General features: G+C 48.4%; 105 protein-coding genes (2 of these 105 cut by a window edge). 80 read left to right on the forward strand and 25 right to left on the reverse strand.

The annotated features are described in order from the left end of the window. Positions 1 to 414, forward strand: partial view of a ribosomal protection-like ABC-F family protein gene (gene abc-f / locus GC101_RS25160; protein WP_171719501.1) — the end only. The gene continues 1068 nt to the left of window position 1, outside the view; only the last 414 of its 1482 coding nucleotides appear in the window; the start codon falls outside the window, past its left edge; it ends in the stop codon at positions 412 to 414. A 172-nt stretch (positions 415 to 586) separates the two neighbouring features. Further along, positions 587 to 3400 (forward strand): glycoside hydrolase family 2 TIM barrel-domain containing protein, encoded by a 2814-nt coding sequence (locus GC101_RS25165; RefSeq protein ID WP_343049823.1) that lies wholly within the window; start codon positions 587 to 589, stop codon positions 3398 to 3400. An 88-nt stretch (positions 3401 to 3488) separates the two neighbouring features. Here the strand turns inward: GC101_RS25165 and GC101_RS25170 are convergent, their stop codons facing one another. After that, complete coding sequence (locus GC101_RS25170) at positions 3489 to 4934, reverse strand: MDR family MFS transporter (protein ID WP_171719661.1); 1446 nt, start codon at positions 4932 to 4934, stop codon at positions 3489 to 3491. Positions 4935 to 5236: 302 nt separating this feature from the next. On the opposite strand from GC101_RS25170, the gene GC101_RS25175 reads away from it, so the two are divergent. The 4 genes from GC101_RS25175 to GC101_RS25190 are packed head-to-tail and all read left to right on the forward strand — an operon-like array spanning position 5237 to position 9048. Next, positions 5237 to 5782 (forward strand): hypothetical protein, encoded by a 546-nt coding sequence (locus GC101_RS25175; protein ID WP_171719503.1) that lies wholly within the window; start codon positions 5237 to 5239, stop codon positions 5780 to 5782. 49 nt (positions 5783 to 5831) lie between these two features. Next, a complete protein-coding gene (locus tag GC101_RS25180; RefSeq protein ID WP_171719504.1) occupies positions 5832 to 7286 on the forward strand; it encodes a methyl-accepting chemotaxis protein in 1455 nt (484 codons plus the stop codon). 29 nt (positions 7287 to 7315) lie between these two features. Beyond that, positions 7316 to 7987 (forward strand): response regulator transcription factor, encoded by a 672-nt coding sequence (locus tag GC101_RS25185; RefSeq protein WP_171719505.1) that lies wholly within the window; start codon positions 7316 to 7318, stop codon positions 7985 to 7987. After that, complete coding sequence (locus tag GC101_RS25190; protein ID WP_171719506.1) at positions 7984 to 9048, forward strand: HAMP domain-containing sensor histidine kinase; 1065 nt, start codon at positions 7984 to 7986, stop codon at positions 9046 to 9048. Before GC101_RS25185 ends, GC101_RS25190 begins: the two co-directional genes overlap by 4 nt. Positions 9049 to 9070: 22 nt before the next feature. Here the strand turns inward: GC101_RS25190 and GC101_RS25195 are convergent, their stop codons facing one another. Next, positions 9071 to 9670: a TetR/AcrR family transcriptional regulator gene (locus GC101_RS25195; RefSeq protein ID WP_171719507.1), complete on the reverse strand. Its 600-nt coding sequence runs from the start codon at positions 9668 to 9670 to the stop codon at positions 9071 to 9073. A 130-nt stretch (positions 9671 to 9800) separates the two neighbouring features. Here GC101_RS25195 and GC101_RS25200 point away from each other — a divergent pair, with 130 nt between their 5' ends. Both GC101_RS25200 and GC101_RS25205 read left to right on the forward strand, forming a co-directional pair. Then, positions 9801 to 10367, forward strand: coding sequence for a cysteine hydrolase family protein (locus GC101_RS25200; RefSeq protein ID WP_343049824.1), 567 nt, complete (start codon positions 9801 to 9803; stop codon positions 10365 to 10367). A 45-nt stretch (positions 10368 to 10412) separates the two neighbouring features. Continuing rightward, on the forward strand, positions 10413 to 11099 hold the full coding sequence (locus tag GC101_RS25205; RefSeq protein ID WP_171719508.1) for an SDR family NAD(P)-dependent oxidoreductase: 687 nt from the start codon (positions 10413 to 10415) through the stop codon (positions 11097 to 11099). Positions 11100 to 11208: 109 nt separating this feature from the next. Here the strand turns inward: GC101_RS25205 and GC101_RS25210 are convergent, their stop codons facing one another. Continuing rightward, positions 11209 to 12096 (reverse strand): LysR family transcriptional regulator, encoded by an 888-nt coding sequence (locus tag GC101_RS25210; RefSeq protein WP_171719509.1) that lies wholly within the window; start codon positions 12094 to 12096, stop codon positions 11209 to 11211. Positions 12097 to 12214: 118 nt separating this feature from the next. On the opposite strand from GC101_RS25210, the gene GC101_RS25215 reads away from it, so the two are divergent. The 4 genes from GC101_RS25215 to GC101_RS25230 all read left to right on the forward strand — a co-directional run bounded on the left by GC101_RS25215 (position 12215) and on the right by GC101_RS25230 (position 15941). Beyond that, on the forward strand, positions 12215 to 13009 hold the full coding sequence (locus GC101_RS25215) for an SDR family oxidoreductase (RefSeq protein ID WP_171719510.1): 795 nt from the start codon (positions 12215 to 12217) through the stop codon (positions 13007 to 13009). A 449-nt stretch (positions 13010 to 13458) separates the two neighbouring features. Further along, a complete protein-coding gene (locus GC101_RS25220; RefSeq protein ID WP_042137244.1) occupies positions 13459 to 14166 on the forward strand; it encodes a response regulator transcription factor in 708 nt (235 codons plus the stop codon). Continuing rightward, positions 14144 to 15565, forward strand: coding sequence for a sensor histidine kinase (locus GC101_RS25225; RefSeq protein WP_171719511.1), 1422 nt, complete (start codon positions 14144 to 14146; stop codon positions 15563 to 15565). The genes GC101_RS25220 and GC101_RS25225 overlap by 23 nt, the downstream gene beginning before the upstream one ends. Before the next feature lie 22 nt (positions 15566 to 15587). Then, positions 15588 to 15941 (forward strand): Asp23/Gls24 family envelope stress response protein, encoded by a 354-nt coding sequence (locus tag GC101_RS25230; RefSeq protein ID WP_039291716.1) that lies wholly within the window; start codon positions 15588 to 15590, stop codon positions 15939 to 15941. Here GC101_RS25230 and GC101_RS25235 read toward each other — a convergent pair. Beyond that, the gene (locus GC101_RS25235) at positions 15936 to 16802 is read right to left on the reverse strand and encodes a MurR/RpiR family transcriptional regulator (RefSeq protein WP_171719512.1); all 867 of its coding nucleotides are present in this window, start codon (positions 16800 to 16802) and stop codon (positions 15936 to 15938) included. The genes GC101_RS25230 and GC101_RS25235 overlap by 6 nt on opposite strands. 186 nt (positions 16803 to 16988) lie before the next feature. On the opposite strand from GC101_RS25235, the gene GC101_RS25240 reads away from it, so the two are divergent. The 4 genes from GC101_RS25240 to GC101_RS25255 all read left to right on the forward strand — a co-directional run bounded on the left by GC101_RS25240 (position 16989) and on the right by GC101_RS25255 (position 21203). Then, the gene (locus tag GC101_RS25240; protein ID WP_171719513.1) at positions 16989 to 18005 is read left to right on the forward strand and encodes a Gfo/Idh/MocA family oxidoreductase; all 1017 of its coding nucleotides are present in this window, start codon (positions 16989 to 16991) and stop codon (positions 18003 to 18005) included. Continuing rightward, positions 18006 to 18995 (forward strand): Gfo/Idh/MocA family protein, encoded by a 990-nt coding sequence (locus GC101_RS25245; RefSeq protein WP_171719514.1) that lies wholly within the window; start codon positions 18006 to 18008, stop codon positions 18993 to 18995. A gap of 106 nt (positions 18996 to 19101) precedes the next feature. Further along, positions 19102 to 19716 carry an HD domain-containing protein gene (locus GC101_RS25250; protein WP_171719515.1) on the forward strand — a complete coding sequence of 205 codons (615 nt, stop codon included), beginning with the start codon at positions 19102 to 19104 and terminating at the stop codon, positions 19714 to 19716. Positions 19717 to 20120: 404 nt separating this feature from the next. Further along, positions 20121 to 21203 (forward strand): hypothetical protein, encoded by a 1083-nt coding sequence (locus GC101_RS25255; RefSeq protein WP_171719516.1) that lies wholly within the window; start codon positions 20121 to 20123, stop codon positions 21201 to 21203. 81 nt (positions 21204 to 21284) lie between these two features. Here the strand turns inward: GC101_RS25255 and GC101_RS25260 are convergent, their stop codons facing one another. After that, positions 21285 to 21509 (reverse strand): hypothetical protein, encoded by a 225-nt coding sequence (locus tag GC101_RS25260; protein WP_171719517.1) that lies wholly within the window; start codon positions 21507 to 21509, stop codon positions 21285 to 21287. A gap of 99 nt (positions 21510 to 21608) precedes the next feature. On the opposite strand from GC101_RS25260, the gene GC101_RS25265 reads away from it, so the two are divergent. Further along, positions 21609 to 21998, forward strand: a complete 390-nt coding sequence (locus GC101_RS25265) for a DUF5071 domain-containing protein (protein WP_171719518.1) — start codon at positions 21609 to 21611, stop codon at positions 21996 to 21998. A 19-nt stretch (positions 21999 to 22017) separates the two neighbouring features. On the opposite strand, the gene GC101_RS25270 is transcribed toward GC101_RS25265, so the two are convergent. Beyond that, a complete protein-coding gene (locus GC101_RS25270) occupies positions 22018 to 23445 on the reverse strand; it encodes an aldehyde dehydrogenase family protein (protein WP_171719519.1) in 1428 nt (475 codons plus the stop codon). A gap of 172 nt (positions 23446 to 23617) precedes the next feature. On the opposite strand from GC101_RS25270, the gene GC101_RS25275 reads away from it, so the two are divergent. The 6 genes from GC101_RS25275 (at position 23618) to GC101_RS25300 (ending at position 27825) form a co-directional block, all read left to right on the forward strand. Continuing rightward, entirely contained in the window at positions 23618 to 24280 is a 663-nt protein-coding gene (locus GC101_RS25275; protein WP_171719520.1) for a TetR/AcrR family transcriptional regulator, read from the forward strand. 9 nt (positions 24281 to 24289) lie between these two features. Then, positions 24290 to 24634 (forward strand): YojF family protein, encoded by a 345-nt coding sequence (locus GC101_RS25280; RefSeq protein WP_042137271.1) that lies wholly within the window; start codon positions 24290 to 24292, stop codon positions 24632 to 24634. Between the two features lie 38 nt (positions 24635 to 24672). Then, complete coding sequence (bshB2, locus tag GC101_RS25285; protein ID WP_171719663.1) at positions 24673 to 25380, forward strand: bacillithiol biosynthesis deacetylase BshB2; 708 nt, start codon at positions 24673 to 24675, stop codon at positions 25378 to 25380. A gap of 109 nt (positions 25381 to 25489) precedes the next feature. Next, a complete protein-coding gene (locus GC101_RS25290; protein WP_171719521.1) occupies positions 25490 to 26032 on the forward strand; it encodes a GNAT family N-acetyltransferase in 543 nt (180 codons plus the stop codon). Between the two features lie 53 nt (positions 26033 to 26085). Further along, positions 26086 to 26394: a hypothetical protein gene (locus GC101_RS25295; protein WP_171719522.1), complete on the forward strand. Its 309-nt coding sequence runs from the start codon at positions 26086 to 26088 to the stop codon at positions 26392 to 26394. 99 nt (positions 26395 to 26493) lie between these two features. After that, entirely contained in the window at positions 26494 to 27825 is a 1332-nt protein-coding gene (locus GC101_RS25300; protein WP_171719523.1) for a serine hydrolase domain-containing protein, read from the forward strand. 81 nt (positions 27826 to 27906) lie between these two features. On the opposite strand, the gene GC101_RS25305 is transcribed toward GC101_RS25300, so the two are convergent. Further along, complete coding sequence (locus GC101_RS25305) at positions 27907 to 29286, reverse strand: MFS transporter (protein WP_171719524.1); 1380 nt, start codon at positions 29284 to 29286, stop codon at positions 27907 to 27909. Between the two features lie 113 nt (positions 29287 to 29399). Between GC101_RS25305 and GC101_RS25310 the strand changes: the two genes are divergently transcribed. The 6 genes from GC101_RS25310 (at position 29400) to GC101_RS25335 (ending at position 37424) form a co-directional block, all read left to right on the forward strand. Further along, the gene (locus tag GC101_RS25310; protein ID WP_171719525.1) at positions 29400 to 30275 is read left to right on the forward strand and encodes a LysR family transcriptional regulator; all 876 of its coding nucleotides are present in this window, start codon (positions 29400 to 29402) and stop codon (positions 30273 to 30275) included. A 195-nt stretch (positions 30276 to 30470) separates the two neighbouring features. Continuing rightward, on the forward strand, positions 30471 to 33593 hold the full coding sequence (locus GC101_RS25315) for a metallophosphoesterase (RefSeq protein WP_171719526.1): 3123 nt from the start codon (positions 30471 to 30473) through the stop codon (positions 33591 to 33593). Positions 33594 to 33851: 258 nt separating this feature from the next. Further along, positions 33852 to 34526: a bacillithiol biosynthesis deacetylase BshB2 gene (gene bshB2, locus GC101_RS25320; protein WP_171719527.1), complete on the forward strand. Its 675-nt coding sequence runs from the start codon at positions 33852 to 33854 to the stop codon at positions 34524 to 34526. Positions 34527 to 34574: 48 nt separating this feature from the next. After that, positions 34575 to 35048, forward strand: coding sequence for a MarR family transcriptional regulator (locus GC101_RS25325; RefSeq protein WP_042137278.1), 474 nt, complete (start codon positions 34575 to 34577; stop codon positions 35046 to 35048). A 390-nt stretch (positions 35049 to 35438) separates the two neighbouring features. Further along, positions 35439 to 36674 carry an MFS transporter gene (locus GC101_RS25330; RefSeq protein WP_171719528.1) on the forward strand — a complete coding sequence of 412 codons (1236 nt, stop codon included), beginning with the start codon at positions 35439 to 35441 and terminating at the stop codon, positions 36672 to 36674. A gap of 141 nt (positions 36675 to 36815) precedes the next feature. After that, positions 36816 to 37424, forward strand: coding sequence for a sugar O-acetyltransferase (locus GC101_RS25335; RefSeq protein WP_076245845.1), 609 nt, complete (start codon positions 36816 to 36818; stop codon positions 37422 to 37424). On the opposite strand, the gene GC101_RS25340 is transcribed toward GC101_RS25335, so the two are convergent. From GC101_RS25340 to GC101_RS25350, 3 genes are all read right to left on the reverse strand, one after another. Beyond that, a complete protein-coding gene (locus tag GC101_RS25340) occupies positions 37421 to 38095 on the reverse strand; it encodes a LutC/YkgG family protein (RefSeq protein ID WP_171719529.1) in 675 nt (224 codons plus the stop codon). The two genes, GC101_RS25335 and GC101_RS25340, sit on opposite strands and share 4 nt — an antisense overlap. Beyond that, positions 38092 to 39453, reverse strand: coding sequence for a LutB/LldF family L-lactate oxidation iron-sulfur protein (locus GC101_RS25345; RefSeq protein ID WP_425497162.1), 1362 nt, complete (start codon positions 39451 to 39453; stop codon positions 38092 to 38094). The genes GC101_RS25340 and GC101_RS25345 overlap by 4 nt, the downstream gene beginning before the upstream one ends. 62 nt (positions 39454 to 39515) lie before the next feature. After that, positions 39516 to 40265: a heterodisulfide reductase-related iron-sulfur binding cluster gene (locus GC101_RS25350; protein WP_171719531.1), complete on the reverse strand. Its 750-nt coding sequence runs from the start codon at positions 40263 to 40265 to the stop codon at positions 39516 to 39518. 169 nt (positions 40266 to 40434) lie between these two features. Between GC101_RS25350 and aldA the strand changes: the two genes are divergently transcribed. Beyond that, positions 40435 to 41880: an aldehyde dehydrogenase gene (aldA, locus tag GC101_RS25355; RefSeq protein WP_343049825.1), complete on the forward strand. Its 1446-nt coding sequence runs from the start codon at positions 40435 to 40437 to the stop codon at positions 41878 to 41880. Between the two features lie 65 nt (positions 41881 to 41945). Here aldA and GC101_RS25360 read toward each other — a convergent pair whose 3' ends face one another. Next, a complete protein-coding gene (locus GC101_RS25360; RefSeq protein WP_171719532.1) occupies positions 41946 to 42368 on the reverse strand; it encodes a GNAT family N-acetyltransferase in 423 nt (140 codons plus the stop codon). Between the two features lie 214 nt (positions 42369 to 42582). Between GC101_RS25360 and GC101_RS25365 the strand changes: the two genes are divergently transcribed. The 15 genes from GC101_RS25365 (at position 42583) to GC101_RS25435 (ending at position 56822) form a co-directional block, all read left to right on the forward strand. Next, positions 42583 to 43326 carry a metal ABC transporter ATP-binding protein gene (locus tag GC101_RS25365; RefSeq protein ID WP_343049828.1) on the forward strand — a complete coding sequence of 248 codons (744 nt, stop codon included), beginning with the start codon at positions 42583 to 42585 and terminating at the stop codon, positions 43324 to 43326. After that, the gene (locus tag GC101_RS25370; protein ID WP_171719534.1) at positions 43319 to 44161 is read left to right on the forward strand and encodes a metal ABC transporter permease; all 843 of its coding nucleotides are present in this window, start codon (positions 43319 to 43321) and stop codon (positions 44159 to 44161) included. The genes GC101_RS25365 and GC101_RS25370 overlap by 8 nt, the downstream gene beginning before the upstream one ends. Then, positions 44158 to 45081: a metal ABC transporter substrate-binding protein gene (locus tag GC101_RS25375; protein ID WP_171719535.1), complete on the forward strand. Its 924-nt coding sequence runs from the start codon at positions 44158 to 44160 to the stop codon at positions 45079 to 45081. The genes GC101_RS25370 and GC101_RS25375 overlap by 4 nt, the downstream gene beginning before the upstream one ends. Before the next feature lie 224 nt (positions 45082 to 45305). Next, a complete protein-coding gene (locus GC101_RS25380; RefSeq protein WP_171719536.1) occupies positions 45306 to 46529 on the forward strand; it encodes an FTR1 family iron permease in 1224 nt (407 codons plus the stop codon). Positions 46530 to 46585: 56 nt separating this feature from the next. Further along, entirely contained in the window at positions 46586 to 47209 is a 624-nt protein-coding gene (locus GC101_RS25385; protein ID WP_171719537.1) for an iron transporter, read from the forward strand. Positions 47210 to 47266: 57 nt separating this feature from the next. Then, positions 47267 to 48571 carry a Fe-S-containing protein gene (locus GC101_RS25390; RefSeq protein ID WP_171719538.1) on the forward strand — a complete coding sequence of 435 codons (1305 nt, stop codon included), beginning with the start codon at positions 47267 to 47269 and terminating at the stop codon, positions 48569 to 48571. Between the two features lie 34 nt (positions 48572 to 48605). Continuing rightward, positions 48606 to 49904: an ABC transporter permease gene (locus GC101_RS25395; RefSeq protein WP_171719539.1), complete on the forward strand. Its 1299-nt coding sequence runs from the start codon at positions 48606 to 48608 to the stop codon at positions 49902 to 49904. 2 nt (positions 49905 to 49906) lie between these two features. Then, complete coding sequence (locus tag GC101_RS25400; RefSeq protein ID WP_171719540.1) at positions 49907 to 51043, forward strand: ABC transporter permease; 1137 nt, start codon at positions 49907 to 49909, stop codon at positions 51041 to 51043. A 20-nt stretch (positions 51044 to 51063) separates the two neighbouring features. Then, positions 51064 to 51762, forward strand: a complete 699-nt coding sequence (locus GC101_RS25405; protein ID WP_171719541.1) for an ABC transporter ATP-binding protein — start codon at positions 51064 to 51066, stop codon at positions 51760 to 51762. A gap of 202 nt (positions 51763 to 51964) precedes the next feature. Further along, the gene (locus GC101_RS25410; protein ID WP_246354497.1) at positions 51965 to 52696 is read left to right on the forward strand and encodes an SDR family NAD(P)-dependent oxidoreductase; all 732 of its coding nucleotides are present in this window, start codon (positions 51965 to 51967) and stop codon (positions 52694 to 52696) included. 226 nt (positions 52697 to 52922) lie between these two features. Then, positions 52923 to 53456, forward strand: a complete 534-nt coding sequence (locus GC101_RS25415; protein ID WP_171719543.1) for a GNAT family N-acetyltransferase — start codon at positions 52923 to 52925, stop codon at positions 53454 to 53456. A gap of 186 nt (positions 53457 to 53642) precedes the next feature. Next, positions 53643 to 54395 (forward strand): carboxymuconolactone decarboxylase family protein, encoded by a 753-nt coding sequence (locus GC101_RS25420; protein WP_171719544.1) that lies wholly within the window; start codon positions 53643 to 53645, stop codon positions 54393 to 54395. 25 nt (positions 54396 to 54420) lie between these two features. Next, positions 54421 to 55263: an SDR family oxidoreductase gene (locus GC101_RS25425; protein ID WP_171719545.1), complete on the forward strand. Its 843-nt coding sequence runs from the start codon at positions 54421 to 54423 to the stop codon at positions 55261 to 55263. 60 nt (positions 55264 to 55323) lie between these two features. Continuing rightward, on the forward strand, positions 55324 to 56181 hold the full coding sequence (locus tag GC101_RS25430) for an aldo/keto reductase (RefSeq protein WP_171719546.1): 858 nt from the start codon (positions 55324 to 55326) through the stop codon (positions 56179 to 56181). A gap of 215 nt (positions 56182 to 56396) precedes the next feature. Beyond that, positions 56397 to 56822, forward strand: a complete 426-nt coding sequence (locus tag GC101_RS25435; protein ID WP_042137298.1) for a MaoC family dehydratase — start codon at positions 56397 to 56399, stop codon at positions 56820 to 56822. Between the two features lie 6 nt (positions 56823 to 56828). On the opposite strand, the gene GC101_RS25440 is transcribed toward GC101_RS25435, so the two are convergent. Next, positions 56829 to 57977, reverse strand: a complete 1149-nt coding sequence (locus tag GC101_RS25440; protein ID WP_171719547.1) for an epoxide hydrolase family protein — start codon at positions 57975 to 57977, stop codon at positions 56829 to 56831. Positions 57978 to 58130: 153 nt separating this feature from the next. Between GC101_RS25440 and GC101_RS25445 the strand changes: the two genes are divergently transcribed. The 8 genes from GC101_RS25445 (at position 58131) to GC101_RS25480 (ending at position 66394) form a co-directional block, all read left to right on the forward strand. After that, the gene (locus GC101_RS25445) at positions 58131 to 60386 is read left to right on the forward strand and encodes an ATP-binding cassette domain-containing protein (protein WP_171719548.1); all 2256 of its coding nucleotides are present in this window, start codon (positions 58131 to 58133) and stop codon (positions 60384 to 60386) included. A gap of 372 nt (positions 60387 to 60758) precedes the next feature. After that, complete coding sequence (locus tag GC101_RS25450) at positions 60759 to 61463, forward strand: anthrax toxin lethal factor-related metalloendopeptidase (protein ID WP_171719549.1); 705 nt, start codon at positions 60759 to 60761, stop codon at positions 61461 to 61463. A 100-nt stretch (positions 61464 to 61563) separates the two neighbouring features. Next, positions 61564 to 62001 (forward strand): hypothetical protein, encoded by a 438-nt coding sequence (locus GC101_RS25455; RefSeq protein WP_171719550.1) that lies wholly within the window; start codon positions 61564 to 61566, stop codon positions 61999 to 62001. A gap of 20 nt (positions 62002 to 62021) precedes the next feature. After that, complete coding sequence (locus tag GC101_RS25460; protein WP_171719551.1) at positions 62022 to 62726, forward strand: class I SAM-dependent methyltransferase; 705 nt, start codon at positions 62022 to 62024, stop codon at positions 62724 to 62726. 237 nt (positions 62727 to 62963) lie between these two features. Beyond that, entirely contained in the window at positions 62964 to 64202 is a 1239-nt protein-coding gene (locus GC101_RS25465; protein WP_171719552.1) for an FprA family A-type flavoprotein, read from the forward strand. 16 nt (positions 64203 to 64218) lie between these two features. Next, the gene (locus GC101_RS25470) at positions 64219 to 65433 is read left to right on the forward strand and encodes an NAD(P)/FAD-dependent oxidoreductase (RefSeq protein WP_171719553.1); all 1215 of its coding nucleotides are present in this window, start codon (positions 64219 to 64221) and stop codon (positions 65431 to 65433) included. 28 nt (positions 65434 to 65461) lie between these two features. After that, on the forward strand, positions 65462 to 65644 hold the full coding sequence (gene rd, locus GC101_RS25475) for a rubredoxin (RefSeq protein WP_039307922.1): 183 nt from the start codon (positions 65462 to 65464) through the stop codon (positions 65642 to 65644). Positions 65645 to 65683: 39 nt separating this feature from the next. After that, positions 65684 to 66394: a Crp/Fnr family transcriptional regulator gene (locus GC101_RS25480; RefSeq protein ID WP_171719554.1), complete on the forward strand. Its 711-nt coding sequence runs from the start codon at positions 65684 to 65686 to the stop codon at positions 66392 to 66394. 88 nt (positions 66395 to 66482) lie between these two features. Here GC101_RS25480 and GC101_RS25485 read toward each other — a convergent pair whose 3' ends face one another. Continuing rightward, positions 66483 to 67373, reverse strand: a complete 891-nt coding sequence (locus tag GC101_RS25485) for a ketopantoate reductase family protein (protein ID WP_171719555.1) — start codon at positions 67371 to 67373, stop codon at positions 66483 to 66485. A 158-nt stretch (positions 67374 to 67531) separates the two neighbouring features. Here GC101_RS25485 and GC101_RS25490 point away from each other — a divergent pair, with 158 nt between their 5' ends. The 3 genes from GC101_RS25490 to GC101_RS25500 all read left to right on the forward strand — a co-directional run bounded on the left by GC101_RS25490 (position 67532) and on the right by GC101_RS25500 (position 69495). Beyond that, complete coding sequence (locus GC101_RS25490; protein ID WP_171719556.1) at positions 67532 to 68110, forward strand: TetR/AcrR family transcriptional regulator; 579 nt, start codon at positions 67532 to 67534, stop codon at positions 68108 to 68110. Between the two features lie 13 nt (positions 68111 to 68123). After that, the gene (locus GC101_RS25495) at positions 68124 to 68486 is read left to right on the forward strand and encodes an NUDIX hydrolase (RefSeq protein WP_343049827.1); all 363 of its coding nucleotides are present in this window, start codon (positions 68124 to 68126) and stop codon (positions 68484 to 68486) included. 97 nt (positions 68487 to 68583) lie between these two features. Then, on the forward strand, positions 68584 to 69495 hold the full coding sequence (locus GC101_RS25500; protein WP_171719557.1) for a glycerophosphodiester phosphodiesterase family protein: 912 nt from the start codon (positions 68584 to 68586) through the stop codon (positions 69493 to 69495). A gap of 101 nt (positions 69496 to 69596) precedes the next feature. On the opposite strand, the gene GC101_RS25505 is transcribed toward GC101_RS25500, so the two are convergent. Both GC101_RS25505 and GC101_RS25510 read right to left on the reverse strand, forming a co-directional pair. Beyond that, on the reverse strand, positions 69597 to 70775 hold the full coding sequence (locus GC101_RS25505; protein WP_171719558.1) for a serine hydrolase domain-containing protein: 1179 nt from the start codon (positions 70773 to 70775) through the stop codon (positions 69597 to 69599). 149 nt (positions 70776 to 70924) lie between these two features. After that, positions 70925 to 71887 carry a helix-turn-helix transcriptional regulator gene (locus GC101_RS25510; RefSeq protein ID WP_171719559.1) on the reverse strand — a complete coding sequence of 321 codons (963 nt, stop codon included), beginning with the start codon at positions 71885 to 71887 and terminating at the stop codon, positions 70925 to 70927. A gap of 99 nt (positions 71888 to 71986) precedes the next feature. On the opposite strand from GC101_RS25510, the gene GC101_RS25515 reads away from it, so the two are divergent. From GC101_RS25515 to GC101_RS25525, 3 genes are all read left to right on the forward strand, one after another. Further along, positions 71987 to 72466 (forward strand): GyrI-like domain-containing protein, encoded by a 480-nt coding sequence (locus GC101_RS25515; RefSeq protein ID WP_171719560.1) that lies wholly within the window; start codon positions 71987 to 71989, stop codon positions 72464 to 72466. Positions 72467 to 72490: 24 nt separating this feature from the next. After that, positions 72491 to 72955: a phage tail protein gene (locus GC101_RS25520; RefSeq protein WP_171719561.1), complete on the forward strand. Its 465-nt coding sequence runs from the start codon at positions 72491 to 72493 to the stop codon at positions 72953 to 72955. A gap of 117 nt (positions 72956 to 73072) precedes the next feature. Further along, the gene (locus GC101_RS25525) at positions 73073 to 73564 is read left to right on the forward strand and encodes a pyridoxamine 5'-phosphate oxidase family protein (protein WP_171719562.1); all 492 of its coding nucleotides are present in this window, start codon (positions 73073 to 73075) and stop codon (positions 73562 to 73564) included. Between the two features lie 618 nt (positions 73565 to 74182). Here the strand turns inward: GC101_RS25525 and GC101_RS25530 are convergent. After that, positions 74183 to 74776, reverse strand: a complete 594-nt coding sequence (locus GC101_RS25530) for a TetR/AcrR family transcriptional regulator (RefSeq protein ID WP_171719563.1) — start codon at positions 74774 to 74776, stop codon at positions 74183 to 74185. A 218-nt stretch (positions 74777 to 74994) separates the two neighbouring features. Here GC101_RS25530 and GC101_RS25535 point away from each other — a divergent pair, with 218 nt between their 5' ends. Further along, entirely contained in the window at positions 74995 to 76104 is a 1110-nt protein-coding gene (locus tag GC101_RS25535) for an NADH:flavin oxidoreductase (RefSeq protein WP_171719564.1), read from the forward strand. A gap of 105 nt (positions 76105 to 76209) precedes the next feature. Here GC101_RS25535 and GC101_RS25540 read toward each other — a convergent pair whose 3' ends face one another. Together GC101_RS25540 and GC101_RS25545 are read right to left on the reverse strand one after the other, a co-directional pair. Then, entirely contained in the window at positions 76210 to 77436 is a 1227-nt protein-coding gene (locus tag GC101_RS25540; protein WP_171719565.1) for an MFS transporter, read from the reverse strand. 42 nt (positions 77437 to 77478) lie between these two features. After that, positions 77479 to 78273 carry a TrmB family transcriptional regulator gene (locus GC101_RS25545; protein WP_171719566.1) on the reverse strand — a complete coding sequence of 265 codons (795 nt, stop codon included), beginning with the start codon at positions 78271 to 78273 and terminating at the stop codon, positions 77479 to 77481. Between the two features lie 254 nt (positions 78274 to 78527). Here GC101_RS25545 and GC101_RS25550 point away from each other — a divergent pair, with 254 nt between their 5' ends. Continuing rightward, positions 78528 to 79331, forward strand: coding sequence for an AAA family ATPase (locus GC101_RS25550; protein ID WP_039292258.1), 804 nt, complete (start codon positions 78528 to 78530; stop codon positions 79329 to 79331). Positions 79332 to 79513: 182 nt separating this feature from the next. Beyond that, on the forward strand, positions 79514 to 79942 hold the full coding sequence (locus GC101_RS25555) for an NUDIX hydrolase (protein WP_160311766.1): 429 nt from the start codon (positions 79514 to 79516) through the stop codon (positions 79940 to 79942). A gap of 202 nt (positions 79943 to 80144) precedes the next feature. Here the strand turns inward: GC101_RS25555 and GC101_RS25560 are convergent, their stop codons facing one another. Beyond that, positions 80145 to 80693: a TetR/AcrR family transcriptional regulator gene (locus tag GC101_RS25560; protein ID WP_171719567.1), complete on the reverse strand. Its 549-nt coding sequence runs from the start codon at positions 80691 to 80693 to the stop codon at positions 80145 to 80147. 231 nt (positions 80694 to 80924) lie between these two features. On the opposite strand from GC101_RS25560, the gene GC101_RS25565 reads away from it, so the two are divergent. The 7 genes from GC101_RS25565 to ppsA all read left to right on the forward strand — a co-directional run bounded on the left by GC101_RS25565 (position 80925) and on the right by ppsA (position 95714). After that, the gene (locus tag GC101_RS25565; protein ID WP_171719568.1) at positions 80925 to 81320 is read left to right on the forward strand and encodes a cupin domain-containing protein; all 396 of its coding nucleotides are present in this window, start codon (positions 80925 to 80927) and stop codon (positions 81318 to 81320) included. Between the two features lie 31 nt (positions 81321 to 81351). Beyond that, entirely contained in the window at positions 81352 to 82332 is a 981-nt protein-coding gene (locus tag GC101_RS25570; protein ID WP_171719569.1) for an aldo/keto reductase, read from the forward strand. A gap of 43 nt (positions 82333 to 82375) precedes the next feature. Beyond that, positions 82376 to 83410 (forward strand): zinc-binding dehydrogenase, encoded by a 1035-nt coding sequence (locus GC101_RS25575; protein WP_171719570.1) that lies wholly within the window; start codon positions 82376 to 82378, stop codon positions 83408 to 83410. A gap of 199 nt (positions 83411 to 83609) precedes the next feature. Further along, on the forward strand, positions 83610 to 84212 hold the full coding sequence (locus tag GC101_RS25580) for a lysozyme inhibitor LprI family protein (RefSeq protein ID WP_171719571.1): 603 nt from the start codon (positions 83610 to 83612) through the stop codon (positions 84210 to 84212). Between the two features lie 376 nt (positions 84213 to 84588). Further along, complete coding sequence (locus tag GC101_RS25585) at positions 84589 to 90984, forward strand: rhamnogalacturonan lyase family protein (RefSeq protein WP_171719572.1); 6396 nt, start codon at positions 84589 to 84591, stop codon at positions 90982 to 90984. A gap of 567 nt (positions 90985 to 91551) precedes the next feature. Then, the gene (locus tag GC101_RS25590) at positions 91552 to 92823 is read left to right on the forward strand and encodes a BNR-4 repeat-containing protein (protein WP_216626733.1); all 1272 of its coding nucleotides are present in this window, start codon (positions 91552 to 91554) and stop codon (positions 92821 to 92823) included. Between the two features lie 278 nt (positions 92824 to 93101). Beyond that, positions 93102 to 95714, forward strand: a complete 2613-nt coding sequence (gene ppsA / locus GC101_RS25595; protein ID WP_171719573.1) for a phosphoenolpyruvate synthase — start codon at positions 93102 to 93104, stop codon at positions 95712 to 95714. Between the two features lie 47 nt (positions 95715 to 95761). On the opposite strand, the gene GC101_RS25600 is transcribed toward ppsA, so the two are convergent. After that, positions 95762 to 96250 (reverse strand): MerR family transcriptional regulator, encoded by a 489-nt coding sequence (locus tag GC101_RS25600; protein ID WP_171719574.1) that lies wholly within the window; start codon positions 96248 to 96250, stop codon positions 95762 to 95764. Between the two features lie 125 nt (positions 96251 to 96375). Between GC101_RS25600 and GC101_RS25605 the strand changes: the two genes are divergently transcribed. The 3 genes from GC101_RS25605 to GC101_RS25615 all read left to right on the forward strand — a co-directional run bounded on the left by GC101_RS25605 (position 96376) and on the right by GC101_RS25615 (position 98981). Continuing rightward, positions 96376 to 97509, forward strand: coding sequence for an NADH-dependent flavin oxidoreductase (locus tag GC101_RS25605; protein ID WP_171719575.1), 1134 nt, complete (start codon positions 96376 to 96378; stop codon positions 97507 to 97509). Positions 97510 to 97602: 93 nt separating this feature from the next. Further along, positions 97603 to 98526, forward strand: a complete 924-nt coding sequence (locus GC101_RS25610) for an alpha/beta hydrolase fold domain-containing protein (RefSeq protein ID WP_171719576.1) — start codon at positions 97603 to 97605, stop codon at positions 98524 to 98526. A gap of 98 nt (positions 98527 to 98624) precedes the next feature. After that, the gene (locus GC101_RS25615) at positions 98625 to 98981 is read left to right on the forward strand and encodes a hypothetical protein (protein WP_171719577.1); all 357 of its coding nucleotides are present in this window, start codon (positions 98625 to 98627) and stop codon (positions 98979 to 98981) included. 84 nt (positions 98982 to 99065) lie between these two features. Here GC101_RS25615 and melA read toward each other — a convergent pair whose 3' ends face one another. Then, the gene (gene melA / locus GC101_RS25620) at positions 99066 to 100364 is read right to left on the reverse strand and encodes an alpha-glucosidase/alpha-galactosidase (protein ID WP_171719578.1); all 1299 of its coding nucleotides are present in this window, start codon (positions 100362 to 100364) and stop codon (positions 99066 to 99068) included. A gap of 182 nt (positions 100365 to 100546) precedes the next feature. Here melA and GC101_RS25625 point away from each other — a divergent pair, with 182 nt between their 5' ends. Further along, entirely contained in the window at positions 100547 to 101410 is an 864-nt protein-coding gene (locus GC101_RS25625) for an AraC family transcriptional regulator (protein ID WP_171719579.1), read from the forward strand. A 100-nt stretch (positions 101411 to 101510) separates the two neighbouring features. Here the strand turns inward: GC101_RS25625 and GC101_RS25630 are convergent, their stop codons facing one another. Continuing rightward, positions 101511 to 101936: a hypothetical protein gene (locus GC101_RS25630; protein ID WP_171719580.1), complete on the reverse strand. Its 426-nt coding sequence runs from the start codon at positions 101934 to 101936 to the stop codon at positions 101511 to 101513. Positions 101937 to 102230: 294 nt separating this feature from the next. On the opposite strand from GC101_RS25630, the gene GC101_RS25635 reads away from it, so the two are divergent. Both GC101_RS25635 and GC101_RS25640 read left to right on the forward strand, forming a co-directional pair. After that, a complete protein-coding gene (locus tag GC101_RS25635; protein WP_171719581.1) occupies positions 102231 to 102713 on the forward strand; it encodes an NUDIX hydrolase in 483 nt (160 codons plus the stop codon). 371 nt (positions 102714 to 103084) lie between these two features. Continuing rightward, positions 103085 to 106927, forward strand: coding sequence for a collagen binding domain-containing protein (locus tag GC101_RS25640; protein WP_171719582.1), 3843 nt, complete (start codon positions 103085 to 103087; stop codon positions 106925 to 106927). Between the two features lie 347 nt (positions 106928 to 107274). Here the strand turns inward: GC101_RS25640 and GC101_RS25645 are convergent, their stop codons facing one another. Further along, positions 107275 to 107931 (reverse strand): MgtC/SapB family protein, encoded by a 657-nt coding sequence (locus GC101_RS25645; protein ID WP_171719583.1) that lies wholly within the window; start codon positions 107929 to 107931, stop codon positions 107275 to 107277. A 229-nt stretch (positions 107932 to 108160) separates the two neighbouring features. On the opposite strand from GC101_RS25645, the gene GC101_RS25650 reads away from it, so the two are divergent. Both GC101_RS25650 and GC101_RS25655 read left to right on the forward strand, forming a co-directional pair. Then, positions 108161 to 109819 carry a DUF6138 family protein gene (locus GC101_RS25650; RefSeq protein WP_171719584.1) on the forward strand — a complete coding sequence of 553 codons (1659 nt, stop codon included), beginning with the start codon at positions 108161 to 108163 and terminating at the stop codon, positions 109817 to 109819. A gap of 175 nt (positions 109820 to 109994) precedes the next feature. Continuing rightward, positions 109995 to 110924, forward strand: a complete 930-nt coding sequence (locus GC101_RS25655) for an NAD(P)/FAD-dependent oxidoreductase (RefSeq protein ID WP_171719585.1) — start codon at positions 109995 to 109997, stop codon at positions 110922 to 110924. Here the strand turns inward: GC101_RS25655 and GC101_RS25660 are convergent. Beyond that, on the reverse strand, positions 110908 to 111687 hold the full coding sequence (locus tag GC101_RS25660; protein WP_171719586.1) for an ankyrin repeat domain-containing protein: 780 nt from the start codon (positions 111685 to 111687) through the stop codon (positions 110908 to 110910). The genes GC101_RS25655 and GC101_RS25660 overlap by 17 nt on opposite strands. A 159-nt stretch (positions 111688 to 111846) precedes the next feature. On the opposite strand from GC101_RS25660, the gene GC101_RS25665 reads away from it, so the two are divergent. The 3 genes from GC101_RS25665 (at position 111847) to GC101_RS25675 (ending at position 113987) form a co-directional block, all read left to right on the forward strand. Next, the gene (locus GC101_RS25665; RefSeq protein WP_171719587.1) at positions 111847 to 112443 is read left to right on the forward strand and encodes a TetR/AcrR family transcriptional regulator; all 597 of its coding nucleotides are present in this window, start codon (positions 111847 to 111849) and stop codon (positions 112441 to 112443) included. A 27-nt stretch (positions 112444 to 112470) separates the two neighbouring features. Beyond that, on the forward strand, positions 112471 to 113217 hold the full coding sequence (gene map, locus GC101_RS25670; protein ID WP_171719588.1) for a type I methionyl aminopeptidase: 747 nt from the start codon (positions 112471 to 112473) through the stop codon (positions 113215 to 113217). A 101-nt stretch (positions 113218 to 113318) separates the two neighbouring features. After that, positions 113319 to 113987 carry a cyclase family protein gene (locus GC101_RS25675; protein ID WP_343049829.1) on the forward strand — a complete coding sequence of 223 codons (669 nt, stop codon included), beginning with the start codon at positions 113319 to 113321 and terminating at the stop codon, positions 113985 to 113987. 272 nt (positions 113988 to 114259) lie between these two features. Here the strand turns inward: GC101_RS25675 and GC101_RS25680 are convergent, their stop codons facing one another. Further along, on the reverse strand, positions 114260 to 115343 hold the 3' portion of the coding sequence (locus GC101_RS25680; RefSeq protein ID WP_171719589.1) for an MFS transporter. The gene runs 203 nt beyond the window's last position; 1084 of the gene's 1287 nt are visible here — the last part of the coding sequence; its start codon lies beyond the right edge, outside the window — the gene reads right to left on this strand; the stop codon is at positions 114260 to 114262.

A 115343-nucleotide genomic window follows, 5' to 3' on the forward strand; every position in this document is an offset into this window, starting at 1 on the left:
GGGGAGGAGATTCATCATACAGGTGTTATACGGAAGGACAGCCAGCTTGCCATCTCTTATGTATCCCAGGACACCTCGCATCTGCAGGGCAGTCTGAGCGAATATGCCAGAGAGCACGGAATCGATGAAAGTCTGTTCAAATCGATTCTGCGCAAGCTTGATTTCTCGCGGATCCAGTTCGAGAAGGAGCTGTCCACTTACAGCGGCGGCCAAAAGAAGAAAGTACTGATTGCCCGGAGCCTCAGTGAGAAGGTGCATCTGCATATCTGGGATGAACCGCTTAACTTCATTGACGTGATCTCCCGGATGCAGATTGAAGAGCTGCTGATGGAACATACGCCGACAATCCTGTTTGTGGAGCACGACCGGGAATTCTGCGCGAATATTGCTACCAAGATCGAAGCTATGGATTAAGATGACAAGCCTCTGCGAGCGGCAGGGGCTTTTTTTCTGCGTGTAAATGTAGTATGAATGCATTCCGGAAGGTAGGACTGTAATATTTGGCGTAATATGCTAAGCTTATTCAGGAAGAATAGCAAGCAGCCTGCACCATACAACAGAAGTTTAGAGATTACCACGATTAGGAGTGAGGATTTTGCAGACAAAGATCAGCCTCGAAGGCGAATGGAAGTTGCAGTTAGATGAGAGTAAGCACGGACTCGTATTACCTTACACAGATGTAATCACACTGCCGGGAACAACCTCCCATGCCCGCAAAGGACCGAAGAATGAGGAGTTTCTGGTAAGCGCTCTAACGGATGAATATCTGTTCGAAGGATCCGTATGGTACTCCAGGGAGATTGACATTCCAGAGGAGCTGGCCGGCAAGAGCAGTTATCTATATTTGGAACGTACACGGCTTACAACGCTGTGGGTGGACGGGCAGGAGATTGGCAGCCGCGACAGTCTGAACACCGCCCATGTATACGAGCTCCCGCAGCTGTTGCCGGGTACGCATATAATCACGATCCGCGTAGATAACACGGGTTACCCGACCAAAGGCGGACATCTGACTTCGCCGGATACCCAGACGAACTGGAACGGAATTACCGGCCGTATGGAGCTGCAATTCTACGGAGAGTCACAGCTTAGCGGCATCCGCCTGGATTCGGAGCTGGCTGCACGTTCCGTCCGCATCACAGCAACTCTGGAGAGTAAGAGCGAGACTACTCTTGTAGTATCTGCCAAGAGCTTCAATAGTGAGGATTCACACACGGTAGAAGAGCAGGAGTACATAGTATCACCGGGGAAGTTCTCAGTAGACTATGCACTCGGCCAAGAGGCGCTGCTCTGGAGTGAATCCGCTCCCAATCTGTATAATATCCTCCTGGTTCTGAAGGATAGCGAAGGCAATGCCATCGACCGGCAGGAGGTTATCTTCGGACTGAAGGAATTCCGGGCAGAAGGCGACAAGTTCACGATTAACGGGGAGAAGACTTTCCTCCGCGGCAAACATGACGGACTGATCTTCCCGCTGACCGGCTATGCTCCTACAGATGTTGAAGAATGGGTCAGAATTCTTGGCATCGCCAAGTCTTACGGGATCAATCATTACCGTTTCCATACCTGCTGTCCGCCGGAGGCTGCTTTTACCGCTGCAGATATGCTTGGGATCTACATGCAGCCGGAGCTTCCGTTCTGGGGTACGATTACGGTAGAGTCGGACGAAGGGCATAATCAGGCAGAGCAGGATTACCTGATCAGCGAAGGCTATGCCATTCTGCGGGACTTCGGCAATCATCCATCCTTTGTGATGATGTCTCTCGGCAACGAGCTGTGGGGCAGCAAAGAGAAGATTGATTCCTTCCTGAAGGACTACAAAGCGTTCGATGACCGGCCTTTATACACCCAAGGCTCCAATAACCACCAATGGGTACCGGAGGTTCTGGAGCATGACGACTTCTTCAGCGGGGTTCGCTTCACCCGTGACCGGTTGTTCAGAGGCTCCTATGCGATGTGCGATGCTCCGCTGGGACATGTCCAGACCGCTGTGCCCGGCACGATGAAGGATTATGACGACCAGATCGTTCCTCCGGACTTCCTGAATGGAGGAGGACAGGCTGCTGCTGCCGGCGGCGAGATCCAGATTCAGTATGGCACCGAAGCCAAAACGGTGCAGGCTGGCGGAGAATCCGGCGAATGGATTCCGCAGGTTCCGGTAGTCTCGCATGAGATCGGACAATACGCTACGTTCCCTAATTTCGAAGAAATCACGAAATACACGGGTTCGATCAAAGCTGAGAACTTTGTGATTTTCCGTGAACGGCTGGAGAGTAAGGGACTGGGACATCTGGCATCGAAATACTTTGAAGCCTCCGGCCAGCTTGCGGTAGCCTGTTATAAGGAGGAGCTTGAGGCTGCCTTCCGCTCGCGGCGGCTGGCCGGCTTCCAGCTGCTGGACCTGCAGGATTTCAGCGGTCAGGGGACTGCGCTGGTTGGCGTACTTGATGCCTTCATGGATTCCAAAGGACTGGTCAGTGCCGAGGAGTGGCGTACGTTCTGCAATGATGCGGTACTGATGGCACGATTCCCTAAGTATAATTATACCTCGGGTGAATTGTTCGCCGCCCATGTGGAGCTTAGCTGCTTCCGCAGCGGTATGCCGGATTCCGCTCAGCTGCTATGGCAGCTTGCAGCAGAAGGTAATGTAATTGCTGAAGGAACAACCTTAGCGGCCATTCCGGCCGGAAGCCATTATATCGACATCTGCGATCTGGCGGTAACTCTTCCTGTCGTAGACCAGATGAGTAAGATCATATTATCCCTTTCCATCCAGGGGACGGATATCCGCAAGAGCTACGACCTGTGGGTATACCCTGAGCAGAGCAGCAACCCGCTTGAGGACATTCATGTATTCACGGAGCTGTCCGAAGAGGCGCTTGCACTGCTGGAGAAGGGCGGCAATGTGCTGCTTATGCCAGAGCCGGAATCCCTGAAGAATGCAATTGAAGGGTACTACTGCACTGATTTCTGGTGTTATCCGATGTTCCGCTCCATCTCGGAGAGCATGAACCGCCCTGTACCTGTCGGTACGATGGGTCTGCTGATTGATAACAGCCACCCGGTACTTCGTGAGTTCCCGGGTGAGGAGCATTCGACCTATCCATGGTGGAGCATTGTGGAGAATTCGAAATCGCTGATCATGGATGATGCGGACCGCAGCTGGAATCCCGTTGTGCAGACCATTGATAATTTCGAACGTAATCATAAGCTTAGCTTCCTTACGGAATGCCGTGTAGGCAACGGTAATCTGCTGGTATGTGCACTGGATGCAGGCAAGGTGAGCGAGACCCCTGAAGGCAGACAGTTCTTGACCAGCGTGGCTAATTATATGAAATCTGCTGAATTCAAACCACAATATGAGGCAACTGTTGCCGAGCTTCAGGCGCTGATTCAATAGCAGTAACGAACGAATAACACAAAGGAGCGATTCTCCATCGGGAGAGCCGCTCCTTTGTGTTTTTTCAAGATTATAAGACTTCATCTATTCAGACTTCGGTTGTACCTGCCGTGGTCAGCTTCATTTCGGGTTTAGATTCAGTCTGCTCCCCGGATGTCTGCTTCACTTGCTTAATGAACAGGGAGAGCAGCAATCCCGCGATGCTGATGCCGATGATGACGAGATAGGCGTCATTGATGCCCTGGATGGAGGCCTCCATTAGCATGTGCTCCCGGGTCATACTACCGGCGCTCCCATCAGCCATGCTCTTCATAGCAGAGGTTGTGCTGTTAGTCATTACCGTTACCAGCAGGGAAGTTCCTACGGCTCCGGCAACCTGCTTAACCGTATTGGAGATCGCTGTGCCATGGGCATTAAGCTTGGCGGGTAACTGATTCAGACCGGCAGTCTGGATCGGCATTAGGATCATTGCCAGTCCGATCCGCCGTCCGGTAGACATGACAGCCATATACAGATAGCCCGTTGAATCGGTTAGATTAGTGAAGCTGAAGGTAGTGGCGATCATGATCAGCAGACCGATGACGGCCAGCCATTTGGCCCCGAAGCGGTCGAACAGCTTGCCGGTGACCGGCATCAGGAAGCCCATAATCAACGATCCGGGAAGCAGCATTAATCCGGATTCCATAGCCGTGAAGCCGCGGGCATTCTGCAGGTAGAGTGGAAGTAATATCATATCCGCATACATCACAATGGTAACAGCAACATTAATAACAGTCGTTAAGGAGAACATCGGGTACTTGAACGCCCGCAGATCAAGCAGCGGGTTGGCGGAAGCTAATTGCTTCCAGGTGAACAGGGCCAGAGAGACGATTCCCGCGCCGAGCGAGAGGAGCACTTCCATACTGGACCATCCGGCGGTACCCGCCCGGCTGAATCCATACAGCAAAGCGCCGAATCCGGCGGTCGACAATACAACACTGAGAATATCAATCTTCGGATAGGAGCGATTAGATACGTTTTTCAAGTAAATGAAACCGCCGATGATGATAAGTACTGTGAACGGAAGGATACCGTAGAACATAGCTTTCCAGCTGTATTGTTCCAGGATATAACCGGCCAGTGTAGGTCCAAGTGCAGGGGCGAAGATCACGGCTAATCCAACCATGCCCATCGCCGCACCTCTTTTCTCAGGCGGGTATAGCGTCAGGATAACATTCATAAGCAGCGGCATGATAATTCCCGCACCCACGGCTTGAATCAGCCGTCCGGTCAGCAGTATGGGAAAATTCCCGGCCAGCGCTGATAAGACTGTACCTGCCAGGAAAATAAGCATGGAGCTCTGGAATAGCTCACGTGTAGTGAACCGCTGCATTAAGTAGGCAGTGATTGGGATAAGCACCCCGTTCACCAGCATATATCCTGTAGTCAGCCACTGGGCGACCGATGCTGCGATTCCAAAATCAACCATTAACTCCGGCACGGCAACACTCATAATCGTCTGATTCAGCGTAGCCAGAAAAGCACCTAAAATCATTATGAACACAATAGGTCCCCGTCGAATTGAACTGATGTTTCCCGTCTTCTCTTTACTCACTCTACTCCACCCTCTCTAATGTGTAATTCACCGGCCGGTCCATGGCGCCCCGGGCAACAACATGAGTGTGCCAATGAAATGTTGAGAAGTTGTTATACAGATGTTAAAGAGTTGTTAAATCAGCATCACGCAAAGATTGTAGCGGAGTTTAACATTTATTTAACAACATTGCGTGATAATGAGGATCATAAAGCGTTGAGCAAGTGCTTATCCTTGTAATGATCTTAGAAGGAGTGGGGAGAATGGAAGAACGGATGGATAACGGATTCATAGCTTTTGAGTACATCACGGTTCTGGCAGATCAGGAGCTTGCGCAGCTGTATAAGGATTGTTACAAGAATCTGGGCTGGATCCAGGCAGAAGAGAATACGCAACGGCAGGTCCCCGGAGCAGCTTATATCAAACCCGGATCTGTCGCACTGAAATTTAAGCGGAACCGGACAATCAGAAAAGTAGAAGGTATAGAGAGGCTGCAGCAGGAATGTGATCATGCTCTCGCTTCTATTAAGCGGCTGGAGAAGTCCAAGACCTCCCGCGCTATTATTAATGCGTTGATTACCGGACTTATTGGCACCTGTTTTGTCGGCGGAGCCGTGTTCAGTTATCTGGACAGCAGAATTCTGCTGTGTATCTTTCTGGGACTCATCGGCTTTGCCGGCTGGGGGGCAGCCTATCCGCTATACAACAATGTATACAATAAGGTGACCGCGCAGGCAGGCCCGCTGATTGAGGAGCAATATGAGAGACTATATCGGGCCTGCGAGCAGGCGAGCCGTCTGCTGACTTAAAGCAAGAACAATTAATGCGGGATACTTAAGCTACTTGGGGGAACGGGAAATGAATGATAGCTTTTTGATGACCAATACTATAAAAGTGAATAAGATTATCGCCTGTATCCTGTGGATCACGTTTGCCGCCTTCTGCTTCTTCCTGGGTACCAGTGAAGTTAGAAGTGAGGTCGTGGTGTCGCTGCTCTTGGAGCTGGCCGTCGTCACATGGTTCATTTACCGGAAGAAATATGTGCTGCAGACCACTGTTATTCTGACAATAGCGGTTCTGACCTGTACCATCCCATACATTGAATCACCGGGTGCAGGGATGCTGATCATGGTTGTGCTCTGTGTGATTGCCCTATATTTGAATAGGGTGTTGCTGTACGGTTTTGGCGGCTTGTACAATATTTCGTATATCGTAATTTATTATTCGGAGCATCATGTGTTTGATACTACTTTCCTGATGACTATTGGTTTCATAGAACTGACTATTGTGGCATTGTACTTTGTCTGTAAAAGAAGTGCTGATCTGATTGAGCTATCCGCCCGCAAGGAAGCCGAGGCCAAAGAACTGTTAAATGCCGTGGATACTATGGTGGATGTTGTTCATGAGCATACGACGGCACTCAATACGGATATTGCCAACTGCAGCAGGGATGCGGGAGTGTTACAGAAGATCAGCAGTGTTCTTACAACGAATATCCATGAAGTTACGGAAGGCATCGTAGATCAATCAGAGAGTCTCACCCATATCAGTACCATGATGAATGAAGCGGGCGGGCAAATGTCGGGTATCCATAGATTGTCGCAAGGTCTGGCACATACCTCCGGAGAAGCCGGAGTAGTGGTTAGGCGAAGCTCGGAGAACATCCGGCAAATGGGCAAACAAATGGAGATTATCAACACAGCAGTTAGAGACTCACTGACTACCGTCGAAGAGCTGAACCGCAGCATGGATGAGGTGAATAGCTTCCTGTCAGCGATCAAAGGGATCTCCGATCAGACGAATCTGCTGGCGTTGAACGCCAGTATTGAAGCTGCCAGAGCAGGCGAAGCCGGAGCGGGGTTTGCGGTAGTGGCGAATGAAGTCCAGAAGCTGGCCCGGCAATGTATGGATACAGTACAGCAAATCGATGCTATTATTCATACTATCAAGCGCAACACACAGCTTGTCGTCGACAAGGCAACTCACGGCAGTCTTGCCGTTATAGAGGGAGAAGCTATCAGCAGTCAAGTGCTGGAGAGCATTGACAGTATACAGAGCACTTTCCGGCATATTGACGAATACATACTAACCGAACGGAATCTGACCGATCAGGTAAGTTCAATCTTCAATCAGGTGCGTGAGCAAGTGGGGAATATCTCCGGTATCGCCCAGAAGCATGCAGCGGCAACAGAAGAGATGCTGGCTACTACTGAGGAGCAGGAGCATAGTATCGGACTGATCTCTGAATTCATTGGCAGCATTAACAACTCAAGTGTCCGGCTGCAGGCACTGATTGAACACCGTAACGAGTGAATTTGCACTTATAAAAGGAGGGGATCTGCATGATCCGTATTCTGGTGGTTGAAGATGATCTGAAGCTCAATCAAATCGTGTGCTCCTTTTTGGAAGAGAGCGGTTATGAACCCGTCAGCTGCAGCACGGCCATGGAGGCTTTTGACAAGCTGGTTGACCATATGATAGATCTGATCATTTCGGATATTATGATGCCGCAGATGGACGGCTTTGAATTTGCATCGTTAATCCGCGACCAGGACAAGACCATTCCAATATTATTCATGACCGCCCGGGATGATATTTCAGCCAAGCAAAAGGGCTTCCGTATCGGCATCGATGATTATATGGTTAAGCCGATCGATATGGATGAGCTGGTGCTGAGGGTCGGAGCGTTGCTGCGCCGGGCGAGTATTGCCAGCGACAAAAGGCTGGCTATCGGGAGTCTGCTGATGAATGCGGATGAACGGACGGCATACGTGGATGATGAGGAGGTTGCTTTGACGGTCAAAGAATTCAATATTCTGTTTAAGCTGCTGTCTTATCCCAAAAAAACCTTCACGCGCAACCAGCTGATGGATGAATTCTGGGGACTGGACAGCGAGAGCAGCCCGCGCACGGTAGATGTATATATCACCAAGCTGCGGGATAAATTCTCCCATTGTCCGGACTTTGAGATTGTCACAGTGCATGGACTCGGCTATAAGGCGAAGCCGTTATGAGCGGGAGAGGGAACAAGAACAAACGGATCAACACCAGCTTCGTCCTCTGGAAGGACTGGATACTGCTGTCTATCGCCCTGATGATCGTTAACGGCTGTTTTGTGATGATCTACTTCTCGCTTAGAAAAGACGGGATTACTTCCGCACTCCTCATAGCGCCTTCCATGATCGGCTATTTCCTGTTCATCAGCCTGGTTCTCAGTGTAGTCACCGGCATTCTCCGCCACTATTCCTTCAGCCGGCCTATGCGGCGTCTTAGCGATGCTGCCAGGAAGATCGCCCAGGGTGATTTCTCGGTCAGGCTGGCTCCGCTGCGCAAGGATGGCAAGAAGGACTATGTAGAAGTCATGTTCGAAGACTTCAACACCATGGCGGAGGAGCTCTCCAGCATTGAGACACTCAAGGATGATTTCATCGCCAATGTATCCCACGAGCTCAAGACGCCGCTGGCCGTTATTCAGAGCTATGCGCGGGCTATACAGCAAGACAAGCTGTCAGATGAGCAGCGGAATAAATATGCAGATACAATCATGAACGCCTCACAGAATCTGTCGGAGCTTATCACCAATATTCTGAAGCTTAACAAGCTGGAGAATCAGGAGATCCTTCCCTTATCCGCACCCTATGATCTCAGTGAACAGTTGCGGCGCTGTGCTCTGGCCTATGAGAATCTGTGGGAGAGCAAGGACATCACCTTTCAAGCTGATCTGGAGACGATTGTCGTAAGGTATGACGAGAGTATTCTGGAGGTGATCTGGAACAACCTGTTGTCCAATGCCATCAAATTCACCGCTCCAGGCGGAAAAATCTCGCTTAAGCTGACAACCATAGCCGGTTATGCAGTGGTACGGGTGACGGACAGCGGCTGCGGTATGGACGAGGAGACGCTCAAGCATATTTTTGACAAATTCTATCAGGGCGATACCTCACATTCGCAGCAAGGCAACGGCCTTGGGCTGGCATTGGTGATGAAGGCGCTGCAAATGCTCGGCGGCAAGATTAGTGTAGACAGCAAACCGGGAACTGGAACCACCTTCAGCGTCCGTTTGAATATCAGATAGGGCAGAGCCTGCGCGCAGGGTTCTAAATAAATGTCTGGCACAGCTGATCCAGTATGGTGTCCTGGGAGTTGCCGCGTACATTACGCTGGAACAGATACGAATCACTGCTCAGGGCAATCATCAGCATATCTGCTCTGAATACACTGTCCGGTCCGGCTTGCCGGGCTTCCAGACTCACCTCTTCAAAAAGCTGAACCAGCAGCTGATGGAATTCTTCATACAGCGAAGTGCTTGTCCTGGAATGCGCACCCAGTGGGGCAGACGAATGCTCAACGCCAGCAATCAGTCCGGCATGGATTTCTTTGAACTGCAGAAACAGGGCGAGCAGTCCCCGTAACCGTTCGGAAGGCGGGCTGGAATTGTTGCCTTGAAGATAAGCTTTAATGTCCCTGGACAATTGGTCCACAGGGTCCCTGATTAAGTCCATGCACAGCTCGTTTTTGTTGCGGTACCGGCGGTACAGCGTTCCGGCACCAATCTGTGCTTCCGCAGCGATCTGATTCATACTGACCGGCTCAACGCCATGCTCTTCAAATAATCGTAATGCTGCATCCAGAATACGCTGCCGGTTCTCGGCGGCGTCTTTGCGTTCGGGACGGCAGTTAATAACCGGTTGATCCATTGATCATCACTTCCTGTTCTTCTGTAGTCCCCGCCTTGACAAGTGGAGACCTCTCCGTTTAATATCAAGGCAAGGATAAGCGGAGAGTTCTCCACTTCATACTATTCGATAACGAAGGAGTGTGCAAGACGTGACGAAGGAACTAAGCCAGACCGCACTGCTGGTGATGGATATGCAGAATGCCATTGTGTCGCGATATGTACAGGAAGAAGGGGCTCTACTGCCTTTTCAGAAGGCATTAATGACAGCCCGCGAGCATGGCATACCGGTCATTTATGTTGGTGTTGCCATGCGCGAAGGTGTTCAGGTTAGCCCGCTTAACAAAATGTTCGGCAGAATGCCCGGCAATAGCGGAATCACTGCGGAGCACCCGTCGATGCATATTCATGCCGCACTCTCGCCTCTGCCGGACGAGCCGTTTGTCGGCAAATACCGTGTCAGCGCATTTTCCGGGAGTGAGCTGGAGGAGCTGCTTCGCTCCCGCGGAATAGATAAGCTGATTCTGAGCGGTATCGCAACAAGCGGAGTCGTCCTGTCTACCTTACGCGAAGCGGCAGATAAGGATTATGGTCTTACTGTATTATCAGATGCTTGTATCGACTCCGATCCTGAGGTTCACCGTGTGCTTACCGGGAAGGTATTTCCCGCCCAAGCTGATGTGCTGACGGTAGAGGCCTGGGCAAATTCGTTGAAGTAAGAATGTTAGTCACGGAGTTCTTAAGAATAGAAGGAGGACAGTACTATGGGTTCATTAACAGATCAGGTTGCAGTAGTTACAGGTGCGGGTACAGGCCTTGGCAGAGCTGCAGCGATTAAGCTGGCAGAGCAGGGTGCAACCGTCATTCTGGTAGGCAGACGTCCGGAGAAGCTGCAAGAGACAGCTTCATTCATTGAAGAGTCCGGCGGCAGAGCGATAGTCATTCCTGCAGATGTTACAAGTCCTGAAGAGGTCCAGCACCTGCGTGACCAAGTAATTGCGCAGGCAGGGACGGCGGATATTCTGATCAACAATGCGGGCGGAACAGGAGCCCCGACACATATTCACGACTTAACCTTTGCGGCTTGGGATCAAACTCTACAGCTCAATTTGTACAGCCCTTATCTCGTAACTAACGCTTTCCTGCCGATAATGAGAGAGCAGCAATATGGACGTATCGTATCCATTACCTCGGTGATGGCCAATCTGGTCTACCCGGGACTGGGTGCCTATTCAGCTGCCAAGGCAGGTCTGGAGGCTTTGATGAGAACGGTGGCGGCTGAAGAAGCCAAGCACGGAATCATCGTCAACCTGTTCGACCCCGGCAATCTGCAGACCGAACAGAACCCGGGAGGCGCGAACGATCCGGCAACCGTTGTTGATGCCATTATTGACCTTGCCTCCTTGCCGGCCGGCAGCGCTGGCGGAGAAGTGATCAGAGCCCTATCCTAAGGAATGATGACACTGGCAATAGCCAACAAAAGAGAGCGGTTCCCCGTATAAGGAGACCGCTCTTTCTTTGTGTCTGCAATTAGGAACCTTTCTGCAATCCCTTATTCCACTATCCCCGTACAGGCTCTGAAGTCTGCTGAATATAATCCAGAAACCGTCTGGAGGCAGGAGACAGGTAACGGTCATGACGCCATTTCAAGCCGACCTCCCATTCCCAGCCCTCTTCCTCAATCGGAATCCAGACCAGGCCGTCCAGCATCAAGCCCAGCGTCTGGGGCAGTACAGAGACTCCAAGTCCGGCTTTGATGAAGCCGGCTACCGTAATCAGGTCCTCTGCTTCATAGGTGGAGGCCAGCTCGAAATGGGTGTTTTTGAATAGCGAGCTAATCGTAGCTTTGAGTCCGCAGTTTGTTTTCAAGCCGACAAAGGGTTCACCGGACAGCTCAAACAAACTCAGACTGGAGCGTGAAGCAAACCGGTGCTGAGTGGAGACTACAATAAAGATCGGCATACGCCGGATAATCATCCATTCGTCATCGGTCATAGTGGTTTCTCTGGAAGTGATCAGCATATCCGAAGTGCCGGTCTCCAGAGCTTCATCGATATCCCCGTGATTTCCCTGATACAAATCAAACCGGACCTTGGGGTTGCCCGCCTGATAATCCCTGATCAGTGAAGGCACCAGATCAACACCGAGAATATTCAGATATGAGATGTGTACCACGCCTGTCTCCGCATTCGAACATTCATCAATTTCACGAATACCGTTACCGATGTTCTTCATGGCTTCTTCCACCCATTTGCTGAATGTTACCCCATACCGGTTCAACTGAACGCCCCGACCATTCCGCTCAAATAAAGGAACGCCCAGCTCATTCTCCAGTTTGGAGATGGCATGACTCAGCGCGGGCTGGGTAATTCTAAGCGCCTTGGATGCCGAAGTCATATGCTCAAGCCGGGCCACAGTCAGGAAATACTCCAATTGCGTTAGCTCCATTTCAGGACCCCCTATTATATTAATATTAGTAATGGATTTAATGAAAATAATAAATTAGACGCATGAGTAAATCAAGCTTAAGATTGAAGAATCAAATGATGAAAAGGGGAACCAAACCATGACAATTACTTATGCAAATCCAATGACTGAATATGAAGGCAAAAAAATACTCGTAACAGGCGGAACTAAAGGTATGGGGGAGGCCATCGTAAACCGGTTTAAGGCTGCCGGCGCTACAGTGATGACTACTGCCCGCACACTCCCGTCCGGATTGGCAGATGCTGACTTGTTCGTACAAGCAGATCTGTCTGCTAAAGAAGGCGTGGAGAAAGTGATTGCGGCGGTTAAGGAACGTTTCGGCAGCATCGATATCGTAGTGAATAACATTGGCGGCAGTTCTACGCCTCCCGGCGGGTTCCTGGCGGCAAACGATGAGCACTGGATGGATGCGCTGAACTTGAACCTGCTTGCAGCCGTCCGGATCGACCGGGGCCTGATCCCTTTGATGCTGGAACAAGGGAAGGGCGTAATTATCCACATTTCTTCTATTCAAAGAGTACTGCCGCTGATCGAGTCCACCATTCCCTATGCTGCCGCCAAGGCTGCGTTAAGCAATTACAGTAAAAGCCTCTCCAAAGAATTCTCCCCGCAAGGCATCCGTGTAAACCGCGTAGCTCCGGGATTCATTCAAACGACAGCGGCAGATGCCATGATGGAGAATATCGCCAAGGTTACGGGCAGTGCGGAAAGCGCGCTGCAGTCTGTAATGGATGCGCTGGGCGGGATTCCGCTGGGCCGTCCCGGCTTCCCCGAGGAAGTAGGCGAGCTGGTGGCATTCCTGGCCTCCGACCGTGCAGCTTCCATTACGGGAGCCGAATATGTGATAGACGGAGGAACCGTGCCTACGGTCTAAGCTGCAGCCGCATATTCACCGGTTAAGAGCTATCAAAGCCAGGTTAAATCTGATAAGACAGTCCGCTAAGCCATGCATTGGCTGTGCGGGCTGTTCTTTTTTGCTGTTTCGGGATATTATTCTTAAGATTAGCAGTTAAGCTGAACTTAAGAACTGTGCTAAAAGGCAAACGTACGAAGGGGGATTTTTGGAACTGTAGGAGCGGTAGCGTCCGCCTTTGTATCCGGATTTCAACCGCGATAAGAGGTACAATTTAGAAATCTGGAGACAACAGCGGCCGGAAGTCCAAACATCCACCGAAATTACGTCCCCGCCTAGCTGGCAATTCTTTAGTTCCATTAGCTTTAATCTTTAGCTTTTCTTTAGATTTGGTTTAGACTGGATTAAGAATGGCAGGCTATAGTTACAGTTAGCGCAGCTTGCATGACTAGATAGAGGGGGATTTCACCATGTATACCATTCTCATAGCTGATGATGAATCGGAGATTGTAGAGCTTCTGCAGCTGTATCTGGAGAAGGAATACAACATTCTGCAAGCACAGAACGGGATTGAGGCGTTGAAGCAGATGCAGAATAACAAGATAGATCTGGCCATTCTGGATATTATGATGCCGGGGATGGACGGGCTGCAGCTGCTGAAGCGGATTCGTGAGCATGAGCATTTCCCGGTGCTGTTCCTGTCAGCCAAGAGCCAGCATCATGATAAAATCCTAGGGCTTGAGCTGGGAGCAGACGATTATATCTCCAAGCCCTTCAATCCGCTGGAGATCGTTGCCCGTGTCGGGGCCCTGCTGCGGCGGGTGCATCAGTTCGATGCCAAGGCTGTAGAAGAAGAGCAGACGAAGGAACAGATTGTGCTCGGACGGTTAACGCTTGACCGGAGCAGCTGTCAGGTTGAGGTGGCCGGCGAACCGGTAGCTCTGACTTCTACGGAGTACAAAATCCTCGAACTGCTGATGGAGCAGCCGGGCCGGGTATTTACGCGCAAGAAGATTTATGAGGCCGTCTGGGAAGACTTCTATGTCTATGAGGACAACAGCATTATGGTGCATATCAGCAATATCCGCGATAAGATCGAGCGTGATTCCAAGAAACCGGAATACCTGAAGACGATCAGGGGATTGGGGTACAAAATTGAAGCACCCGTGGAAAAGTAGAGATAACCGCCCGCTGCAAACGTCGCTGACGATCGACTTTCTGCTGTTCAACTGTATGCTGGTGATGCTTGTACTGGTGGTCTATCTGTTCATCCAGAAGGATATCACTCACGTCATCATGGAGAAGCTGATCCCCGATCCGGATCTGTCGGTCGAAGCCGGAGATTACCGTAACGAGCTGGGCCAGGGACCGGAGAGCGACCGGCTGCTGCAAAGCGGAGGGTGGCTGGAGCTGCTCGATTCAGGCAAGCAGGTCATCCGCGTTATTGGAGATAAGCAGGATCAGGCCCTGGGCTATGATGAGAACAGTCTGTTCCAGGGGCTGGAGAACCGCAGCGATCAGCCCTATTACTACTCCATTTCTCAAGTGGATAGTGACAGCGGAGTGGCCTGGCTGCTGCTCAAGATTCCCCGCGATGTGGTCAGCGTATCCATTAACAACGAAATGCTGTTGGCCTATCTGAACCATTCGGTGTTCTTTTATGTGTTTGTGGTCAGCGGGCTGATTCTGATGCTGATCTTTGTATATAGCTACTGGGTCTCCAGACGGATCAAGAAGCCCCTGCGGGTTCTAAATCTGGGCATGAACCGTATGATGGAAGGGCACTACAATACACGGATTGCCCTCTATGCGGAGACGGAGTTTCTGCGGATCGGCAATAGCTTCAACTATATGGCGGATGTCATTGAGCGGACTACGGAGGAGAAGCGGCAGGCCGAGAAGAGCAAGCAGCGGCTGATGGTCGATCTGTCACATGATCTGAAGACACCGATTACCAGTATTCAGGGTTATGCACAGGCGCTGGTCGAAGGACGGGTTACGGACCCTGAACGGCAGACCAAATACCTGAATTACATTTATACCAAATCCGTACAGGTGACGAAGCTGATTCAGCATATGCTGGACCTGCTCAAGCTGGATTCACCGGATTTCATTCTTCGTGTAGAGCGGCTGGAGCTGGGAGATCAGCTGCGGGAGATTATTGCCGACACTTACGGGGAAATTGAGCAAAAAGAGTTCCAGCTGCAGCTGCAGCTGCCTGAAGAGCAGGTGTATGCCCATTATGATCCGGAGCTGTTCGCAAGCGTGATCAACAATCTGATCTCCAATGCGCTGGCCTATAATCCTGAAGGGACACGCATCCGCGTGACGGTCATTCCGGAGGACACGACTGTCCGGATTGAGATTGCCGATAATGGAGTGGGCATTCCCAAGGAGCTCTGGTCCACGATCTTCGATCCGTTTGTGCGGGGGGATGAAGCCCGGACGACAGCAAGCGGTGGGACAGGTCTCGGATTATCCATTGCCAAGAAGAACGTAGAGAAGATGGGCGGTTCCCTGATGCTGGAGAGCCGGGAAGGGGAGCCGACGGTGTTCATGATCCGGATTCCCAGATAAATAACTTTCAGGAGGAATAATAATGAAGCAGGATACGTTCAAGGGGCTTGTGGAGATTTCTGACCGGGTAATTTCAAGTATAATCCGCTATGCAGTTACCGAAACACCGGGCATTGCCGGAATGTCCGGCAATCCGGTCAGCGGAAATCTGGCCCGGCGACTAAGCGGTAAGATTGGCACCAATGGATTATCAGTGGATGTTACGGATGAAGCCGTGGCGATTCAGCTGGATATCATTATTAACTACGGATACAAGATTCCTGAGGTATGCCAGATTCTTAAGGATAACGTCCATCAGGCCGTTGAGCATATGCTGGGTTTGTCTCCGCCTATCGTGAATATCAAGGTCGATAAGCTCGCTTTTCCCAACCTATAGATCTGTCTTCACGTCATCGGTATAGAAATCCTTCACGACTTGCCGTGCAGACAGCTTGTTCTTTGAGTAGTTGATTCTATAGATGCAGGAATAGATGACATTTAGGACATATTCAAAGGCAATCTGCGAGGAAAAGGTACCGATCTTGGCATGCTTCACTTCATCCTCAGGCACTTGGATACACAGTGTGCTGAGCTTGGCCAGTTCCGTACCGTGAGCTGCGGTGATGGTGATAAAGGGGATGCTGTTGCGTGTGAAGTACTTTGCCGCCTGCAAATTATTCGCTGATAACCCGTGATAGGTTAAGAAAATGGCACAGTCCTGCTGCGTAAGATTAACCGTATGATATTCCCACTCCGAGAGCTCCGTCGCAATCACGGCGTATTTATTGATTTTGATTAATTTATTCTGGAAGCTCTTCGCCCGGATCTCGGAATCGCCCAGCGCATAGATGAATATCTTGCCGGCCCGCTCCAGGATTTCAGCAGCCTCGGCTAACTGGGCATTCTCCAGAAAAGCAAAATTCTTCTCGATGGTTGCCTTCATTACTTCTGCAATTTCTTTGGCTACCTGAATGGGAGTTTCACCATGCTCAAACGGATAATTGACATCCACATTAGAAATGCTATGGACATCCAGCTGGAACTCCCGGGCCAGCTTTAGAATGAATTCCTTATAGCCCGCAAGTCCGAGTTTATGGGTTAGGCGGTTAATCGCCGAATGCGAGGTATAGGTAGCTTTGGCCAGCTCCTGTATGGACATCGGCAGCATACTTTCCTTATGGGTCAGGATATAGGCAGCAATGCTTCGTTCGTTGGTGGTAAAATGGTTCATTTCCTTTATTTGCAGCAGCAGCTTCATGACTAAGGTTCACCTCAAGAATTGAATTTCTAAGCTATAACAGACCCGGCTCTGAACATAATGTTCAAGGATTTACACCGGTAATTACATATGAACGGATAATTGTACCGTTATGCCTGCTAAGTCTTCACGGCGGGTCTTTTTTTTCTATAATTAATGAAAGAGAAGAGAATAGGAGGAATTATAATGTTAACACTCGGCTATATCGGCAACGGCAAAAGCACCAACCGCTACCACCTTCCATTTTCCATGAACCGCGATCACTTGAAGGTCAAGACGATCTACGCCCGCACGCTTACGAAAGCGGAATGGCCCAGAGTACCCGGGATTGAATATACTGATGATCTTGAATCCATGATGAATGACCCGGAGATTCAGCTGATTGTAGTATGCACCAACACCGATTCCCACTATCATTATGCCAAAATGGCGCTGGATCACGGCAAGCATGTTCTGGTGGAGAAGCCTTTTATGCTGACGGAAGAAGAAGCGGTCTCTATCTTTCAGTATGCCAAAGAGCGGAATCTTGTCATTCAGTGCTACCAGAACAGACGTTATGACTCAGATTTCCTCACCGCACAGCAGGTTATAGAATCCGGTAAGCTTGGAGATCTGCTGGAAGTGGAAATGCACTTTGATTACTATCGTCCCGAGGTTCCGGCTTCAACTCCATTCTCTAAATACTACAGTTACTTGTACGGACATGGATGTCATACCATTGATCAGGTGCTGTCATACTTCGGCAAACCGGATACCATTCATTACGACGTCCGCCAATTGCTGGGACCGCAGCAGATGAATGATTACTTCGATCTGGATTTCTTCTATCCTTCGCTAAAAGTATCGGTTAAATCCAGCTACTTCCGGCTCAAAGAGCGGCCAAGCTTCGTACTTTATGGTAAAAAAGGTGTGTTCGTCAAGCAGACGAAGGACCGTCAGGAGGAGCATCTGAAGTTATTTTACCTGCCTAAGGGACATAGTGACTTCGGTATTGACCTGCCGGAGCATTATGGTATTCTAACGTATCTCGATGATGAGGGCAAGTACCATGAAGAGAAGGTCACCTCAGCCAAAGGAGATTATGCCAGGGTGTATGACGGGATCTATGATGCCATCGTTCTTGGCACAGATAAGGTAATTAAGGATGAAGAGACCATAGGCGTTATGCAGATTCTGGAGCAGGGAATGAAGGGGTGCCGCTAAATGAACTTGGGAATAGCTGGAGCCGGAATGATTGTCAAGGATCTGCTCAGCTTCATCGGAGAGATTCCGGGAATATCACTGACAGCCATCTTCGCCAGACCCGGCAGGGAAGACGCTCTGCAGGAGCTGCAGAACCAGTATGGGATAGCCAGGCTCTATACAGATTACAGCGCCATGCTTCGGGATACAGACGTTGATACTATATATGTGGCATTGCCGAATCACCTGCATTATGCCTTCACGAAGGAGGCGCTGCTAAGCGGCAAGCATGTTATCTGCGAGAAGCCGTTCACGTCCAATCTGGCGGAGTTTCTGGAGCTGAAAGAGATCGCTGAGCGAAGGGAGCTTATCCTGGTTGAAGCCATCTCAAATCAATATTTGAACAATGTTGCGGCGGTGAAGGAGCAGCTGGCTGGTCTCGGTTCCATTAAAATGGTGTCGTGCAATTATTCGCAGTATTCTTCCCGTTATGATGCTTTCAAACGCGGTGAGATTCTGCCTGCTTTCAATCCGGAGATGTCCGGCGGGGCCTTGATGGACATTAATATCTACAACATCCATTTGGTTGTCGGCTTCTTCGGAAGTCCACAGTACGTGGAATACCGGGCGAACATGGAACGGGGAATCGATACGTCGGGCGTGCTGCTGCTGGATTACGGTATTTTCAAATGCGTCTGCATTGGCGCCAAAGACAGCACAGCTCCTGGTGCAGTGAACATTCAGGGGACGGAAGGGTACATACAGATCAACGGCTCCGCGAATGGATGCGACTCCTACGATTACGTCCTTAACCGGGAGAAGCCCGTCCGGGTGGATCATAAGGATCACCCCCACCGGATGTATGACGAATTCCTTCACTTCGAACGATTCATCCGAGAGCAAGACAGAAAGACAGCCGCCGAAATGCTCGCACACAGTGAGCGGGTGATGCGGGTTATCGAGCAGGCTAAGGCCAGCGCCGGACTTGTATTTGGATCAGATCGCGGATAATAAAGAGCAGGGCTTCTTCCGGTACCGGAGGAGCTCTGCTCTTTTGTTTATCTTTTCAGAGGAGTGATATACAATTATTAACAAATGCCTAAAGGATGTGGACGTAATGAATCTGGACAGAATTAGTGAAATTGCTCTTAACACAATGAGTCACCGGAAATCTCATCTGCAGAGAGAGACGGGGTTCGTCTATTATCATTGTCAGCGGGTAGCCAAGATTGCTCTAAGCTTAAGAAAAGAATTGTTCCCGGATGAAGGTACAATGGACGATATCATGTATGTTGCCTCAATCTTCCATGACGTTACCAAAGGAATTGAACCCCATCAGGAGACCGGCTCTGTTCTGGTCAAGTCACTGCTGAAGGATAAATGCTCCCCGGAGCAGCTGGAATTCATATCTGACATTATTGCATTACATAATATTCGCAATCATGAGGAGCTCCCGTACTACATAAAGCTTGTACAAGATGCTGATATGCTGGATCATTTCGGCACCATGGATATATGGATGAAATTCTTCCATAGTGCGCATGAAGAGGAGAATGTATGGGATACTATCCGGTTCTGGGAGAGTGAAGAGTTCGATAATTATCTTAAGAAGTCACGAGGTCTGCTGAATTACGACCGATCAAAGCAAATTTTTGATACTAAGCTGAAGTTTGAACTGCAGTTCCAGGAACGTTTCAAGGCAGAGTGCAATGGAGAAGTAGATCTCAACTAACGAAGCAGATAAAATAGCAGGCACCCCGGAAAATTTTCCACAGGTGCCTGCTGTTTTATGGTTGTAGACAACAATGTTGTACGTTTTACAACTTTGATTGATGGGTAACCGCGGGTTTGGGAAGATTGTTGTATAAAATACAAGAATAATCCTGCTAAGCCGCTTAAATAGGGTGAAATCCTGCATTTTATACAACAATTTTGGATTTGGGCCGATATTACGAGGAAAATGTTGTATTCTGGCAGGATTTTATAAAAGTCACCAGATCTCTGCTACAGAAAAGTCGATGAATCAAGGAATTTTGCAGGAAATAATTAACTTATTGTCGAATTTACTGGTTTGGGCTAATCCGGCGTACAGCCAGGGGCAGCTTACATACAATGGGGGAAGGAATTCGAACAACTATGAAAAAGATTGTATTACTGCTCACCGCGCTGTTGCTCATGATTGGGCTGGGGTATCCGGGAGGCACCGGACAGGCAGCGGCGGCAGCCGCAGCACCGAAGTACACGGAGACTTCCACATTTGTGGACGGGACACTTATGATCTCGGCATCCAAGTCTGTACTCGTCAATGGTTCGGCTTATGTACCTGTGAAGCTGCTGAATCAGATTCCCGGCTTTACCGTTGCTACCGCAGCCTCTGTTGTGACCCTCACCGGAAGTAAGGGAAGCGCAAAGTTGAACAAGGACAATTCTATACTGTATAAAAACTCCAACTATGTCGCGTTCAAAACACTGCTTAAGCTTGGAGCCATAGACGGCAAATATGCCACCAGCTCGTATTCGCTGTTCATCTGGAGTACGGAAGAAGGCAAAATAAAGAGCAACAGTATGCTCTACGCCATCAGTAAGCTGCCAGGAACAATGGGCCAGGCTGTGGGCAAGAAGGTCTATCTATATGCACATCCCGGCAGCCACTGGGTGACAGATGTTCAATACGCGGATGATACCAATACTTCTACGTTCACCATGCAGAGCGAAGCTGGACTAACCTGGACACTGGATCTGGACGACAGTGAGACCGACACGTTGTACACGGAAGAGAATCTCTTTGCTTTCAAAGAGAATTTCAACGGTGATTCGGCATGGGCTGTAAATGCAAAGATTCCGGACAGCCCTTTTATGAACATGGAGAAGGTTACGGTCAAAGATTTCCGTTCTAGTCCCGGTGATGGCAGTTTAGAGGTACAAATCCGCCGGGCGAACGGTCAGGAAATCTATATCAGTCTAGACACGACCGTTAACCCTGTTGATTACCTTAAGGAGCTATTCTACTTTAAGAATCCTAGAACAGCTTATCCCAGCAGTGATGCCGTATGGGCTGCTATCCGGGATGAGCGGATCATTACCGACATGACGTTTGAACAAGTCTATCTGTCATGGGGAGAGCCCGACAGCTACAACGAAGATTTGGGGTATATCGTATACGGCCATCAATATCTGTATTTCGTTAATAACAAGCTGAAATATTATTATGAGCTGTAGATGATTGCGCCTAAGTCATTCGTAAATGGTACTACACTGAAAAAGCCTCACCGTTGAGGCTTTTTCTTTTGTAATATAAAACTAAGAATTCTGCAGGGACTGGTTGAATTTCAACCTTTGTTCATACCCGTGAATATAGTTGAGGCCTGAGTGAGTTAACTCACCTGAATTAGCATAACCGGCTTCGTGAATATGGGTCAGGGTAATATTGAAATCTCTTTCGTCCATACCTATTTGGTTGAAGCGGGGTTCCTTCTCTTCTTCAAGCAACTTCAGAATCTGATATACCGGGTCCGTACGTAGCAATTCATTCAGCTTCCTTCCTGTAAGCAAATATGGCTATAGCATATGCACAAGGAGGGATGTTGGTGACCAACTAATTCTAAGAAGGGGGCAAATAAATAAATGAATGATTCGTTCACTCTATTGCCAAGAGACAAACACGATTTTGAACGGGTACACGAACTGAACAAGCTGGATAAACAGGACCTCATCCCATTAATCCCGGAGTTGTTACAATGGCTGCAGGATATAAACTGGCCTATAGCAGAAGAAATCTCCAATTTGTTACTGACGGTTCCTAAAGAGACGGTTCCATACATAGAGGAGGTTCTAAACGGAGGAGATGACATATGGAAGACATGGTGTCTGCAGTTTTATGTAAGTCAATTGCCTGAAGAATTCAGACATTCATTAGAGAAGCAGATTCAGCGAATAGCCTATAACCCAACCAAGGGTGAGGAACTTGAAGAAGTGCATATTACAGCAAGAGAATTGCTCAAGGATTTCAGCTGAATTCCTTGAGCAATTGTAATTATTGCATACCGTGGCCCGTAATCGTCTTCGTCTCCAGACATTCAGCAATACCATATTCCCCGTATTCTCTGCCAAGCCCGGACTGTTTGTAACCGCCGAAGGGGGCTTTCATTTCCGGGCTGGCACCATTAATGCTCACAACACCTGCAGCAATTCTGGAGGCAACCCGGTTGGCCTGATCCAGGTCCGCGGAATGCACATAGGCCCCAAGGCCATAGTTGGTGTTATTGGCGATTGCAATCGCTTCTTCCACGGTCTTATAGGTGAGAACCACTAATACGGGTCCGAAGATTTCCTCTCTGGCAATCGTCATGTCCTCAGTAACATTTACGAACAGGGTGGGTTTAACGAAATAACCATGTTCTAACCCCGCAGGCCGGCCGATGCCACCTGTCACCAATTCTGCGCCTTCATCAATACCCGTCTGAATATAGCGCTGTACGTTCAGGAACTGCTTCTCCGTAACAATAGGGCCAAGCACCGTGTCTTCCTCCCAGGGATTGCCGACCTTCACTGCCCGGATAGCTGATTGTGCCAGCTGCTTCACTTCCTGGAGACGATGCTCCGGAACAAGAAGGCGTGTACCTGCTACGCAAGCCTGCCCATTATTCATAAATCCTTGAGCTACCGCTACTGGAATCACTTTGGTGTAATCGACATCATCCAGAATTATGTTAGGTGACTTACCGCCGAGTTCCAACGTAACCCGTTTCAGCGTTTCTGCTGCACCTTTCAGGATTTCTTTGCCGACACGGGTCGATCCGGTAAAAGAAATTAACGCAACATCCGGATTGCGTGTGAATTCAGCACCCACGGTATGACCGTAACCATTCACGACATTAATGACTCCTTTCGGGAGTCCTGCATGGTGGAATGCTTCCGTAATTCTTTGCGTCTGCAGGGCACTAAGCTCACTCGGCTTGATGACAACCGTACATCCCGCAGCAATGGCAGCCGCAAGCTTCGCCGTGATTTGTGAATAACTTGCATTCCAGGGCGTAATGATCCCGACGACACCGGCAGGCTCAGAGACTACCTTGGCAGAAGCGATATAACGGACAAACTCAAAGTTGTCCAGCGCCTGCTTCGTATCGAGGAAATTAGCAGCAGCCAGCTTCACGCGGCCGATGGCTGATTTTGTCGAGGCGCCATATTCCATAATATTTGCTTCCGCCATTGCATCCATGTTCGCCAGAACAGCATCATGCAGCCGCTGCAGCATTTCACTGCGTTCTTCCACAGAAGTCTGAGAGAAGGTTGCAAAAGCTTCCTTAGCCGCAGCAATAGCCAGTCGGGCATCCTCTTCATTACCGAGTACAACCTGACCTATCACTTCTTGGGTGGCCGGGTTGATCAGCCGCTGAATCTCCTTCCCTTGCGGTTCGATATACTCACCATTCACATACATGCGATCCAATGTAAACATGTAGACATTCTCCTGTTCTTAAGATGGGATAGTATGAAGACGAGGAAATAATATCACGATAATTAATCAAAGTAAACAAAAAGCGCACAAAGTGTCTATAGAGTATATTTTGTTTCTTGCCATGAAATTTTCATGTATAATGGATTGACTGGCCAACAGGAGGAAAAACAGTATGTCCTTAGACCCAAAGAAGTCCCTGGCGCAAAGCAAGCTATTGAAAAAAATCATTCCTGCCGTTATGAAGGATGGCTTTCAGCAGTTGAAAATGGAAGAAATCGCGAAACTGATGGATGTCAGCCGTGCGACTATGTACAAGCATTTTTCCTCCAAAGAAGAGGTTATTGCCGGTGTAGTGTACATTTTTGTGGACTACATAGATCAATTGAAGCTTCCTTCCGTGCAGGTGGAGGAAGAATTATTCGGGGTTTCTTTTCAGCAGCTGTTTGAGCAGTCAGTTTCGCTCGCCGGTAAAATATCTGAGGTGTTCCTGAAGGAGCTGCAGAGCGCTTACCCGGAGCTGTCCGACAGCCTGAGGTCGGCACTACTGAAGCGCGAGCAGCAATCGCTGGAATTCTACCGTCATGGTATAGACAAAGGCATATTCCAGCCGGTCAACGAAAGGTTCATTCTGCTTCAAGATGAGCTGCTGCTGCGCGAGATTATGAATACGAAGTATTTACTGCAGAATCAGACCTCCATTCAGCAGGTGCTGACGGACTACTATCAGTTTAAGAAAATTCAGTTGTTCCGCCCGGAGAAGATGGGGCTCATCGAGGATCATCTTATCATTCCGGTCATTAATCATGTCGCAGAGAAATACAATCGTACACTGTAGGAGGACAATATGCAGCTAATTCACCCCAAAGACATCCAAACCCAAATCGACCGGTTCACCGGTCAGGACCTTTATATACACCTGGAGCTCACAACTGGTGCTTATGCCAGTCACATTGACAGTTCGCGTCCGCCGGGATCGGCGTTCATTAGTAATGCACTTATCCGCTACACGCACGGCTCAATTTCGGGAACAGGTCCTTACCGGGTAGGCCTGAAGACAGAGCAGGGCTGGATTTATGCGGAAGGGCTTACCCATGTGGATGAGAACGAAACTGAGCGGCTAATCCTGGCCGGACATGATAATCAAGGCAAGCTGATTGTGGCGCTGCAGCTTAGCCGGAACCCTTTTTAAGGCAAATGGAGGATCAAGCAACCGTGAATAGCAGACCTATGGACAATAAGAAGATTTTAGTTGTACTTCCCCATCCCGATGATGAGGCGTACTTTGTATCCGGAACCTTGGCTATGTACATTGAAGAAGGGGCTGAGGTTACTTATGCTTGTCTGACACTCGGCGAGATGGGCCGCAACATGGGGGTTCCGTTAATCGCGAACCGGGTTACCCTGCCGGCGATCCGTAAGGAGGAACTGGCCGCGTCTTGTCAGGCAATAGGTATTCAAGACTTAAGAATGCTCGGCTTCCATGATAAAATGATCGAGTTCGAAGACCCGGATCTGCTGGATAGTCAGATTATGAAGCTGATTCAGGAACTGACTCCGTCGCTCGTCATTACCTTTTATCCCGGGTACAGCGTTCATCCCGATCATGATGCCACCGGAGCTGCTGTTATCCGCACAATTGCCCGGTTACCTCTGACAGAAAGGCCAGTTGTACATTGCTCTGCTTTCTCTAACAATCATGAGAAGAGGATCGGGAAAGCGGATGTAACTCTAGATGTGACCTCATTCCTCGCTGTGAAGATTAAGTCTATTCTATCGCACAGCTCCCAGTTCCAAGCAGACAAGCTTCTTGGCGGCCGTGATATAACAGATGATATTATCCGTAGCAAGTTCGGTACAGAACGGTTCTGGACCTATTCATTCGAGGAGCATGATACGACTAACCGGAATGGAGAATTGCTGTGTGCGCAGACATAAGTGCTAAGTACATAGAACAAGGGTCCGTTACCGAACCGGACTATATTGCAGTGAATCTCGAAGACGCAGTGAATTATGTGATGAATTTAGCTCGATAGGAGTGTTATAGATGACTGAACAACAAGTGTACATCCGCTTCCCTGAGGATACAGATGCCGTTGAGCTGACGGCGATGTACAAGCGCAACCGGGAGTTTTTCGAAGAGCATTCGCCGGATGTTCCTGATGAGTTCTATACAGAAGAGTATCAGCGCGACAGGATTTTGAAGTATAAGGAAGACAGAGCTGCGGACGATAGATACGATTTCCTGGTATGTCATAAGGCAGATGACCGGATTATCGGCACTGTAGGGTTGTCTTTTGTGGTGCGGGGACCGCTGCAGAGCTGCATGATCGGGTACAGCCTGGATAAGGATTATAACGGAAAAGGCTACATGACTGAGGCTGTGAAGCAAGTAGTGCGCTATGCCTTCGAGGAGCTGAAGTTCCACCGGATCACAGGGGAAGCTTCTCCCGGTAATCCCGGATCAATCCGTGTGCTGGAGAATGCCGGGTTCCACAAGGAGGGAATTGCCCAGCGCAACGTGAAAATCAGGGGAGTATGGGAGGATCATCAGATTCTGGCCATTCTCAATCCGTCAGATCTGATCTAACAGAAGTAATGCAGTCATAGCATGCATATATTCTTAATTTTGGAGGTTCATCTATGAGTCAGCGTTTGCGTATCACCCGTTCGATGCAGGAAGGCAATGCAGAGCAAGCCATTACTTTGGAAGAGTGCACACAGTATTTTGCAGACAAACCCGATTTCTCGTATTCACAAGTCTTAACCGTAAAAGGACCCGAGAGCACGATGTCCATTGATGGTGACTTTTTCATGTGGAGCTATGAAGGGATGGAATTCCCTTTCCGGTTGTACATGGGAGATCTGTACGTAGCCCTTTCCACAGAAGCCATAGTTCCTGTAATGCTCGAGGTTGCCACCGCCCTGCGGGCTGACGTGGTTGAAGGGTAGCTTAGGGAAAGTTCAGGTTAATCTGTTTATTACACATTAAGTAACCCCGGGTGATGTTATATTTATCCAATGAATACGGCACATTTAGGGGGCAATTGTATGAATAATATTAAGACTAGAGTAAGTCCGCTGCACGAGATGTTAACCGATTTTGTTGAGAATGGACCGTTTACGGGATTAGCTATAGGCATTGTTAAAGATACCGAGGTAATCTTCACAGGTGAGTATGGAGCAGCCAATGTGGCGACAGGTGCGCCTGTGCTTAGCAGCACCTTGTTTCACCAAGCTTCTGTCTCCAAAACATTCGTAGTTACGGCTGTTATGCAGCTGGTGGAACGTGGACAGGTAGAGCTGGATTCGCCCGTCAAGAACTATCTTCCTTATTTCAAAATGGAGGATGAACGTTATCTTCAGATTACTGTAGGGCAACTGCTCAACCATACCTCCGGTATGCCGGATGAAGAGGATTATGCCTGGGACCGGCCTGAATACGATGAAGAGAGTCTCGAACGGTACGTGAAAAGCATCAGCCGTCACAAGCTGCTGAGCGAACCCGGCACTCATTTTGCTTATAGTAATATCGCTTATGAGATTCTGGGGGATTTGATCGCTAAGGTCAGCGGACTGAGCTTTGAGCAGTATATGAATGAGCATATGCTTGAACGGGCGGGGATGACATCCAGTTCATTTCTGAAGCAGGAGGTGGAAACGGCTCTGGCCGCTCCTCATGTACTGAAGAATTCAGCAGGGTACGGCCCCGGTGTAAGTGAGGTGTTTCCATACAACAGGGCGCATGCCCCCAGTTCCACGCTGTATACCAACGCCCAAGATATGTGCCAATATATGTTGATGCAGCTGAGCCAGGGGAAGGCCAAGGACCGGTATAACGCCTTACAGCCCGGCAGCTATGATCTGATGTGGAATCCTACTATGGCTACAGGCTGGGGCCCTGAGCATGAGCAGGTCGGGCTGGGCTGGTTCCTGGGTGAGTATAAAGGCTCCCGGATTCTCTCGCATTCCGGATGGGATACTGGCTTTCTGAGTGACCTGATCCTGTTCCCGGATGATCATATCGGCATCTCTATAATGACCAACTGTGACTATGTATGGCTGGGCAGCGTAACCTACCCAATCCTTGATCTGCTGCTGGGTTCAGATATTAGTCAGCTCAAGCAGTCGATGGCACATCGCGTTACCAAGGTTGCTGTAACTAACGGAGTCGATAAGGCACTCGAAGAATACCAGCGTATCAATAGTTTGGAGCAAGACAAGCATTATTATGTTGATTTTGAATTTGTGCGCGTTTCGGATACTTTAAGCTGGAGGGGCCACCGTGAAGAAGCTATCCGCGTTCTTACCTGTGCCGCCGCAATCTTCCCAGATAGTGAATCTGTTTCAGGAAGACTGAAGGGGCTTATGGCAGAAGCATAGACATTTGCAGATACTTAATATGAACTTATCAAGGCTCCTCCGACAGTCACAAGGACTGCAGAGGAGCCTTTTTATAAGATTCTATAGTTGCTGCACTGAATCCATACGCCGCCAGCCCATGTACACCAGAGACAGAGCAACAACGGTGAGGATGATCCCAAGGACCCGGAATCCGCCGAAGCTGAACTGATTCCCCATCACGATGCCGATCAGCAACGAAGAAAGGATGGTCCCGAAGTATCTGGACGTACTGAATAATCCGGAGGATACGCCGATGATGTCTTTGGGGGAACTGTTGAACAAGGCGGCTTGCATCGCGACATTGTTCAATCCGTTACTGATTCCGAAGGCCGCCAGAGCCAGGCATATGCTGATCACCGGGGAGGACGGATTCAACATCACGATCCATACTGACCCGAGTGTCATAAGGATTGCGGATACTACCATGGCGGGCCTTGGACCGGACACATCGATCCATTTCCCAGCCAGCGGAGAGACAACCAGTGAGCATAAACCCAGACTTAACATAAGAATTCCCGTGTGGAACTCGCTGACATGACGAACCAGCTGCAGGTAAGACGGCAGGCCGAAAAAGACAGAATAAAACAGAAGATTAACCAGCATGAACTGGAGATTGACCCAAGTCAGCGCCGGATAGCTCGCGAAAGTCCGCAGCGGAATAAAAGGTGACTTTGCGCTGAGCTCATGCCGCACGAAGAATGCAAGTAGAACAAGTCCGGCAAGTCCGGCTATAACATTGAATAAGGAGACATGTCCGGAGGATTTGGCAGACAGCAGTTGAGCTAGCAGGGCAACCAGACCTACAGAGAATAGCAGAATACCAGCTACATCCATACGGTTCATCCATTGGCGCATAGACAGCTTATTAGCAGCGGCCGCCAGCGGCTGGTCCTTAGGAATAGTCCTCCAGGCTAACACAAAGCTTGCCATCACAAAGGGAACATTGATGAAGAAGATGGACGACCAGCCCCATAAGTGAATCAGTACCCCTCCGATAAAAGGCCCAATGGCTGCGGCTCCCGAGGTGAACATAGACAGAACAGACAGCGCGGTAGCCTGCTTCTCCGTAATATGCACCCGTACAATAGCCATTCCTACCGCCACCACCATACTCGTTCCAATGGATTGTACAATCCGGAATAAGATCAGCCACCCGAAGCCTGGGGCCAAAGGAGCAAATATAGAAGCAACGAAGACGATAACCAGCCCGGTAAGAAAGATGCTCCTGCGTCCGAATAGATCACTGGCTTTGCCCATGACAGGTTGAGCAACCGCGCTGGCAATATAGAATGAGAAGATAATCCAGGAGACTACGGTGTAATCAAGCTGGAACTGATGCTGTAATCGTGGTATAGCCACAGAAACCATTGAAGAGTTGAGCGGGTTTAGCAGGATTCCCAGCCCGACGGATATCATTAACCACCAGCTGCGGGTATTCATTATATTTTCCCCCTATCATTGCGTTAGGGATATCGTACTTGAATTGGATTATTTACTCCAACGCATTTTATGTTATGATTTCATAGACTTGAGGGAATGAATGGAGGCGGGTTATGGAACTTCTTCAATTGCAATATTTCATCGCAGTGGCCCGTTTGGAGCATATGACCGAGGCTGCGCTTACGTTGCATGTGACTCAGTCCTCACTCAGCAAGACCATCCAGCGCCTGGAAGAGGATCTTGGGGTTCCCCTGTTTGACCGGACCGGGAGGAAGCTGCGCTTAAATGAGTCCGGCAGCAGATTCCTTCCGCGTGCGGAGAAGGCCTTGTTTGAATTGGAGCAGGGGAGGCAGGAGCTTAGAGATCTGTCCAGCCTGGAGCCGGATACACTTGAATTAGCCGTGACCACCGCAAGCACATTGCCTAATATCCTCCGGGAATTCCGCAAAAAGCTGCCGGCTGTCCATTTCCACGTACAAATGCTGTCCATGCATGAGATGATTACCCTTCTTCGAAGGGGAGAGGTCGATTTCTGTTTGTCCTCACCTCCGGTATGGGGAGAAGATATGGAGTGTCAAATCGTATGCACCGACCCTATCTATGTTGCCGTTCCAGCGGGGCACCGTTTGGCAGGCCGCCAGAGCGTATCCCTAATAGAGCTCAAGGATGAATGGTTTGCCGGTGTCACAAGAGGCTACGGGATTCGTGATTTGGTGGACTCCGTATGCCAATCCGCAGGATTTACCCCACAGTATGTGTATGAAGGGGATGAACCGGCAAGGCTCGTCGCCCTGGTGGAAGCGGGAATCGGCTTAGCCTTCATACCCGGCACGGCCAAGAATGCCCAGGATAATATAGTGTTGATCCCTGTAGAGGATCAGGGACTGGTCAGGGAGATCGCCTTGTTATGGCATAAGGGCCGCTACATTTCACAGGCTGGACGGATATTCCGCGACGTCGTTATTGAATATTTTGGTAGACTGGTTTAGTCTAATTTAGTTCCTCATAAAGGCTTTTATGTATACGGTCACACATTATATTGAATGAAGGAAATGATATGTTTAATAAGATGCTTCTTAAAGTTTATGTGTTATATTACATAGATATATACTAGTAATTGATTTATATTCACATCATATTGAATTTTGATTGTTTTTTGGAAAATATACATATAAGGGGTTTCTATGATGAATAGGATTGTTCACTTATCTGATTTTCACTTATCCAAAAACGATTTGACGGATTTTAGACTCTATTGCCTTAACCCTTTAATTGCAGATTTGAAGAGATTTAATTCAGAATTAAAAATTGATTTGATTATATTTTCAGGAGATTTGGTTGATAAAGGAGGGTTAAGCTTTGATAAGGATATTGAGATTGCATTTTTAACATTTGAAGAACTTGTTATTTCACCTATTCTATCTGCGTTAATGTTACCTAAAGATAGATTTATTTTTGTTCCTGGAAATCATGATATAAATAGGATTATAGAAAAACCACGCATGGAAATAGGATTATTAAATTCGTTAAATTCGCCTGAAGAAGTAAATAATTATATTGATGAAGATTCTCTAGATGGTTCTCAGAGAATTGTTCAATTTAAAGATTTTGAAAAAGCATACTTTCATGCGAGTTCCCATAAAATTAGCAATTTCGCATCAAGCTTTATTTATAAATTTGGAAATTTATCTGTAGGCGTCAGTTGTTTTAATTCGGCATGGAGATGTTGGGATAGTGATAGAGATAAAGGAAATATTATTATTGGTGAACGGCAAGTAACAAATGCAAGACAAGAAATTGAGAATTGCGATGTTAAAATAGCAGTAGTTCATCATCCTATCGACTGGTTAGCATCATTTGAAAGAAAGCATATTGACCAAATGATTCAAAGGTCATACAACATGATGTTTTGTGGACATGTTCACGAAGGTGAGAGCTCATACAAAACATCCATGTATGGGGGGCTGTTCATATCAACAGCTCCTTCAAATTGGAGTGGGAATGTTAGAAGGAGAGATAGAGATTTTGCAAATGGTTACTCAATTGTTGATTTTACACAAGAGAATATAACAATGTTTAACCGGAGATATAATCATTCAAAAGAGTCATTTGATCCTAATCCAGATATGGGTGACCATGAAGGTAAAATATACTACAAATTTCCAAATGCTATATCTATGGGATTCCAATATAAAAAAAAAGATCTTTGTGATTTAATAAAAACTGAGAAAATACAATTTATAGATGAACATTTGCTCAGTTATCGTTCTCAAACACAAGCTCCAAAAAAAATAGATGAATTATTTGTCTTACCTCATTTGACTCAAACGTTAAATAAAGAGGAAACTGTATATAATTTAGAAGGAATTTGTAGTGGAAAAGATGATATCATTTTTGTAGGGCGAAAAGAATCAGGGAAAACAATTTTATTAGATAAGTTATTAGTTGATTTCACTGAATTTTCAGATATATATAATGAAATTCCAGTTCCTATTAACTTAGATGAATGGCCAACATCAAATTTCCAAACTGATATTGGCCGTTTTCTTAATCTGAGAGCCGGTGAAGTAAATGAACTTCTTAAAAATCAAAAAATAGTATTATTAATTGATAATATAACTCCTAATTCCCAAAAAAATTTAAAACTTAAAAATTTAGAAAAATTCATAACAGAGAACCGGGAGAATGTACGTGTTATAGCAACAGCTGAATCTCTAATGACAAGTGATCTACCTTTAGAACTAAAAAAACATCCCTTGATTTCTAAATTTACAGTTATAGATATAAAACCTTTTAGATCGAAACAGATTAGATCGCTAATTCAAAATTGGTTTTCAACTAATGAAAAATATAATAATTCTGATAGTTTAGAAGAAGTTATAAAAATATTTAACAAACTCAATATTCCTCGTACTCCTTTAGCTGTTTCAATGTTTTTAAGCATAATTGAAACACAACCAAACTATACACCTATCAATAATGCTACAATGCTAGAAAATTATATTGAAGAATTGTTTAATAAACATTCTATATATGAAATACTTTCCGGGGAATTTGATTACAAAAATAAACAAAGATTGTTGACTGAAATTGCCTATGAGATGTATAAATTAGATTCAATTAACTATCGTATAGGACGAACAGACCTAATATTATTTATAGAAAATTATCTTATATCTAGAAAATTCTCATTTAAAGCTGAAGACATTTTACATGGTTTTGAAATGGTCGGTGTTTTTGCGGAGGAGTTTGATAACAAAAAGCATTATATTCATTTTAGATTTAATTGTTTTTATAAATATTTTCTTATGAAAAATATGGATTTAAATACAGAGTTTAAACAATTGGTACTTTCCGAAACAAATTATGTATTTTTTGAAGATGAAATTGATTATTATACAGGTATTAAAAGGGACGAGGAAGAGGTTTTATCGAATATTCTACAAAGAATGAATATTAAGTTTGATAATTTATTAAAAATATCCAATAATATGCTTTCAGAATATGATGAAATTTTTTATTCGAAAAATTCATTAATTTCACAGTTTGAAGATAATTTTATTGAGACAATCGGTTCAATAGAAAAACCTTCAGAAGATGAAATTGATGAAATTAATGATAGTAAACTTGAAGTCGGGGCTACTGCGGAAATAGGAATACCGAGAAAAGATAATAAAATTTCCTCTATCCGTGATTTAGAAATAAGTTGGAGTTTGTTAGGGAAGGTACTGAAAAATACTGAAGAAACTACAAATGGAGATCTTAAATTAACTGCATATCAAAATCTAATAAGATGTTCAGCGATATTATTAGCGTTATCAAAAATATTAGTAGAATCAGCTATGGAACAGAATGAAATAGATATCTCGGAATTTGTAATAAATCTCTTTCCCTTTGGGATGCAAATACTTACTCATAATTTAGTGGCTTCTTCAAAGCTTGCTGTTGTTATGGAAGAAGATATAAAAGCAAAGTTTAACCCACCTACAGGAGTGATTTCCGAATTAGAATTATTTTTGTCAGTATTTATTTTTGCAGATTTAAAAAAAACAGATCACACAAGATACATCAAAGAGTTAATAAATAAAACTAAAAAAAAGTATATCAAAGATAATATATTAGTCAAGTTGATGAATTATTATTATTTTAAACAAACCAATGACTTGGAATATTTGAATTTATTAGGTGATCTTACAGCAAAGGAACGAGGTAATTCATTTCACGATAAAAGTAAGGCTATGGACGAATATAAATTAAATAAGCAACGATTTCTGCAGCATGGAGATGTTGATACAGAAATTACTTAAGAGGGCGAGAACCTTTTATTTCATTAAGTAAAAATCATGTGTAAAATACACTTTTAAAAAAAGTATTTATCTGCAAAGCAAAAAAGCGATAGGTCTGCCAATTATGGCTAACTTATCGCTTTACTGTTTTATCTCGACTTTTTCATGTAAGGTAGAAATCTTGAGATTTGAGTTAAAATAATAATATGTTCAGGCTTATGTTAAAATTATTGCAATAAATGCAATAAACATTATTTCCACCAGAAAGTTGGGATAATTATGGATACTAATCAAGCTGAAAATAAACGCGTTCTAGTTGTATTTCCGCATCCCGATGATGAAGCCTTCGCTGCTGCAGGGACCCTGGCAAAGTACATAGACAGCGGTGCCGGGGTGACCTATGCCTGTCTGACCTTAGGGGAGATGGGACGGAACATGGGAATCCCGCCATTCGCGAACCGGGTTACTTTGCCGGAGATCCGCAAGGAAGAATTGATAGCTTCCTGCCGTGCGATTGGCATACAGGATTTAAGGATGCTTGGTTTCCACGATAAAATGATCGAATTCGAAGACCCGCAGCTGCTGGATAATACACTGCTGGCACTGCTCGAGGAATTGACCCCATCGCTCGTCATTACCTTTTATCCGGGCTATAGTGTCCATCCCGATCACGATGCCACCGGAGCCGCTGTCATCCGGGCGGTCGGCAGGCTCCCGGCTGCGCAGCGGCCAACAGTGCACTGTATTGCGTTCTCCAGCAACCATGAGCAGATGATCGGCCCGGCGGATGTGAACGTAGACGTGACTGCATTCCTAGCGAAGAAAATGGCCTCGATTCAGGCCCACCGTTCGCAATATCAAGCAGCGGAGCTTGTGGGAAGCCGGGAGCTGACCGCGGAGGAGATTCAAATCCGGTTCGGACGGGAATCCTTTTGGACCTACCGGATGGAATAAGTGCTACAATAATAATGTTAATGCACTAAGGCGTCGGGAGGGCAGGCCATGAACAAAGAAGAACAGGTCCTGATGAATTTCAGGGATTTATTTAACAAGCTGAGCTGGCTGAATAAATCCAAGATGGAAGAGAGTCTTAAGGGGTACAAGCCCTCTGAGGTACATTGCATCGAATATATCGGGCAAAATGCGGATTCCAACGTGACCATACTTGCGGAGCATTTTTATATGACTAGAAGTGCTATAAGCAAAATAACCAAGAAGCTCATGGAAAAGGGCTATATCGAAAGCTACCAGAAGCCGGATAATAAGAAAGAAATCTATTTCAGGCTTACGAAGCAAGGGGAAGCGGTCAGCAAAGTCCATGAGGAGCTGCACCAGGAATTCCGCGAGCGGGATAAAGCCGTGTTCGAGCAGGTAACCGAGGAGCAATATGACAACATGCTTGGCTTCATTGAGAAGTATAGCAGGCATTTGGATGCAGAAATCACAAAACTCGGTACAGATTTGAAATCCGAATGAATTGAATACTGATAATGAAACCTCAGGCAGCCGGGCTCTTTCGAGAACGGTTGTCTTTTTTATTGCATAGAAAGCTGCCGGTGAAGCGGACTGAGAGGACGTTATTTTCCCAAAAAAGCCTGGTATGAGGAGGATGCGGACTGAGAAGCGCTTATCTTGTTCATTCATGTCTGAAAAGAGGGGGATTCGTCCATATAAGCGATTCTGAGTCCGCTTGACCCGCAAAACCATCTATTTTGCTCAAATAGCGGATTCTCAGTCCTCCTCACTGGCTGAGGGGAGCCCCTGGAGATTTTGTTATTGCAATTTTTGTTGACGAGGAAACAAAAATGCAGTAGGATGATTATGTTTCCTAGGAAACATAATCAACGCGTTTGAGGGGAGAATTACATGTTCAAATCCAGATCACACCCTACACAGAACACAGAACAAACCGTAGACAGACACGCTTTAATCTTCGGCCTCATCTCTGTATTTCTGTGCGGAATAGGCTTCAGCATCATCGCACCTGTCGTGCCATTCTTAGTTCAGCCTTATACCAGCAGTCCGGGAGAACAAGCGATAATGGTTACACTGCTGACCTCCGTTTATGCATTCTGCGTGTTTTTTGCAGCCCCGGTACTTGGAGCACTAAGCGACAAATACGGCCGCCGTCCATTGCTCTTAATATGCCTGTTAGGTTCTGCAATCGGGTACTTTATTTTTGGTATAGGAGGAGCCCTGTGGGTACTGTTCGCCGGTCGGATCATAGAAGGTATAACAGGCGGGAGCATCAGCACGATCTTTGCCTATTTTGCAGACATTATTCCTCCAGAGCAGAGAACCAAATACTTTGGCTGGGTGAGTGCGGTCATAGGTGCAGGCACCATTATTGGCCCGAGTGTAGGCGGGTTACTTGCCAAGTTTGGTTATGCTGTACCGATGTATTTTGGAGCGGTTGTTACTTTGTTAAATGTTGTATATGGACTCTTGTTCATGCCGGAGAGCCTGGACAAGAATAACAGATTGAAAGAGATTACCTTTGTAAGACTGAATCCATTCTCACAGCTGGCCAGTCTGCTCTCCATGAAGAATCTAAACAGGCTGCTGATCTCAGCATTCCTGCTATGGATACCCAATGGTTCCCTGCAGGCTGTGTTCTCACAATTTACAATGGATACCTTCAGCTGGAAGCCGGCAATCATCGGACTGATGTTCTCCATCATGGGCTTCCAGGATATCCTGTCGCAAGGCTTCATCATGCCCAAGCTTCTGAAGAAATTAAATGATAAACAGATAGCCATTCTGGGAATGGTCTCGGAGATTATAGGCTATGGGTTCATTGCCGTTTCGTCACTCTTTACGTTCTATCCGCTTTTCATTGCTGGGATGTTCATCTTCGGCTTTGGTGATTCGATCTTCGGGCCTTCATTCAACGGGATGCTATCCAAGTCTGTCGATTCGAGTGAACAAGGAAGGATTCAAGGCGGCAGCCAATCGATTCAGGCGCTGGCCAGGATGATCGGGCCTCTCATTGGAGGGCAAATCTATGTCTCGCTTGGACATGCCGCGCCCGCTGTTATGGGGATCATCCTAATCGCAGCGGCTATACCTGTTCTATACAAGAGAGCACATGTAACATTGTAAAATGTTTTGCAGCCCCGCCAATCGGCGGGGCTGCTTGTTCTTCCCATATAATTATGGTATAACTTATTACAAGTCATTTAATAAGTTGTGATTGAGGTGCAGGTAGGCCGATAACTCTACAAGAAAAGGCAGGAACAAACAATGAACCAGAAAGAAAGAATGCTTGCAGGTCTCCCTTATAAAGCTTGGCTGGATGGATTAACGGAAGAGAGAACAGCCGCCAGACTGATGGTCCATCAGTTCAATCTGCTCCGTCCCGATGAAGAAGAGGAGAGAGCAGCACTGATCCGGAAGATTATCGGCAAGACAGGAGAGGTAGTTCATATCGAAGCGCCCTTCCACTGCGATTATGGAACCAACATCTCTGTGGGGAATAATTTCTATGCTAATTTCAACTGCACTATTCTTGATGTCGGCAGAGTCGTCATCGGTGATAATGTCATGTTTGCTCCGAATGTATCGCTCTATACCGCAGGACATCCCGTCCATCCCGATTCCCGGAATTCAGGCTATGAATATGGGATCGCTATAACGATCGGCAATAATGTCTGGATCGGCGGCAACGTGATCGTGAATCCGGGCGTAACCATAGGTAACAATGTAGTGATCGGGGCTGGCAGCGTGGTGACCAAGGACATTCCCGATAATGTGATAGCAGTAGGCAGCCCCTGCAGAATTATCCGTGAGATCACCGAGGAAGACCGGAAATTTTATTATAAGGATAGAGAATTTGATGTTACGGATTACTAAATAAGCACATAGGTAGCTCTCAGCGGTCCATGCACACCCACCACGAGTTTCATTTCGATATCGGCGGAATTGGAGGGGCCGGAGATGAAATTAATCGATGAGCCCACCGGCTCACCGGCTTGAATTCTCCGGTTAAACGCTGCTGCTGCCTGAGTAGAACGGAGTACAAGCCTCTGCCGCTCAATTACTGCAATATAATGGGCAGGCAGGAAGTGAAGGGAACGGCCCTGATCCGGGCGGCTCTCCACCACAACCGTTCCGGACTCAGCCAGCGCACAGTCGGCGAAGATAATCGCTGTATTCGCTGATTCAGCCCGCCTAACATTCTCCTCTCTTCCTGCTGCTTCCTCCCACACGGCGGCATCCGGGAACTCCAGCCCGTATTCGGCAAACCGGGGATCTCCGGAAGTCATAACCAGCCCGCCGCCATTCGCTTCTATAAGATCATTCAAGGTCCGCTGCAGAATCTCCGGATTCGATTCAATCACCTGAGTGTGAATGAAGAAACACTGCTCCTTAAGAATCTCTACCAGATCGTCGTTAGTTAGCTCGCCATAGCTGTCCGGAATCAAGTCCTGTATAATAGGCCGCTGAACATTAGTCTTACGTTCCCGGCCCAGCTTAGCGGCAATTGTATTCAGAAAAGCCTCCTTATTCGAGGATACTGTCATTGCTCTGACCCTCCTTTACGTTTCTCCATCCATGCCCGGAAGCTGTCCTGCTGCTTGACGGGCTGCTTGAGGTCACGGGCATGAATCCAGCCGTGAATCAAGGCGGGTCCTCTTACGATTCGCCCCTGTTTACTCATCAAGCGGCTGGCGGAGTGTGCTATCCGCAGGGTTCGGCCGAATAGGGCAGGGGAGGACAGCAGCCGGCTGGCCGCTTTCATCTGAAGCCTGTCTGCGGCGCCGGTTCTTCGCTGCCCGACAATGTTCTGCCGGTGCATGATCAGCTGCTCATGCAGCGGAATCTTCACCGGGCAGACATCTGTGCAGGCACCGCACAGACTGGAGGCAAACGGCAGCTCCTTATAGTCATCGTACCCGCCAAGCAGCGGGGTGATTACCGCACCGATCGGACCCGGATAGATTGATCCGTAAGCATGCCCGCCGATATGGCGGTAGATCGGGCAGACATTAAGGCAAGCACCGCAGCGGATACACTGCAACGCCTCGTTAAATTCACTTCCCAGAATATCGGACCGGCCGTTGTCGACGACAACCAGGTGGAACTCCTCGGGACCATCTGTCTCTCCGGCTGCAGAAGGCCCTAATACGGTAATGTAGCTGGTTAATTTCTGTCCGACAGCACTGCGGCAGAGCAGGTTATCCAGAACCTCCATTTCCTCCAGGGTCGGAACAATCCGCTCCATACCCATCACCGCAATATGGGTCTTCGGAATGGCAGCCGTAAGATCACCATTGCCCTCATTGGTCACCAGATTGATCGCTCCCAGATTAGCTATGGCGAAGTTACAGCCCGTGATCCCGACTTCGGCTTCCAGGAACTTCTGCCGCAGAACCGTCCGGGCGAATCCGGCCAGATTCTCCGGGGTTTCATCTCCCGTATATCCAAGCTTCTCTGAGAACACCCGCCGGATTTGTCTCCGGTCTTTATGCAGTGCGGGAGCGACGATATGCGAGGGCGGGTCCCAATCATCCATTTGGAGGATATACTCCCCAAGATCCGTCTCAATCAGCTCACAGCCGGCTTCGATCAGGACATGGTTCAGCTCAATTTCCTCCGTGACCATAGATTTGGATTTTACAACCTTTTTGGCCTGTTTACTTACAACAACATCCCGTATATAACTGCTGGCCTCTTCTTTGGTAGCTGCAAAATAGATATGGCCGCCTTGTCGCTCCACATTATCTGCGAGCTGCTCCAGGTAATAATCCAGGTTCTGCAGGGTATGCTGGCGGATAAGCTGGCCTACGTTCCGCCACTGCTCCCAATCCCCCAGTGCGGTGGCCGCAGACAGACGTCTCGTCTTGAGACTGTCCTGCGCAGAACCGACAGCAGTTCGCATGAATGAATCCCCAAGGCCTTCTGTAGTCCGTTCGCTGAAATTACGTTTATCGGTTTGCAGGCTCAAGTCTGCCTTCCTCCTCTGCTAACAACAGGCTGATGCTGATTCAGCACTTCAGCAATATGCATAATCTTGACAGGCTCACCCTTGCGGGACAGAAGCCCCCCGATATTCAGCAGGCAGCCCATATCTGCACTGATCAGAATATCTGCGCCGGTATCCTTGATACAGACGCATTTCTCGTCTACCATCTGCTCGGAAATCTCAGGCATCTTGACCGAAAAGGTTCCGCCAAAGCCGCAGCAGTTATCGCTGTTCTTAAGCGGCTCCAGCTGCAGTCCTCTGACGTGTTCAAGCAGCTGGTATGGAGTTTCCTTCTCACCCAGCAGTCTTGTCATATGGCAGGAACGGTGGTAGGTGGCGGTTCCTTCAAGGCTTGCACCAACATCAGTGACGCCAAGCACCCTGACGATGAACTGCGTGAACTCATAGGATTTCTCCTTCAAAGCAACCGCTTTCAATTCCCACTGCGGATCACCTTTGAAGATCTTCGGGTATTCATGGAACATAGCAACGCAGGAGCCGGAAGGACCCACGACATATTCGGAGTTCTCGAAGGCAAGCATCATATTCTGCATGGCGAGCTTCGAATCCTTCAGATAGCCGCTGTTATATGTGGGCTGCCCGCAGCAGACCTGCGAAGCCGGGAAATCGATCTCGCAGCCCAGTCGCTCAAGGACTTCAACCATAGCAATACCGACCTCCGGGGTCATAAGGTCTACTAAACAAGTAGAGAAAATACTGACTTTCACAGCCGATCCCTCCAATCAATGTAACCCTATATTCATAGCTTAACTCAAAAAGTCAATGAAAAACAACATAAAAACAAATAGTAAATGTGAATCTTATTGACAATAAATATTGATAGCGTTTACACTATGGTTGGGCAATTGTAATAATCTACCTTGAGGGGGAGAAACAGTGACCAAGCATTTGATGTATATCGATGGCCAATTTACGGAATCCGAAGGCAAAGAATGGATCGAAGTAACCAACCCGGCAACAGATGAAGTAATCTCACAGGTTCCCAAGGCTACAAGGAATGATGTCATACGTGCCATTAATGCAGCCGAAGAAGCCCAATCAGCCTGGGAGGAAACTCCGGCGGTCGAGAGAGGCAGATTTTTGCATGCCATTGCAGACGGGATTCGCGCGGAGGCGGACAGCATCGCCAGGCTGATCTCGGAAGAAGTAGGCAAGACACTGGAATTATCTGCGGTAGAGGTTAACTTTACAGCGGATTATTTGGATTATATGGCGGAATGGGCACGGCGTTATGAAGGGGAGATCGTTCAGAGCGACCGTGATAATGAGAATATCTTTGTGTTTAAACGGGCGATTGGAGTAACGACAGGCATACTGCCCTGGAATTTCCCGTTCTTCCTGATCGCGAGAAAGATGGCTCCGGCGCTGATTACAGGCAATACGATTGTCGTCAAGCCCAGTGCGGAATCCCCGAACAATGCCGTGGCCTTCAGCCGTATTGTTGATAAAGCCGGTCTGCCCAAAGGGGTATTCAACCTGGTAACAGGCAGAGGCGGAGAAGTGGGCCATGAACTGGCTAGCAATCCGAAAGTCGGAATGGTCAGCCTTACAGGCAGCGTACCCGCCGGACAAAAGGTGATGGAGGCAGCTGCCGAGAATATCATCAAGGTCAGTCTGGAGCTGGGCGGCAAGGCACCGGCGATTGTCATGAAGGATGCCGATCTGGACCTGGCGATCAAAGCGATCGTAGATTCCCGGGTGATTAATACAGGCCAAGTCTGTAACTGTGCAGAGCGCGTCTATGTACATGAGGCCATTAAGGATGAATTCACCTCCCGCCTGGTTGAAGCTATGAAGGCAGTGAACTACGGAGATCCGCTCAAGGATAAGGATATTCATATGGGACCTCTGATTAATAAAGCCGCACAAGAATCGGTTCAGCAGAAGGTAGACCGGGCAGTACAAGAGGGCGCCACAATTGCTCTTGGCGGTAAAAAGGTAGAAGGTGCAGGCAGTTTCTTCGAGCCGACGGTCATTACGAATGCCACCAACGACATGGAGATTGTGCAGGATGAAATCTTCGGACCGGTTATCCCGGTCATTTCGTTCTCTACATTGGATGAAGCGATCGCGCTTGCCAACGACAGTGAATTCGGCTTAACCTCGTCCTTATATACCCAGAATCTTAACGTAGCTATGAAAGTAATTAAACGCCTGAAATATGGTGAAACCTATATCAACCGTGAGAATTTCGAAGCGATGCAGGGCTTCCACGCAGGCTGGAGAAAGTCCGGGATCGGTGGCGCCGACGGCAAACATGGACTGAACGAATACCTGCAGACGCACGTAGTCTATCTACAGTATGACAAGTCGGTTAACTAAATGAACTCATAATTCTCGCAGATATAATAAATGCTCCCAGGCAGTTTGGGAGCATTTTTGCGTGGTTATTCAAGACTTTTCTTCAAATAATATTTCGTCTGGCCTTCCTGGGGACAATCATGGATCTCCCCGAAGACCTCGTACCCCAGCTTCTGATAAAAGCGCGGAGCCTGCCAGCTCATGGTGGTTAATTCACTCACCTTACAGCCGCGCGACCGGGCTCTGTCTTCCAGCTCTTTGAGTAGTATTCCGCCTAGCCCGTTGCCTCTATAGGTAGGATCGACGGCCAACAGGTGAACATTTAGAATCTTCCAGACCATATCTCCGGTAATACCCCCTACATATGTATCTCCTTCATACGCTGCCAGCGAGATCACTTCGCGCTCATACGGCGGAATGCTGTCATCCATCCGCCGGCTATGCTCCTCCAGTAATCCCGATATTTCCTGACTGTTCTGCTCCAGGTTCAAATCTGCGATTCTCAACATCCAATCACCCCTTCTGCTGAAATTGTAACACAAATTTTAATTATTATTGACAAATTGCCCGTAGTTAAATATATTGTTCATAAGACTAAATGTTTCCCGAAGGAAACATTTATGTATTCAGAACTTATTGTTTCATTCAGGAAACAAAAAATATTCAGACTCATAATTATATCAGATTTCAGACAGCAATTAGCAGATAAGGAGTTAGCATATGATCGAGATTAAAGACCTAAACGTTGATTATTTCGGCAGTTCAGCACTGGAGAATGTGAATCTCGAGATCCCGTTCGGGCATACGGTGGGGATCATCGGACCGAATGGCGCAGGGAAATCAACACTGATTAAGGCATTATTAGAAGTGATTAAGAAGAGAACTGGCTCGGTCAGGGTTGAGGGCAGGGATATTTCGGAGTACAAACGGAAGATTGCCTATGTGCCGCAAAAAAACGATATTGATCTCACGTTTCCGATCACAGTGAAGGATACGGTGTTGACTGGAACCTACCCGAACCTGAGAATCTTCCAGCGCCCCGGCAAAAAAGAACGGGAACGGGCCGAGGAATGTATGGCGATGGTGGATATAAGCGATCTTGCGAATAAACAAATCAGCAATTTATCCGGCGGACAGCTGCAAAGGGTCTTTATTGCCAGGGCACTCGCCCAGGGAGCGAACGTTTTTTTCCTGGATGAACCGTTTGTCGGGATCGACATGGTCAGTGAGAAGATTATCGTGAATCTGCTTAAGCATCTTCGTGAAGAGGGCAAAACCATTCTCGTCGTTCACCATGATCTGCATGAGGTGGAAGAGTATTTTGACAAAATTATTATCCTGAATAAAAAACTGATCGCCTTTGGAGATGTGAAAGATACCTTCACTACCGGCAATATCCGCGCAGCATATGGTGCCTCCTTGGGCAATGTGATCATTAAAGGGGCAGGAGGGGCCGAATATGATTAATGTTATGTCAGACTTGTTCAACATCCCGGTCTACGCGCTTAACGCCGGCTTATCCGCCATCATCCTGGGCATTGTATCGGGAGCGCTGGGCAGCTTCATTGTTCTCCGGAAGATGTCGCTGATGGGCGACGCTTTATCTCATGCTGTACTGCCTGGTGTAGCCTTGTCCTACATACTGGGGATCAACATCCTGCTGGGCGCATCCCTGTTTGGCCTGTTAGCCGCCATCCTCATTCAATTCATTACAAGCCGCAGTACGATCAAAAGCGACACCTCCATCGGCATTATACTCAGTTCATTTTTCGCCCTGGGGATTGTCCTCATTACTTTTGCCAAAAGCGGTCTGGATCTGACTCATATTCTGTTCGGGAATATCCTCGCTGTTCCGCAGTCTGAGTTAACGCAATCTTTCATCATCATGCTCGTTGTAATTGCCATTATTGTATTGCTGTATAAAGAGCTGCTGATCAGTTCGTTCGATCCGGTAGTTGCCAAGGCTTATGGTTTAAAAACAGGCTTCTATCATTATCTGCTGATGATGCTGCTGTCTGTAGTTACGGTATCCTCGTTATCGCAAGTGGGGATTGTGCTGGTCATTGCGATGCTGGTGATCCCGGCAGCCACCTCCTATTTATGGACCCATACGCTGATCCACATGATTGTATTAGCCTCTGCGGTGGGTGCGGTATCGGGAATTGTAGGTGTGTATCTCAGCTTTGGCTTTAATCTCCCGACAAGTGCCACGATAGTACTGGTGGGTGTGAGCCTGTTCGCGGTCTCCTTCATACTGTCACCCAAAAATAATTTCTTAAGGAAAGGGCTGAAGCAAGGATGAAACAACTCAAATGGCTATCATCTATCGTACTGATCTCACTGCTCGCTGCTTGTTCTAATACTAATGAGAGGGAAGCGGGTGAGGATAAGCTGCAGATTGTTGCCACGTACTCCATCATCGCAGATATGACCGAGAATATTGTCGGGGACAAAGCTGAAGTATACAGTATGGTTCCCATCGGAACAGACCCGCATATGTATGATCCATTACCTGCCGATACGGGCAAGGTGTCCAGCGCAGATTTGATTTTCTATAACGGCCTGAATCTGGAGACGGGAAAAGGTTGGTTCCAGGACCTGCTGAAGGTGACGAACAAGAACGAGGTTGCCTTTGCTGTCTCCGATGAAGTGACCCCGATGTATCTGACTGAGAAAGGCAAGGAAACGCAAGTGGACCCTCATGCCTGGCTGGATATCCAGAATTCCATTAAGTACGTGGATGTGATCACCAAACGTGTAATTGAACAGGACCCGGACAACAAGGAGTATTATCTTAACAATCAGACAGCCTATGTGAAGGAACTGAATGAGCTAGACCAATACGCCAAAGAGGAAGTAAATAAGATCCCGCAGGAACAACGGATTCTCGTTACCAGCGAAGGGGCATTCAAGTATTTCTCGAAGGCTTACGGCTTCGAATCGGCTTTCATCTGGGAGATTAATACGGACAGCCAAGGGACGCCGGAGCAAATGAAACGGATCATTAGTATTATTGAAGAGAATCAGGTGCCTGCATTATTCCTGGAGACGAGTGTGAATCCCAAGACGATGGAGACCATCTCTAATGAGACAGGAGTACCTATACATTCTAAGATCTTCACTGATTCCTTAGCTAAAAAAGGGGAAGACGGCGACACCTACATTAAGATGATTCAATGGAATATCGACAAGGTCATCGAAGGGCTGTCACCTGATAAATGAAGGTAAAAGCACATGAAGAGTGTCCAAAAGGCGGAATCCGCTGCTTGGAACACTCTTTTTTGTTTTACAGTTTGTAAAAAAATGAATGAAAGACAAATTGAAATGACAAATATCATATTTTTGCGATGATTTATTCATTACACTAAACCACAAGAATGAAATTGATAATCATTATCAATTGTTGAACAGCAATTTTCATAATACAACTGGCGGGGGGGATTCGGTTGCAGGGTCGTTTTTGGCGGACTGTATTGGCAGTGTTTCTGTTGATGCTATTGATCATACCAGGTCAAGCTCATGCAGCGGACGGCAATTGGCGCAAGGTGGTAGAGCAGATAGATGACACTTTGCAGCAAGCGCTGAAGACTTATGTAAGCGGGGATGTCGCAGAGGCCAAGAACCAGGTCAATAATGCGTATTATGGACCCTATGAAGCCGGGCAGATGGAGAAAGCGGTGAAATATAATATTTCATCGAAACGGAATGCTCTGATTGAGGAAGAATTCCGCCAGATCCGGAAATCTATGACGGCCGGGGCGACCAAGGCCCAGGTGAATCAGCAGATGTCCGAGCTGGTAGACATGCTGCAGGAGGATGCGGCAACGCTGAGTAAGTCCGACAGTACGCCGTGGGGGATTTTCTTATCATCACTGGTCATTATCCTGCGTGAAGGTATTGAAGCAATTCTGGTTATCGCGGCAATCATTGCGTATCTGCTCAAGTCGGGCAATAAGGATAAGGTCAGGATTATCTACCAGAGCACATTAGTGGCGCTTGGGGCAAGCGTGCTGACTGCCATCGGGCTCAAATATTTATTCAACATCAGCGGTGCCAGCCAGGAGAATCTGGAGGGAATTACGATGCTGCTGGCCGTAGCTGTATTGTTCTCCATGAGCTTCTGGTTAATCGGTAAAGCAGACGCCAAACGGTGGAAGAATTACATCGAAGGCAAGATTCAGACATCCATTACGACAGGTAACACCGTGACTTTGTGGCTTGCAGCCTTTCTTGCTGTATACAGGGAAGGTGCAGAAACTGTACTCTTCTACCAGGCTCTAGTGACTGGACAAGACAGGGAAGGAATTAGCATGATCGGGCTGGGGATTCTGGTAGGCGCCTTGGCGCTGGTCGTCATCTTCCTGGTGATCCGCCTCGGAAGTTTACGTATTCCGCTGAAGCCGTTCTTCATCGGTACCAGCATTCTGATGTACTATCTGGCCTTCGTGTTCGCCGGAGAAGCCATCACGGAGCTACAGGCTGGAGCAATGATTAGTGCAACGTCGGTCTCCGGATTCCCGATTATCAGCTTCTTCGGAATCTATCCGACGGTCGAGAGCTTAACCGCGCAAGGTCTGCTGCTGCTGGCTACCGCCATAGGGCTAATCTGGTACCTGATCTCTTCCCGCAAAGGAACGGCCAAACCGGATGGCAAGCCTGTACAGGGTTAAGCGTTATAACGTTATTGGCAATGCTTCATAAATAAATAATCAGGGGTGTGTAGAGAATGAAACAAATTAAAAATGTACTGATGGTTACCGGAATGGTACTCGCAATGTCTTCTATCATGGCAGGTTGTAGTTCGGACAACAACAGCAGCAGCAATGCCGCAGCAGCTAATAATACAGCAGTCAATGCTCCGGCGGATGAAGCGCCAGCTTTTGAAGAATTCCCGATCGGGGAAGAGCAGGAAGTGGATGGCATCAAGATTGGCGCCTTGTATCTGCAGCCGGTAGATATGGAGCCTATGGATAAAGCAGGCTTGCCAGCCGCACAGTCTGACTTCCACCTCGAAGCAGATATTGCTGCACTCGAAGGGAACGAGACAGGCTTCGGTATCGGGGAGTTCATTCCTTACCTGACTGTTCATTATCAGATCAAAGCCAAAGATACAGACACCGTTGTCTCTGAAGGCACCTTCATGCCGATGAATGCTTCGGACGGCGCACATTATGGAGCTAACGTTAAACTTCCGGGCGCAGGTACTTATGTTCTGAACTATGTCGTAGAATCACCAGAGAAAATGGACTATCTGCTGCACACGGATGATGCGACTGGAGTTACCGGCCGGTTCTGGCAGGAGCCGATCGACTTGACTTGGGAATTCTCCTGGGTGCCAAGAACCTGGTAAGCCGGACCGGATAGAACCTTCGCAAGCTCAATCGGAGAATAGTGTGGTGAGGAAGACATGTTAAAAGCTACTGCAATTACACTCAGCAACGGTTTTGAAATCGCGCTGATTATATCCGTTCTTATGGTATGGCTCCGCCATACCGGAAACAGCCGCTTCAGCAAATGGATCTATTCCGGGACAGCTGCTTCAGCCGTTATCGGCTGGGCAGTATTGTACCTGCTGAAATGGTCCGGCCCGAAGAAAGAAAGCTTCACCGGCTGGACCATGGCTGTGTCCTTCATCATGGAGATTGCATTGCTAATCTGGATAATCAGGGAAAGAAAGCTTCACGCCCGGAAGAACAATGAAGCGTTATTGCTGTGGAGCAGAGGCGGCGTGAGGACCGTATTCATTTGCCTTACCACTGTCTGCTTGACCGTGCTGCCGGTGATGCGCATCCTGCAGTTTCCAAGCAACATCTTCATCCAGACCTACAGTGTAGTCAACACGGAGCTTATTCTTAAGTTCACTGGCGGCTTGCTCGGCATGGTATGCAGCTTAATGTTCGGCCTGTCTTTTGTAAGAAGTACACGTACACTTTCAGCCCGCAGCTCTGTGGCTGGAAGTGTCTTGCTTCTGGCCGCAATGATGCTTAACCAGCTGTTTACAGTTGCACAGATTCTGTTCGCCAGAGGGGTATTTCCGCTAACTCCAGTGACGATGAAAATTCTGATTCCCGTTATTAACAACATGGATAAATATCTATACGTATTGCTGGCAGCTTCTTTCATCTGGACCGTAACGGTCTTATTGTCGTTTATCCGGAGACAAGAAAAACTGTCAGAGACGTGGAATCCTGCAGTCCAGCGGAAATTCAAAGCCCGGGTACGCAATGACAAGCGCTGGTTGGCAGCTATTGCCACCCTGATGGTGCTTGTTCCTGCATTGCTCAGTGTTGAGGCAGTGTTGGCCAACCAGACTATTGAATTATCCCCAGCGGAGCCGGTTACACCCGATGCCAGCCAGCATATCGTGATTCCGCAGGCTTCTGTAAATGACCGGAATCTCCACAGATTCGGGTATACGGCCGCAGATGGTACGATTGTACGCTTCATTATTATCCGTAAATCCGAAACGATGTACGGGATCGGCTTCGATGCCTGCAAAATCTGTGGATCATCGGGGTATTATCAGAAAGGCAACAAAGTCATTTGCCGGAAATGCGACGTCATTATGAATATTCCGACCATCGGGTTCGAGGGCGGCTGTAATCCGATCCCGCTGGCCTATCACATGGATAAAGGCAATCTCGTTATTGCCAGCAGTGACCTCGAGAAGGAAACCGCTACGTTTCATCAGGAGGATCTGTTCCAGCATTAAGGGATGACGGCGTTATAAGATTGGGGATGGGAAAATGTTTTTCAGAATGCTCGCCAAGGCGTTTACTGTAGGCTTTAAGGGCAAGCTCCTGCTTATTATCACCATTGCCTTCGGAGCGTCCCTCGCTACAGCCATGCTGAATGTATCGCTGGATGTCGGCGATAAAATGAACCGGGAACTCAAAACCTACGGTGCCAATCTGCAGGTCCTTCCGAAAATGGATGCTTTGCCTGCGGAGATCGACGGAGTGGACTTCAATCCGCTGGCTGACAGAGAGTTCATTGATGAGCAGGAGCTGCCCAAGATCAAGACGATCTTCTGGGCCTATAATATAGTGGCCTTTACTCCGTATCTGGAGGCTTCCGCCAGCGTGAATAACGTGAACCATCCTGTAGCGGTAGTCGGCACCTGGTTCAACAAAGATCTGGATCTGCCTACAGGGGAGAAGATTAACACAGGCATCCGGCAGCTCAAAACATGGTGGCAGGTGGATGGGAACTGGGTGAAGGACGATGACGTCAACACTGCGCTTGTAGGTTCAACATTGGCTGGTCAGCTCGGGATAACTCCCGGACAAACCGTAGACGTCAATATTGAAGCAGGCGGTGTCAGCAAGAGTCTGCCGCTAAAGGTTGCAGGTATCTTAAGCGGCGGAGGAACGGATGATGACAAAATCTTCGTCTCACTGAGCACACTGCAGCAAACGACCGGTCTTGCCGGTAAGGTGGGCAGAGTTGAAGTGAGTGCGCTGACCACCCCGGAGAACGAGCTGGCCCGCAGGGCTGCGCTGAATCCGGACCGGCTGTCCGCGAAGGATTATGAAACCTGGTATTGCACCGCGTATGTCAGTGCGATTGCCTATCAGATTGAGAAGGCGCTGCCCGGCTCCGAGGCTAAGGTTATCCGGCAGGTTGCCGAATCCGAGGGCATGATTCTAACCAAAATTCAGCTGCTGATGTTCATCCTTACAGCTGCTGCGCTCATCAGCTCCGGTCTCGGAATCTCCGGCCTGATGACTACTAAGGTTCTGGAAAGAAGCAAGGAGATTGGACTGATGAAAGCACTGGGGGCACAGAGCTCCGCTGTGCTGCTGTTATTTGTCATGGAAGCCGTTATCTCCGGGCTTGCAGGCGGACTTCTCGGTTACGGTGCGGGTCTTGGTTTCGCCCAAATTATCGACCGTACTGTATTCGACACCGCGCTTTCGTTCAAAGGACTGGTTCTGCCGCTCGTCCTGCTGCTCTCCGTGCTGCTCACCCTGGCCGGAAGCTTCTCGGCCATGCGGATGGTTATCCGTCTGCAGCCAGCTAATGTAATGAGGGGCGGGAGATAAGCATGCGCAAATCAACGATGTTCATCAGGATGCTGATCAGCTCCTTTCAGCTGCGGAAATCAAGAATGTTAATTGCGCTATTCGCTATCATTGTCGGAACCGCGGTAATCTCCGGCCTGCTAAGCGTGTACTATGATATCAATATCAAGATGGGGATGGAATTCCGCTCGTATGGCGCGAACCTGATCCTCACGCCAACCCCGGAATCGCAGAACAAAGTATTTCCGGAGAGCACTACACAGGAGATCGCCGGTATATTCCCGCAGCAGGATGTCGTCGGATATACGTCCAATCTCTATGGTCTGGTGACAATCAATTCCCGCAGACTCGTGGTAGTCGGTACCTGGTTCGATCAAATCTCGAAGATCACACCGTATTGGGAAGTTACTGGAACTATGGATACAGACCGGAATGCCTCCGGAACCGTGCTTGTCGGAAAGGACTTAGCGGAGAAGTTGGGTTACAAGATTGGAACGGTGCTTCCGCTTAAAGATGAAGTCTCAGGTAACGAGCAGAAGGTTACGGTAACCGGGACGATCAGCAGCGGCGGGACCGAAGATAATCAAATATTCATCAATCTGGCAGAGGCCCAGAAGCTGTTTCATCAGGAAGGCCAAGCGAATGCGGCTTACTTCAGTATTACCGGAGAGGGACTGGATGCGGCAGCCTCAGCGGTCAATCTGAACTATCCGCAAATGAAGCTTAGTCCGATCAAGCAAATCTCCGGGTCGGAGACCGTCATGCTGGACAAAATCAGCTCGCTGGTCTATATCGTCGTGATCATTATTCTCTTATCTACTCTGCTATGCGTAGCCACCACGATGATGACGATGGTGATGGAGCGCAAGCAGGAGATTGCCCTGAAAAAGGTACTCGGCGCCCAGAATAAAGCTCTGTCTCTGGAGTTTCTGAGCGAAGCCGGAGTACTGGCGCTGGCAGGAACCCTTGTAGGACTGGTGTTCGGCTATTTCCTGGCCCAGGTCATCGGGGAAAGCGTCTTTCATTCCTCCATATCCTTCCGCTGGGCAGTTATTCCGCTTGTCACGGTTACAGCCCTGCTTGTAGCCGGGCTGGCCTCGCTGATTCCGCTCAGATCCGTCATCGGCATTGAGCCGGCAGTTGTGCTCAAAGGGGAATAAGACTGAAAGGGGTAAGGACAATGAGTATTCTGGAAATCACCGGAGTTAGCAAGAAATATGGCAGTCTGCATGCCTTGAAGGATATCACATTCGCTGTAGAACCAGGAGAATGGCTGTCTATTATGGGCTCCTCCGGTTCGGGAAAGAGCACGATGCTCAATATGATCGGACTTATGGACAAGCCGAGCAGCGGCCAGGTGAAGATAGACGGCATAGCCACCAGCTCAATGAGCTCCAGGAAGCTGACGGAGATCCGCAAAGATAAAATCGGCCTGGTCTTCCAGCAGTTTCACCTGATCCCGCATCTTACGGCACTGGAGAATGTTATGGTTGCCCAATACTATCACAGTATGCCTGACGAGAAGGAGGCAGCGGCGGCCCTGGCCAGAGTGGGTCTGGAAGGGCGCGCCAGGCATTTGCCGCGCCAGCTGTCCGGCGGAGAACAGCAGCGGGTGTGCATCGCCAGAGCGCTGATCAATTATCCGGCGCTGATTCTGGCCGATGAGCCGACAGGGAACCTGGATGAAGCCAATGAGAAGATTGTGCTGGACCTGTTCCAGGAGCTGCATCAGGAGGGACATACGATTATTATGGTGACCCACGCGCCGGAGGTTGGGGAACTGGCCGAACGGCAAATCCGGCTGGAACACGGAGTCATCAAGGAGATCCGGATGCCGAATAAGGTTGTTGCTGTCCAGCAGGAGCTGGTTAATAATTAAACAGATCACATTCGATTAGAGGAACGGAAGCCGAGGTAATGCTGCAATTACCCGGTTTCCGTTTTTTTGCGCGGACAGTGTTTTGCGGACATTATTACATGAACTACAAGCATTCCGTTATGGATATGCCACGCCTGGACTCGTATAATCAACTGGTGTAATGTATTTTAGCTATGTGAAACTAGGGCAGGAGGTGAGCCTGTTGAATAACCGATGGGCTATAGTTACGGGTGCTGACCGGGGCGTTGGGCTGAGTCTGGTTAAGGCACTGCTGGAGCAGGATTATCATGTGTTGGCCGGGCAGTATCTGCAGGAGAGCAATGAAGCCTTGGAACAGCTGAAGGCAAGCTATGAAGAGCAGCTGCAGGTGCTGAACCTGGATATAAGCGACGGGGATAGTGTACAACAAGCTGTCGAGTCTATTGCAGCTTGCACGGACCGGGTGGATATTCTGATTAACAACGGGGCGATTCTGGGTGATATGAGCAAGACGATTCAGGATACGCTGGATTTCGAAGAAATGGAGCAGGTCTTCCGGGTGAACACACTAGGCTCGCTGCGGATGTCGAACGGCTTAATCGAATCTATTCTCCGGAGTGACAGCAAGCTGATCGTTAACATTTCATCAGAAGCAGCCAGTATTGGAACCTGCTGGCGCAACAGCTGGTACGCTTACTGCATGTCCAAGGCCGCGCTTAATATGCAGTCTCAGTTAATTCAGAATCAGATTGCGGCGCAGGGCGGCAAGGTCATGGTTATCCATCCCGGGCATGTCCAGACTTATATGCAAGGGAAACTGGATACAACCGGGAGCCTCACCGCTGATGAATCAGCCGGGTCTATTCTTCGGCAGATCGCGAATCGCCTGAAGCCGGATTACGGACAGCAAGAGCTCACTCTGATTGACTTTGCCGGTAATACGCTGCCCTGGTAAGTGGTGAAGAACCAATATCATTTTAAAATCCTGCACAAATTACAACAATTTGCTCATTTTCCCGGCGCTAATCCGCCATTGTTGTATGAAATGCAGCATTTCTTCGCTTCCCAGCGGCTTACTATAGAAAAAACTTGCCTGAAGTTTAGCTTTCGGGCTTTTTTTAATGGGATCGTATAGTATGAAGCTGAGAGCCCGTCAGCAATTATAAGTGGAGGTGTGTGTAATGGCAGAACAGAAGTACAGGCCTGAGGTAAGCATTGAACCTTGGGATGCCGGAGATTTCGGATTGCTGCAGCAATTGAATTCTCCCGAGATGACAGTGTTCCTTGGAGGACCGGAGACGGAGGAGAAGCTCCTGTCCCGTCATAAACGTTACTGTGAGATTGCCGGAACTGGAACAGGGAGAATGTTCAAGATCCTGTTGCAGCCAGAGCTAGAAGTAGCCGGCAGTGTAGGTTACTGGAATCAGACTTGGCATGGGGAACCGGTGTATGAGATCGGATGGAGCGTGTTAACTGCTTTTCAAGGACAAGGTATAGCTGCAGCAGCAACCGTTAAGGCCATAGCTATGATCCATTCAGAGCAGAAGCACAGGTATATTCATGCTTTCCCCAAAATCAGCCACCCTGCTTCTAACTCCATTTGCCGTAAGCTTGGCTTCACATTTATGGGTGAATGTGATTTCGAATATCCTTTAGGCACGATGATCCGGTGTAACGACTGGAGATTAGCTCCGGACCTGGAAGTTAATTTTTAATAGACATTTTCGTTAAAATAGTGCATTACTGTACTTTTTAGGCGAAATCATAAATTGTATTACAAAGAGACTCGAGTATAATAATAGACATGAATTCATTTAAATATAGGGTTAGCCAACTTGTTTGGTTGACCCTTTTTGGCGGAAGAATAATAAGCGTCCAGAAATAATCAGGAGGAGTACACAATGGAGATTACAGATGCCGCAAAGAAATACCACGAAAGAATGTTTCCGGGCTACGAATCCAAGCTTCAGGTAACAGATCCCGAGTTTATCGAGCGGTTTGATAATTTTGCATTTGATGAAGTGGTTCATCAGGATGATTTGGATGACCGGACCCGTATGATGGCCATTCTATCTGTATTAATCGGCTGTCAGGGAATCGATGAGTTCAAAGCTATGCTGCCCGCAGCCCTGAACTTTGGCGTTACACCGGTGGAAGCCAAGGAAATTGTCTATCAGTCCGTCGCTTATCTCGGCATTGGCAGAGTTCTACCCTTCCTGCATGTCCTGAATGATGTATTGTCTGCGGGAGGTGTGGAGCTTCCTCTACCGGGGCAGGCCACAACCACTATGGAAACGCGTCTTGAAGCGGGGATTCAGGCGCAGGTGGATATTTTTGGCGAGAGCATGCAGGAGTTCTGGAAATCAGGCCCGGAGGAGAGCCGGCACATCAATCAATGGCTTGCGGCTAATTGCTTCGGCGACTACTATACCCGGCAAGGACTGGATCTCAAACAAAGAGAGATGATTACGTTCTGCTTCCTGTATGCGCAAGGCGGTTGTGAACCGCAGGCGACCAGTCATGCCGCAGCCAATATGAGGCTTGGAAATGATAAGGAGTTCTTGATCAAGGTCATTTCTCAATGCCTACCTTTCATCGGTTATCCGCGTAGTCTGAATGCGCTACGGTGTGTGAACGAAGCAGCAGCGAAATGATAGTTAACAGGAGGGTTGAATGATTATGCACAAAAGAACATGGCTGATTACAGGTGTCAGCAGCGGGTTTGGTTATGTGATGACGCAGCAGCTCCTTGAGCAAGGGGACAAGGTAATCGGAACGGTCCGCAACAAAGAGAAGATAGCCGGTCTTATTGAGAAATATCCGGATACTTTCATATGCGAGCTGCTGGATGTGACCGATGTTCCTGCCATCCGGAAGCTGGTCGAGGATTCTTTTGACAAATCCGGAGTGATTGACGTGATCGTAAGCAACGCAGGTTACGGTTTGTTCGGTGCAGCCGAGGAACTGTCTGACGCTGAGGTGGATCATATCATCGCCACGAATCTGACCGGCCCGATTCAGCTCATCCGTTCCGCCCTGCCACATCTGCGCGCACAGGGCAGCGGCCGTATTATTCAGCTGTCTTCCTATGGCGGACAGGTTGCCTTCCCGGGCAATTCGATGTATCACGCTACGAAGTTCGGCATTGAGGGCTTCTGTGAATCTGTGGCCCAGGAGGTCGCTGCTTTTAACATCGGGATTACACTCGTAGAACCGGGAGGAGCCCGTACCGAATTCCGCTATGGCAGCGCACAGGTTGCTTCATTAATGCCAGAATATGAGGGGAATCCTGCGCATGGCTTTTTGAGCATGCTGGACGGTTCGAATGGGCTGGCTCCCGGCGATCCGGCGCGTATGGCTGCCCGTATTATCGAGAGTGTGGACGTAGAGCCTGCACCGATGCGTATGGTGTTAGGCTCCCAGGCATTGGCCGCCACCCTGTCGACCCTTATGAAGCGTGTTGCTGATTTTGAGAAGCAGACCGACTTGGCTGCCTCTACGGACTTTCCGGCTGGTGAATAACCGGCACTAATCAGACGGGGTTAAAATTACTTGTAACTATTAACTTAGGAGGAATTACAAATGGAGTATGTAACCTTAAACAACGGAGTACAAATGCCGATTCTGGGCTATGGCGTCTATCAAATTTCAGATCAGGCGGAATGTGAGAAGTGTGTGCTGGATGCCCTAAGCGTAGGCTACCGTTCCATTGATACCGCACAAGCTTACCGGAATGAGGAAGCCGTTGGCCGTGCTATTAAGAAGAGCGGAGTTCCCCGGGAAGAATTGTTTATCACAACCAAAGTATGGATCTCTAATGCAGGCTATGAACAAGCTAAAGCTTCTATTGAAGAATCCCTGCGAAAGCTGCAGCTGGATTATTTGGATCTGGTCCTGATTCATCAGCCGTTTGGGGATTACTACGGAACGTACCGTGCATTAGAAGAGCTGTATAAGGCCGGTACCCTTAGAGCAATTGGTGTAAGTAATTTCTATCCGGACCGATATATCGACCTTGTACAGTTTACTGAAGTGGTGCCGGCTGTAAATCAGGTGGAGACCCATGTCTTCAACCAGCAGGTCAAAGCTCAGGAAATTATGGAGAAATACCATACGCAGATTGAATCCTGGGGTCCTTTTGCCGAAGGGAAAAATAATTTGTTCACCAACACCACCTTACAAACGGTGGCTGATCAATATCATAAATCCACGGCCCAGGTGGCGTTGCGCTATCTGATTCAGAGAGGCGTGGTAGTCATTCCCAAAACAGTTAGCCGAAACAGAATGGAAGAAAACATGAATGTATTCGACTTCGAACTGACGCCGGAGGATATGGCTAAGATCGCTGCACTCGATACAGGCGAAAGCGCATTTTTCTCCCACTACGATCCGCAAGTCGTTGAGAACCTCACTGGCTACGGGAAACAGGGTCTGGAATAAATTTCATACGAAGCTGCGATGCTCGAATTGAATAGCAGGTGTTAGAGGGCTGCCGGGATTTCCCGGGGCCCTTTTTCGTTTAAATAACATCAAAGTGAATCTTGCCGTTCCAATTCTACTAGGTTACAGTCAAGATTGTATAAGACGGTACACCGGATCTGTGATATAATCCTACTCTAAAATAAACGAGCAAAATTACTTCAAGAGGTGCAATCATGCGGTTTCATGAATTTTATATCGGTCAAGTGTTTAGAACCAAATCTCTAACCTTATCGAAAGAGGATATCACCAGATTTGCCGGCGAATTTGATCCGCAGTATATGCATCTGGATGAAGAGAAGGCAGCGCAAGGCCGGTTCAACGGAATCATTGCTTCAGGAATTCAGACCTTGGCTGTGTCGTTTAAGCTGTGGGTGGAGACAGGCAGTTATGGGGATGAGGTTATTGCCGGAACTGCGATGAACAACATTAAATTCATGCGCCCCGTATATCCGGGTGATGAATTGTATACCATGGTTGAAGTGACCGGGGTAGAAGAGAAGCGGAATGCAACAGGCCTGGTTACGGTGTTATTATCAACGTTCACCAGCTCAGACGATCAGGTTTTTGAGGGCGAGCTGTCTGTGCTGGTGAAACAATGAAATCTTTTATCCTCTTAATGCTCTGAAGAATTCACGGATGTCTTCCGCCAGAGGCGCGGGATCTTCCATGGCTGTGAAATGTCCGCCGCGGGGCATGGTAGTCCAGCGGGTGATATTCAGATTGCGGTCAGCCCATTCCCGGGGCGGCAAGGCGACATCCCCCGGGAAAATAGCTATACCGGTAGGCACCTCAATGCGCCCGAGAGGCGGCAGTGAATGCGTGTTCTCGTAATAGATATTCGCTGTTGACCCTACTGTATTGGTAACCCAATAGATCATAATATTCGTAAGCAGTTCATCCTCGCTGTAGCTGTTCCTTAGGTCACCCTTGCAATCACTCCATGCATGGAATTTCTCAATAATCCAAGCTGCCAATCCTACAGGTGAGTCGTTCAGTCCGTAGGCAAGCGTCTGTGGTTTCGTCGATTGAATCGACATGTACCCGCCTTCATCAGCCATCCATTTCGAAGTATTCTTGATGTACAGGAGCTCTTCTTCAGTCAACCCCGACTTATCCTGGACAGCCAGAAGATTCCGGATGATACCGATGTCGGTAAGATGTATACCGGTAAGAAGTTCAGGATGGTTGAATGCCAGATACCGTGTAACACCAGAGCCGACATCCCCGCCTGCTGCAGCGAATTTCGGGTAGCCCAGATGTTCAGTCATTAGTTTGGCCCACAGCTCAGCCACATAAGCATTATTCACACCAGCGCGCTTCAGGCCATTAGAGAAGCCGAATCCGGGCACGGAAGGGACAATGACATCGAAGGAATCCTCGGGATTCCCGCCATAACGGGCAGGGTCCGTAAGCATAGGGATAATTTTCTCGTATCGGACAAAGCTGTCCGGCCATCCGTGCGTAAGGATAATCGGCTGCGGATTAGGGCCTTTGCCGCGCTCGTGCACGAAATGCACATCGATTCCATCGACGTTACAGCGAAAATGTGACAAGCGGTTCAACTCGGCTTCTCTGGCGCGCCAATCAAACTGCTCACGCCAATACGTAACGAGCGACCGTAAATAACCCTGATCCGTACCCCGTTCCCAGTCAGAACCCTCTAATGGATCGGGCCAGCGGACATGATCCAGTCTGTATTTCAGGTCTTCAAGAACTTCCTCAGACACCCGGATTTGAAAACGTTCAATCGGCATATTGCTCTCTCCTTAAGTGTATTAGCTACAGCAACGATATAACTATAGTATATCCTTTCAAAATCATGAGGCAATGCCGTAATCAAATGCTAAGGATAATGCTAAGGATAATAGAAACAAAAGAAATCTATACCACCTGGAGGGATGCTAAGCATGAACGAAATGAATCAGGAGTATATCGTGATATCCGGTGCAAGGGAGAACAACCTTAAGAACGTGTCCTTGCGTATCCCGAAACGAAAAATTACCATCTTCACCGGAGTATCCGGCTCCGGCAAGTCATCCATCGTCTTCGATACGATTGCTGCTGAATCCACGCGGCTGCTGAACGAGAACTTCAGCATGTTCGTGCGAACCTTCCTTCCGCGTTATCCGCAGCCGGATACAGACGGGATCGAGAACCTGAGCATGGCTGTTATCGTAGATCAGAAGCGGCTGGGCGGCGGTTCTCATTCCACGATGGGCACAATCACTGACATCTCGCCAATTCTCCGTCTGCTGTACTCCAGAGTGGGTCAGCCTCATGTAGGCGGAGTGAACATGTTCTCGTTCAACGATCCGCAAGGGATGTGTCCCGAATGTAACGGGATCGGCCGCAAGCTGGGGGTCGATATGAGCCGGGCCGTGGACATGTCCAAGTCGTTGAATGATGGAGCCCTCATGCTGCCGGATTATGCAGTCGGCGGCTGGGATTGGAACATGATCGTGCAGGCCGGTGACTTCGTTCTGGACAAGAAGCTGAGCGAATATTCAGATGCGGAGCTGGAACAGCTGCTGTATGGCAAGGCCAGGAAAGTGAAGATGGATTTTGCCGGGAAGGCAACTAACATTACGGTAGAAGGTGTTATTGAGAAGTTCACGGGCAAGTATATCAGACAGGATGTGAAGACCAAATCTGAGCGTACGCAAAAAATGGTCGCCCCGTTCATCACCGAAGGCACCTGCTCCAGCTGCCATGGAGCAAGACTTAGCCAGGCTGCGCTCAGCTGCCGGATCAATGGAAGGAACATTGCGGAGCTGTCCGCTATGGAAGTCGGGCAGCTTATACGCACCATCCGGGAGATAGAGGAACCTGCCGCAGCTCCGGTCGTCAAGTCGCTGGCGGAGCGGCTGCAGCATCTGGTCGATATCGGGCTGGACTACCTGACGCTGGACCGTGAGACCGATACGCTGTCCGGCGGAGAATCACAGCGCGTCAAGATGGTGAAGCATCTAAGCGGAAGCCTGGTGGATGTCACCTACATCTTCGATGAGCCCAGCGTTGGGCTGCATCCGCGGGATGTCCACCGGCTAAATGAGCTGCTGGAGAAGCTTCGCGACAAAGGGAATACCGTCATTGTCGTTGAACATGATCCCGATGTCATCAAGCTGGCGGATCATATTGTTGATGTCGGGCCTCACGCCGGCAGCCGCGGCGGTAATATTGTCTATGAAGGAAGCTTCCAGGGCTTGCTGGAGTCAGGTACACTGACAGGCACCCATATGAAGCGGCCGCTTAAGCTGAAGCAGGACTGCAGACCGTCTTCCGGTCAGCTGCCCATCCAGAATGCCTCTCTGCATAACCTGCAGAATGTAAGTGTGGATATTCCTACCGGCATACTGACAGTGGTAACAGGTGTCGCAGGTTCGGGCAAAAGTACGCTGATTAATGATGTCTTCCTCAGTCAGCATCCGGATACGATCGTTATTGACCAATCGGCGATTGGCGTCTCAACGCGCTCAAATCCTGCGACCTATACGGGAATTATGGATGATGTACGCAAGGCGTTTGCAGCTGCCAATAAGGTGAATCAAGGCTTGTTCAGCTTCAACTCCAAGGGAGCCTGCGAGAATTGCCAAGGACTTGGTGTCGTATATACTGACCTTGGTTTCCTTGACAGTGTGAAGCTGCCTTGTGAAGTATGCGGAGGCAGGCGGTTCAAGGAAGAGGTGCTTGCCTACAAGCTGAACGGCAAATCCATTGCTGAGGTCCTGGAGATGACTGTTGAGCAGGCTCTTGAGTTCTTCCAGCTCAAAGAGGTGGTGCGCAAGCTTCAGGCTATGAGTGATGTGGGACTGAACTATATTACACTCGGCCAGCCGCTCAGCACGCTCTCGGGCGGAGAATGCCAGCGCATTAAGCTGGCCAGCGAGCTGCATAAGAAGGGCAGCATCTATGTGATGGACGAGCCGACGACCGGCCTGCATATGTCCGACATCGGACACCTGCTGGAGATCATGAACCGGCTTGTGGATGCCGGCAATACGGTGATCGTCATCGAGCATAATCTCGATGTGATTAGCCAGGCAGACTGGCTCATTGATATGGGACCGGACGGAGGCAGCAAGGGTGGCGAGATAGTGTTTGAGGGCACACCTTCGCAGATTATTGATGCGGAGCATTCGATCACGGGGAGATATTTGGCGTAGTTATTCACTATTTCCCCTTATAGTCAGCAGGGCTGCCGGTAGATCAGGCAACCCTGCTTTTTCACAATCAATAGTTATATATATCCATATATGATACGTTATACCTGCTGATTGAGTTGAAGGGGCCAGATTGTTTTAGTCGAGACTATAAAAAAGCAAAAAATACCCGAAAGGCGGAAGCATCTTATTTTTGTACCCACGTGATAAAATACACATCATTGCTGATATAATTCGAGTAAAAGAAAAGTGGAATGAAACAGAATCGCTAATTTGTGATGGTTAAATAAGAACAAGCTTTTGAAGATGGGCTACAAGCTCTGTTTAAACAATAAGTTAACTTATATTCGAATTTCTATAAATGGAGAGTATGTAATGAGGAAATTATTATTAAAAGGTGTAATGTTTTTTTTAGTTTCTTTACTCTTAGCAAGTTGTTCTACAGATCAGGAGATATTAACAGAACCTACTGACTTAAAATTGCTAACAAACTGTATAAACAATATTTACGTATCTGATAAAATTCCTCAGGCTAAAATAAATCATTTAGGTTATATAATAGGATTACTGAATACTTTACCTGAAGAGGTTAAAACAACTATAGTAAATCTTAATAAAATAATAATAGTTCCGGACTTAAATGAAGTTTCAAATAAGTCTATAGTAGAATTTAATAATGGTAAATATTCTTATGAGGATAAAGATATATATGTCTCACCATCCAATGGGAATGAATACACGTTGTATGGTACTCTTTTGCACGAGATCGGCCATGCTTATGACAAGGACAACATGAGCAGAAAAATCATCTCTAATGATAATCAATTCATAAACATAGCTAATGAAGAGTATGCGAAACTCTTTAATAATATCAATTATCCTGGGGCTACTGAGGCGTTTTTCGATCATCACAAAACAACAGATGAATACTTTGCTGAGTGTTTTCGAAATTACTTTGATAATCAACATTATAGTGAATTGCTAAAAGAAAGTGCTCCAAAAACGTACGATTTCATAGAAAGCTTATTCGAAGTGAATTCTGCTTCTGAGTTGGAATTTTGCAAACAGAAGATTCGTTAAACTAATTTAAACTAATTTAAACTATTTAAAAAATACCGTAAAAACATCAGTTGCTAATGCCATTATTAAGTTACCGTTTAAAGAAAAGGACTGGTGTAAAATGTCCAGTTACATTATAAAAATCATACCATTGCATGAGAACACCGTCCCAAGCGATAAAGATAGAAGTGCGATTACAAATCAATTGCGAACAATAACCTCCAACAAAAAAATAAGTGAACATCTTCATGAGGAAGTATCATTTATAGATTCTGGATCTAATTTTGATGGAATTAGATGCAATCAATGCCTTAGGGAATTAGAAATGGATTGGTGGGCAGAGCAGATGAATATATGCAGCACCAATCATTTTAAAGAGTTATCAATCATTACACCTTGCTGCAGCTCGGCCGTATCATTAAATGAATTACAATATATCTGCCCGATGGGGTTTGCAAGATATGTCATTGAAATGATAAACCCAGAAAAAGATGAAGTAATTGAGATTGAACAACTCATAGCAAAAAACAACTACAGATTAATAAGAGCTCATTACTAGAATAATCCCGAGGTGAACCAATGGACAGAATAGCCAACATCAGATCCGAAGAGAAGAAATATCATGATGACTGTTACGATACATACGACTTATTCGAGCCAGGGTCCTGGCTGCACAGACCCGTTGCGACGGTGATCAGCCTTTTAGAGGAATATAAGGAGCGGGAATACTTAAGTGTGCTGGATTTAGGATCGGGAATTGGCCGGAACAGCATGCCTATCGCTGAATCTTTGAAATATAGGGATGGTAAAGTAGTATGCGTTGACCTGCTGGAATCGGCTATAGATAAACTGAATAGCTACAGTAAGGAATTTGGAGTTGAACAATACATTGTGGCAAGGTTATCCGATATTGAACAGTTTAACATTGAAGCAGATGAATATGATATTATCGTAGCCGTATCTTCTTTAGAGCATGTCAGTTCAGAGCAGGCACTGGAGCGGAAACTGCAGGAAATGAATGCCGGAACGAAACGAAATGGAGCGAATTGTATTATTATCGCGTCGAACATTCGTGAAGTTAACCTCGCACAAGAGGAAGAACTCGATCCCATGTTTGAAGTGAATCTAACTACGGCAAGAATGTTCGAGCTGCTGGATCAGCAGTATGCCGGCTGGGAAGTTGAGCAACGCTTCGTAAAACCGCTGGAATATGAAATCAGCAGAAAAGGTGAACCTGTTAGGCTGACTTCGGATTGTATAACGTTTGTGGCTAAGAAGAGCTGATCTCATGGGGATCGGCTTTTTATTTTGACCGCTGACACGCAAGAGAAATTTCATTATTTCTGTCCAACTGTGACTATACGCACCACCCCTTCTGTTCAATCGTCTACATTAAAAGTATACGGTTAAGCTTTTTCATAAACTTCCGGAATTTGATTTGAATCCTCCTTTTTGTGTGGCAGCCGTAATAGAATGAGGTTGCTGATAAGGATTATCAATCAAACATTGGAGGTTAACAAAATGAGTACACAATTCAAACAAATCGCCGGGGATACTTACTGGGTAGGCAAAATAGATAACCGTCAGGTTCCGTTCCACCGCCTGATTCTGGCTAAAGGAACAACCTATAATTCCTATCTGTTAAAAACGGGCAAGCCGACCGTGATTGATACGGTAGATATGGAGTTCGGCCGTGAATATGCCGAGTGTCTCGCCGGTATGATTGACCTCATGGATATTCATTACATCGTAATTAACCATACGGAGCCCGACCATTCCGGCGGTTTGGCAGCCCTTGCATCCCAGGCTCTAAATGCCACAATCGTGTGCACCGAAATCGCTGTGCCGGAACTGCAGGAAATGTATAAGCTGCACAGCCGGAACTTCCTGGTCGTTAAAGATGGCGATACGCTGGATATCGGCGGGAAAACACTGCTGTTCAAAGAAACGCCGTACCTTCATACTGCCGAGACGATGATCACGTATTGTATCGAGGATCAGATCCTGTTCCCCTGCGATATCTTCAGTACACATGTAGCTGTGGAGAATCTGTTCAGTGATGAAGCGGGATTTGATATCACTGAAGATTACAAGGGCTATTATGCCGCCATTATCCATCCGCACAGAAGATATGTAAGAACACTGCTGGAAGCGGTCAAGGATATGGATATCCGCATGATTGCCCCATCCCATGGATTCCTGATCCGGGAGGATATCCCTAAATTCATTGATCTGTATGCCACGATGAGCCGCGAAACGACTCAAGGTAAAAAAGCAGTCATCGTATATACCACCATCAAGAACAGCACGAAGAAAATGGCCAAAATCATTCAGGATTGCCTGCAGGAGAATAATATCGGAACGGAAGTCTGGGATGCGGATAAAAGCAGCACTGCGGATATTCTGAACAGCATTGCTTCTGCAGACGCGGTCTTTATCGGCAGCTCTACTAAGTATGCGGACATGATCGGGAACCTGGAGGATGTGCTGAAGGAGCTGCAGCATATGAATCTGGAAGGCAAGCTTGCGGCATCCTTTGGCTCGTACGGCTGGAGCGGAGAAGCCATCGAGGTCATTCAGGACTATCTGAACGGAACGAATATGACCGTGCAAAGCACTTCGGAGGTCATCAAAACCACCGGTATGACACATGTTGAGTTCCCGGTAAGAGTAAGATTCTCCCCTAAAGAGCCGGAGAAGGTCCAGAAAATTAAAAATGCGGCTGAATTTGTATCGGATCTGCTGCTGAGCTCAATTTAGGGAGGAGGAACAACTCATGACGAAGCATTATGTAATCGTCGGCGGCGGCGTCTCCGCCGTCCATGCCGCCAAAGCAATCCGCGATCAGGACGCGGAAGCAGAAATATCGATTCTAGGTGAGGAAAGCGGGCTTCCGTATAACCGGATTAAGCTGACCAAAGGCCTGTTCACCGACCTGCACAGCGAGAAGGTGCTGATCAAGAAAGAGAAGTGGTATCGTGATAACCGTATAAACGTCAAGACCTCAACCCGGATCACCTCGATCCAGCCGGATTGCCGGATGGTAGAGACAGAAGACGGCCAGCGGGTGGAGTATCATAAGCTGCTGTTGTGTATGGGCGCGAGGAACCGTGCACTCTCTATTGAAGGTGCCGGACTTCAGAATGTCCATACTATCAGAGACATGAACGATGCGGACCGGTTAAAAGATAGTCTGCAGGATGGCAGCCGCGTAGCCGTAATTGGCGGAGGCGTGCAGGGCATCGAGACGGCTTGGGCTTTGTTCGAAGCAGGTTACGAGGTAACCGTGATCGAAGCAGCCCCGTCCCTGATGGGCAGACAGCTGGACGGGCATTCCTCCAGCCTGCTTAAGGAGACTCTGGAACAATCCGGAGTGAAGGTGATTCTGCAAGCAGGGGTAACCTCAATTACAGGTACAGACTATGTTACCGGGATTACGCTGGACGATGGTTCTAATCTCCCGTGTGACCATGTTGTATACTCTATCGGAATTGTCCCGAACACGGCGCTTGTAAGCGGATCGGCTATACAAGTCCGGAACGGCATTATTGTAAACGAACAATTGCAAACCAGCGATCCGAACATCTTTGCTGCCGGTGATGTTGCTGAAATTAACGGGCATGTTGAAGGACTGTGGGGCGGTGCAATAGAACAGGGAAGGATTGCCGGCAGCAACATGGCTGACAGTCTCACCGCCTACCGCCGAGCGGTTCCGGTTACTTTGTTTAATGCTTTTGGGCTCTCTCTGTTCTCCATTGGCAACACAGATGAACGGCAATGCGATGTGGCGGTAATCGGAGAAGAGAATGGCGCCTATACGCGGATCTTTGTGAAAGATAATACAATCACCGGTGCGTTATCCTGGCAAGGAGCCGCTGCCTCCCTGACGTATAAGTCGGCTGTAGAACAGGGGATCAGCCTGACCGGAATTCATCTTGCCAGCAATAACATAGAAGCCATTATGGCTGAAGTACAATCCCGATTGAACTAAAAAAACAACCTATTAGGAGCTGAGAAGAATGAAGAAATACATCTGTACACCCTGCGGCTATATCTATGACCCGGCAATAGGCGATCCTGATGAGGATGTAGCCGCCGGCACCGCGTTTGAAGATTTGCCTGAAGACTGGGTATGTCCAGTCTGCGGAGAGGATACAAGTCACTTCGTAGCAGTTGAAGATAAGAAATCTGTTACTCATTAGAGTAGCAGCTTCTAAATACTACATTTCAGGGGGAACGGTATGAAAGAGCACTCCTGCCAGCACGCCGCAGAACCTTGTACACGCAAGGTGCCGATTTTTGCTGCATTGACGGACGATGACCTCACCAGAATTAGCGCCATGATTAAGCACCGCAAGTTTACCAAAGGTCAGCCGTTAATTCTTGAAGGGGCGCCATCAGATACGCTGTACATTATTCAACAGGGGCATGTGAAGCTATCCAAAATGACTCCTGAAGGCAAGGAACAAATCCTGCACATACTGACGAATGGGGATTTCTTCGGGGAGCTTAGTATTTTTAACAGTGATGAGCTTAGTAATTTTAACGCATATGCCCTGAAAGACACTAATATTTGTATGCTGACCCGGAATGATATGGAGCAGTTAATGACAGATAATCCGGATATCTCTCTACGGCTGCTGAAAAGTGTAACCAAAAGACTCGCCCATACGGAGAATCTGGCGCAGAGCCTGGCGACCAAAGATCCGGAGATCCGGATTGCCTGCATGATCATGGAACTCAGTGACAAATACGGCAAGCGGCATGGAAGCCGTATTCATATTGATCTTCCGCTGTCCCGTGAAGAGCTGGCCAGTTATGTCGGGGTGACCCGCGAGACCATTAGCAGGAAGTTCTCCAGGTTTGAAGATTCGGGCCTGATCAAGCTGATTGGTAATAAACAGATGGTGCTCATGGACCCGGCCGGTGTGGAGAAGTATATGGGAAATTGAATCATAATAAAAGCGGCATTTCCACCAGTAGATAATGGGGAGATGCCGCTTTTGAATACCCGGATTAGTTAAGGTGATCTGACTCCCATCAATCGTTACGGAACGCCTCATCCAGCAGCAGGATCTCTGCTCTTCTGCTAACAGCCTGATTCCCCAGCTTAACATCAATGATGAAGTCATTGCTCAGCATCTGGCGGTACCGGGCAATAATGTCCTCTTCCGGCAAATCAGCCATCTGTTTCGTTTCCGGCGGGATGACCTGTATTCCGGACTGCTCAACTTGCTTAATATTGCGTTTAATATCAGCAGCAAGCTTGCTCAATGTACTGTCGCTTCTGGCAGTCTCCAAATCCACCATACCCGTACCATCCTCCGTATAAAAGTGCTTGTTCACTGCTGCCAGGGCTGCGTGGGAGATATGGAAGGCCTTCATGTGGGGTTCGATTATATAAGTAAGCCCTGCATGCTCAAGGAGTCCGGCAAGATGATTCACTCTTTCGGTCGTCTGTCCATTGATTTCACCAAATATAGTCCCTTGCCCAGACTCCGTTCCAAACTGGGCGTAGAGCACACCGTCTTTGAGGTCTCCGCCAGCACCCGGGAAGCCCGGAAGCAGCCGCTCGCCTACGATTTCAAGCCAGGAGTCATAACCTACCGTGTTGGTCAACGTAATAATGGTTTGGCTTCTGTTATTCTTAATCGCCTCAAGAGCAGACTCCGCCTGATCATACCGGACCGGAACAAAGATGAAATCGTAGATATCTTCGTCATCCAGCTCCGCAATTACCTTTATCGGAATTTGTTGTATCGTGCCATTCTCATTGTATAGAAGACCCTGCTTCTGGAGGGCTTCCAGCCGCTTGCCCCGGGCCAGTAAGGTAACGTCAAGTCCTGACCGTGCGAACCGGAGTGCGTACACACTGCCAATCACTCCAGCGCCAACGATTAATATTCTGTCTGAATGTATACTCAAGTTCATCTGTCCTTTCAATTAGGTAACACACATTGTTTAAACAACACATGTCTGATACGATTGATGATAGTCCGGCATCCTGTTGATTTCAATCGGCAGACTCGGGAATAAGTCGGTTAAACAACATAGATTAAGATTTGATGTCTAAGCAGGGGGAGTTAGCGATGGTTAACCAGATAGATCCAAGGGTTGTGCGCACTGGGCAGCTGATTAGAGAAGCCTTCCGGGAGTTGCTGCGGCTGAGAAGCTTCGATACGATCACCATCAAAGATATTGCAGAGAGAGCTACCATTAACCGCGCCACATTTTACACCCATTACGAGGATAAATATGCGTTGCTGGATGAAATCATCGAACAGGCTTTCCGCAAGATGATTCCCGGACCCGTGGAGCATGCGCTGGAGTTCACAGATGAAATATGTAACGAGCTCATCCTGATGACTTACCGGTATATTTTGGATTTTTATGAGATCTGCCGGATGGATTCCAAATCGATTGCTACGCTGGTGGACGAGAAGATCAAGCAGCTGCTGCAGCAGATTATTGAGCGCATTTTTGTAAAAGGAGATCATCCTCATTCCGCAGACCCCAATCAGACAACAATCCTGGCGGCCATGACAGGGTCAGCGATCTATAGCGCAGCGTATCAATGGTTCAAAGCCGGGGAGAAGGAACGGACGGATCTCCTTGTAGACATCATACGTCCCTATGTGATGAACGGTCTGGGCCTACATTATATATAACGATAAGCTGCTCGTGTTCAGGCACAGGGACTACCCGGAAGCTGGTGTGCAGGTTCCTGCCGGGACTGTAGAATCGGGCGAGAGTATAGAAACGGCATTATTCCGGGAAATACTGGAGGAGTCAGGAATAACGAAGGATGAGCTGCGGCTAGTCAAGCATTTGAAGACGTATCTGTACTACGCGGCGTATAAACAACAACATCATGAAAGACATGTATATCAGTTAGAGTTAATTCAAGAGCGACCGGCCCGGTGGGAACATACGATAGAAGCATCCGGAGAAGACTTAGGTCTGACCTTTGAATATTTCTGGATTCCGGTGCATGAGGCTGAACTCGCCGGCGGGCAGGGAGAATGCTTAGAATTATGCTGTTAGATTACGCTGTAATTAAAAATGTGGATTTCAATGACCCTAACTGTTAATATAATAATATTTGCAAAAGTTAAGGTTACAGGAAAATGAGGACGACGGAATGAAGAAGATTGTCAGCCATAAAGCTTATTTTATCGGAATGCATGTACTAATATTTATCCTCTTATTTACAACACTGTACGCTTCCTTCCCGACCATCCGGGTTAAAGTGAAAGAAATCATCGATCCGGCGGAAAAAGTATATACGATCGCCCACCGTGGTGCGTCCGGATATGCTCCGGAGAACACGATACCGGCCTTCGAGCTGGCGCGTGAAATGGATGCTGACTCGATTGAGCTGGATATCCACCTGACCAAGGATCAGATTCCTGTTGTTATCCATGATGATACGGTCAACCGTACGACCAATAGCAAAGGGTATGTAAGGAACATGACGCTGGAGCAGATCAAACAGCTGGATGCCGGGTCGTGGTTCAATAAAGCGTATCCGATGTTTGCCAGAGAAATATATGCAGGGACCACCATCCCCACCCTCGATGAGGTATTCGAAACCTTTGGCAAAGAGATCAGCTATGTCCTTGAAATCAAGGAATCAACGCCGAAGATTAATATCGAAGTCCTCTTGAATGAATACATTAAGAAATATAATCTGGAAAAAGTAGTGGCCATACACTCTTTCAGCGCAGCCAGTCTGCGGAAGTTCCATTCCATCAACCCGGATATTCCGTTGTACCAGCTCGTATGGAATGATTATACCTCGGTAAGACTTACCGAAGCTTATCTGGCGGATGTGAAGTCCTATGCTGTCGGCATCAGCCCGAATTTCCAGGGGACCAGCGCGTCTTACGTGGCGCAGATAAAGCGGGCGGGACTTAAGGTCATGCCCTATACCATTAATTATCAGCTCAATATGGATAAAGCTTATTCTTGGGGTGTAGATGGAGTCTATACCAATTTCCCTGACCGTTTCCATGAAGTCATTGAGACGAACAGGAAGAACGCGAACTGGTAACTTAGCAGAATTTCTCATTTCATAGCACAGGGTCCAATTCTTGTTCTTAACGGAGCAAGAGTTGGACCCTGTGTGTGTATTGGACAAGAAGAGCAGGTTTCTTACAACGAACTAAACACAATATTACGCAGCTTGCGAGTGACCGGCAGTGTGCCGGCATCTTTTTTCTGAATCATGAACAGGAAGGTCAGGCCGTCCTGCGGACTATTGGTGAAATAAGCTCCAAGCCAGCCGTCCCAGCCGTATTCACCCTGGCCGCCGATCACTCCGGCTTTTCCGGTGTCTTTCAGGATACGCATTTGGTTGCCATAGCTATACCCCTGCAGGGAATGCCAGGTATCGAAGCCTTTTTGCTGCCCATCGCTTAGAACAGCTGTAGTCATATATTGAACGGTTCTAGGCTTGAGCAGCTGAACGCCGTTCAAGCTGCCCTGGTTCATCAGCATGGTGGTGAACTTGGCAGCATCGTCAATCGTTGAGACCAGGCCCGCTCCGCCTGACTCGTAGGCCGGCTCCCGGTCCATATGATGGTAGATGCCCAGATGGCTCTCCGCATACAGCTTCAAGCCTCCTTCGCCATCCTCCTGGTAGACTCTGGCCAGGCGGTTTCTTTTGTCTTCAGGCAGCCAGAAGCCGGTATCCTGCATTTGCAGCGGGCTGAATATTTCCTTCTGCAAAAATTCGCCGTACCGCATCCCGCTAACCGCTTCCACTATGGCTCCCAGAACATCCGCTGAGGTCCCGTACTGCCAGAACGAACCCGGCTCGAACGAAAGCGGGCCTTCACCCAGACGGGTGGCGAATTCCATGGTGCTCATCCGGTTATCGCCGTGCAAGCGGCTGTCCAGCTCCTGGAACAAAGCCTCCGTATGCAGAGCGGCTTTGCCTGTATCTCCTCCGTATACGAGTCCCGAGGTCATATTCAGCAGATCGTGAATGACTACCTCCCGGCTGACAGGCACCAGTTCTCCGTTCTTTTCGACCAGCTGGTTCTTAAACCCTGGAATATAACGGCTTACCGGATCGAACAAATCGATCTCACCGCGCTCAAGCAGCAGCATGATGGCGGCTGATGTAACCGGTTTCGTCATCGAGTATAGACGGAAGATCGAATCCCGGGTGACAGGACTTCCCGCTTCGACATCGGCTAAGCCGTCTTCGTGATAGAACACCTCGCGTCCGTCCTTGATGACCATCAGGTTCGCACCTGCGATTTCCTGGTTACCGATACTTGCTCTCAATGTTTTTTTCAATAGGCTGGTTGTGTTTGAATCTAGCATGTTCCTAAAGTCTCCTTTTCCGGATAAGTTCCCTGAAGCCAAATCAGATATTGTCATTACACTACTTGAAAATATTAAACTCTTTTGGACAGGTTGTATAGAGGTCAGAATTGTAATCTGAATATCCGGTACATTTGGTGGCACACTGATTATAGGTATAATAACCGCAGTCTCTCTTTTAACCCTTTCCAGATTTCCTCCGGCGCTTCCTTAAGTCTGATATCTCCGCCCAGGAAAAGCAGCCAGTTTATGATTTCCGCCAGTTCTTCGGGCATATCCGTATGGATATACGTCTTGAGAATGGCTGTGCTCTGGTAAGGATTCGTATAGGAGAGCGATACCTTCAATGGATGATATTTTTTGAATTGGGCAATCGCCTTGGGGCCGAGTTCAAGGACGAGGTTGACTTCTTCTTCCTGATTGCTCAGTTTTTCCAGGATCTTTTTCCTGCTTAATCTTTTTTTATCCGGATTTAGGACAACATCGGTGACTTGGTCCACAGGAATAATCCGCTTCCTTTCATCGTTTAAGTCGAAGGCCTCAATCAGCCAAAAGCTTTTCTCACGATAGAGGCGTAAGAGATAAACAGGATAAACCTGGAGGAGCTTCGCTTCTTCGCTGGTAATCAGCAAATAGCGGTCCACCAGGAGGATCTGGATCAGCTTCTCCAGCATGGGGTGGGGGAGATCAGACAGATCAAGCAGGTCAGGATTATTCGGGTTGGTCCCTTCAAACAGCAGGATTTGATTCAGAAGAAACAGGTCCTCCTGCTGGTTCTCCGAGAGGAGGCCCAATAATTTCTCCGTTAAAGACTGACGGCTCTTGAGATAAGGGAGCTGCCCGTTTCTTGTAGCCATGAAGGCAATGAACAGGGCTTTGAGCTCATTATCTGTAAACCGGACCACGGGAAGGACAGAATTGCGCATCACAGAATACCCGCCATCCCGTCCAACTTCAGCGACAAGCGGCATCCCCAGAGCCTCGATTTCCCGGATGTCCCGAATCGCAGTCGAACGGGAGATGTTAAATTCCTGCATGATTTCAGTAATAGTAAAGTGGGCCCGGTTGTTAATATACCGCATGATGACATTAACCCGTTCAACTTTTTTCATCGCGTCTCCTAAACAGTTTCATTTTATGACATGATTTAAGGCTATCATATACATATCAAGACAAGAAGACAAATTCCAAATACAAAGGATGGTTGCGACATGGCAAATTACACATTAGAGGAAAAAGACAGCTTCATCGTTATAGGTTTAGGTACGGAGCTTAAGAGTGATTACACGGACTATGCCGGTATTAACAAAGAAAAGTCAGACTTCTGGCAGGCTGTCAGTGAAGATGGAAGGCTCGATAAGTTGAAGGCGATGGCCGTGAACGACTATATTTTTGCCGTGAGTGAAGCGGTGAACAACAAAATGATGTATTATGCGGGTGTCATGAGCGAAGCAGCTGCGCCGGAAGAGGCCAGAGTTATCCAGTTTCCTAAGGGGAAATACCTGGTGGTTAGAGGGGAAGCGGCAACGGCTGATGAACTGAATAATAAGCTGGCCGGAGTTGCTTTTGGTCAAGCTCTGCCGGAAGCGAAGGATGTCGCCTATGTGGGCGGACCCAATACATCGGTTGAGATGGGGCAGCAGGATGGTCAGGTTGTAGGTGAAATGTGGATTCCTGTTGTAAGTAAATAACGGGTTTGCCGAGGAGGAAGTGCAATGTCTTATATCGTTGATTTCAAAGAGGTGTCTACGGCCGGCTTGGAGTCGTCACCTGTAGTGGATGCACTTGCAGGATTGCGTGCGAATGAAGCGCGTTACTTCATGAATAAGTACAAGCATGAGTTCACGGTTGTCCCGGCCAGCGAAAGCCAGGAGACCCTGAATTATGTGAATGGAATTCTGAAAAAAGAACGTGATCTTGAATTCTCGGCCAAGCCCCTGGAGACCTCGCGTTTTCAGGTAGAGAATATCCGGTTTGCTTACGTCTTTTATGAGGATGGTCTGGCGCTTAACGTGATGTATACCGTGGATGATCCCAAGAAGCGGGCTGTCGGATTCAAGCTCTCTGAGGGCATGGAGATTCCCAAGGAGCTGGAGACAAAGTTCAAATTCGCCAGACAGAAGTCTAAGCTGGCCGGAACGATCCGGGGCTCGTTCTTCGTCATTAAAGGCGAATACTGAACCAGGTGGTGAGCTGTGACTGAACCTTTAGAGATAGATTACCGCCTAATCGGGTTAATAATAGGTACGCATTTGGATATCCTATTCCCATAACCCGGAAGAAACGAGGCGATAAGCATGTCAACTTTGGATAAAAGTCATCAGGAAGCTGTCGAGACGGTCAGAGACCTTATCAAAGGGATTGATACAGCGATGTTCACGACGATCTCACCCGAAGGCCTGGTATCCCGTCCCATGAAGACACAGGAAGTCGAGTTTGACGGAGACCTGTGGTTCCTGACCAAGAAGGACACCAGCAAGTTCGATGAGATCCTCCATGATCCAAGGGTTAATGTTGTGTACGCTGACAAATCCTATGTCTCCATCCGCGGAACCGCCAGGATTGTCGAGGATCTGGAGAAGAAAAAAGAATTCTGGAGTGCAGGCTATAACACGTTCCTGAAGGCCACCTATGATGACCCGAACGTGATCCTGATTCAGGTTCATGCCGAAGCAGCTGAATACTGGAAGAGCGGTAATCTGGCCGAGATGGCGACTTATATGTTCAAACGAATCACCAATCAGGATACGGAGAAGTCGGATCTGAACAAGACGGTTGAATTGGAATAGCTGGTTTGATAAAAGATGCCCCGCGCCGCTGGAGAATTCCGGCTGGTATGGGGTGTTTTTTTGCTGATCTATAGACGTGAGGGCGTGGGGGAATAGACGTTGCCGTGCAATTACTGGCGGAAACAGCGGAAGCCGTCAATTTCATACCTTTGATTTCATACCGGTGAATGGGGAGTCTTAGGTAAGGAAGGATGGAGTAAGGAAGGAAGAAGTAAGGAAGTAAGGAAGTAAAGAAGTAAAGAAGTATTGTAAGCATAAATGTTGTACGTTTTACAACTTTGATTCCTGGGTTGCCGGGTGTTCGGGAGGATTGTTGTATGAAATACAAGAATATTCCACCAAAGTCGCTTGAAAAAGGAATAATGTTGCATTTTATACAACAAACTTGGTTTTGAGCCGATTTATCCGGGGAAATGTTGTATTCTGTGCAGGATTTGATAGCACTCGCTCCCTCCTAAAGTAAATCAAGATGATCTATCTACCGTGTGCGCGACAACCTTCACCATTCAGCGCTTATGTATCTCGATATTGTCCCACAACGTTGGCTCAATATAAACAGCGGTAGCCCTGGACATGATTTTTACGTCCGAGGCTGCCGCTGTTTTTACACCAGTCTGATTAGGAAACTTGCGGATTGAACATGGGGAATCCGCCCGTGATCAGCGGCATGACCCGCTCCGCAAGTTCGGAGGGAGACTCCGCTCTTCCGTCCACATTCCAGCGGTAGGTTACGCCGTATAAGGACCAGCTTAGCAGGGTGGCCGCAGTGGCAAGCGGCTTCGAATCTGCAGCTGATTCTGATTCGCTAATAAGCTGCAGGATAAGCTTTTCAAGATGCAGCTTGATATTCTCCTCAAGCAGGAGTGCTACGGAATCATATCTTTTGAAGCAGCGGTGGCTGGTTTCATGATAATTACATAAGGCCACGATAAGCTCCTGAAGCGTCTTTTCGGTCAACGGTCCAGTAGCATCGACTTTATGGAGGACCATATTCGTAAAGGCGTCTAACAAAAAGGCTTCGAACAGCGCATATTTATCCTGGAAATGTGCATAAAAGGTGGTCCGGTTAATAGTGGCTGCTTTGGTAATAACGCCGACGGTTATCGAATTGAAGTCCATGATATTCAATTGCCGGATGAAGGCATCCAGAATTAATTGACGGGTCCGAATCACCCGCGGGTCGCTGGGATTGGGGGGGAGTATGCCAGCCATCCAAGGAACACTCCTTTCAGTAGAGAGTAGAATCCCTTTATTATAATCAGCTTATTGGCAGACGACAAATAGGTTCTGCCAATACGACAGTTTTTCCGGCTTCTAGCTTAAGCAACAACTTGGGCAGATTGTTGGTTGAAGGGGGGACTGGAGCTTGTTACTATTGCATTCATACCCCGCTTTGAGAATAATCATACAATCTACAGGAGGCGTTAATCATGGCTAAACAGCAGGAGCAAATTCATTCACTGGAGACCTTATTTGAACCTTATACGGTTCAACAATTAAATATACCCAACCGGATCGTGATGTCACCGATGGCGCGTGCTTTTGCACCCGAGGGTATTCCAGGTGAGGATATGGCAGCGTATTACCGCCGCCGCGCTGAGAATGGGGTGGGGCTGATCATCACCGTTGGTATGATTGACCATCCGGCGGCGAGCAGTGATCCGGGACTTCCTAATCTGTTTGGCGAAGCCGCTCTGAGCGGCTGGCGTGAAGTCGTCAGACAGGTTCATGAGGCCGGCGGGATTATCTTTCCCCAATTGTCACATATGGGAATGATTCGGCCCGCAGGTTCCGGGCCAATCCCGGATGCTCCGTCGATCGGGCCATCAGGCATCGATATGCAAGGGAACAAGATTAGCGAGCCGATGACAGAAGAAGAAATTGCCGGCGTCATTCAAGCCTATGCCGATGCGGCAGTGAATGCACAGCAGGCTGGCTTCGACGGGATAGAGCTTTCCGGCGGCCACGGCTTGTTGATTGACCAATTCTTCTGGGAACAAACCAATCAGCGGACGGACCGCTATGGCGGCGATTTCCTGAAGCGCACCACATTCGCAGCCGAAGTTGTCGCGGCCGTCCGCGCTGCAGTCGGACCGGATTATCCGATTTCCATCCGGTTGTCCCAGTGGAAAATGACTGATTACACGGCGAAGCTGGTAGATACACCGGAGCAGCTGAAGCAATTCCTGGATTTGCTGGTACAGGCCGGCGTAGATATTTTCCATATCTCGACCCGCCGGTTCTGGGACCCGGAATTCGCAGGCTCGGAGCTGGGTCTCGCCGGATGGGTGAAGAAGCTCACCGGGAAGACAACGATTGCTGTTGGTTCCGTAGGCATGGACAATGATCCCGCTGAAGGCGGGGAAGCGGAGCATCAAGGGATGGATGAACTGCTGAAGCGGCTGGATAATCAGGAGTTCGATCTGGTAGCCGTCGGACGCGCGCTGCTGGGTGATCCGGCATGGGCAAAGAAAATCCGCGAGGGCAGGGTGGAGGAGATTCTAGCCTTTACTCCTGAGGCGGCTGCCCAACTGTATTGAAGCATAGAGTGTGTTTATAACCGCACAAATAAGGCTGCCCATGGGCAGCCTTAACTTTATTTAGACTATTTTTTAAGGTGAATAATTTCCAATACCCGCTCTCTATTACCCTTTCTCCGCCATATAGGTCTTCTGCGTCCGGAGGACCGGGAAGAGCCAATACATCCACATCACGGTGATGACGAGGGTGCCAAGCCCGCCTATGACAGTCGCCGGTACAGCACCGACCAGACCGGCCATCGTACCGGACTCGAATTCACCCAGCTGATTCGAGGTGCCGATGAACAGGGAGTTGACGGCGTTGACCCGGCCCTGCATCTCTTGCGGTGTGTTGACCTGAACCAGCGTCGAACGGATTACGACGCTTACGACGTCGGAAGCGCCGATGAGGAACAGCGCGAAGAGCGAGAGCCAGAAGCTGTGAGACACCCCGAACAGAATGGTCGCCAAGGCAAACACAACGAGGGAGGCGAACAGTGTCTTGCCGATTGATTTCTCCACCGAATATCGGGTTAGAATCAGCGAGACAAGGATCGCCCCGACCGCTGGCGCAGAGCGCAGCAGCCCCAGACCGAGTGAGCCGGTCTTCAGGATATCCTCGGCGAAGATCGGCAGCAAGGCAGTCGCACCGCCAAGCAGCACGGCGAACAGATCAAGCGAGATGGTGCCGAGAATGATTTTGCGGGCGAAGACAAACTTCAAGCCGCTGAGGAACGTGTCCATATTGACGGCGTCCAGCTTCTTCACGAAGTGAACGGTCTTGACGAAGAAGATGAGCACGGTCGAGATCAGCAGCGCTGCAAGTGAGGCAATGTAGGCAGCGGCAGTACCCCAAACGACAAGCACTCCTCCAAGTGACGGGCCGACGATCATCGCGGTCTGCATTGCGGAGGCAGACCAGGCTGCGGCCTTCGGCAGCTGTTCCCGGTCCACGATGTCCGGCACAAGCGCAGCAGAGGCTGGGCCTTCGAAGGTACGGCAGGCGCCGAGAATGGCAGCGGCGACCAGCAGATGAAGCGAGCCCAGCCAGCCCTGCAGACTGCCGAGGACGAGCAGCAGGACAACTACGCTCTCCATCAGCTGGCAGAGATAGACAATAGTCCGGCGGTCATACCGGTCAGCGGTCTGTCCGGCCGGTAGCGTCAGCAGCAGCATGGGCAGGAATTGCGCCAGGCCGACGAGGCCCAGCTGGAAGGCGCTGTCAGTCAGCGCGTACATCTGCCAGCCAATGGCGACAGACAGCATCTGAAAAGCGCTGGTCGAGAATATCCGTGCGATCCACAGGCGCAGGAACGAGCGGTTATGTAGTACGGACGAGCCTTTTGGATTCAAAACATGTCATCCTTTCTAATTCACAGGTATACATTAAATTCATTACATGCCGGAGTTCTTCGCATGCATCTCGGGATGCTCCCGCCGGATCAGTGCATAATCCTTCCCGTACCGGTCCTCCAGCTCACTGGCAAAATCCTTCTCGATCCGCATCATCACAACATCGTGGAAGTACGAGGTCTGCAGTACGTTCAGCACCGCCGGGTGGTTGCTCTCCAGCGCCGATACCGGCGCGTGCCGGCTGAAGCTGCCGATGACCGCCGTTTCCTTATCCAGCAGCATGGAGAAATTGCGTGACCGATGCGGTCCCCCCGGCGGCACACTATGTACGATTACATGTTCAAGCTCTGTCGGCGTTTCACCGATGACCATGAGATGAACGGCGGTACCCCGGTGCTCGGCTGAGAGCAGCGATTCCTCGACCCAGTGCAGATCCTCTGCCCAAAGATCGACCAGAATCTCCTCTCTGGCATTGGCGGTGAGGCGGCGGATCGCCAGATCCACCTGCTGATCTCCTTTCCAGTTACTGAAGAAGGGCGGCGTATCCGGCAGGGTAGTCAGCTCACTCTCCAGTAAGCGGGCAGTGCGTTCGAACTCCGATTGCAGCAGCTTAACAACCTGTCCGATTGGAATCGCCGCGAAGGTAATCGGATCACCTTCCTCAGCACGACAGACACCTTTCTCTACAAGGGCGCGCAGCGCAGCATAGACATTGGAGCGCGATACTGACACCTGCTTAGAGACTTCGTAGCCTGAAGAAGGGGGCTGACCGTGCAGCGCCAGATAACAGCGGGCTTCGAGATCGGACAATCCGAGTTTCCGTAAAGCATCAATCATAGGGGGCCTCCTTTGGATTGTATTATCTTCTTACGCATAGAAGTATTTCAAAATACTACTCCCGTCTTGGGTAGCTGTCAAGACTGCCGCACCATAATTTTGCCAGCCCCATTCATCCTCAAGCTCCCTTTGGGATGATCAGACTCTCTTGTGTGCCGCCGGTTGACAATCCAGGGAGTAAGCAGGTATATTTATTTAATAGTAAATATTACGATTAAATACTAACAACCCATTTAAGGAGCTTCAATACAATAATGAATAAAAACAGCAGTAATCAGCGTCTTCCCAGAGCTAAAGGGATAGATATGGGTACATATTATACACCTAAAGAATGTGCCAGGAAGGTAAAGCACCTTGTTCTGCCCCAGATGAACCGCAAGATTGTTGAGGAGTTCATTACCATTCTGGGGATGCGTGCTACCTTCGAAGAACACAACGTACCCATTCCCAATAAAGTGGTCATGTATGGTCCGCCAGGCACCGGGAAAACATTGACCGCATTCTATATGGCTCAGATGCTGGAGCTTCCGCTTATTCTGGTTCGGCTGGATGCGGTTATTCACAGTCATTTGGGGGAGACCGGCAGCAATATCCGCAAAATATTCGAATATGCCAAAGCAACACCTTGCGTCCTCTTCCTCGATGAATTTGATGCGATTGCAAGAACACGGGAGAGCAATGATGAGGTCAAAGAGATGGCACGCGCAGTAAATACCCTGCTGCAATGTCTGGATGACTTCGGCGACAGCAGTATTTTTGTAGCGGCAACGAATCTGGAGAATGAACTGGACCGGGCGATCTGGAGAAGATTTGATACGAAGATGACTTATTCGCTGCCGGATGAATTCAGCAGACGTCAATATATTGAACTATTGATTAACGGATTTGATGGTGAAGCGGGGTTGACGGAAGAGGTATGCGGGCGCCTTGCCGGATGCAGCTTCGCAGATATTGAACAGATTGTGCTGAAAGCCAAACGGAAGGCAATTATAGAGCATAGCCCCTTAACACGAGAACATATTGTGCTATCCTATGAGGAATATAGTCCGTCCTTATAAAAGATAGGGTGTAATTTGAACGTCCCGGATGATGCTTGTACAGATCATCGGGACGTTTTGATTTGTGAGCGAGAACAGCCCGTTTCGTGATATGTTGGATGCAATACGTCGCAGGACCGATAACCACTGTAAGTTCTATCACATCTTATTTACATAAAATGAAACCCGGAGGTTGAATGATCGTGCCCAAATTAACCGGAGCAGCAGCAGTGATTGTAGATTCTGACGGTAAAATATTATTAGTGAAGCATAGCTACGGCAAAAACAACTGGGAATTGCCCGGCGGAAAAGGGGAGGACAATGAGTCCGCAGAGGAAACCGCGCAAAGAGAGGTGTTTGAAGAAGTGGGACTGGAGGTTAGCATCGAAGAGTTGACCGGGGTGTATTATGAAGCGGTGCATGATATGCATCATTTTGTTTTCATAGCGGATAACGTCAATCATCAAGTGCCACAGCCCACTTCTCCGGAGATTGTAGAATGCGGATTCTACTCCAAAGATGAACTGCCCAAACCGATCAGCGATTTTACTTGTAACCGTATAGAGCATGCTCTGAATCCTGATCGGAAACAGCTATTTCATACAGTGGGGCCTAGACAATGGTTTGAATAATACAGAATACTACAGTGCATCAGAAAAGGAGTACATTGCAACGGCAATCTGCTCCTTTTCTGATGCTCACAAGTAACCGTTAGTGGAATCCACTTTAGCAATTGCTTGAATAACCACGTTGTGAAATATTGTCTCTCTATCGGGACATGCTATCCGTTACGTTCTTATTATGCTACAGATCATGAAATGTTGAACGTACTTACTACTCACAGATTCTATCCAGCAAGGCTCCCAGTTGATCTGCCAATACCAGATAAGTTACAGGTCTGTCGTTCATGAACCACCACTCGACAACGCCAACATACGAAGCGGCCACAAAATTCACGACCAGATCCTGATTTAATCCTTCATTCTTTCCTTTGGTGTTGTCCACCTCATCCTGGAACTCATCCACCAGAAACTCCATGAACCGGCTGCGGAAGAACGGAGCCCCTTTACTGGCCAGCATCGTGGAGAAAAAAGCATAATGGGACTCGAAATATTCCGTCCACAATACGGACCCGGTTGCAAAATCCAAGTCTGCAGCGGCTGCACATCTTACCCGTAACTCGTCAATATGAGTCTCAATCAGTTTATCCAGCAGGTCGTATTTATCCATATAGTGCAGGTATATCGTTCCGCGGCTGACGTTAGCCCGATCCGAAAGATCCTGAATTGTAATATCGTCGAAACTCTTTTCCTTCATCAGGTCAATGATTGCAGCCTTTAAGGCTTCCTGGGTTTTAAGGATTCTCCTGTCGATCTTGGTCATATCATTCACCGGGCTTTCTAATATTTATACTTGGTTATAATTATAAACAATTGTATATTATTTTATCAAACGAATTCTTACGATACTGAACAAATTCCCGCATTCGTTTCAGTATTGTACAAAAACGGCGAAATCAGCAATTGGAAAGTTACTGAATGTTGTTATACTAATAGACGTGAGTATATTAACGTGAGTTGTCACAACCATAATACAAGAAAGAAGGAAACTACGATGGAAAATGAACACCTTAGCAGCAGCACCATTTTCCCGCTAGGCAACAAGGTTGAAGCTAATTTCACAGGCGATGCTTACCTGCAGATGATATTTACAGATCCGGCACCGCTGAATACGGCAATCGGTAATGTGACCTTTGCTCCAGGCGCCCGCAATAACTGGCACGCACATCAGGCGGGACAAGTTCTGCTAGTCACCGGCGGCAAAGGGTGGTATCAGGAAGAAGGCCAACCGGCCCGGCTGCTCCAGACAGGTGATGTAGTTAACATCCCGGCTAGCGTGAGACATTGGCATGGTGCAACCAAGGACACCTGGTTTGTACATCTGGCTATGACCCCGGGACCAACAGACTGGTTCGAAGCTGTTCATGACGAATGGTATGCTGAATTGTAATAGATAATTATAGGAAACGGAGGGTTTGGCTATGGAATATATTAAGTTCGGAAATACAGGGATGGATGTGTCGCGGATTTGTCTGGGTTGTATGAGCTTTGGTGAGGTGCTGCCTGGAGGCCATCAGTGGGTTCTGGATGAAGAGCACAGCCGGCCGATTATCAAAAGAGCCCTGGAGCTCGGGATCAACTTTTTTGATACAGCGAACGTTTACGCGAATGGAACAAGTGAAGAGATTACCGGACGCGCGCTGAAGGATTATGCGAACCGGGATGAACTGGTTCTCGCTACGAAGGTCTGGGGACGTATGCATGAAGGTCCGAATGGTGCCGGGTTGTCCCGGAAATCCATCATGAGTGAAATCGATAAAAGCTTGAAGCGGCTGGGCACGGATTATGTAGATCTCTACATTATTCACCGCTGGGATTACAACACGCCGATTGAAGAAACGATGGAAGCTATGCATGATGTAGTGAAGGCCGGAAAAGCCCGGTATATCGGCGCATCGGCAATGTTCGCCTGGCAGTTCCAAAAGGCCCAGCATGTTGCCGAGAAGAATGGCTGGACAAGGTTCGTCTCGATGCAGAATCACCTGAATCTCATCTACCGTGAAGAGGAAAGGGAGATGATGCCGCTCTGCAAGGATCAGAAAATTGCGGTCACCCCTTACAGCCCCCTGGCTTCAGGCAGACTGATCCGCGACTGGTCGGAAAGCACTCACCGGTCCGAGACCGACCATGTCCAGAAATGGAAATACGACTCTACAGCTGATGCTGACCGTCTGATCGTCCAGCGTGTGGCGTCTCTGGCCGAAGAGCGCGGTGTACCGCGCATCCATATCGCACTAGCCTGGCTGCTGCAGAAAGAATCTGTAGCTGCCCCAATTATAGGCGCAACGAAGCTGTCGCAGCTCGAAGATGCTGCCGGTGCACTGCAGGTGAAATTAACAGCTGAAGAGATTAATTTCCTTGAAGAGCTGTATGTTCCGCACAACGTAATTGGAGCCCAGTAAATACAATAGACGGTTAATTTAAGTGAAAAGGTGGAACTTAGAAATGAAAGCAAATATTATGTACGCTGCCGGTGATGTACGCGTAGAAGAGCTGCCCCTCCCGGAATTGAAACTACCGACGGATGCGATTATTAAGGTAGTGGCCGCCTGTATTTGCGGAAGCGACCTGCATCCTTATCACAGCATGCATGCCCATGAGCATGGCGAAGGTGATGCCATGGGGCATGAAGTGATTGGACGTATTCAGGAAATGGGTTCGGAGGTTTCCGGATTCAAACAAGGCGATTTGGTTATTGTGCCATTTGCCGTCGGAGATAACACCTGTCCCTTCTGTCAGGAAGGACTGATGACCTCCTGTGTGCATGGAAGCTTCATGACCGGCTGCCAGGCAGAATATGTCCGGGTACCGCAAGCGCAGGGAAGCATGTTCAAGCTGCCGGATGAAATTAAGGATGACTCTTCTTTATTGCCGTCTCTGCTGACCTTGTCTGACGTATACGGTACCGGCTATCATGCGGCGGTGATGGGACGCGTGAATGAGAATACAACAGTAACTGTAATCGGTGATGGCGCTGTGGGTCTGCTGGCCGTTCTGTCGGCGAAGAAGCTGGGAGCCAAGCAGATCATTCTGATGGGCCGTCACAAAGCGCGGACAGACCTCGGAATAGAATTCGGAGCCACAGATGTTGTTCCGGAACGCGGAGAAGAAGGCGTTGCAAGAGTACGGGCGCTGACGAACGGGGAAGGGACACATGTTGTTCTGGAATGCGTCGGGCTGATGCCTGCTTACGAGATGAGTATCGGAGCGGTCCGGGCCGGAGGCGTGATCAGCCGTGTAGGTGTTCCGCAGTATGAGGAGGCTCCTGTCGGTTTTTCCAGCTTGTTCGGACGCAATATTACGCTTACCGGCGGGCCGGCACCCACTCGTGCATACATGGAAGAATTGTTGCCGGATATACTTGACGGTACCCTTGAACCTGGACGTGTCTTCGACGTAACCGTTGATTTGGACGGGGTTCCGGAAGGTTACCGCGCGATGGATAACAGGGAAGCCCTTAAAGTACTGATCAGACCTTAAGGTGAGCAGAGAATATTTAATGACATAGTGTAGTTGAACTTAAGCGGCCCTGATTCTGAAGATTTAGGATCAGGGCCGCTTTTTGTGTTGAATGATGTTCTTTGTCGGCAGTTACAGGTAATAAGTCTAGAGGCAGTTGATTCCAGCCGGATCTGTGAAGTATGCTAACTACTATACCAAACCGACAGGATGAGGACTTATGAAAAAAGCAATAATAACGACACTGTTGATCTCCAGTCTGCTGTTAAGCGGCTGCGGCAATAATGAGGCCGGCAACGGATATGCGGCGGCCCCAGAACAGACTGGGGCTGAAAGTTCTGCAACACCGGAGGCTACACCAGCTGCGACAGCGGTTGCCACTGTGCAGCCTACTCCCGAAGCTACAACGACGGCAGCTCCCTCACCGGAGACTACTGCTGAAGCTACTCCGGAGCCGGAGGCGTCCACACGTCAGGCCTATTTTGACAAACTGGATAAGATTGAAGAGGGGTTGTCAGACCTGAAGGCTATATCGGATAAAGGCACAACGCTTGCAATGTCAGTAGCGGCCGTTCAGGAGAACGAACGGTGGGACAAAGCGCTGAATGAGATCTACCAGGTGCTCAAACAGCAGCTCCCCGAAGCAGAAATGGCTAAGCTGAAAGAGGAACAGCGGAACTGGATTACACTCCGCGATGAGACGGCGGCCAAGGAGGCAGCCAAATACGAAGGCGGGACAGCGGAGGGACTGGAATATGCCATCACGCTGGCCAGTGTTACCCGTGACCGCTGCTATAAGCTGGTTGAGTTGTATATGGATTGATGAAGGAGCTGTCAGAGGGTACAAGGATAGGTAATAACATTACAGAAATCTCGGCAGGCAGTTGCCTATCGGGATTTCTTTTTTTGTGCCTGTAAGGATGCTTTATATCATGAAATATATAAATCCTTATATTTTAAAATAGTCGATTCTGGGTTGAAAGTGCGTTTTTTTGAGCAGAATTGAATCCCATTATTTGATACACTTGTGCATATTTGGTGGGACCCAATGAAAGGGGATGATAACCTCTGGCTGAGCAGGTATAGCATATTGAAGTTAAGAGGACTGCAGCAGGTGTGTTAAATGACAACTATGATGTGAACGTACAAGTTTCCCCCGATTTCTAAATGAGTTTAGAATAATAGGAGGAGTTAAGTACATGGGCAAAAAAGTAATTTTCGTCAAAAAATCAGTGTTCGCATTCTTATTATCATTACTACTGGTTATCCCGCTTGCCATTCCGGCATCTCCGGTACATGCAGAATCAACGGGCAGTCTTCCCGCACGTCAGGCAGAATATCTGAACCGGGGGTTAGTAGCGGTCCTGGTTGATAACGGTGTCTACTTGAGCTGGAGGTACTTGAATACGGATTCAGATGAAATCGCTTTCAATGTATATAAAAACGGATATAAAGTTAACTCAGCTCCGATCAGCGGCTCCACCAATTACGTGGACGCGACAGGCGCAGACAGCTCGCAGTATCAGATTTCCACCGTCATTACCGGTAAGGAAGAAATGCAGGCGGAGACGGTATCGGTGCTGCACAACAACTATATGCCCATTCCGCTGGATAAACCGGCTGACGGCCGGACCAAAGACGGCGGCACGTATTCCTACTACGCCGGAGATGCTTCTGTAGGAGATTTGGATGGCGACGGTGATTATGAAATCGTTTTCTTGTGGAGCCCGAGCAATTCCAAGGACAATTCACAGGCCGGGTATACCGGCAACGTCTATATCGATGCGATTGAAATGGACGGTACGAAGCTATGGAGAATCGACCTGGGTGTTAACATTCGCGCAGGAGCCCATTACACACAACTGATGGTATATGATCTGGACGGCAACGGCAAAGCTGAAGTCGTCGTCAAAACAGCGGACGGCACGAAGGACGGCCAAGGCACAGTTATCGGTGACGGCACGAAGGATTACCGCAATGAGAGCGGATATATCCTCTCCGGAGCAGAATATCTGACGCTATTTGACGGTCAGACCGGCGCAGCCGTATCCACCGTGAATTACGACCCTCCAAGAGGGGATGTAAGTGCGTGGGGGGACGGATACGGCAACCGCGTAGACCGCTTCCTGGCGGGGATTGCCTATCTGGATGGCGTGAAGCCAAGCGTAGTCATGGCCCGCGGCTACTATACACGAACGACTCTCACAGCTTACGACTATGTTGGCGGTCAACTGGTAAAGCGCTGGAACTTCGACACGAATGAAGCAGGAGCGCAATATGAAGGACAAGGAAATCACAATTTAAGCGTGCTTGATGTTGACAGTGACGGTAAAGACGAGATCATGTACGGATCGCTGGCGATTGATGATGATGGAACCCTAATCTACAGCACCGGACTCGGCCATGGCGATGCGATGCATGCCGGTAAGCTCGATCCGGGCAGGGAAGGTTACCAGATCGTGAGTGTGCATGAGCATACGAATGCTGAATACGGGCTGGAGATGCGTGATGCTGCAACGGGTGAGATTATCTGGGGCCAGTATACCGGTAAGGATACCGGACGCGGAATGTCTGCGGATATTGATCCGAACTACCCGGGATATGAATCATGGGCAGCCACGATTGTCGATGGTCAGATGGACCCTTTATCCCGCGGATATGCGGCTAATGGAGAGGTTATTTATGAACAGAATGAAGTGCCGCGAAGCGCCAACTTTGCGATCTGGTGGGATGGGGATCTTCAGCGGGAGCTGTTCGACCATGAATGGAATAACACTACAGCGAAAGGCATTCCGCTCGTTTACAAGTGGGATTATGAGAATAAGCAGCTGAAGGAGATTTTCCGGGCAAACGGTACCTTGACCAATAATCATACCAAAGGCAACCCTGCCCTTCAGGCGGATATCCTGGGCGATTGGCGTGAAGAGCTGCTGCTGCGCAGCGAAGACAGCTCGGAGTATAGACTCTATACGACAACGATTCCTACAAGCTACAAGATTCCCGCGCTGATGCAGGATCCGGTATACCGTTTGGGTATAGCCTGGCAGAATGTCGCCTACAACCAGCCGCCGCACACCGGATTCTATCTCGGGACGGAAGCAACGGAATTCCCTAAGGCGAACGTAGTTCTTACAGGAGCACAAGAAACAACTGAGCAGGTCTATCACTTTGATTTCGGTACGGACCCGGCTGCCGGAGCAACAGCAGTTCAGGATACACCTTACACAGAGGCAACCGGATACGGCTTTGAGAGTACAAGCGGAATTATAGTGGACGCAAACCAAGTTTCGCTTCCGGACAACGCGAAGTTTGCTGTTGACCTGCCGAGTGCCAATTACAAGGTAACGCTCAAGCTTGGTGCTGATGCCCGGGATTCCAATATCGGCGTCAAATCTGAATTTGTTCAAAAGCTGGCCGTCACTGGCGTGAGCGCGGGAGCACCTCTGGTCTACTCGTATGATATTGCGGTGGTAGACGGTCAGCTGGAACTCATTTTCTCCGGCACAGCCATTGACGTGCAGGAGATTATTATCGAGAAGTACCCTGAGAAGACGCCGGGAGTTGCAAAGACGATCTATATGGCCGGCGATTCCACGATGCAGTCTTATAGCACTGCGCAGGCTCCCCAGGAAGGGTGGGGCCAGCAATTCGGACGGTATTTTGCGAATGGTGTGGTAGTCCAGAACGATTCGATCGGTGGCAGAAGCAGCAAATCATTCATGGTTGACGGCCGTCTCGATACGATATTGCAGCGGATCAAACCGGGAGACTTCTTCTTCATTTCCTTCGGTCATAACGATGCCAGCATTGGAATTCCTGACCGCTATGCGTCCCCGGCGGATTATAAAACCTACCTGGCCCGTTATGTGAACGGAGCCAAGCAACGCGGTGCAACCCCTGTCCTGCTCACGCCGGTAGGACGAAGAGACTTCAATACAGTCACTCAGGAATTTAACGTAAGCTTCCCCGAATATGTGAAGGCGGCCAAAGAAGTAGCGGCAGAGCTGAATGTACCGCTGATTGATTTGAGCCAGTTAAGCATTGCGGATTACAATCGTATCGGCCTGGCGGCTACGGAGAAAATCTTCCTGTACGCTAATCCCGGCGAATATCCGAAGTACCCGAACGGAGTTGGGGATAATACGCATTTCAGCAGCTACGGTGCGCAGGTTATTGCCGGTCTGGTAGCCGGGGCGGTGAAAGATATGGGATTAACCATATCACCGTTAGTAATCGATCCGGACATTACGGAACCGGAGCCAGAACCGGAGGTTCAGGTCTATGAGGAGAACTTTGAGGACGATCCGGCTGCCGCTCAATATTCAATGGTGAATGCCACGGGTATAGCCGGGACAATGACAGGCACGGTAACGGAGCTAAGCGGAAACAAGGTGATGTCGGTTACCGGTTCCGGCTCCGGGAATCGCGCGAAAGTGTTCCGGTTGTTCGATGCGGTGAACGGGGACATCGTTAATGTTAATTTCAACTGGCATTCCGGCAACGTAGGTGCTACCCCGTCAGAGGGACATCTGACCTTGCAGGATTCAAACGAGAATACCATTTTCACTCTATTAACAAAGACGGGAACCGCTAGTCCCAACACGAAAATCCATTATTTTGTAGGCCCGTATACACCTGACTATGGAACCGGCACCACAGCTGTTCCAGATGGCGGAATTGCTACGGACATCCTGAAGAACCAGTGGGTCAATGCCAATGTGAAGATTAATTTTGCCGAGAAGAAGATTGATCTGACATTGACGAGTCTGGCTGACCCCACTGTCACCCAGACGATCAAGGATATTCCGATGAGTCCCGGCGTTTACGCCAATAACGTAAGAGGCTTCCGGTTCCTGGGAACGAGAAAGGGAGGCGGCGGCACGCTGAGCTGGACCACGCAGATCGATAATGTGAAGCTCGAAGGCAAGATGCTTCCACCGGTTGCAGGCGATCAGGCGGCATTAATTGCGCTGCATCAAGAAGTGAAAGCCTTGGATCTGTCAGCTTATACAGACGCATCTGTCGCAGTGTTGAATAAAGCACTGGCAGCTGTGGAGGCAGTCATGGGTACGGAGGCCACACAGGCTCAAGTCGACCATGCAGTTAATGTACTGACGGTTGCCAGGAATTCACTGACCCGCGACCCGGCAGGTGACATCAGCGTGTACAAATTTGATTTCGGCTCCGGAAGCGCTGAACAAGGCTACACCAGAGTAGATTCCAAAAGAGCTTATATTGAAGGGAATGGCTACGGCTTTACGGATACCGCGCTAGTACAGGATGAGAACCGCGAAACCGGAAATGCGCTGACAGAGGATTTCATCCGCATGAACGGCAGCAGCCTCCTGGTGGAAATGAAGCCGGCTAATTACCGTGTAACCATGACCATTGGCGATGCACAGGAAGCGACTAACGCTGCTGTGGTTGTCGAACAGATGACCAAAGTTCCGGTTACAACCGTAGCCAAGGGCCAGTTTACCGAAGTAACCTATGATATTGCCCTGATTGACGGTGTCTTTGACTTTACGTTCTCCGGCAATTCGCCGAAGATCAATGCGCTGAAGATCGAGCGCCTGCCGGAGACCGGCGTAGCTGACCAGCCGACCCTCTATCTGGCAAGCGATTCCACGGTCGCCAATTATGCAGAAAGCTATCGCCCGCAGGCTGGATGGGGTGAGACGCTGGGCGGTTATTTCGATCTGGAGCAGATTCGTATTGATAACCGTGCTGTCAGCGGTTTAAGCAGTAAGACCTTCCTGGTTGGCGGATATCTTAACGACATTCTGCTGGGTATTCATGAAGGTGACTATCTGTTCATGCAGTGGTCGCATAACGATTCCACACCGTCCCGGCCGGAACGTTATCTTACACCGGAGCAGTTCAAGGTGTATCTGAAAGATTACATTAACGGTACTGTGCAGAGAGGCGCAATTCCGGTGCTGGTCACGCCGGTGAACCGGCGCGATTTCACCGGAGAAGTATTGAACAAGAGCTTCCCGGAATATGTGCAGGCGATGAAAGAAACGGCACAGGAGACTGGAGCCCTGCTGATTGATCTGAATCAAGCCAGCTGGGAATATTTCCAGGAGCTTGGGCCGGAAGGTACCAAATCCATATTTATGTGGGTAGGTACAACTGAGGACAACACACATCTTCAAATGAACGGTGCGGTAAAGGTATCCGGGATGGTCGCTAAGCTTGTACAGAAGCTGAATATTCCGCTTTCTAGTCTGGTAATCCTTGAAGAAGAACCTTCGGACCAGACAGCGCCGCATACTACTGCGGCTATGGCAGGAGAATTGCAGAATGGCTGGTATACTTCAGCGGTAGAAGTAACGTTTACCGCAACGGATGAAGATTCCGGAGTCGATTCGACTTACTATCAAGTCGACGGCGGGGAGATTCAGACCGGCACGAAGCTGACGATAAGTGATGAGGGCAAACACACCGTCACTTACTGGAGCGTTGACCTGGACGGCAATAAGGAGGCTGAACAGACACTTGCAGTACCTGTGGATCTCGCCCCTCCGGTCATCGATATTCAGGGCCAGACAGAATACACGATTGACCAGCAGGTAGAGATTATATATACAGCTTCCGATGCCGTGTCCGGTGTAGCAGAACCAAGCGGCGTGCTGTTGAACGCTCCTGCTTATACGCTGGAGCCTGGCTTGCATGAGGTAACAGCTACGGTCTCTGACTTAGCGGGCCGGGAAACGAGTGTGGATTACAGTTTCGGAATCTCGGCTACCTTTGCAAGTTTGGCTGAGCTGACACGTACCTTCGCGGCTGCTTCGGATGATCCGAACGCCGGGGCACTTGCCGAACAGCTGGGAGGCAAGCTGCAGCTGGCAGAACTAGCAGCGGGTGCACATGAAGGTGCGAAGGCACGGCAGTTGCTCGCAGCCTATGGCAATGATGTCAATGCCGGCAGGAATACGGTATTTACAGCGGAACAGGCAGATGTACTGGGTAAGTGGGCTGCATGGATCAGCCAGGGCACACCACTTGCGGACAGTGCCCCCGGCACTCCTGTATTGTCCGACAACAACGGCCATGATACTGGGCTGAGAGACGGAGATTACACCATCACCATGAATCTCTGGTGGGGTAACAACGGCACAAAGTTCAAGCTGTATGAGAACGGTGAGCTGATCCAAGAAGTGTCTCTGGCAGACCAGTCCCCTTCCGCCCAGTCTGTACAGATCGATATTACCGGCAAACGGAATGGTACGTATATCTATACAGGTGAACTGAGCAATTCATACGGTACAACGAAGAGTGCCCCGCTGAGTGTAACAGTCACGGATGCCTCTCCAGGGCAAGCCGTATTGTCTAACGACAACTGGGACGGGGACGGCAGCTATAATGTAAGTATGAATCTGTGGTGGGGTACGAATGCTACCGGATATGATCTCTATGAGAATGGAATTCTGGTAGATACCCAAACCCTGCGGGCATTGACACCAGGTGCACAATCGGCAGTCACTGCAATTTCCGGCAAAGCTCCGGGGACCTATGAATACGAGGTGGTGTTACGCAACCCGGCGGGTGAAACCAGAACGCCGAAGATGATCGTCACGGTACGGAAATAGACCTGCCAGGCTGATAGCCTGGCAGATGCTTAAGCTTCACATTCAGGAAAGTCCGCAACCCGGACTTTCCTTTTTTTATTGCATAGGAAATGATGCTAGGCGTGAGTTATGGACAATAGTTTACTTTGGAATTCGGAGCAAATCTGTCAGAAGGACGAATGTGTTCTTGTATCCGGAACCCCGCTGAATCCCCGGAAGTCGGGCCAAAAGAGGGTCAATGTATGCGAAAAATCGAACACATTGTGCTTGCGTGGAGGTAACCGGACCAAATGTATACGAAAAATCGAATACAATGTGCTCCCGTGGAGGGGTGCAAAGGCGCTTAAGCTCCAGCTTGATTCACCCGTTAGGCTGATTTTGTCTTGTGGAATTTTCTAACCTCCTACACAGTAATCTTGCAAAAGTACAGTAACAAATCCCGCTTCCGCGTGCTATTCTTGGTCCAGAAATACTTGAAAGATCCTAGGAAGGAGGTGCACCGGATAAAATTGAATACGTTTACATGAATGAATGATTGAATGAATACTGCGCTTTGTAAGAAGCATTTATCTGAAGGAGGCGGAAGGGTTGAAGAAAATTAAACAATGGAAGCTCGGACTCATGATGACAGTGCTGATGCTGATGCTGCCAGCAGGAACAGGTAGCGCAGCCGCTATGCTGGAAGAGGTTCCATTTCCGATGGATTCCAGCAATCAGGCCGGATGGTGGGCTCCCCTTGCCACGTATGGACTGGGTTATGAGTATGCGTACATGGCCTATAATGCACCGGGAACTATTGCTGGTAAGCATACCGTTGCCATTGCTAGACGGGATAACAATGGGATTTGGAGCAAGCTGCCGCTCATGAACGGTACCGCACCTGCAGAATATCTTGACGATCTGGGGCATAATCAGCCGTCGATGGCCAGAGACGGGAGCGGCCGGTTTCACGTATTCGCCTCCATGCACAGCAATCCGTGGCAGTACTTCCGTTCGGATACGGTAGGCGGGATTCCGCAGAATCACTCCGATGAGCTGCCTCAAGGCATGACGGTAACCTATCCGGTATTGGCGACAGCCCCGAACGGGGATTTGTATCTGATGGCGCGTGCTGACAAAGATCCGGCAGGCAAAAGAGAGGCCGTTCTGTTCCGCTGGAATAATGCCGAATCTGTGTGGAGCCAGGTCAAGGTGATTGCCGCGCACCTTAACCGGTCTGTATACCCTGACGATCTGGTCTTTGATGCCAGCGGAGATCTTCATATCTTGTTCGAGTGGGCGTATTTCGCCGCCAGCCCGCTGCGCCACCAGCTGTCTTATCTGAAATATAGTCCTTCCACGGGGGGATTCTCCAAAGCAGACGGAACGCCTGTGTCAGCTCCGGTCTCACTGACTACCGCAGATATTGTGCAGCCTATGGCTCCTAGTGAAGCCTATATACAGAGTGGCAGCGATCCCGGCGGACCGGGCGTTCAGAGCGCCAAGATGACGCTCGATACTCTCGGCCGCCCGGTTATCGCGTACCGCTATCGTGAAGAAGGCGCTACGAGCTTCTCGGTTAAGCAGGCCACTTATGGCACAGGGGGATGGGTGCTGCAGACGGTCTATAATGCAGCTCCGACTACAGCCGCAATTGATGTGACCTGGGCAGGCAATGCCGCAAGAATCTATTACGTGAAAAGCAGCGGCAGCGATCGTGCATTCATGGCCGTAAATACGGGCGCAGGCTGGACCGAAACATCGCTTGCGCCGGGTATCCCGGTCGAGCGGCTGGCGGTTGACCGCAGTCCCAAAGGTATCGATATCCTGTATCTGGTGGATGTGACGAACCTGAAGCTCTATTACGGGCGTAACGAATAGACGAATAGAGGAGGACTCAGATTCCTTTGTTTGTGTTAATCAGGCGTTATTCGCGGAATCTCAGTCCGCTTCAATATAACTTCCCATACGTCAAAAAAAAGAACCTGAGCAGCAACTCAGGTTCTTCATATTGCATATATACATACACGATGATATAATCACTTCACAACTGTTTTGATTTTAAATAACATAGTTAATGCATCTTATATATTTAATATAACATGCCGGAAATTTCTTGTCAAATATTTTTTCAACTCAATAGTTAGGGGAGATACGGGATGGATGCTTTGGTTCTTGGTTTTGAGGAAATGGATAATACGCAGCTGCTGCTGGTTGGCGGCAAAGGGTTAAATCTGGGGATGTTATCAGGAATAAAAGGCATCCAAGTTCCCGAAGGCTTCTGTGTTACAACCACGGCTTATCAGGAAGCAATCTTGCATAACGATACCTATCATGTTCTTCTGAACCGGCTAACCACACTGCGAGCGGACAACCGGGAGCAGATTAGAGAAATCAGCAGGGAGATCCGCCGGATGATTACGGAAGCAGAAATTCCGTCCGGGGTTGTAACAGCAGTTACACAGGTTCTCTCCCGGCTGGGGAGTGAACAGGCTTACGCGGTACGTTCCAGTGCGACTGCTGAGGATCTGCCGCATGCCTCTTTTGCCGGCCAGCAAGACACCTATTTGAATATTATCGGCGTTGATGCCATCCTCCAGCATATCCGCAAATGTTGGGCCTCACTATTCACGGACCGCGCGGTAATCTACCGGCTGCAGAATGGTTTTGACCACACTCAGGTCTATTTGTCAGTTATCATTCAAAGAATGGTCTTCCCGCAGGCTTCAGGTATTCTGTTTACCGCCGATCCGGTTACAAATAACCGCAAGCTGCTGTCCATCGACGCCAGCTTTGGACTTGGAGAAGCATTGGTCTCAGGCCTGGTGTCTCCCGATTGCTATAAGGTGAAGGAAGGCGAGATCATTGATAAGCGGATTGCAGCCAAAAAACTGGCTATTTACGGACTGCAGCAAGGCGGTACTGAAACCCGGCAGCTTGATTCCGGCCAGCAACAGGCGCAGACGCTTACTGAAACGCAGATTTTACAGCTTGCACAAATCGGCAGACAAATCGAGACTTATTTTGGCTCACCCCAGGATATTGAATGGTGTCTGGCTGATGATACCTTCTATATTGTGCAGAGCCGTCCCATCACCACGCTATTCCCGATCCCTGAAGCCAATGATCAAGAGAACCGCGCTTATGTATCTGTGGGTCATGGGCAAATGATGACAGATGCTATGAAGCCGCTGGGCCTGTCTTTTCACCTGTTAATTACTCCTGCTCCCATGCGTATAGCCGGCGGAAGACTGTTTGTCGATGTCACCTCCTATTTGGCTTCGTCCTCCAGAATGATGATCATAGATACCTTGGGGAAATCCGATCCGCTCGTCAAAGACGCGCTTATGACTATCGTGGAACGGGGAGATTTCATACCCATCTCACCGCAAGCTGAAGCGGCGGCGCAGTCCGGCAAAAGCAGTCCAGGTAAGCCGCCCGTTGGCGTTCAAACACCAATAGGCAGCGATCCGGCCATCGTTACGGAGCTGATCAAGAGTAATGAAGCATCGGTAGAAGAGCTGAAACGCAACATCAAGACGAAATCAGGCTCGGCTCTATTCGAGTTCATCCTTGAAGATATCCAGGAACTGAAGAGGATTCTGTTCAACCCGCAGAGTACGGCAGTATTCATGGCCGCAATGGATGCATCCGCATGGATTAACGAAAAAATGAACGAGTGGTTAGGTGAAATTAACGCGGCTGATACCCTTTCACAATCAGTGCAGAACAATATCACTTCGGAAATGGGTCTGGAACTGATGGATGTCGCAGATGTGATTCGTCCTTACCCGCAGGTCATTGATTATTTACAGAGTGCACAAGAGGGGGACTTCCTGGAGGGAGTGATTACCTTAGAGGGCGGGCAAAAAACCCATGACGCGCTGACGGATTATCTCAGCAAATACGGAATGCGCTGTACCGGAGAAATCGATATTACCAGAACCCGCTGGAGCGAGAAACCGGCGATACTGATCCCCATGATTCTTAGCAACATCAGAAACTTTGCACCGGATGCCAGCAGACAGAAATTTGAGCAGGGGCGGCAGGAAGCTTGGGATAAAGAACAGGAGCTGTTAGACCGCTTGAAGCAGTTACCGGATGGAGTACACAAAGCCGAAGAAACCAAAGTAAGGATTGACCTGGTCCGGAATTTCATCGGTTACCGGGAATATCCTAAATACGGCATGGTTAGCCGTTACCTGGTTTATAAGCAAGCGTTACTGAAGGAAGCCGGACGGCTTGTTCGAGCAGGTGTTATCCACGACAAAGAAGATATATACTACCTCAGCTTTGAAGAGCTTCACGAAACTGTCCGCACGAATACAACCGATTACCAGCTCATTAATCAACGTAAAGAGGACTATAAATTATATGACAAGCTCACTCCCCCGCGCGTGATTACCTCTGACGGAGAAATCCTGTCCGGCCAGTACAAACGGGCTCATCTCCCGGCTGGAGCTATTGCAGGTCTGCCTGTTTCTGCAGGAGTTGTAGAAGGCAGGGCACGTGTGATCCTCAACATGGAAGAGGCTAATCTGGAGGAGGGGGATATCCTGGTCACCTTGTTTACCGACCCCAGCTGGACCCCGTTGTTCGTCTCCATCAAAGGCCTAATTACCGAAGTCGGCGGACTGATGACCCATGGCGCAGTGATCGCACGGGAATACGGCTTACCGGCAGTTGTCGGAGTGGAGAATGCCACCAGACTCATCCAGGACGGGCAACGCATCCGTGTGCATGGAACCGAAGGGTATGTTGAAATATTGTGAGAAGAAAAATATTGACTTCGTGTGCACACGAAGCCCTAGACTAACTTTTAGGGTGAAACATGAGCCTTAGATGCTGAATGGATATGTTCCGGTATATCATATTTCTCACCGCATTCCGGATTATTGTTAACCGGATTCCAGGTATCGTTCAATTGGCCAGCCAAGACGCTTTTGTAATACGCCTTCTTTTCTTTAATGTGCATTAATTGAAGGTTGTACGCATGGATCTTTGCTTCTAGTTCTTTTTCTTGCTTTGCAACAAGCTCAGCCCTGTCAGGAATCGTCTCATCACCTTGTAAACACATAGCAATGTAATGTTTCACTTCTGAAATCGGCAATCCTGAAACACGAAAGGAGTGAACCATTCGTAACCAATCCAGATCATGGTCAGAGAATAGACGGTTGTTTCTGCCATCTCTTGAAACGAAAGGAATTAATTGCTGGTCATCGTAGTAACGGATCGTATGTTTGGTAAGTCCGGTGATTTCAGCTACATCTTTAATCGTATATTTGGGTTCATGTAATGATTGATTCAAAATTTCATACCTCCATAATATTGACTTCGAGTAACTCGAATACTTAATGAAGTTATTGTAACAATGTTGTTGCCGCTCATCAACTGGTACGTTTAGAAATGAACTAATTAGAAAGAGGTAAGAAAATGAACACAAAATATAACAGTCTGTTCGAATCTTTCACATTCAAAAATGGGATTTCTCTTAGAAATAGGGTTGTAATGTCTCCTATGACCACCTGGGCCAGTAATGACGATTACACAATCTCAGATGGTGAGGTGAACTATTACAGAAGAAGAGTAACAGGTGTAGGTCTGGTTATAACAGGGTGTACACATGTTCAGCCTAATGGGATTGGTTTTACGAATGAATTTGCAGCCTATGACGATAAATTTATTCCAAGTTTACGTAGATTGGCGGATGCGGCAAAAAGCGGCGGAGCTGCTGCTGTGCTTCAAATTTTTCACGCAGGCAGCAAAGCACTCCCGGATCTTACACCAAATGGAGATGTAGTTAGTTCCAGTGCTGTTGAGACGGAAGCTACTGGATTTGCTCCTTCCGTTACACCGAGAGAACTTTCGCACGATGAAATACTGGAAGTCATTCATGCATTTGGAGAAACAACAAGACGAGCTATTGAAGCAGGGTTTGATGGGGTTGAAATTCATGGCGCACACGGATTTTTAGTTCAAAACTTTTTCTCTCCCTACTTCAACAGACGTGAGGATGATTGGGGAGGATCACTTGAGAATCGCCTTCGTTTTCCACTGGCAATAGTTAAGGAAATGAAAAAAGTTATAGAAAAGCATGCTGCTAAACCATTTATTTTCGGCTACCGGATTTCTCCTGATGAACATCAAGAAGGCGGTATAAGGATGAAAGATACTTATGTATTGATTGACCGGCTGATTGAAGCAGAGGTTGATTATGTGCATGCTTCACTAGCTGATGCTCTATCCTCTAAGCCAGTTGATAGCCAAGACGATAGGACTTATCTTGAGTTGATCGTTGAACATGTGAATAGCCGGATTCCCCTGCTGGCTGCGGGTTCTATGGTAACGCCCGGTGATGCTGCAAAAGGATTAGATAAAGGACTTAACCTGGCTGTGATCGGACATGCGTTAATTACAGATCCAGATTGGATCGACAAGGTTCAAAGCGGACAGGAATCAGATATTCAAACAGCTATCAAGGCTTCCAATATTAATACCATTGAACTTCCGGAAAAACTTTGGGCTGTCCTTCAAGCTTCAGGTCCGTGGTTTAATATCGAAATTTAAGTGGTTTTAGTGGAATCCCCCTTGACCTTGAAGTATACTTCAACCCTTATAATGCAAATACAGTAATCCTGTAGCATGACCGGAGGGGTAAGGATGAGTATACAAGTTTATACCAAAAGACGTTCAACGAAGAGTTTTCTGTTTGAGAAGTATTTAGCTTTACGAAACACAAAAAAAGGCTTTTCCAGTATTGAAAACACGACCCAGTTTGTAAAACGGGTAGGCCTAGAAAACAGTAAACCCTATATGATTGGTGATGTTAAATTCATCAGCGGAATTACGGAGGAAGTGTTTGAGGGAATTAAGGTTTTTACAATAAATGACCAACAATCCTTGACGCAAAAAGTAATTCTCTATATCCATGGCGGTGCTTGGGTCAACCAGCCTTTAAGCTTTCACTGGATGTTCATGGATAGAATGGCACAGTCGCTTAATGCGAAAATAATTGCCCCTATTTATCCTAAAATTCCTAACTTTAATTATAAGAATACCTATCCGAAGCTCCTTAACCTGTATAAAGATATTCTGGGAACCGTTCAAAGTCCGGAACAATTGACGATTATGGGCGATTCAGCAGGCGGAAACATCTCACTGGGTCTGGCCCATCTGCTCCAAATGAATGATATTCCCCAGCCCAAGGACATCATTCTATTGTCTGCCTGTGTGGATATGGGGCTGACTAACCCGCTTATTCCTGAATATGAAAAGAAGGACCCGATGCTGTCGGTGGGTGGAATGGAAGTCATTACAAGGATCTGGGCGGATGATAAAAGCTTAAACGATCCTATAATCAGTCCCATCTACGGTGACTTTGAAGGCCTCGGAAGAATCACTCACTTCATCGGAACGCACGAAGGCCTATATCCCGATGCGATGAAACTGGATGACAAGCTAACCGGGCAGGGAATTGAAATCAATACCTTTGTATATCCCAAAATGAACCATGTGTTTGTGATCATGCCCATCCCCGAAGCGATAGATGCCCAGCGGAAGATTATTGAGATTATTAAGAGCTAGGAGATTCTTATTGCAGACTTACTCTTGACTTCTATATTATGGTATATTTACCCCTATAGATCACCAGCTGGATAATGGCATTCTGGAGAGGGTTGTATATGAGATTAGCTAAATATTTGAAGTTATCAATTATTGTGTTATTCGTTCTAATGATTGGTTCAGCATGCCAAAACAACCAGGAAGGAGTGCCGGACGGCTATATTTCATTAGATGAATTAACGGATTTATCGGAAAAGAGCAACACCCTGGATTGGAGCAATTTGAACAAATATTCTTTTGAGGATACCGGTTCAGGATTATATATAAGGAATTATCCCCTCGAAGGAGGGCATCAGCTTGTACTTACGGGTAGAAGCCTCGAGAGTCCGCCGGAGAGAGTATATGTGGTTAATCAAAGCGGCAAGGAGCTAGATTTCAATCCAGATAACTTGAGCGATTTGTATGAGTCAAAATAAACCCTTATTCATAAGCAAAGAAGCCTCCTATAGGGTCCTATAGGGGGCTTCTTTGCTTATAGCGATAAAACAAATTTCACCTTTTTATTGATAGTCAGGCAGCCAGTCACCGTGGGCAGCGATCAGCTCATCACACATATTAATAATATCATCCATCGATAGCTCTGCTGAAGTATGCGGATCCAGCATGGCTGCGTGGTAGATATGCTCTTTCTTGCGTGTCATGGCGGCTTCAATCGTTAGCAGTTGTGTATTGATATTCGTCCGGTTCAGTGCAGCACATTGCGGAGGCAGATCGCCTACGTAGGTCGGAGTCACTCCACTGCGGTCAACCAGACAAGGGACCTCAACACAGGCTTCTTTGGGCAGATTAGGAATTAGTCCTGTGTTCATAACATTGCCGCCGATCTTAAACGGCACATTGGTCTCCATCGCTTCCAGAATATATGAGGCATACTCATGGGAACGTTCATGCTTCAGCTCCTGATTATTCACCAGCTCCTCACGCATCTGTTCCCAGCGACTAATCTGTTCTACACAGCGGCGCGGATATTCGTCTAGAGGGATCCGGAACCGCTCGATCAGCTCAGGATAATTTCTTTTGATGAAATACGGATGGTATTCCGCATTATGCTCGGAGGATTCTGTAATGTAATAGCCGAATTTCAGCATCATCTCATAGCGGACCATATCACCGTGAGGCTCAAGCTGCTTCTCTGCAGCGAGACGTTTGATCTCCGGGTACAAGTCCTTGCCGTCCTTGGTAACCTTGAGCAGCCAGGCCATGTGGTTGATACCGGCAATCGTCGCCTGCACACCCTCCTGATCTATCTCGAGGTGATTGAATAATCCGGGGATACATTGCTGCACGCTGTGGCATAATCCCACCGTATTCACGCCGCCGTAAGTGTTCATCACATTCGTTAGAACGGCCATCGGGTTCGTGTAGTTCAGGAATAGAGCATCCGGACAGACCTCACGAATATCCGCAGCGAAATCGAGCATGACCGGAATCGTGCGCAAATTACGGAATATTCCGCCGATGCCTGCGGTGTCCGCAATGGTCTGACGCAAGCCGTACTTCTTCGGAATTTCAAAATCTGTAATGGTGCATGGATCATACCCGCCGACCTGAATCGCATTGATCACATATTTGGCTCCACGCAGCGCTTCTTTGCGGTCGGTATAGGCGATGATGGAACAGGTGCTGCCGCCGCTGTTCTTCAGGTTCGTGAGCATATCCTCGGAGTCTTTGAGCCGCTGAAGGTCAATATCATATAGAGCAAGCTCAAAGCCCTGAAGTGCCGCCGTCGCCATGATATCTCCCAGGACGTTTTTGGCAAAAACCGTGCTGCCGGCACCGATAAATGTAATTTTGGACATTAGACATTAGCCTCCTGTATGTTGCGGAATACGCTTCAGTTATATGGGAATAGGAGCACTATTCCGTATGATAATAGTTGTTGTAGAAGCTTTTTCCGCTGTCTTCTTCTATAATCACTATAGAATAGAACAGAAGGCGCGGCTATGGAGAAAGACAAGATGAATATGGAGGAATGTTGCATATGAATCCGGACCATTATGATTTCACTTTAGGGATTAATCTTACACCTGAGGAGCAGGATCTGTCTGTCCTGTTCAGCGGGGAGGCAAGGCCTTATCCCGGCCATAAAATCGGACCTTCCGTTCACGATTTTTATTTGATACATACTGTCCTGGAAGGGGAGGGCCTGTTTCAAAGCGGGACGTTCTCTGCCGAGTGCAGGAGTGGGGACACCTTCGTTATTTTCCCCGGTGCGCTCTTCAGTTATCAGGCAGATCAGGATTTCCCGTGGCATTATGCGTGGGTAGCCTTGCAGGGGATTGGCGTTCAAGAACTTCTCTCCGCTGTCGGCATTACCAGAGAACAACCCTTCATGCATTCCGGTAATGTCACAGAGCTTCACAGCTTGTACGAACGTATCCGGCATGCCTTCCAGCAGTCTGCTTACCCGCGGCTGGAGAGTCTGGAGGCTTCAGGCTGGGCACGGCTGCTGCTTCATCAATTCGGGCTGGGTAATTTAAGCGCGCTGCCCCTGCACCCTGCCGAAATGCCCGAGATTATTGACCGGCAGATTGACCAGGCCATCCGCTGGATTTCGCTGCAGTTCCACCAGCAGATCAGTATTGATCACCTGGCGTCTTCACTCGGCTACCACCGGGTGCATCTGTCCAAAGCCTTCAAGCAGCGAACCGGCTTCTCGCCCAAACAGTTTCTGCTCAAAAAGCGGATGGACAAGGCCAGACAACTACTCGGGTCTCCGCTGACCATTGAGCAGGTGGCTTCGTCCGTGGGCTTCAATGATGCGCTGTATTTCTCCAAGCAATTCCGCAAGCACACCGGCATGCCGCCTAGTGAGTACCGGGCGGGTCTGAGAAGTGGGGAATAGCTGAGGCATAGTTGAGTGTAATTCCGATAAGCAATAGGGGGCAGATATGTAATCCCCATGAGTAACCCAGCCGAACAAGCAGCTGGGTTACTCATGGTAGTTATTTCACTTTTTCGATCTTAAACACAAACTTCCACGTTGCGGTATTGCCTGAATATCGCCCGCGATTCTCGACAACCTTTACGGACAATGATTTATTTTGGGTCGTCTTTAAGGTTGATACTTTAATGGAAGCGGTTGCGGATCCTTCTTCGGGGATTTTATCTTGTTCCTGTGCTTCGGCAAGGAGCTTGATTGTTCCGGTTGAACTGACATCTACGGTGACGGATTCACCTTCTGCAAGTTCTTTTCCATTCACGTACCCGCCTGACCACCACTCATTGCCCACATGATTGTTCTCCACCAGGCTTGCGCTCACGAATGTAACTTTGACTTTCTGAGTCTTACCTGCTGCTGATAACGGTTGTGCACTTATAACGAGAGCAATTACCATAACAGAAACAAGCTTAAACCATTTCCATTTCATGATTACACCTCTCTCATAATCTATTATTTACCAATTATATCAGGTCAATAGGCGTAGTTCTATAGACTCATATGTTCTGCTTTTTTAACTGGATTGGGTGTAAAAAAACGAAACAACCGCCAGGGTTAAAAATCACCCTAGCGTCTGAATACGGCACATCTTCTTCATGCATCGCATTATTCTGCGGAAGAGGCGCTGATAGGATTAGGCGGATTTTTAATAAGAATAGGCAAGCATTATCCGGAGCTGAAATCTTATAAAGATCAGCTTCAGGATCAAAGGTGGTGTTTGAGCATGAAAAACAGAGATTGGTTATTTGCTGAAGAGAATCGAATTCATAATTTCCGGAGCGCCGGAGTTTTGCTTCATGAGGGTAAAATTCTTCTTCAACGGGGAGTCGAAGATACTGAATATGCTCTTCCAGGTGGTCATGTGGCTTGGGGGGAGACAAGTGCAGAGGCTCTCATCCGCGAGTATAAGGAAGAACTCGGTGTTGAAATCTCAGTAGATCGGCTAGTTTGGATTGAGGAAGCCTTTTGGAAGTGGGGAGCAAAAGAAGCGCATACGTTATGTCATTATCATCTGGTTTGTTTAAACAATGCTTCGCAGATTCCTTTAAGCGGACTTTTTAAGTCCTTAGAAACGGATGAATCCAGATTGATATTCCAGTGGGTTGATATCAATGAATTACAGGAGTATAAGGTTTACCCTGAGTTTCTTAAAAATAAAATATCGAATTTAGCAGATGGGGTGGAGCACTTTGTAACCCGTGATTAAGTAAAAGGGATAAGCCGTATATAAGTACCAAATAACCTGCCGAGCCTTAAGCTTGGCGGGTTATTTTGTTTTTCCACACGCAAATCCGGAAGCTGTTCAGAAATTGTTCATATGTCAGGTTTACAGTAACTTAAACTACTGTCGGCGCAGTTCTTCCACAAGTTGCGCAGGCAATGGCATGAAGCTTCAAACATAATCGATGACGAAAAAGGAGGAAGTATCCATCAATGAAAATGAAAAAGATTAGCATTTGGCTCGTACTTATTCTGTTGGTTTCCCAATGGACCACAAGCTTTGGCGCTTTCACTGATCGCGCTCATGCGGAACCCAGTAACATCACAGAAAATCTGATCACTAGCGTTTCTCTGGCCGTGTATACGGATGAGGACTACTCAGAGACGGTCACCGGCAATGTATATCAGCTGGATTCCTATTCCGAGCTGAACTACACGTGGGCATTAGCAGATGGGCACGGTTATGAAGCAGGCTCCACGTTTGAATTTAATATTCCCGATCAGTTTGAGCTTTATAGTGATTTGGATGGGGTTCTTCTATTTGGTGGAGATACAGTAGGCACCTATCATGTCGATAAAGGTAATAATCATGTTGTCTTTACCTTTAATGAATTTATTGAACAATATGATCAAGTGCAGGGGACCTTTACTGTCCGTTCACTGCTTAGCTCCAAAAAAATAAGCGGATCAACCACGCAATTTGTGACGTTTCCGATCAATGGCGGCACCCAGGTAATTGAACTTCATTTCAAGCCTAACGTCAGTTCAACTGTAGAGAAGAAAGGTACTCCATTGCCTCAATTCTACAATCCGACGCAAATCGGCTGGACCGTCGATGTTAACAAGACATTGGAAAGTGTGGGCAACGCTGCTGTTACCGATACGATTCCGGACGGGTTGACGCTTGACACAAGCACCATTGTTGTCCGTGAACTTGAAGTGAAGCTGGATGGCACAGTAACACCTGGAGCCATTGTTCCGGGCGGCAGTTATGATGCCTCCGGGTCCACACCGGCGAAGCTGGAATTGAAATTCAAACAGAGTCCGATCACCAAGGCGTATCGTGTAGAATTCACTACCGGTATTACAGCCAGCGGTGAGGACGCAACAAGCTATGAGAATACAGCGGTATTTACGGGAGATAACGGGTTATCCAAAGAAGCGAAGGCTACCGTAACCGTTGGCCGTGGGAAGCCGCTTACCAAAGTAACAAACGGCTACGATCCTGCAACCCAGACTCTTGGCTGGGCAATTGAATTCAATTACAATGAAAAGTTTATTTCGGCAAACGACGCGGTTCTGAAGGATACCATTGACCTCAAACAGGAACTCATTCCAGATTCGCTGAAGGTGTACCCGGTGACTATTGCGGCCGATGGTAAAGGGGTCAAAGATGCCCAGCCTCTTCCGGATAATAAATATACGGTTACAGATTCAGTGGTAGATGGTAAATATCATTTTGAACTCAAATTCAATGATGATATTGATTCTGCTTACCGCATCGAATACAAAACTAAAGCACCAGAACGTGTTTTTGAAAATGGCAAGGTCACTAATACAGTGACTTACGGTGAACATTCGGACTCAGCTTCTCAGAATATCACCCAACAAATATTGGTCAAGGGTAACAGCGAAAAAGATTATCTGAACAAGACAGTACGTTGGACTATTACGATCAACAAAGATTCAAAGACGATGGAAAATCTGAAAGTAACGGATACCTTCGTTAACGCAGGACTCAAGCTGGTACCGGGAAGCCTTACGATTAAACCGGTCGCTGGAGGTCCCGCTGTCGCCACTGAGGTTGTTTATACCGAACATGATCCTGTGGCGGTGAACGACGGGTTCACGATTACTTTTAAAGCCCCAATCTCTGAACCGTACACCATCACATACCTCACTAAGTTTGACTTTGATTGGTTGGCGGACGGGAAAACCCAGTTTGTCAATCAGGCAGTGTTGAATTGGCTGGAGGGTGGAAAGTCTAAGACCATCACAACAACATCAACATTCGATCCAAGAGCAGAAGTGAAGAATAATGGACTCAAAAACGGATCGTACGATGCCTTCAACAAAAAGATTACCTGGAATGTCGGGGCCAACTACAATATGAAAACCTTGGCCAATGCCAAATTGGTGGATACGATTACCAGTGGTCAAGTTGTGGATCTGGATTCCGTTAAGGTATTCAAATGGGTCTACGACACGAATGGAAACACGACGGTGAGCGCAAATGTCGCTGAAGAGGATTACAACGTAACTATGAAAGACGGGAAGCTTGAGGTAAGCTTTAACAAAACGATCAATTATGCCTTTTACGTTACCTTTAAAACTACTTTCGCGGATAAGGTTATTGACGTAAAGACTGTCGACAACACTGCAGTACTGTATGACGGCACGACTAAAGAATCCGCTGACCTCAAAGCTTCTGTCAACATTCCTAATGGAGGCGAATATATCGCCAAGACAGGTGTACAAAACAACAATAAGATTGACTGGACGGTGTATATCAACCGGAATCAATCCGTTGTGAGGGATGCAGTAGTAACAGATATTCCGAGTGAGAATCAAATTCTGCTCACCAACACTTATCATCTCTTTAAGACAAATGTTGGAAGCGACGGGAACATCACATCTTCCGGAGTGGAACTGACTCGCGGCACAGATTATACGCTGGACTTCTTGAAAGACAGTGAAGGCAAAGAAAGCTTCGAACTGAAGTTTACCAAAGAAATCTCGGAAGCTTACATTCTTCAGTACCAATCTGTGATCACTGCACAAAATAATGAAACAGTCAGCAACGAGGTAGGTCTCACAGGTAAGAATGTGAAAGAGGTTACCAAAGAAACCAATTCTGAAGTTAAAGTTCAGCTCTCCAGCGGTTCAGGCACAGGCAGTGGTGTCAGAGGCACGCTCAGCATTGAAAAGATTGATGCCAGTGATCCTAGCAACACGCTCGAAGGAGCTGCCTTTGACTTATTCCGTGTCATCGGCAATGAGCAGATTTGGATTAATGAGGGAAAAACAAATGATGCAGGCATGCTTGAATTCACAAAACTGCTCGGTGGCGATTATGCAGTAGTTGAAAAAATTGCACCTGCAGGTTATCTGTTAGATACGACACCTCATGCAGTTAAAATTAATTCAACTACAGCCATAGATCTGCAAATAACAAACAAAACATTAGCGACGCCAACACCATCGCCAACGGCCACACCGACACCGACTGTTGCGCCAACACCATCGCCAACAGTGGCACCGACACCATCGCCGACAGCGACACCAACAGTAGCGCCAACACCAACACCGACACCATCGCCGACAGCAACACCAACAGTAGCGCCAACGCCATCACCGACGGCAACGCCGACTGTTGCGCCAACACCATCACCAACGGCAACGCCGACTGTTGCACCAACACCAGTGCCAACGGCAACACCGACGGTTGCGCCAACACCAGTGCCAACCGCAACACCAACAGTAGCGCCAACACCAGTACCAACGGCAACACCGACTGTTGCACCTACACCAGTGCCAACCGCAACGCCGACTGTTGCACCAACAGCAACGCCAGCTCCAACAGAACCAACGGCGCCAACAGCAACACCATATGTGCCGTCAACGCCGTCATCAACGCCAACAACTCCTTCAATACCAGGAGTCATAGTCACTCCGGGTCCAACAGTTGTTCCAACGGTGACACCATCAGTTTCACCATCGGCTTCACCAGAACCTACAAGTGAACCGACAAATGCACCGACAGCAACACCTGTAATTAGCAGTCCTCCAAGTCCACAGCCAACAGCTGTCAACACAATAGAGGACATTCCGGTCGAGGGTGAAATCCCGCTTGGGGGAATTCCTAGCCTTGGTGATGAGCCTGAACATGGAACCGTCGTGATTACACCAGACGGGAAATGGAAGTACACACCTGACCCTGGCTATACCGGAAAAGACAAGTTCACTATTATCGTTAGCGATAATGGAGAGGACCAGGAGATCGAGATCGAAGTAGTGGTAGATGAAGTGCCTAAAGGAACAGTAGATGAACCTTCACAAAATGAACCAACAAATCAAGGCGGTCTGCCGGGTAAGCTGCCTCAGACCGGTGAAGAAAGTCCGATAGGTATGTACCTAGCCGGAATGGGTCTGATCATCCTTGGTTTCGTGCTCTCGAAGAGATTTAAGACACGCAAGTAGAAACGGCTTTGCTTCACTTATAAAGGACGGTACCGTTTCAGCGAGAAATAAAAGGAAAAGTTATCGTGTGAAAGAATCGGCAAAATCGCCCTGTTAGCTTAGGCTGACAGGGCGATTTTTTTGTCTTTAGAAAAGGATGGAAGACTTAACCCGAATTCCACAGGATCAAGGATGCTTAACTTTGCCTGTAACTCTTCATCAGTGTAAAAGAGAAAAGATTCTAGCCGATGCTTCATTAAGTTAACGGGCAGGATAATTCCATTCAATGGTAAGATAAACTTAATAATTAATTCGAGAATAAGAGCTTAAGAGCATGACCATAAACAATTTGTTCAGGTCAGGCCTTATTATTCCACCTGCATCCGGATAATATGAGATTCCTCATTCATGACTGCAAGCAGTGTCTCCAAGTGAGCTTTGTGTTGAAACTTCACTGTCATAACTATAGTGGTAAGTTCAGCCTCGCGTTCTGCTTCGAAAGCCAGCACGGATATATCATGACTCCGTAGCAGATTCAGCAATTGTTCCATTGTCTGCTCATAATAATCTGTTACAAGGGTGACCCGCTCGGTCTGCGGTGAACTTAGCCAGCTGATGTGCCCATGAAGAATAATCTGCCCCACAAAAATGATCAAGGCCACCCCAATGCCGATGAGATACATCCCTGCGCCAACGGCCATCCCAATACCTGCCGTAGCCCAGATTCCTGCGGCTGTAGTTAATCCTTTGACCGTATTATTCTGCATGAAGATCATTCCGGCTCCCAGGAAACCCACACCGCTGACGATTCCGGCAGCTATTCTCGATGGATCAACGGACAGATTCTCCCACCCGATCTGATCCTGAAACCCGTATTTTGAAACGATAATCATGAGCGCCGCTCCCACGGCTACGACAAAATGTGTACGAACTCCGGCTTCCTTCATGCGGTTCTTCCGCTCAAATCCAATGAAGATCCCACATAAACCCGCTAATAATACCCGGCCCAGCAATTCAAATTCCATCCAGTTTCCCTCCCGTACGCCGTACGACCCTTTGAATCTTTCCATTATGGGTATAATTATTTGGGGTTGTCAAATTACCTGAAGACTAGTATCAGCGTAACCGGTGGGTATCAACTCTTAAAATTTGAACGGTAAATCAAGATACGGTAATATTTAATGTACATAATAATAGTATGGGCATGAACAACTTCACTGCCGATATCGCTGTGTAAAGGAGCATGTAATAGACATGGATTATACGCTGGAAGCAATTCTTGAAGAAATGAAAATGGAAATAGACAAGTGGCTCAACTATATCAGTGATAAGGATGCAGAGAAAATTGTAAAGCGGACCACGCTGCAGGCGGGCATTCACGGGTACGCTCTTATCGAATATGCGGATGGCAGAGTGGATGTGACAGATAATTTGCTTGGTTTAAACGAACCGGATAAAAGCAAGCAGACTACATCTGAGCAGTTGACAGAGGTACAAGTACGGGAGCAGATCATCCCTGAGCTTGCTTCGTATATGCAGAACAAATTAAATGCAATGCCGCCGGCAGTCCTGGATTACCGGTTCAGGTTTGACGGGAAATTCCAAGTAAGCAACGGTGTTGTTAATGTTCGTATTCTTGAATATGTAGATGAGGCGAAGAGGCAACAACTGCTGGAACAGATCCGCCTCTATACCTTAAACAAGCTTGATGCCGGCAAATATCCGACCAAGCCGCTGGAAACCTTTTTCCTGGCCCGGCATCTCCTGGATGAAGGTCTGTATCCCATCTTGGATTCCGGCAGAATCACCGCTGTGTATGACAAGATACAAGAGCTGAACAAGGGGAACAAGCATCTGGCTGAGCATCGAAATACTATCACTGTAGCGCTCAGGAACTGGGTAGAAGATCATTGGCTGCCGCGTTATTTCCAGAACACAGGAACCCAGTGGCAGACGGGATTTACGAAGAGGAACGATGCTGTGCTGGAAAATGCCGGGCAAGAAACGGTTGGGCTCGTGATCTATGCTGCAGTTTGCATCCTTAAATATGAGCCTTCCTACAGCAGAAGTGCGGGGCTTGCCTTCCTGCAATGCGCGCTCGAACTCGGCAGTGTCCAGGCTGCACAGCTAATTAATTATGGCAGCGGTGCCTTTGCTGAAGAGGTTACGAGATTACGCAATGATCAGGTGGAATGTAGCGCTAATGATGTATTTGCCGAGGTACGCATCCGTATTATTCAGGAGTCAGAGGAGAGTTATGCGTTTGCGCTCCGGTTTCTGACGAATCTGCTGAAGTCTGGCTTTCCAAAAAGCTATCAGATCAAGCTAACCTCCTCAGTTAAGCACTGGCTGCCGCTCAAAGGACTCGCCAAAACGGGCACGCACCGTTTCTTTGCGAATGCGCTTGAATACCCGAAGATACACCCGTTGCTTGAAGAGTATGCCATAGCAGCGATGGAAACCTTCGAATGGTATACGGATGCAGAAGCGGAGAAATGCTGCATGCCGGGCAGCTATGCGGTCTTTGGACTGGGTCTCACAGATCAGGCATATTTCCCGTTGGCCCTTCAATATATGGAGAAGGTAGATGTTGAACATCAGTCTGTTCAGAATAGATTCACAGCTGCGTTAATCGAACAATACGGCATTAACAAAGAGATGCTTCCCGTGCTGTTGACGTGTATGCTGTACTGTACAGATTCATTAAAGCTGAAGATGACGCGAGAGTTGGAGAATGTGGGGTTGCTTAGACTGCTGCTCGATCAGGTACACGGCCTGCATTACTACCAGGTGGAGCATCTTGTCTACCTGATCTGGGGCGGGAAGAACAAGCTGCAGAAGCTTGCTGACAAAGCTGAGGGAGAGCAGAAGCAATACCTTGCCGGACTGATCCAAGCAGCCAATCGGAGCTGATACCACTACTGAAAGATAATATTAATTTAAAAATAATCATTGCAAAATAGTAATAAACCATCTATTGTGGACAAAGAAGCTCTTTGATATCTGTTTTATCGGGTCAAACAAGAAGTCCCAGGCTTCTTGCGGTATAATTGTAGACATTTCGAATCTATGAAGGAGGCTATTCATTATGGAGAAACAATATGTTGATGTGGCAATTATCGGCGGCGGACCGGCGGGTCTGAATGCCGCTTTGGTATTGGCGAGGGCGAAGAAAAAGGTAGCGGTGATTGATGAGGGGCGTCCACGCAATGCTGTAACTGGTGCGGTTCACGGGTTTATTACCCGTGATGGGATCACTCCGAAGGAGTTCCGGCGAATTGCACAAGAAGAGATTCTGGCCTATCCCACGGCATCATTCGTAGCGGATACAGTGATATCGATCGCAGGCACCAACGGTCAGTTTGAATTGAGCACGATGGAAGGACAAATGATAACAAGTAAAAAAATATTGTTTGCTGTCGGCATGAAGGATCAGCCATTTTCTATTCCGGGCCTTAAGGAGGTATACGGAAAAAGCGCCTTCGTCTGCCCGTATTGTGACGGCTGGGAATTAAGGGATCAGCCGCTTGTCGTCATATCGAAGGGAACAGTCTTAATGCATTTCGCTCCGGTTGTTTCCGGATGGACAAGCCGGCTTACGGTTTGTACGAATGGTCCGGATGAACTGACCGAGGCTCAGCGCCAGGAGTTCCAGCACAATGATATTCCCTTGTTCGATTCACCGATCCGGCATATCGACTCGAAGGATGGTATCGTTCAACAAGTTGTATTGGAAGACGGGACGGTGATTCCAGCCAGGGGAATCTTTTTCAAACCTGAGCTGACGATGGGCTCTGACCTTCCACGCACCATCGGATGCGAATTTGCAGAAACAGGAGTGCTCGCCGTTAATGAATCCGGACAAACAAATATCCCGGGCATTTATAGCGCCGGGGATGCAGCATCTATGATGCATCAGGCAATTGCTTCGGCTTCGGCCGGTTCATATGTGGCTGCAGTCATGAATAATGAGCTGAATACAGAAGCTTGGCGGAGAAACATCAAAGAAGTCCGGTAGCGGATTTAGCACCCAGTCCGCGCAACCACTGTACCAGATCAGGGGAGGCACTGCGCTGAGCGGCGTCCAAGGGAGTGAGGCCGTCCCACACAGAAGGCCAGTTTATATCCGCTTTCCGGCCGAGCAGGTATTCGGCAGCGTGTCGTTGTCCGCCGTGGCAAGCGCACCAGAAAGCGACGTTCACCTCGTCCGGAGGCGATGAGTGTCCCGCTCCCCAAGGGTATTGCTGTGAGAGCGGGTCTCCGGCAAAATGAGCTTTCATAGCATCTACCAGACCCAACGCGGCTGCATGCCAGAGAGCAGCTTTGGCTCCACGCTCAATTAATCTATGCGCTGCCCGCCATTGCGCGAATGCCACTGCGTCGTCGAGCGGCGTTCCACCGGCTATGACGGCACCGGAAGCCTCGATGTCAGCACCGGCATCGAGAAGGAGGTCAAGCACTTCGACATCATTGCAGCTTGCAGCCCAATGAAGCGGGGTCTCGCTGTGCGGTCCAGTAAACCGGGCATTCACCTCCGCACCGGCATCAATCAACAGTGCAATTGTCACTGTATTGTTAGGGAAATGTCCGGGCCAATCAGTTGCAATATGCAGCATGGAACGCAATTCTCCGTTCCTTACAATTCTTGAGGCGGCCAACCCGGGATTCTCTTCAAGCAGCAGCTTCAGCAACGGGATATCGCCGGAATGAATCGCAGTAATTACCGAAATACCCAGCGAATGGTCCTCTGGAATGTAAGCTATGTTCTTCTCATCACTCATGATTAGAATGCCTCCCGTTCATAGGTATATCGCGACGGACTCCTTCACTAATCATACTTCATATGTATAGCCAACTTCAAAAAGATACTTGTTATTCCCGTGCCGATGTTTTATATTGACATAACAGCAGGTCAAAAATAAAAGAGGTGGATGGACGAGATGACTCCACGCACGAAGGAACAAAATGAGGATATCCGGCTGCGCCGGCTGGCGCAGATCCGCAAAGCCGCAGCCGATGTGTTTTTGGATAAAGGGCCATTACTGGAAATCCGCGATGTGGCCGCGCAGGCGGGACTCGGGTATGGTACGGTATATCACTATTACAGCAATAAAGGCGATTTGCTCAACGATCTGCTATGGGACGCGCTAGACCGGGCCGGGGGATGGATGGGTGCCGTAGAGTTTGACCCCGCCACCGCCAGCATCCGGCTGCTGCAGCTTTGGGCGGAGGACCACTCCGTATACCTGCTTTATAAGCTGGCGGGTGAGGGTTTATCCTCGCTGCCTGAAGGGCGTTCTTCCCCGCTCTCGAACGCTTTCCGCCAGGAGGTGCTCACGCCATTTGCCGCGCTACTGGAAACCGGGAGCGCGGCGGAGGGGGCTGCCGCTTCAGGCGGAAACGCAGCGGAATCACCGGATAAGCTGCAGCGAGCGGAAATGCTGCTGGCCGCGATGACCGGGTGCGCCTCACTTTCGCTTCGCCGCGGGAAGCTGCACGAGGAGGCCGGGGATATCGCCCGGCTTCTGAAATTCTAGCAAGCATAAGGAGCGAATAAACCAAAGATGATTATTCTAAAATCCCCCCGAGAAATCGAAGAAATGAAACAGGCGGGTCAAATCGTGGCGGATTGCTACCGCGAGGTGGCCAGCCTGATCGAACCTGGGATCACCACCCAAGAAATCAATGACTTTGTAGCCAGGCACATTACCAAGCTGGGCGGCAAGCAGTTCACGAAAGGTTATAACGGGTTCCCCGCAGAAACCTGTATTTCGATTAACGATGTAGTGGCACACGGCATTCCTTCGAATCGGGCGGTCATGGACGGAGACTTGCTGAAGCTCGACATCGTCGCGGAATACGGCGGATGGTTCGGCGATTCGTGCGTGAGCTATGCGGTGGGCAACATCCGGCCGGAGGCGCAGCAATTAATGAAGGTGACGAAGGAATGTCTGGACCTGGGGATCGCCCGGGCGGTTCCCGGAGGCCGGCTCGGCGACATCACATCGGCGATTCAACAACACGCGGAAGCGAACGGTTATTCCGTTGTGCGTGATTTGCTGGCGCACGGGATCGGGCGGAGCCTGCACGAAGAGCCGAGCTACGAGCATATCGGCATAGCCGGCAAAGGCATCCGGTTAAAGGAAGGCATGGTATTTACCATTGAACCCATGATCAACGAAGGTACGTACCGCATCACGATTGACGATGATGAGTGGACGGCAAGAACAGCAGACGGCAAGCTGTCGGCGCAGTATGAGCATACGATCGCAATTACGGCGGACGGACCGCTGATTCTGACTGCCCAGTAAGTGTTATTAGAACTTAATAACCGATAAACGTTAATCAGGGTGAACATGTACTATGACCAAAGAAACTACAGGAGAGTGTTATTATTTCAAAATACGTCGAAATCGGTTACCCGATTTATGCTGGAATGCCGGTTTTCCCAGGGTTGCCAGAAGTGAAATTAGATCCTCGTGAGCGCTTGAGTAAAGGAGACGAATGGAACGGAAGTGTATTAACCATTTATCTTCATGCGGGTACCCATGTTGATGCACCGTGGCATCATTTGAATAACGGTAAGGGCATAGATGCTGTTCCAATTGAAGACTTCATCTACAGAAGCCCGCTATTAATTGACTGCCCGCTGGGCGCTGACGGTTTCATTACAACCGCTATGCTTGAGGCGTACGAAGAGCTTCATGAAGCGGATATTCTAATCTTCAATACGGGCTATTGGAAATACAGGGATACGGATTTCGAACAATACGCGAATCATTTCCCGGCCGTCTCTCCCGAAGCTGCTGAATACATCCGGACGAAGCTGCCAAACTGCAAAGCCGTAGCTATTGATACCTTAAGCATTGAAAATATGACGGAAGCCAAAAGAACCGGATTTTTTGTCCACCATGCCTTTTTAGACCATGAAAAGTATAAAGAGCCGACGATGCTAATTTATGAAGATATTAATCCAGCGCCGTTAATTGATAAAAAACTCATTTCCGCCTTCGCGGCACCCCTTCGTATTAAAGACCATGACGCTTCGATTATTAATATCATTGTTGAAGTAGAAGCTTAAGATCGATTATGAAAAACTGGTGAAGCTTACTGCTAAAATAAAGACTGTATACTCGTAAATGAGTTGCAGTCTTTATTTTGTTTATTGAGGAACTTGGGATTCTCGGTATCCATCCGGGGTTATTATCTGAACAACGGAACGAGAGTTCTGTATATCAACGAAATATTTGAATGAAATAAATAACCTGGCCCGGCAGGTTCTACCGGTCCTACCGGCATGACTGGACTTACCGGCGTTACCGGGTCACGAAGAGATGCAAATATGTAGATTACTTATACCGACTGACTGGTCTGAGGTGATGGGGACGACTGTGGAGCCTGGATGTCGAGGCTGCGCAGATGATGATTGGTCAGCCCGATGATCAGACAAACGGCGAACAAGGCAGCGGCAAGACCGAAGCATACTTCCACGCCGATTCTGTCAGCCAGAATACCTACTCCGCCATAGGTTAAGGGGATGGAGATGTTAAAGGCCATGGAGCTGATGCTGTTGACACGCCCCCGAAGCGGAGACGGAACCAGCAGCTGGAACAAGGTGCTCATCGGGATCACCGTGACTGTTACGCCAAAGCCCAGGATCAAGTTGCCGAAACAAGCCGGCCAGAGTGCGGAAGATAAGGCGATCACACACATGCCAAGGCCTTGAACCCCCAGGCCGCAGGAGAACCAGACACCAATTCTCCGGGGAGACCTGCTGCCGACGAACAATCCGCCCAGAAGCAGCCCCACAGCTATAGCTGCATTGAAAATACCAAGCTCGCCGGAACCGCCTTCCAGCAGCTCACCGATCAGCATGGGGGGAAGTACATTGCTTGGCCCTAAGGCAATATTGCTGAGTGTACCGAGAAGGATAAGCACGAGCATGGCCGTTTGTCCCCGCAGCCATTGCCAGCCCTCGCCGATTTCCGCGAAGATGGATAAGCCGTTGGCGGCACGGGAATTCTTACCGGCCTTGCCGCGCTGCTTAATTTGCTGAATCAGAGCAAGCGAGACGATAAAGGTTGCCGCATCCACAATCACAGCCCCTGAATTTCCGATAGAGGCCACCAATATTCCACCCGCAACCGTTCCGAGAATACGGGTGATTTGCAGGGAAACGGACAGCAGTGAATTGGCTGAGATGAGATAGGTTTTGTCTGCGATGAGCTCAGGCAGGAAGGAACTCTGCGAGGTAGCAAACAGATTGCCCATGATCGATAAGCCGACTGTGATCAGATAGATATGCAGCAGCTGAAGCTGCCCGGTGAACATGAGTACAGCAAGGGTTACGGTAAGCAGAGCCTGAACGGCATCGGCGATCTGCATAAGAATCTTTTTGTTCAAGCGGTCTACCCAGGCGCCAATGAATAAACCGAGT

The organism is Paenibacillus phytohabitans (genome assembly GCF_013141775.1).
GTDB classification, from domain to species: Bacteria; Bacillota; Bacilli; order Paenibacillales; family Paenibacillaceae; genus Paenibacillus_AQ; species Paenibacillus_AQ phytohabitans.

Coding starts and splice junctions, on each gene's coding strand:
- GC101_RS25170 (WP_171719661.1), bottom strand. CDS start 4,934: ATGATTTTAGGTGCTTTTCTGGCTACGCTGAATCAGACGATTATGAGT.
- GC101_RS25175 (WP_171719503.1), top strand. CDS start 5,237: ATGGAAGAACGGATGGATAACGGATTCATAGCTTTTGAGTACATCACG.
- GC101_RS25180 (WP_171719504.1), top strand. CDS start 5,832: ATGAATGATAGCTTTTTGATGACCAATACTATAAAAGTGAATAAGATT.
- GC101_RS25185 (WP_171719505.1), top strand. CDS start 7,316: ATGATCCGTATTCTGGTGGTTGAAGATGATCTGAAGCTCAATCAAATC.
- GC101_RS25190 (WP_171719506.1), top strand. CDS start 7,984: ATGAGCGGGAGAGGGAACAAGAACAAACGGATCAACACCAGCTTCGTC.
- GC101_RS25195 (WP_171719507.1), bottom strand. CDS start 9,670: ATGGATCAACCGGTTATTAACTGCCGTCCCGAACGCAAAGACGCCGCC.
- GC101_RS25205 (WP_171719508.1), top strand. CDS start 10,413: ATGGGTTCATTAACAGATCAGGTTGCAGTAGTTACAGGTGCGGGTACA.
- GC101_RS25210 (WP_171719509.1), bottom strand. CDS start 12,096: ATGGAGCTAACGCAATTGGAGTATTTCCTGACTGTGGCCCGGCTTGAG.
- GC101_RS25215 (WP_171719510.1), top strand. CDS start 12,215: ATGACAATTACTTATGCAAATCCAATGACTGAATATGAAGGCAAAAAA.
- GC101_RS25220 (WP_042137244.1), top strand. CDS start 13,459: ATGTATACCATTCTCATAGCTGATGATGAATCGGAGATTGTAGAGCTT.
- GC101_RS25230 (WP_039291716.1), top strand. CDS start 15,588: ATGAAGCAGGATACGTTCAAGGGGCTTGTGGAGATTTCTGACCGGGTA.
- GC101_RS25235 (WP_171719512.1), bottom strand. CDS start 16,802: ATGAAGCTGCTGCTGCAAATAAAGGAAATGAACCATTTTACCACCAAC.
- GC101_RS25240 (WP_171719513.1), top strand. CDS start 16,989: ATGTTAACACTCGGCTATATCGGCAACGGCAAAAGCACCAACCGCTAC.
- GC101_RS25245 (WP_171719514.1), top strand. CDS start 18,006: ATGAACTTGGGAATAGCTGGAGCCGGAATGATTGTCAAGGATCTGCTC.
- GC101_RS25250 (WP_171719515.1), top strand. CDS start 19,102: ATGAATCTGGACAGAATTAGTGAAATTGCTCTTAACACAATGAGTCAC.
- GC101_RS25255 (WP_171719516.1), top strand. CDS start 20,121: ATGAAAAAGATTGTATTACTGCTCACCGCGCTGTTGCTCATGATTGGG.
- GC101_RS25265 (WP_171719518.1), top strand. CDS start 21,609: ATGAATGATTCGTTCACTCTATTGCCAAGAGACAAACACGATTTTGAA.
- GC101_RS25270 (WP_171719519.1), bottom strand. CDS start 23,445: ATGTTTACATTGGATCGCATGTATGTGAATGGTGAGTATATCGAACCG.
- GC101_RS25275 (WP_171719520.1), top strand. CDS start 23,618: ATGTCCTTAGACCCAAAGAAGTCCCTGGCGCAAAGCAAGCTATTGAAA.
- GC101_RS25280 (WP_042137271.1), top strand. CDS start 24,290: ATGCAGCTAATTCACCCCAAAGACATCCAAACCCAAATCGACCGGTTC.
- bshB2 (WP_171719663.1), top strand. CDS start 24,673: ATGGACAATAAGAAGATTTTAGTTGTACTTCCCCATCCCGATGATGAG.
- GC101_RS25290 (WP_171719521.1), top strand. CDS start 25,490: ATGACTGAACAACAAGTGTACATCCGCTTCCCTGAGGATACAGATGCC.
- GC101_RS25295 (WP_171719522.1), top strand. CDS start 26,086: ATGAGTCAGCGTTTGCGTATCACCCGTTCGATGCAGGAAGGCAATGCA.
- GC101_RS25300 (WP_171719523.1), top strand. CDS start 26,494: ATGAATAATATTAAGACTAGAGTAAGTCCGCTGCACGAGATGTTAACC.
- GC101_RS25305 (WP_171719524.1), bottom strand. CDS start 29,286: ATGAATACCCGCAGCTGGTGGTTAATGATATCCGTCGGGCTGGGAATC.
- GC101_RS25310 (WP_171719525.1), top strand. CDS start 29,400: ATGGAACTTCTTCAATTGCAATATTTCATCGCAGTGGCCCGTTTGGAG.
- GC101_RS25315 (WP_171719526.1), top strand. CDS start 30,471: ATGATGAATAGGATTGTTCACTTATCTGATTTTCACTTATCCAAAAAC.
- bshB2 (WP_171719527.1), top strand. CDS start 33,852: ATGGATACTAATCAAGCTGAAAATAAACGCGTTCTAGTTGTATTTCCG.
- GC101_RS25325 (WP_042137278.1), top strand. CDS start 34,575: ATGAACAAAGAAGAACAGGTCCTGATGAATTTCAGGGATTTATTTAAC.
- GC101_RS25330 (WP_171719528.1), top strand. CDS start 35,439: ATGTTCAAATCCAGATCACACCCTACACAGAACACAGAACAAACCGTA.
- GC101_RS25335 (WP_076245845.1), top strand. CDS start 36,816: ATGAACCAGAAAGAAAGAATGCTTGCAGGTCTCCCTTATAAAGCTTGG.
- GC101_RS25340 (WP_171719529.1), bottom strand. CDS start 38,095: ATGACAGTATCCTCGAATAAGGAGGCTTTTCTGAATACAATTGCCGCT.
- GC101_RS25345 (WP_425497162.1), bottom strand. CDS start 39,453: ATGCGAACTGCTGTCGGTTCTGCGCAGGACAGTCTCAAGACGAGACGT.
- GC101_RS25360 (WP_171719532.1), bottom strand. CDS start 42,368: ATGTTGAGAATCGCAGATTTGAACCTGGAGCAGAACAGTCAGGAAATA.
- GC101_RS25370 (WP_171719534.1), top strand. CDS start 43,319: ATGATTAATGTTATGTCAGACTTGTTCAACATCCCGGTCTACGCGCTT.
- GC101_RS25375 (WP_171719535.1), top strand. CDS start 44,158: ATGAAACAACTCAAATGGCTATCATCTATCGTACTGATCTCACTGCTC.
- GC101_RS25385 (WP_171719537.1), top strand. CDS start 46,586: ATGAAACAAATTAAAAATGTACTGATGGTTACCGGAATGGTACTCGCA.
- GC101_RS25390 (WP_171719538.1), top strand. CDS start 47,267: ATGTTAAAAGCTACTGCAATTACACTCAGCAACGGTTTTGAAATCGCG.
- GC101_RS25395 (WP_171719539.1), top strand. CDS start 48,606: ATGTTTTTCAGAATGCTCGCCAAGGCGTTTACTGTAGGCTTTAAGGGC.
- GC101_RS25400 (WP_171719540.1), top strand. CDS start 49,907: ATGCGCAAATCAACGATGTTCATCAGGATGCTGATCAGCTCCTTTCAG.
- GC101_RS25405 (WP_171719541.1), top strand. CDS start 51,064: ATGAGTATTCTGGAAATCACCGGAGTTAGCAAGAAATATGGCAGTCTG.
- GC101_RS25415 (WP_171719543.1), top strand. CDS start 52,923: ATGGCAGAACAGAAGTACAGGCCTGAGGTAAGCATTGAACCTTGGGAT.
- GC101_RS25420 (WP_171719544.1), top strand. CDS start 53,643: ATGGAGATTACAGATGCCGCAAAGAAATACCACGAAAGAATGTTTCCG.
- GC101_RS25425 (WP_171719545.1), top strand. CDS start 54,421: ATGCACAAAAGAACATGGCTGATTACAGGTGTCAGCAGCGGGTTTGGT.
- GC101_RS25430 (WP_171719546.1), top strand. CDS start 55,324: ATGGAGTATGTAACCTTAAACAACGGAGTACAAATGCCGATTCTGGGC.
- GC101_RS25435 (WP_042137298.1), top strand. CDS start 56,397: ATGCGGTTTCATGAATTTTATATCGGTCAAGTGTTTAGAACCAAATCT.
- GC101_RS25440 (WP_171719547.1), bottom strand. CDS start 57,977: ATGCCGATTGAACGTTTTCAAATCCGGGTGTCTGAGGAAGTTCTTGAA.
- GC101_RS25445 (WP_171719548.1), top strand. CDS start 58,131: ATGAACGAAATGAATCAGGAGTATATCGTGATATCCGGTGCAAGGGAG.
- GC101_RS25450 (WP_171719549.1), top strand. CDS start 60,759: ATGAGGAAATTATTATTAAAAGGTGTAATGTTTTTTTTAGTTTCTTTA.
- GC101_RS25455 (WP_171719550.1), top strand. CDS start 61,564: ATGTCCAGTTACATTATAAAAATCATACCATTGCATGAGAACACCGTC.
- GC101_RS25460 (WP_171719551.1), top strand. CDS start 62,022: ATGGACAGAATAGCCAACATCAGATCCGAAGAGAAGAAATATCATGAT.
- GC101_RS25465 (WP_171719552.1), top strand. CDS start 62,964: ATGAGTACACAATTCAAACAAATCGCCGGGGATACTTACTGGGTAGGC.
- GC101_RS25470 (WP_171719553.1), top strand. CDS start 64,219: ATGACGAAGCATTATGTAATCGTCGGCGGCGGCGTCTCCGCCGTCCAT.
- rd (WP_039307922.1), top strand. CDS start 65,462: ATGAAGAAATACATCTGTACACCCTGCGGCTATATCTATGACCCGGCA.
- GC101_RS25480 (WP_171719554.1), top strand. CDS start 65,684: ATGAAAGAGCACTCCTGCCAGCACGCCGCAGAACCTTGTACACGCAAG.
- GC101_RS25485 (WP_171719555.1), bottom strand. CDS start 67,373: ATGAACTTGAGTATACATTCAGACAGAATATTAATCGTTGGCGCTGGA.
- GC101_RS25490 (WP_171719556.1), top strand. CDS start 67,532: ATGGTTAACCAGATAGATCCAAGGGTTGTGCGCACTGGGCAGCTGATT.
- GC101_RS25500 (WP_171719557.1), top strand. CDS start 68,584: ATGAAGAAGATTGTCAGCCATAAAGCTTATTTTATCGGAATGCATGTA.
- GC101_RS25505 (WP_171719558.1), bottom strand. CDS start 70,775: ATGCTAGATTCAAACACAACCAGCCTATTGAAAAAAACATTGAGAGCA.
- GC101_RS25510 (WP_171719559.1), bottom strand. CDS start 71,887: ATGAAAAAAGTTGAACGGGTTAATGTCATCATGCGGTATATTAACAAC.
- GC101_RS25515 (WP_171719560.1), top strand. CDS start 71,987: ATGGCAAATTACACATTAGAGGAAAAAGACAGCTTCATCGTTATAGGT.
- GC101_RS25520 (WP_171719561.1), top strand. CDS start 72,491: ATGTCTTATATCGTTGATTTCAAAGAGGTGTCTACGGCCGGCTTGGAG.
- GC101_RS25525 (WP_171719562.1), top strand. CDS start 73,073: ATGTCAACTTTGGATAAAAGTCATCAGGAAGCTGTCGAGACGGTCAGA.
- GC101_RS25530 (WP_171719563.1), bottom strand. CDS start 74,776: ATGGCTGGCATACTCCCCCCCAATCCCAGCGACCCGCGGGTGATTCGG.
- GC101_RS25535 (WP_171719564.1), top strand. CDS start 74,995: ATGGCTAAACAGCAGGAGCAAATTCATTCACTGGAGACCTTATTTGAA.
- GC101_RS25545 (WP_171719566.1), bottom strand. CDS start 78,273: ATGATTGATGCTTTACGGAAACTCGGATTGTCCGATCTCGAAGCCCGC.
- GC101_RS25550 (WP_039292258.1), top strand. CDS start 78,528: ATGAATAAAAACAGCAGTAATCAGCGTCTTCCCAGAGCTAAAGGGATA.
- GC101_RS25560 (WP_171719567.1), bottom strand. CDS start 80,693: ATGACCAAGATCGACAGGAGAATCCTTAAAACCCAGGAAGCCTTAAAG.
- GC101_RS25565 (WP_171719568.1), top strand. CDS start 80,925: ATGGAAAATGAACACCTTAGCAGCAGCACCATTTTCCCGCTAGGCAAC.
- GC101_RS25570 (WP_171719569.1), top strand. CDS start 81,352: ATGGAATATATTAAGTTCGGAAATACAGGGATGGATGTGTCGCGGATT.
- GC101_RS25575 (WP_171719570.1), top strand. CDS start 82,376: ATGAAAGCAAATATTATGTACGCTGCCGGTGATGTACGCGTAGAAGAG.
- GC101_RS25580 (WP_171719571.1), top strand. CDS start 83,610: ATGAAAAAAGCAATAATAACGACACTGTTGATCTCCAGTCTGCTGTTA.
- GC101_RS25585 (WP_171719572.1), top strand. CDS start 84,589: ATGGGCAAAAAAGTAATTTTCGTCAAAAAATCAGTGTTCGCATTCTTA.
- ppsA (WP_171719573.1), top strand. CDS start 93,102: ATGGATGCTTTGGTTCTTGGTTTTGAGGAAATGGATAATACGCAGCTG.
- GC101_RS25605 (WP_171719575.1), top strand. CDS start 96,376: ATGAACACAAAATATAACAGTCTGTTCGAATCTTTCACATTCAAAAAT.
- GC101_RS25610 (WP_171719576.1), top strand. CDS start 97,603: ATGAGTATACAAGTTTATACCAAAAGACGTTCAACGAAGAGTTTTCTG.
- GC101_RS25615 (WP_171719577.1), top strand. CDS start 98,625: ATGAGATTAGCTAAATATTTGAAGTTATCAATTATTGTGTTATTCGTT.
- melA (WP_171719578.1), bottom strand. CDS start 100,364: ATGTCCAAAATTACATTTATCGGTGCCGGCAGCACGGTTTTTGCCAAA.
- GC101_RS25625 (WP_171719579.1), top strand. CDS start 100,547: ATGAATCCGGACCATTATGATTTCACTTTAGGGATTAATCTTACACCT.
- GC101_RS25630 (WP_171719580.1), bottom strand. CDS start 101,936: ATGAAATGGAAATGGTTTAAGCTTGTTTCTGTTATGGTAATTGCTCTC.
- GC101_RS25635 (WP_171719581.1), top strand. CDS start 102,231: ATGAAAAACAGAGATTGGTTATTTGCTGAAGAGAATCGAATTCATAAT.
- GC101_RS25645 (WP_171719583.1), bottom strand. CDS start 107,931: ATGGAATTTGAATTGCTGGGCCGGGTATTATTAGCGGGTTTATGTGGG.
- GC101_RS25650 (WP_171719584.1), top strand. CDS start 108,161: ATGGATTATACGCTGGAAGCAATTCTTGAAGAAATGAAAATGGAAATA.
- GC101_RS25655 (WP_171719585.1), top strand. CDS start 109,995: ATGGAGAAACAATATGTTGATGTGGCAATTATCGGCGGCGGACCGGCG.
- GC101_RS25660 (WP_171719586.1), bottom strand. CDS start 111,687: ATGAGTGATGAGAAGAACATAGCTTACATTCCAGAGGACCATTCGCTG.
- GC101_RS25665 (WP_171719587.1), top strand. CDS start 111,847: ATGACTCCACGCACGAAGGAACAAAATGAGGATATCCGGCTGCGCCGG.
- map (WP_171719588.1), top strand. CDS start 112,471: ATGATTATTCTAAAATCCCCCCGAGAAATCGAAGAAATGAAACAGGCG.